At 71.3% G+C, this 99,340-nt stretch carries 93 protein-coding genes, 2 tRNA genes and 2 pseudogenes; 57 read left to right on the top strand and 40 right to left on the bottom strand.

Annotated features, from left to right (window positions below):
- Positions 1-153 precede the first annotated feature (153 nt).
- The 3 genes from AC07EG_RS34735 (at position 154) to AC07EG_RS34725 (ending at position 4,751) form a co-directional block, all read left to right on the top strand.
- Complete coding sequence (locus tag AC07EG_RS34735) at positions 154-1,119, top strand: 4-(cytidine 5'-diphospho)-2-C-methyl-D-erythritol kinase (protein WP_478257490.1); 966 nt, start codon at positions 154-156, stop codon at positions 1,117-1,119.
- Positions 1,119-2,885: an ABC-F family ATP-binding cassette domain-containing protein gene (locus AC07EG_RS34730; RefSeq protein WP_478257489.1), complete on the top strand. Its 1,767-nt coding sequence runs from the start codon at positions 1,119-1,121 to the stop codon at positions 2,883-2,885. Before AC07EG_RS34735 ends, AC07EG_RS34730 begins: the two co-directional genes overlap by 1 nt.
- Before the next feature lie 186 nt (positions 2,886-3,071).
- Positions 3,072-4,751 carry a fatty acyl-AMP ligase gene (locus AC07EG_RS34725; protein WP_478257488.1) on the top strand — a complete coding sequence of 560 codons (1,680 nt, stop codon included), beginning with the start codon at positions 3,072-3,074 and terminating at the stop codon, positions 4,749-4,751.
- Positions 4,752-4,996: 245 nt separating this feature from the next.
- Here the strand turns inward: AC07EG_RS34725 and AC07EG_RS34720 are convergent, their stop codons facing one another.
- From AC07EG_RS34720 to AC07EG_RS34705, 4 genes are all read right to left on the bottom strand, one after another.
- Positions 4,997-5,344: a DivIVA domain-containing protein gene (locus tag AC07EG_RS34720; RefSeq protein ID WP_478257487.1), complete on the bottom strand. Its 348-nt coding sequence runs from the start codon at positions 5,342-5,344 to the stop codon at positions 4,997-4,999.
- Complete coding sequence (locus AC07EG_RS34715) at positions 5,344-5,694, bottom strand: DivIVA domain-containing protein (RefSeq protein WP_478257486.1); 351 nt, start codon at positions 5,692-5,694, stop codon at positions 5,344-5,346. The genes AC07EG_RS34720 and AC07EG_RS34715 overlap by 1 nt, the downstream gene beginning before the upstream one ends.
- 138 nt (positions 5,695-5,832) lie before the next feature.
- Positions 5,833-6,426 carry an aminoacyl-tRNA hydrolase gene (pth, locus tag AC07EG_RS34710; RefSeq protein ID WP_478257485.1) on the bottom strand — a complete coding sequence of 198 codons (594 nt, stop codon included), beginning with the start codon at positions 6,424-6,426 and terminating at the stop codon, positions 5,833-5,835.
- A 7-nt stretch (positions 6,427-6,433) separates the two neighbouring features.
- A complete protein-coding gene (locus AC07EG_RS34705) occupies positions 6,434-7,054 on the bottom strand; it encodes a 50S ribosomal protein L25/general stress protein Ctc (protein WP_478257484.1) in 621 nt (206 codons plus the stop codon).
- A gap of 313 nt (positions 7,055-7,367) precedes the next feature.
- Here AC07EG_RS34705 and AC07EG_RS34700 point away from each other — a divergent pair, with 313 nt between their 5' ends.
- Positions 7,368-8,489 carry a hypothetical protein gene (locus tag AC07EG_RS34700; protein ID WP_478257483.1) on the top strand — a complete coding sequence of 374 codons (1,122 nt, stop codon included), beginning with the start codon at positions 7,368-7,370 and terminating at the stop codon, positions 8,487-8,489.
- On the opposite strand, the gene AC07EG_RS34695 is transcribed toward AC07EG_RS34700, so the two are convergent.
- The 5 genes from AC07EG_RS34695 to AC07EG_RS34675 all read right to left on the bottom strand — a co-directional run bounded on the left by AC07EG_RS34695 (position 8,486) and on the right by AC07EG_RS34675 (position 13,990).
- Positions 8,486-9,334, bottom strand: coding sequence for a TIGR03621 family F420-dependent LLM class oxidoreductase (locus AC07EG_RS34695; protein WP_478257482.1), 849 nt, complete (start codon positions 9,332-9,334; stop codon positions 8,486-8,488). The genes AC07EG_RS34700 and AC07EG_RS34695 overlap by 4 nt on opposite strands.
- A 279-nt stretch (positions 9,335-9,613) precedes the next feature.
- Positions 9,614-10,594, bottom strand: a complete 981-nt coding sequence (locus AC07EG_RS34690) for a ribose-phosphate diphosphokinase (protein ID WP_478257481.1) — start codon at positions 10,592-10,594, stop codon at positions 9,614-9,616.
- Positions 10,591-12,060 carry a bifunctional UDP-N-acetylglucosamine diphosphorylase/glucosamine-1-phosphate N-acetyltransferase GlmU gene (gene glmU / locus AC07EG_RS34685; RefSeq protein WP_478257480.1) on the bottom strand — a complete coding sequence of 490 codons (1,470 nt, stop codon included), beginning with the start codon at positions 12,058-12,060 and terminating at the stop codon, positions 10,591-10,593. Before glmU ends, AC07EG_RS34690 begins: the two co-directional genes overlap by 4 nt.
- Positions 12,061-12,104: 44 nt before the next feature.
- Positions 12,105-13,823, bottom strand: a complete 1,719-nt coding sequence (locus AC07EG_RS34680; protein WP_478257493.1) for a GGDEF domain-containing protein — start codon at positions 13,821-13,823, stop codon at positions 12,105-12,107.
- A gap of 95 nt (positions 13,824-13,918) precedes the next feature.
- Positions 13,919-13,990 (bottom strand) — tRNA-Gln (locus tag AC07EG_RS34675).
- Positions 13,991-14,189: 199 nt separating this feature from the next.
- Here AC07EG_RS34675 and AC07EG_RS34670 point away from each other — a divergent pair.
- Positions 14,190-15,152 carry an acyl-CoA desaturase gene (locus tag AC07EG_RS34670; protein ID WP_478257479.1) on the top strand — a complete coding sequence of 321 codons (963 nt, stop codon included), beginning with the start codon at positions 14,190-14,192 and terminating at the stop codon, positions 15,150-15,152.
- A 103-nt stretch (positions 15,153-15,255) separates the two neighbouring features.
- A complete protein-coding gene (locus AC07EG_RS34665; protein ID WP_478257492.1) occupies positions 15,256-15,849 on the top strand; it encodes a TetR family transcriptional regulator in 594 nt (197 codons plus the stop codon).
- Here the strand turns inward: AC07EG_RS34665 and AC07EG_RS34660 are convergent.
- Positions 15,846-16,388, bottom strand: a complete 543-nt coding sequence (locus AC07EG_RS34660; protein ID WP_478257478.1) for a cysteine hydrolase family protein — start codon at positions 16,386-16,388, stop codon at positions 15,846-15,848. The genes AC07EG_RS34665 and AC07EG_RS34660 overlap by 4 nt on opposite strands.
- Positions 16,389-16,463: 75 nt before the next feature.
- On the opposite strand from AC07EG_RS34660, the gene AC07EG_RS34655 reads away from it, so the two are divergent.
- Positions 16,464-17,087 carry an SDR family NAD(P)-dependent oxidoreductase gene (locus tag AC07EG_RS34655; protein ID WP_478257477.1) on the top strand — a complete coding sequence of 208 codons (624 nt, stop codon included), beginning with the start codon at positions 16,464-16,466 and terminating at the stop codon, positions 17,085-17,087.
- Between the two features lie 49 nt (positions 17,088-17,136).
- Here AC07EG_RS34655 and AC07EG_RS34650 read toward each other — a convergent pair whose 3' ends face one another.
- Entirely contained in the window at positions 17,137-18,360 is a 1,224-nt protein-coding gene (locus tag AC07EG_RS34650) for a PQQ-dependent sugar dehydrogenase (RefSeq protein ID WP_478257476.1), read from the bottom strand.
- 83 nt (positions 18,361-18,443) lie between these two features.
- Here AC07EG_RS34650 and mfd point away from each other — a divergent pair, with 83 nt between their 5' ends.
- The 5 genes from mfd to AC07EG_RS34625 all read left to right on the top strand — a co-directional run bounded on the left by mfd (position 18,444) and on the right by AC07EG_RS34625 (position 26,085).
- Entirely contained in the window at positions 18,444-22,037 is a 3,594-nt protein-coding gene (mfd, locus tag AC07EG_RS34645) for a transcription-repair coupling factor (protein ID WP_478257475.1), read from the top strand.
- A 52-nt stretch (positions 22,038-22,089) separates the two neighbouring features.
- On the top strand, positions 22,090-23,052 hold the full coding sequence (locus tag AC07EG_RS34640; RefSeq protein ID WP_478257474.1) for a hypothetical protein: 963 nt from the start codon (positions 22,090-22,092) through the stop codon (positions 23,050-23,052).
- Positions 23,049-24,008 carry a nucleoside triphosphate pyrophosphohydrolase gene (locus AC07EG_RS34635; RefSeq protein ID WP_478257473.1) on the top strand — a complete coding sequence of 320 codons (960 nt, stop codon included), beginning with the start codon at positions 23,049-23,051 and terminating at the stop codon, positions 24,006-24,008. The genes AC07EG_RS34640 and AC07EG_RS34635 overlap by 4 nt, the downstream gene beginning before the upstream one ends.
- Before the next feature lie 727 nt (positions 24,009-24,735).
- Positions 24,736-25,485: a lysozyme family protein gene (locus tag AC07EG_RS34630; protein ID WP_478257472.1), complete on the top strand. Its 750-nt coding sequence runs from the start codon at positions 24,736-24,738 to the stop codon at positions 25,483-25,485.
- A gap of 9 nt (positions 25,486-25,494) precedes the next feature.
- The gene (locus AC07EG_RS34625) at positions 25,495-26,085 is read left to right on the top strand and encodes a class I SAM-dependent methyltransferase (RefSeq protein WP_478257471.1); all 591 of its coding nucleotides are present in this window, start codon (positions 25,495-25,497) and stop codon (positions 26,083-26,085) included.
- Here AC07EG_RS34625 and AC07EG_RS34620 read toward each other — a convergent pair.
- Both AC07EG_RS34620 and AC07EG_RS34615 read right to left on the bottom strand, forming a co-directional pair.
- Positions 26,082-26,666 (bottom strand): class I SAM-dependent methyltransferase, encoded by a 585-nt coding sequence (locus tag AC07EG_RS34620; protein ID WP_478257470.1) that lies wholly within the window; start codon positions 26,664-26,666, stop codon positions 26,082-26,084. The two genes, AC07EG_RS34625 and AC07EG_RS34620, sit on opposite strands and share 4 nt — an antisense overlap.
- Entirely contained in the window at positions 26,663-27,547 is an 885-nt protein-coding gene (locus AC07EG_RS34615) for an NAD(P)/FAD-dependent oxidoreductase (RefSeq protein WP_478257469.1), read from the bottom strand. The genes AC07EG_RS34620 and AC07EG_RS34615 overlap by 4 nt, the downstream gene beginning before the upstream one ends.
- Before the next feature lie 66 nt (positions 27,548-27,613).
- Between AC07EG_RS34615 and AC07EG_RS34610 the strand changes: the two genes are divergently transcribed.
- On the top strand, positions 27,614-28,186 hold the full coding sequence (locus AC07EG_RS34610) for a helix-turn-helix domain-containing protein (protein ID WP_478257468.1): 573 nt from the start codon (positions 27,614-27,616) through the stop codon (positions 28,184-28,186).
- Here AC07EG_RS34610 and AC07EG_RS34605 read toward each other — a convergent pair.
- Positions 28,183-28,593: a tetratricopeptide repeat protein gene (locus tag AC07EG_RS34605; RefSeq protein WP_478257467.1), complete on the bottom strand. Its 411-nt coding sequence runs from the start codon at positions 28,591-28,593 to the stop codon at positions 28,183-28,185. The two genes, AC07EG_RS34610 and AC07EG_RS34605, sit on opposite strands and share 4 nt — an antisense overlap.
- Positions 28,594-28,711: 118 nt before the next feature.
- On the opposite strand from AC07EG_RS34605, the gene AC07EG_RS34600 reads away from it, so the two are divergent.
- The 13 genes from AC07EG_RS34600 to AC07EG_RS34540 all read left to right on the top strand — a co-directional run bounded on the left by AC07EG_RS34600 (position 28,712) and on the right by AC07EG_RS34540 (position 42,007).
- Positions 28,712-29,173, top strand: a complete 462-nt coding sequence (locus tag AC07EG_RS34600; RefSeq protein ID WP_478257466.1) for a VOC family protein — start codon at positions 28,712-28,714, stop codon at positions 29,171-29,173.
- Positions 29,174-29,254: 81 nt separating this feature from the next.
- Positions 29,255-30,541, top strand: a complete 1,287-nt coding sequence (gene eno, locus AC07EG_RS34595) for a phosphopyruvate hydratase (protein ID WP_478257465.1) — start codon at positions 29,255-29,257, stop codon at positions 30,539-30,541.
- Positions 30,542-30,547: 6 nt separating this feature from the next.
- Entirely contained in the window at positions 30,548-31,066 is a 519-nt protein-coding gene (locus AC07EG_RS34590) for an FtsB family cell division protein (protein ID WP_478257464.1), read from the top strand.
- Between the two features lie 14 nt (positions 31,067-31,080).
- A complete protein-coding gene (locus AC07EG_RS34585) occupies positions 31,081-31,605 on the top strand; it encodes a DUF501 domain-containing protein (RefSeq protein ID WP_478257463.1) in 525 nt (174 codons plus the stop codon).
- Positions 31,606-31,672: 67 nt separating this feature from the next.
- Entirely contained in the window at positions 31,673-32,773 is a 1,101-nt protein-coding gene (locus AC07EG_RS34580) for a lytic transglycosylase domain-containing protein (RefSeq protein ID WP_478257491.1), read from the top strand.
- A gap of 262 nt (positions 32,774-33,035) precedes the next feature.
- Entirely contained in the window at positions 33,036-34,193 is a 1,158-nt protein-coding gene (locus AC07EG_RS34575) for a lytic transglycosylase domain-containing protein (protein ID WP_478257462.1), read from the top strand.
- Between the two features lie 64 nt (positions 34,194-34,257).
- Positions 34,258-35,211, top strand: a complete 954-nt coding sequence (locus AC07EG_RS34570; protein WP_478257461.1) for a Ppx/GppA phosphatase family protein — start codon at positions 34,258-34,260, stop codon at positions 35,209-35,211.
- A 146-nt stretch (positions 35,212-35,357) separates the two neighbouring features.
- Positions 35,358-36,989 carry a peptide ABC transporter substrate-binding protein gene (locus tag AC07EG_RS34565; protein ID WP_478257460.1) on the top strand — a complete coding sequence of 544 codons (1,632 nt, stop codon included), beginning with the start codon at positions 35,358-35,360 and terminating at the stop codon, positions 36,987-36,989.
- Position 36,990: 1 nt separating this feature from the next.
- Positions 36,991-37,917, top strand: coding sequence for an ABC transporter permease (locus tag AC07EG_RS34560; protein ID WP_478257459.1), 927 nt, complete (start codon positions 36,991-36,993; stop codon positions 37,915-37,917).
- A complete protein-coding gene (locus tag AC07EG_RS34555) occupies positions 37,910-38,815 on the top strand; it encodes an ABC transporter permease (protein ID WP_478257458.1) in 906 nt (301 codons plus the stop codon). The genes AC07EG_RS34560 and AC07EG_RS34555 overlap by 8 nt, the downstream gene beginning before the upstream one ends.
- A 15-nt stretch (positions 38,816-38,830) precedes the next feature.
- Positions 38,831-39,814, top strand: a complete 984-nt coding sequence (locus tag AC07EG_RS34550; RefSeq protein WP_478257457.1) for an ABC transporter ATP-binding protein — start codon at positions 38,831-38,833, stop codon at positions 39,812-39,814.
- Between the two features lie 254 nt (positions 39,815-40,068).
- Positions 40,069-41,067: an ABC transporter ATP-binding protein gene (locus tag AC07EG_RS34545; protein ID WP_478257456.1), complete on the top strand. Its 999-nt coding sequence runs from the start codon at positions 40,069-40,071 to the stop codon at positions 41,065-41,067.
- 100 nt (positions 41,068-41,167) lie between these two features.
- Positions 41,168-42,007: an SAM-dependent methyltransferase gene (locus AC07EG_RS34540; RefSeq protein ID WP_478257455.1), complete on the top strand. Its 840-nt coding sequence runs from the start codon at positions 41,168-41,170 to the stop codon at positions 42,005-42,007.
- Here the strand turns inward: AC07EG_RS34540 and AC07EG_RS34535 are convergent.
- On the bottom strand, positions 42,004-43,473 hold the full coding sequence (locus AC07EG_RS34535; RefSeq protein WP_478257454.1) for a S10 family peptidase: 1,470 nt from the start codon (positions 43,471-43,473) through the stop codon (positions 42,004-42,006). The two genes, AC07EG_RS34540 and AC07EG_RS34535, sit on opposite strands and share 4 nt — an antisense overlap.
- 27 nt (positions 43,474-43,500) lie before the next feature.
- Here AC07EG_RS34535 and AC07EG_RS34530 point away from each other — a divergent pair, with 27 nt between their 5' ends.
- From AC07EG_RS34530 to AC07EG_RS34505, 6 genes are all read left to right on the top strand, one after another.
- Positions 43,501-44,193, top strand: a complete 693-nt coding sequence (locus tag AC07EG_RS34530; RefSeq protein ID WP_478257453.1) for a uracil-DNA glycosylase — start codon at positions 43,501-43,503, stop codon at positions 44,191-44,193.
- 179 nt (positions 44,194-44,372) lie between these two features.
- Entirely contained in the window at positions 44,373-44,897 is a 525-nt protein-coding gene (locus AC07EG_RS34525) for a GNAT family N-acetyltransferase (protein WP_478257452.1), read from the top strand.
- Positions 44,898-45,103: 206 nt separating this feature from the next.
- Positions 45,104-46,426, top strand: coding sequence for an NAD(P)/FAD-dependent oxidoreductase (locus tag AC07EG_RS34520; RefSeq protein WP_478257451.1), 1,323 nt, complete (start codon positions 45,104-45,106; stop codon positions 46,424-46,426).
- A gap of 43 nt (positions 46,427-46,469) precedes the next feature.
- A tRNA-Leu gene (locus AC07EG_RS34515) sits at positions 46,470-46,546 on the top strand.
- A gap of 99 nt (positions 46,547-46,645) precedes the next feature.
- Positions 46,646-46,984: a DUF3024 domain-containing protein gene (locus AC07EG_RS34510; protein WP_478257450.1), complete on the top strand. Its 339-nt coding sequence runs from the start codon at positions 46,646-46,648 to the stop codon at positions 46,982-46,984.
- A gap of 74 nt (positions 46,985-47,058) precedes the next feature.
- Positions 47,059-48,462: an alpha/beta hydrolase gene (locus tag AC07EG_RS34505; RefSeq protein ID WP_478257449.1), complete on the top strand. Its 1,404-nt coding sequence runs from the start codon at positions 47,059-47,061 to the stop codon at positions 48,460-48,462.
- Here AC07EG_RS34505 and AC07EG_RS34500 read toward each other — a convergent pair.
- Positions 48,435-49,075, bottom strand: a pseudogene (locus tag AC07EG_RS34500) (response regulator). The gene AC07EG_RS34505 and the pseudogene AC07EG_RS34500 sit on opposite strands and share 28 nt — an antisense overlap.
- A 30-nt stretch (positions 49,076-49,105) precedes the next feature.
- Positions 49,106-49,624, bottom strand: coding sequence for a sensor histidine kinase (locus AC07EG_RS34495; protein WP_478257448.1), 519 nt, complete (start codon positions 49,622-49,624; stop codon positions 49,106-49,108).
- Between the two features lie 32 nt (positions 49,625-49,656).
- Here AC07EG_RS34495 and AC07EG_RS34490 point away from each other — a divergent pair.
- Positions 49,657-50,703, top strand: a pseudogene (locus AC07EG_RS34490) (MmpS family transport accessory protein); the annotation flags it as partial.
- A gap of 115 nt (positions 50,704-50,818) precedes the next feature.
- Here the strand turns inward: AC07EG_RS34490 and AC07EG_RS34485 are convergent.
- Positions 50,819-51,256 (bottom strand): winged helix-turn-helix transcriptional regulator, encoded by a 438-nt coding sequence (locus tag AC07EG_RS34485; RefSeq protein ID WP_478257447.1) that lies wholly within the window; start codon positions 51,254-51,256, stop codon positions 50,819-50,821.
- 89 nt (positions 51,257-51,345) lie between these two features.
- Between AC07EG_RS34485 and AC07EG_RS34480 the strand changes: the two genes are divergently transcribed.
- A complete protein-coding gene (locus tag AC07EG_RS34480) occupies positions 51,346-52,770 on the top strand; it encodes an MFS transporter (protein WP_478257446.1) in 1,425 nt (474 codons plus the stop codon).
- Between the two features lie 13 nt (positions 52,771-52,783).
- Here AC07EG_RS34480 and AC07EG_RS34475 read toward each other — a convergent pair whose 3' ends face one another.
- From AC07EG_RS34475 to AC07EG_RS34460, 4 genes are all read right to left on the bottom strand, one after another.
- Entirely contained in the window at positions 52,784-53,536 is a 753-nt protein-coding gene (locus AC07EG_RS34475) for a hypothetical protein (protein ID WP_478257445.1), read from the bottom strand.
- A 76-nt stretch (positions 53,537-53,612) separates the two neighbouring features.
- Entirely contained in the window at positions 53,613-54,029 is a 417-nt protein-coding gene (locus tag AC07EG_RS34470) for a hypothetical protein (protein ID WP_478257444.1), read from the bottom strand.
- Positions 54,030-54,062: 33 nt separating this feature from the next.
- Entirely contained in the window at positions 54,063-54,506 is a 444-nt protein-coding gene (gene soxR, locus AC07EG_RS34465; protein WP_478257443.1) for a redox-sensitive transcriptional activator SoxR, read from the bottom strand.
- A gap of 14 nt (positions 54,507-54,520) precedes the next feature.
- Complete coding sequence (locus AC07EG_RS34460; protein WP_478257442.1) at positions 54,521-54,934, bottom strand: MerR family transcriptional regulator; 414 nt, start codon at positions 54,932-54,934, stop codon at positions 54,521-54,523.
- Positions 54,935-54,986: 52 nt separating this feature from the next.
- Here AC07EG_RS34460 and AC07EG_RS34455 point away from each other — a divergent pair, with 52 nt between their 5' ends.
- Positions 54,987-56,078: an alkene reductase gene (locus AC07EG_RS34455; RefSeq protein ID WP_478257441.1), complete on the top strand. Its 1,092-nt coding sequence runs from the start codon at positions 54,987-54,989 to the stop codon at positions 56,076-56,078.
- Here the strand turns inward: AC07EG_RS34455 and AC07EG_RS34450 are convergent.
- Both AC07EG_RS34450 and AC07EG_RS34445 read right to left on the bottom strand, forming a co-directional pair.
- Positions 56,041-57,090 carry a cell division protein DivIVA gene (locus AC07EG_RS34450; RefSeq protein WP_478257440.1) on the bottom strand — a complete coding sequence of 350 codons (1,050 nt, stop codon included), beginning with the start codon at positions 57,088-57,090 and terminating at the stop codon, positions 56,041-56,043. The genes AC07EG_RS34455 and AC07EG_RS34450 overlap by 38 nt on opposite strands.
- Positions 57,091-57,138: 48 nt before the next feature.
- Positions 57,139-59,136: an SDR family oxidoreductase gene (locus AC07EG_RS34445; protein WP_478257439.1), complete on the bottom strand. Its 1,998-nt coding sequence runs from the start codon at positions 59,134-59,136 to the stop codon at positions 57,139-57,141.
- A 212-nt stretch (positions 59,137-59,348) separates the two neighbouring features.
- On the opposite strand from AC07EG_RS34445, the gene AC07EG_RS34440 reads away from it, so the two are divergent.
- From AC07EG_RS34440 to AC07EG_RS34430, 3 genes are all read left to right on the top strand, one after another.
- Positions 59,349-60,170: a Bax inhibitor-1/YccA family protein gene (locus AC07EG_RS34440; protein WP_478257438.1), complete on the top strand. Its 822-nt coding sequence runs from the start codon at positions 59,349-59,351 to the stop codon at positions 60,168-60,170.
- 151 nt (positions 60,171-60,321) lie between these two features.
- The gene (locus AC07EG_RS34435; protein WP_478257437.1) at positions 60,322-60,948 is read left to right on the top strand and encodes an LppU/SCO3897 family protein; all 627 of its coding nucleotides are present in this window, start codon (positions 60,322-60,324) and stop codon (positions 60,946-60,948) included.
- A 72-nt stretch (positions 60,949-61,020) separates the two neighbouring features.
- Positions 61,021-62,274, top strand: a complete 1,254-nt coding sequence (locus AC07EG_RS34430; protein ID WP_478257436.1) for a YeeE/YedE family protein — start codon at positions 61,021-61,023, stop codon at positions 62,272-62,274.
- Between the two features lie 51 nt (positions 62,275-62,325).
- Here AC07EG_RS34430 and AC07EG_RS34425 read toward each other — a convergent pair whose 3' ends face one another.
- Positions 62,326-63,546: an acetyl-CoA C-acetyltransferase gene (locus tag AC07EG_RS34425; protein ID WP_478257435.1), complete on the bottom strand. Its 1,221-nt coding sequence runs from the start codon at positions 63,544-63,546 to the stop codon at positions 62,326-62,328.
- Between the two features lie 136 nt (positions 63,547-63,682).
- Between AC07EG_RS34425 and AC07EG_RS34420 the strand changes: the two genes are divergently transcribed.
- The 6 genes from AC07EG_RS34420 (at position 63,683) to AC07EG_RS34395 (ending at position 69,505) form a co-directional block, all read left to right on the top strand.
- The gene (locus AC07EG_RS34420) at positions 63,683-65,053 is read left to right on the top strand and encodes a cystathionine beta-synthase (RefSeq protein ID WP_478257434.1); all 1,371 of its coding nucleotides are present in this window, start codon (positions 63,683-63,685) and stop codon (positions 65,051-65,053) included.
- 118 nt (positions 65,054-65,171) lie between these two features.
- Positions 65,172-66,512 (top strand): hypothetical protein, encoded by a 1,341-nt coding sequence (locus tag AC07EG_RS34415; protein WP_478257433.1) that lies wholly within the window; start codon positions 65,172-65,174, stop codon positions 66,510-66,512.
- A 114-nt stretch (positions 66,513-66,626) separates the two neighbouring features.
- Complete coding sequence (locus tag AC07EG_RS34410; RefSeq protein WP_478257432.1) at positions 66,627-67,199, top strand: hypothetical protein; 573 nt, start codon at positions 66,627-66,629, stop codon at positions 67,197-67,199.
- Positions 67,200-67,203: 4 nt separating this feature from the next.
- A complete protein-coding gene (locus tag AC07EG_RS34405; RefSeq protein ID WP_478257431.1) occupies positions 67,204-67,650 on the top strand; it encodes a hypothetical protein in 447 nt (148 codons plus the stop codon).
- A gap of 13 nt (positions 67,651-67,663) precedes the next feature.
- Positions 67,664-68,242: a hypothetical protein gene (locus tag AC07EG_RS34400; RefSeq protein ID WP_478257430.1), complete on the top strand. Its 579-nt coding sequence runs from the start codon at positions 67,664-67,666 to the stop codon at positions 68,240-68,242.
- A gap of 105 nt (positions 68,243-68,347) precedes the next feature.
- Positions 68,348-69,505: a cystathionine gamma-synthase gene (locus AC07EG_RS34395; protein WP_478257429.1), complete on the top strand. Its 1,158-nt coding sequence runs from the start codon at positions 68,348-68,350 to the stop codon at positions 69,503-69,505.
- Between the two features lie 77 nt (positions 69,506-69,582).
- Here AC07EG_RS34395 and AC07EG_RS34390 read toward each other — a convergent pair whose 3' ends face one another.
- Positions 69,583-69,831, bottom strand: a complete 249-nt coding sequence (locus AC07EG_RS34390; protein ID WP_478257428.1) for a hypothetical protein — start codon at positions 69,829-69,831, stop codon at positions 69,583-69,585.
- Positions 69,832-69,927: 96 nt separating this feature from the next.
- Here AC07EG_RS34390 and ilvA point away from each other — a divergent pair, with 96 nt between their 5' ends.
- Complete coding sequence (ilvA, locus tag AC07EG_RS34385) at positions 69,928-71,130, top strand: threonine ammonia-lyase (protein ID WP_478257427.1); 1,203 nt, start codon at positions 69,928-69,930, stop codon at positions 71,128-71,130.
- 63 nt (positions 71,131-71,193) lie between these two features.
- Here the strand turns inward: ilvA and hppD are convergent, their stop codons facing one another.
- Complete coding sequence (gene hppD / locus AC07EG_RS34380) at positions 71,194-72,393, bottom strand: 4-hydroxyphenylpyruvate dioxygenase (RefSeq protein ID WP_478257426.1); 1,200 nt, start codon at positions 72,391-72,393, stop codon at positions 71,194-71,196.
- Between the two features lie 122 nt (positions 72,394-72,515).
- Here hppD and AC07EG_RS34375 point away from each other — a divergent pair, with 122 nt between their 5' ends.
- Complete coding sequence (locus AC07EG_RS34375) at positions 72,516-72,995, top strand: Lrp/AsnC family transcriptional regulator (protein ID WP_478257425.1); 480 nt, start codon at positions 72,516-72,518, stop codon at positions 72,993-72,995.
- Position 72,996: 1 nt separating this feature from the next.
- On the opposite strand, the gene AC07EG_RS34370 is transcribed toward AC07EG_RS34375, so the two are convergent.
- The 3 genes from AC07EG_RS34370 to AC07EG_RS34360 all read right to left on the bottom strand — a co-directional run bounded on the left by AC07EG_RS34370 (position 72,997) and on the right by AC07EG_RS34360 (position 75,042).
- A complete protein-coding gene (locus tag AC07EG_RS34370) occupies positions 72,997-73,803 on the bottom strand; it encodes an MBL fold metallo-hydrolase (RefSeq protein WP_478257424.1) in 807 nt (268 codons plus the stop codon).
- A gap of 110 nt (positions 73,804-73,913) precedes the next feature.
- Entirely contained in the window at positions 73,914-74,411 is a 498-nt protein-coding gene (greA, locus tag AC07EG_RS34365; protein ID WP_478257423.1) for a transcription elongation factor GreA, read from the bottom strand.
- Positions 74,412-74,610: 199 nt separating this feature from the next.
- A complete protein-coding gene (locus tag AC07EG_RS34360; RefSeq protein ID WP_478257422.1) occupies positions 74,611-75,042 on the bottom strand; it encodes a DUF4307 domain-containing protein in 432 nt (143 codons plus the stop codon).
- Between the two features lie 142 nt (positions 75,043-75,184).
- Between AC07EG_RS34360 and mca the strand changes: the two genes are divergently transcribed.
- Together mca and AC07EG_RS34350 are read left to right on the top strand one after the other, a co-directional pair.
- Positions 75,185-76,060 carry a mycothiol conjugate amidase Mca gene (gene mca / locus AC07EG_RS34355; protein ID WP_478257421.1) on the top strand — a complete coding sequence of 292 codons (876 nt, stop codon included), beginning with the start codon at positions 75,185-75,187 and terminating at the stop codon, positions 76,058-76,060.
- A gap of 12 nt (positions 76,061-76,072) precedes the next feature.
- Complete coding sequence (locus AC07EG_RS34350) at positions 76,073-76,411, top strand: hypothetical protein (RefSeq protein WP_478257420.1); 339 nt, start codon at positions 76,073-76,075, stop codon at positions 76,409-76,411.
- Here the strand turns inward: AC07EG_RS34350 and AC07EG_RS34345 are convergent.
- Positions 76,408-78,897, bottom strand: coding sequence for a polynucleotide kinase-phosphatase (locus tag AC07EG_RS34345; protein WP_478257419.1), 2,490 nt, complete (start codon positions 78,895-78,897; stop codon positions 76,408-76,410). The two genes, AC07EG_RS34350 and AC07EG_RS34345, sit on opposite strands and share 4 nt — an antisense overlap.
- Positions 78,894-80,252, bottom strand: a complete 1,359-nt coding sequence (locus AC07EG_RS34340) for a 3' terminal RNA ribose 2'-O-methyltransferase Hen1 (protein ID WP_478257418.1) — start codon at positions 80,250-80,252, stop codon at positions 78,894-78,896. Before AC07EG_RS34340 ends, AC07EG_RS34345 begins: the two co-directional genes overlap by 4 nt.
- Positions 80,253-80,476: 224 nt before the next feature.
- Between AC07EG_RS34340 and AC07EG_RS34335 the strand changes: the two genes are divergently transcribed.
- The 3 genes from AC07EG_RS34335 to AC07EG_RS34325 all read left to right on the top strand — a co-directional run bounded on the left by AC07EG_RS34335 (position 80,477) and on the right by AC07EG_RS34325 (position 85,085).
- Positions 80,477-82,492, top strand: coding sequence for a thioredoxin domain-containing protein (locus AC07EG_RS34335; RefSeq protein ID WP_478257417.1), 2,016 nt, complete (start codon positions 80,477-80,479; stop codon positions 82,490-82,492).
- Positions 82,493-82,563: 71 nt separating this feature from the next.
- Entirely contained in the window at positions 82,564-83,121 is a 558-nt protein-coding gene (locus tag AC07EG_RS34330) for a hypothetical protein (protein ID WP_478257416.1), read from the top strand.
- A gap of 83 nt (positions 83,122-83,204) precedes the next feature.
- Entirely contained in the window at positions 83,205-85,085 is a 1,881-nt protein-coding gene (locus AC07EG_RS34325) for an acyl-CoA dehydrogenase family protein (RefSeq protein ID WP_478257415.1), read from the top strand.
- On the opposite strand, the gene AC07EG_RS34320 is transcribed toward AC07EG_RS34325, so the two are convergent.
- Together AC07EG_RS34320 and trhA are read right to left on the bottom strand one after the other, a co-directional pair.
- Entirely contained in the window at positions 85,078-85,446 is a 369-nt protein-coding gene (locus AC07EG_RS34320; RefSeq protein ID WP_478257414.1) for a DoxX family protein, read from the bottom strand. The two genes, AC07EG_RS34325 and AC07EG_RS34320, sit on opposite strands and share 8 nt — an antisense overlap.
- A gap of 203 nt (positions 85,447-85,649) precedes the next feature.
- Complete coding sequence (gene trhA, locus AC07EG_RS34315) at positions 85,650-86,333, bottom strand: PAQR family membrane homeostasis protein TrhA (RefSeq protein WP_478257413.1); 684 nt, start codon at positions 86,331-86,333, stop codon at positions 85,650-85,652.
- Positions 86,334-86,411: 78 nt separating this feature from the next.
- Between trhA and AC07EG_RS34310 the strand changes: the two genes are divergently transcribed.
- A complete protein-coding gene (locus AC07EG_RS34310) occupies positions 86,412-87,188 on the top strand; it encodes an isoprenyl transferase (protein ID WP_478257412.1) in 777 nt (258 codons plus the stop codon).
- Positions 87,189-87,723: 535 nt separating this feature from the next.
- The gene (locus tag AC07EG_RS34305) at positions 87,724-89,010 is read left to right on the top strand and encodes a PhoH family protein (RefSeq protein ID WP_478257411.1); all 1,287 of its coding nucleotides are present in this window, start codon (positions 87,724-87,726) and stop codon (positions 89,008-89,010) included.
- A 38-nt stretch (positions 89,011-89,048) separates the two neighbouring features.
- On the opposite strand, the gene guaB1 is transcribed toward AC07EG_RS34305, so the two are convergent.
- Entirely contained in the window at positions 89,049-90,488 is a 1,440-nt protein-coding gene (gene guaB1 / locus AC07EG_RS34300; protein WP_478257410.1) for a GMP reductase, read from the bottom strand.
- An 11-nt stretch (positions 90,489-90,499) separates the two neighbouring features.
- Entirely contained in the window at positions 90,500-90,892 is a 393-nt protein-coding gene (locus AC07EG_RS34295) for a winged helix-turn-helix transcriptional regulator (RefSeq protein WP_478257409.1), read from the bottom strand.
- Here AC07EG_RS34295 and AC07EG_RS34290 point away from each other — a divergent pair, their 5' ends adjacent.
- Complete coding sequence (locus AC07EG_RS34290) at positions 90,893-91,261, top strand: YybH family protein (protein WP_478257408.1); 369 nt, start codon at positions 90,893-90,895, stop codon at positions 91,259-91,261. It begins immediately after the preceding gene.
- Here the strand turns inward: AC07EG_RS34290 and AC07EG_RS34285 are convergent.
- Entirely contained in the window at positions 91,247-91,864 is a 618-nt protein-coding gene (locus AC07EG_RS34285) for an MBL fold metallo-hydrolase (protein ID WP_478257407.1), read from the bottom strand. The genes AC07EG_RS34290 and AC07EG_RS34285 overlap by 15 nt on opposite strands.
- Positions 91,865-91,937: 73 nt before the next feature.
- On the opposite strand from AC07EG_RS34285, the gene AC07EG_RS34280 reads away from it, so the two are divergent.
- The gene (locus AC07EG_RS34280; protein ID WP_478257406.1) at positions 91,938-93,155 is read left to right on the top strand and encodes an NADH:flavin oxidoreductase/NADH oxidase family protein; all 1,218 of its coding nucleotides are present in this window, start codon (positions 91,938-91,940) and stop codon (positions 93,153-93,155) included.
- Between the two features lie 72 nt (positions 93,156-93,227).
- Positions 93,228-94,187: an ArsR/SmtB family transcription factor gene (locus AC07EG_RS34275; protein ID WP_478257405.1), complete on the top strand. Its 960-nt coding sequence runs from the start codon at positions 93,228-93,230 to the stop codon at positions 94,185-94,187.
- 4 nt (positions 94,188-94,191) lie between these two features.
- On the opposite strand, the gene AC07EG_RS34270 is transcribed toward AC07EG_RS34275, so the two are convergent.
- The 3 genes from AC07EG_RS34270 to AC07EG_RS34260 form a co-directional block, all read right to left on the bottom strand.
- Positions 94,192-95,703, bottom strand: a complete 1,512-nt coding sequence (locus tag AC07EG_RS34270; RefSeq protein WP_478257404.1) for an ATP-dependent DNA ligase — start codon at positions 95,701-95,703, stop codon at positions 94,192-94,194.
- Positions 95,704-95,772: 69 nt separating this feature from the next.
- Positions 95,773-97,164, bottom strand: coding sequence for a MocR-like pyridoxine biosynthesis transcription factor PdxR (gene pdxR, locus AC07EG_RS34265; protein ID WP_478257403.1), 1,392 nt, complete (start codon positions 97,162-97,164; stop codon positions 95,773-95,775).
- Positions 97,154-97,996, bottom strand: coding sequence for a helix-turn-helix domain-containing protein (locus tag AC07EG_RS34260; protein ID WP_478257402.1), 843 nt, complete (start codon positions 97,994-97,996; stop codon positions 97,154-97,156). Before AC07EG_RS34260 ends, pdxR begins: the two co-directional genes overlap by 11 nt.
- A 123-nt stretch (positions 97,997-98,119) precedes the next feature.
- Here AC07EG_RS34260 and AC07EG_RS34255 point away from each other — a divergent pair, with 123 nt between their 5' ends.
- Positions 98,120-99,145: an aldo/keto reductase gene (locus AC07EG_RS34255; protein ID WP_478257401.1), complete on the top strand. Its 1,026-nt coding sequence runs from the start codon at positions 98,120-98,122 to the stop codon at positions 99,143-99,145.
- Positions 99,146-99,340 lie beyond the last annotated feature (195 nt).

Raw genomic sequence — 99,340 nt, 5'->3', positions numbered from 1 at the left:
AGTGGCCAACTCTTGATAGTGTCATGCCTCCCTCTCTTCTCCCCCCCCCCCCCCCCGCCCACCCCCCCCCCCCCCCCCCCCCCCCCCCCCCCGCCCCCTCCTCCCCCCCCCCCCCCCCCCCCCCCCCCCCCCCCGCCACGTAGGCTTGACCCCGTGCTCGCTGTCGTTCCGCCCCCAGTCACCGTCCGGGTGCCGTCGAAGATCAACCTGCACCTGGCGGTCGGTGACCTGCGTGAGGACGGTTACCACGAGCTGGTGACCGTGTTCCAGGCGTTGTCGCTGTCCGACGAGGTGACCGTCGCGGTGACCGAAGACCCCGGTGTCGAGGTGTACGGCGAGGGCGAGAAATCGGTGCCCACCGGGGCGGACAACCTGGCCTGGCGCGCGGTGGAGGCGCTGGCCGCGCACGTGGGCCGCGCCGAGGACGAGCCGAAGGTCCGGGTGGTGCTGCGCAAGGGCATCCCGGTGGCCGGCGGCATGGCCGGTGGCAGCGCCGACGCGGCCGCCACCCTGGTCGGCCTGGCCTCGCTGTGGAAGCTGGAGATCACCCGCGACGAACTCGCCGACGTCGCCGCGAAGCTGGGCAGCGACGTGCCGTTCGCGCTCTACGGCGGCACCGCGCTCGGCACCGGCCGCGGGGAGCGCCTGGTGCCGGTGCTCTCGCGGCACACCTTCCACTGGGTGCTCGCCTTCGACCAGAAGGGCCTGTCGACGCCGAAGGTGTTCACCGAACTCGACCGGCTGCGCGCGGAGGGCGATCCACCGCGGATCGGCTCGCACGCCCCGGTGGTCGAGGCGCTGGCGTCGGGCGATCCGCGGCAGCTGGCGCTGCTGCTGGGCAACGACCTCCAGGCCGCCGCCGTCTCGCTGCGCCCCGGGCTGCGCCGGACGTTGCGTGCCGGGGTGAACGCCGGTGCGCTGGCCGGCACGGTCTCCGGCTCCGGGCCGACCTGCGCGTTCCTCTGCGAGGACGCCGAAGCCGCGCTCGAAGTGGCGGCCGAGCTGTCCGGCGCCGGTGTCTGCCGCACGGTCCGCGTCGCGCACGGACCCGTCCCCGGCGCCCGGACGGTCGGCGGCGACACCGATCCCCGTCCCAATCCGCCGCAGGTGCACGCGTGATGGTCAATCTGGTCAACCTCGAATCGGTCTCCAAGTCCTACGGCGTTCGCCCGCTGCTGGACCAGGTCTCGCTGGGCGTCGGCGAGGGGGAGCGCATCGGCGTCGTCGGGCTCAACGGTGGTGGCAAGACCACCCTGCTCGAAGTGCTCACCGGGCTCGCCGAACCGGACAGCGGCCGGGTCAGCCAGGTCCGCGGGCTGCGCATGGCCGTGGTCACCCAGCGCACCGAGCTGGCCGGCGAAACCGTGCGCGACGCCGCGCTGGCCGCCTACGACGCCGAACACGAATGGGCCGCCGACGCCCGTGTCCGATCCATTGTGGAGGGTCTGGGGATCACCGGGCTGGGTCTGGACAACCCGACCGCCACGCTCTCCGGTGGGGAACGGCGCCGGGTGGCGCTGGCCGCCGCGCTGGTCGGTGAGCTGGACCTGGTGGTGCTCGACGAGCCGACCAACCACCTCGACGTGGAGGGCGTGCGCTGGCTGGCCGACCACCTGCTGGCGCGGAAGGTCGCGCTGGTGGTGGTCACCCACGACCGCTGGTTCCTGGACACCGTGTGCGGGCGCACCTGGGAGGTCGTCGGCGGGCGCGTCGAGCAGTACGAAGGCGGTTACGCCGACTGGGTGTTCGCGCGGGCCGAACGCGCGCGGCTGGCCGCGACGCTGGAGGAGAAGCGGCAGAACCTGGCGCGCAAGGAACTGGCCTGGCTGCAACGCGGCGCCAAGGCACGCACGTCGAAGCCGCGCTACCGGATCGAGGCCGCGGAAGCGCTGATCTCCGACGTGCCACCGCCGCGGGATTCCGTCGAGCTGATGAGCTTCGCCAGGCGGCGGCTGGGCAAAACGGTGCTCGAGCTGGAGGACGCGACCCTCACCGCCGGGGAGCGGGCGCTGCTGGACGAGGTCACCTGGCGCATCGGCCCCGGCGACCGGATCGGCCTGGTCGGGGTGAACGGCTCCGGCAAGACCACCCTGCTCAAGGCGCTGGCCGGGGAGACCGAGCTGGCCGGTGGGCGCCGGATCCAGGGCAAGACGGTGCGCCTGGCGCACCTGACCCAGGAGCTGGAGGACCTGCCGGGGCACCTGCGGGTGCTGGAAGCCGTCGAGCAGGTCGCCGGGCGCGTGGTGCTCGGCAAGCACGAGCTGTCCGCGTCGCAGCTGGCCGAGAAGCTGGGCTTCCCGCCGGCCCGGCAGTGGACGCCGGTCGAAGACCTCTCCGGCGGGGAGCGGCGCCGGTTGCAGCTGGTGCGCCTGCTGATGGCCGAGCCGAACGTGCTGCTGCTCGACGAGCCGACGAACGACCTGGACATCGACACCCTGCAGCAGCTGGAGGACCTGCTCGACTCGTGGCCGGGCACCATGGTGGTGGTCTCGCACGACCGGTACCTGACCGAACGGGTCTGCGACGCGGTCTACGCCTTGTTCGGCGACGGGCGCATCACGCACCTGCCCGGCGGCATCGAGGAATACCTGAGGCGGCGCCTGGCCATGGTCGCCGAACGCCCCGCGGTGAAGAAGGAGCCGGTCGCCGACAGCGGCCCGAAGCTGTCCTCGGCCGAGGTCCGCGCGCTCGGCAAGGAGCTGTCGCGGCTGGAGCGCAAACTGGACCAGCTGCACGACAAGGAGCAGAAGCTGCACGCGCAACTGCTCGAAGCGGCCACCGACCCGGCGAAGCTGATGGAGCTGAACGCTCAGCTGAAGACCGTGCAGGCGGAGAAGGACGAAGTCGAGCAGCGCTGGCTGGAGACCTCCGAAGCCATCGAATAGCTGTCCACCCGGAGGGCGCGGCCGGAAGCCCACCAGGGTCTCGACGGCCCAGCTTCCCGCAGGACGCACCGCGTCAAGGCCCGAGTACAACTCCGGTACGAGGGCCTCGACGCGGCACGCCCAGCAGAAACCTGGATCCGCCGGTACTCCCGGAGGACTTCCGGCGGCGCCCTCTAAGGTGAGCCCATGAGTCGGTTCGTGGACACCCTGGTCGCCACCGCGGCCGCGGGCGGTCAGCAGCGGGGCATGGTCACTGGGGAGCCGAAGGAACCGGTTCGCCGCACCTGGGCGGAGGTCCACGAGCAAGCCAGGCGGTTCGCCGGCGAGCTCATCCACCGCGGTCTGGAGCGCGGCAGCGCCGTCGCCGTGCTGGCCGCCGCGCCCGCGTTGATCGCGCCGACCGTGCAGGCCGTCTGGCTGGCCGGCGGCAGCGTGACCATGCTGCACCAGCCGACCCCGCGCACCGACCTGGCCGAATGGGCCGAGGACACGCTGCGCGTGCTGCGGATGATCGGCTCGGAGCTGGTGCTGCTCGGCGAGCCGTTCGACCAGCTGGCGCCGGTGCTGACCGAGCACGGCATCGCCTTCCACTCGATCACCGACCTCGACGCCGGTCAGCCGATCGGCGAGCCGGTGCCGGTCGGCGAGGACGAACTCGCGCTGCTGCAGCTGACCAGCGGGTCCACCGCCGAGCCGAAGGCCGTGCGGATCACCCACGGCAACCTCTACACCAACGTCAAGGCGATGGTCGAGCGCGCCGAATTCGACTTCGAGACCGACGTGATGGTCTCGTGGCTGCCGACCTTCCACGACATGGGCATGGTCGGCTTCCTGACCGTGCCGATGACCTTCGGCGTGGAGCTGGTCAAGATCACCCCGGTGGAGTTCCTGTCCGGGCCGCTGATCTGGCCGCGGCTGATCACCAAGTACGGCGGCACCACCACCGCCGCGCCGAACTTCGCCTACGCGGTGGTGGGCAAGCGGATGGCCCGCGCCGACGAGTCGTTCGACCTGTCGAAGCTGCGGATCGCGCTCAACGGCGCCGAACCGATCGACGAAACCGCCGTGCGGACCTTCGTCGACGCCGGGGCGCGGTTCAAGATGCCGCCGGAGTGCGTGTTCCCGGCCTACGGCATGGCGGAGGCGACGCTGGCGGTGTCGTTCGCGCCGCTGTTCACCGGGTTGACGCTGGACGTGGTGGAAGCCGAAGCGCTGGAGGCGCACAACCGCGCGGTGCCGGTGCCGGAGGGCGATCCGCGCCGCGGCACCGAGGAAGTGCGTTCGTTCGCCGTGCTCGGCCGCCCGCTCGACGGCCTCGAAGCGCAGATCGCCGACGACGGCGGCAACGTGCTCGGTGAACGGGAGGTCGGGGAGATCCGGCTGCGCGGCCCGGCCGTCACGCCGGGGTACTTCACTGTGGACGGTCCGCTCGAGACGCAGGACGCCGAGGGCTGGATCGACACCGGCGACCTCGGTTACCTGGTGGACGGGCAGATCGTCATCTGCGGCCGCCGCAAGGACGTCATCATCATGGGCGGGCGCAACATCTACCCGACCGACATCGAGCGCGCGGCCACCTCGGTGGCGGGCGTGCGGCTGGGCAACGCGGTCGCCGTCCGGCTCGACGCGGGCAGCAGGCGCGAGCGGTTCGCCGTGGTGCTGGAGTCCAAACTGGCCGGTGACGAGGCCGAGGAACGGCGGCTGGCCAAGGAGGTCGCCGGCCGCGTGCGCGACGCGGTGGACGTGCGCCCGTTCGCCGTGGTGGTGCTGCCCGCCGGCAGCCTGCCCAAGACCCCGTCCGGCAAGGTCAAACGCGCCGCCACCGCGGCGAAGTACGCCGACCAGATCAACCAGGCGGCCGGCTAGGCGGTGGCCGGGGGTGCTGACCTTGGTCCTCCGGTCGGCATCCACCGCCCACCGCTCGCGTCGGTCAGCTCCGCGCCCGTCGCCACCGGAGTGGCGGATACCGAGCAGGTCGGCTCGGTGGCGGTGCTGAGGGCTGCCGGGGTGTTGGCTCGTGTTCGCTCAGCACCGGTTCCGCGTTGTCCGGGCCGAGCAGGTGGCGCGCTGGGCCACCCGAGGCGTTCCTCTCGGTGCCCTGCTGCTGGTTGTCAGCTCCGCGCCCGCCGCCACAGGGAGCGGCGGGTGTGGGTGTGTTCCAGTGCCGGGGCGATGTGGGCGTTCGTCGCGTGCGGGGTCCAGCCTTCGGTGGCGGCGAGCGTGCTCTCCACCTGGCGCAGGAAGCCGTCGACCTCCTGCTGGTCGTAGCCCCGCGCGCCGAGCGCCCGCTTGCTGAACGACACCTCGTGCACCTGCGCCGCCGTCAGGTGGTCCTCGCCGTCGAGGGTTCTGGCGACCCGGTCCAGGAAGGCGTCCACCTCGGCCTCGCTGTAGCCACGGGTGCCCAGCGGCGCGCGGTTGAACTGGATGGTCAGCACGTCCGCCGCGGTGATCGCCATCACCGCTCCGAGTACTGGTCGACCGGCGCCTCGGCGCCGGTGGCGTCGGCCGGGGTCCTGGCCGACGGCACCTGGTGCGCCCGCCGGTCGGCGCCGAGGTGCGCGAGCAGGGCCTCTTCGGCGGCGTCGAGGAATTCGTCGACCTCGCGTTCGTCGTAACCCCGCTTGCCGATCAGCGGCTTGCCGAACACCACGTGGTGCACCTCGGCGGCGGTCAGGTCGTCCTGCCCGTCGAGGGTCGAGGCGATCCGCCGGACGAACTCGTCGACCTCGGTCTTGGCGTACCCGCGGCGGCCGATCGGAGCGTTCGCGAAGGCGACGCTCCTGGCGTCATCGGCGCTCAAGGACATGAGGGGTCTCCCTGGGGTGTCGGTTGCGTCCCCTCTCCGTCCTAGCCCGCCGCGGGGCACCGGGGAAGAGCCGCTACTCGAACAGGGGCGAGACCCCACGCCTTCGGGTGAGCAGTCGAACACGCGGGGTGTCGATCTTCACCCGGCGTGGAAGGCGTTCTGGGCCGCCAGCAGCCCCTTCTCGACGAGCGCTTCGACGGCGTCGGCGCAGCGGTCGAGGTTGAGCGCGAGCTCCTTGCGCTCCACGGTGGAGAAGTCCTTGAGCACGAAGTCGGCCGGGTCCATCCGCCCGGGCGGGCGGCCGACGCCGAAGCGCACCCGGTAGTAGTCCTTGGTGCCGAGCGACTTGGTGATCGAGCGCAGCCCGTTGTGCCCGTTGTCGCCGCCGCCGAACTTGAGCTTCAGCGCGCCGTAGGGCAGGTCCAGTTCGTCGTGCACGACGACGACGCCGTCCGGCGCGACCTTGAAGAAGCGCGCCGCCCCGGCGACCGGGCCGCCGGAGAGGTTCATGAACGACCGGGGCTTGACCAGCGCCACCTTGCGCCCGGCGAGGCGGCCTTCGAGCACCTCACCGCCGGACTTGTGCGACTTGAACTTGCCGCCCATGCGCGCGGCCAGCTCGTCCAGCACCAGGAAACCGGCGTTGTGCCGGTTGCCCGCGTACCGGGGCCCCGGGTTGCCGAGGCCGGCGAGCACGATCTGCTCGCCGGCCCCGGGCAGGTCGGCTCCCACGGGGGAACTACGCCTCGGTGGTCTCGGGCTGGTCCTCGACCACGCCCGCGCCCTCGGCGTCGATGTCACCCTCCATGGCGGCCTCGTTCGGCGCCTCGTTGACCGCGACCACCAGTGCCTCGGGGTCGGTGACCAGCTCGGCGCCCTTGGGCAGCTGCACCTGGGCGGCGGTGATCTGGGTGCCGGCCTGCACGTCCTCGACGGAGACCTCGAACTGCTCCGGGATGTGCAGCGCCTCGACCTCGACCTGCAGCGTGTCCAGGTCCTGCGAGACCAGGGTGCCGGGGGAGGCTTCGCCGGTGACGACCACCGGCACGTCCACGGTCACCTTCTCGCCGCGCTTGACGACCAGCAGGTCGACGTGCTCGATGTAGTTCTTCAGCGGGTGGACCACGATGGTCTTGGTCAGCGCCAGCTCGCTGGTGCTGTCGACGTCCAGGGTGATCACGGCGTTGCTGCCGTTCTCGCGGACGACGCGGGCGAACTCGATGGCCGGCAGCGACAGGTGCCGCGGGTCCGAGCCGTGACCATAGAGAACCGCGGGGATCTTGCCGGCGCGCCGCGTGCGACGCGCGGCGCCCTTGCCGAACTCGGTGCGTGGTTCGACGGACAGACGTACCTCGGACACGGTGAAGCACTCCTCACAAATCTTGTGCGAACTCAGGTGTGATGGGGCCCTGGAGGACCATCTCGGCTGCGCCGGCGGCGAATCCCACGACGTGACTTGGACGCGTGGCGACTCAAGCCGCCGCGTCGATCACGTCGGACACCACCGGGTGCTCGCGTGGAGTCCGCCTCGCCGAGACAACCCAGACAGTGTAGAGCAAGCCGGTCCAGCGGGTTCGCGGCGGGGCGGCGGGAACCGTTATCGAACGGTGGCGTCGGATGAGTACATTTCGGCTGGCGAAACGAAAGCGAGGACCGTCATGGGGAGGAGCCGGGTGCGGGGAGTCGCCGCGCTCGCCGCCGGAGCCGCGCTGCTGCTGGCCGGTTGCGAGGTGGCCACCATCGGTTCGGCCGGGCCGATGGCCGCCGACCAGGCGCGGGCGGACGCGCGCAAGGCCCAGCGCGACGCGGTCAAGGCCGCCGTCGACGACCTGGCCGAGCAGGAGGCCATCGCCTACCGCAGCCAGGCGCGCAACGACGCCGGTGAGCTGGTCGACCTCGCGCTCAACGTGACCAAGAACGGCACCAGCTTCGGCGCGGTCGGCGTCGGCGGGCAGGTGGTCAACCTGGTCGAGGCGGACGGCAAGCCGTACCTGTCCGCGCCGGCGGCCTACTGGAAGACCAAGGGCGTGGACGACGCGCAGGCCGAGGAGTACGGCAAGCGCTGGATGTTCGTCGAGGACGGCGACCTGCCGCTGAGCCCGAGCAAGGTGCTGACCCCCCGCGAAATCCGCAATTCGCTCTACGACGCGTCGCTCGCACTGGACCAGCTGGCGGAACCGGTGAAGAAGCGCCTGCCGGACGGCACCGAGGTCTACGAACTGGCGCTGCCCGGCGGGGTGCTGCAGGTCGGCGCGAGCCGGCCGCACCGGGTGGTTTCGTTCGACGCCGGGCTGGTCGCCGGTGCGGGCAAGGCGTTCGGCGCGGGCACGATGGTGGCTCCTAGCGGGCTCACCGGTGACGCGCTGGCGCAGTTCAAGAACGGTCTCGGCGGCGCGGTCGACGCGTTCGCGCAGGCCTTCGACTACGCCGCGGAACTGGTCGTGCTGGTCGACGGCAACGACCTGCAGTGCGCCACCAGCGGTTCGTGCACCTCGAACGTCAAGGTGCGCAACTCGATCGTCGGCGCCGACGGCCGGGTTTCCGGGGTCCGCATCCTGGTCAAGGCGGACGTCAGCGCGCCGGGGCTGGGCAGCCAGACCTGCTCCGCGGAGGCGACCGCCGCGCCCAACGCCACCGTCGACGTGCCGTGCACGGTGAAGTTCAGCGTGCCGAACCGGACCGCCTCCTACCAGGTGACCTCGATGCCGACGGCCACCGGCGAGGCGATCGCCGCGGTGGACGTCGGCGGCATCAAGCAGAAGATCGAGGCGGAGTTCGCCACGCTCGGCGGTTAGCGGAGGGCCTCGATGACGGGCGCGAACCGCGCCATCGCGGGTTCGAAGACGGTGAAGTAGGTGAAGCCGAAGCGGTCGCGCAGTTCGCGGACGCGGGCGGCGATCTGCGCTTCGGTGCCGATCAGCAGCTGCGGTGCGGTGAGCATCGCGTCCACTGTGGAATCGGCGAGTCCGGCCCACTCCTCGGCGGCGGCCCGGCGGTCGTCGGTGACCACCACGTCCTGGATGAGCATGTTCGACTCGGTCCGCCGGTTGAGGTCCTGGTAGAAGGCGACGCGTTCGGCCAGTTCGGCCTCGGTGGCCAGGCTCCAGATCCCCGGTTCGGCGCCCGGCTTCGGTTTGAGCCCGGCGAAGCCGACGATCTGCGCGTGCTCGGCGGCGATCCGGAGCACCCCCTTGCTGTTGCCCGCGACGAGCAGCGGCGGCATCTCGACGTCGGCGGCGTCGAGGCGGCGGCGGAGGTCGGCGATGGTGCTGGTGAGCTGGTCCAGGCGGGTGCGGAGGTTCTGCCAGGGCAGTCCGGCGTCCTCGAACTCGGCCTTCATGTGGCCGGCGCCCAGGCCCAGTTCGAAGCGGCCGCCGGTGAGCCGGACGGTGCTCTCCACCTCGCGGGCGAGCAGGGCCGGGTTGTGGAACGGCACGTTGAGCACCAGCGTGCCGACGCGGATCCGGTCGGTCACCGCGGCCGCCACCGCGGCGGCGGGGAAGGGCGCGGGGGTGCCGCCGCCGATGTGGTCGGGGATGGTGATGACGTCGTAGCCGAGGGCCTCGGCGGCACGGCACTTGGTGACCCACTCCGAGGCGGTGCCGATGGAGCGGAGGGTGATCCCGAACCGGAAGTCCATGCTGGGAAGGTAATGGGTTTCGGGCTGTGGGTGGGGGGATTTCGCGGTCAGCGGAGTTGGTGGGGGGTGGGGGGTGCCACCCCGGTTCTTCCGGGTGACGACGGCGGGGATCTGTTCGTCAAGGCGGGAAAGATGCCTCGACGAACAGATCCCCGCCGTGTTTTTGGCTGTGGACCGGGGCGGGGGTGGGTCTGGGTGCCGTCCCGGTTTTGTGCCCGTCTTGCGTTCCTTGCCTGTCTTGCGGCGGCGCCGTGCCCGGGGGCGGGGCGCCGCTCGGGGTCAGGCTTGGCCGTCGAAGAGGCTGGTGACCGAACCGTCTTCGAAGACCTGCTGGATGGCGCGGGCCAGCAGCGGGGCGATCGAGAGCACGGTCAGGCCGGGGAAGCGCTTCTCCTCCGGGATCGGCAGCGTGTTGGTCAGGATGACCTCGCGCGCCTTGCAGTTCGACAGCCGCTCGGTGGCGGGGTCGGAGAGGATGCCGTGGGTGGAGGCGATCACCACGTCCGAGGCGCCCTCGGTGAGCAGCGCCTCGGTGGCCTTCACGATCGTGCCACCGGTGTCGATCATGTCGTCGATCAGCACGCACAGCCTGCCTTCGACCTTGCCGACCACCCGGTTGGCCACCGCCTGGTTGGGCTTGTCCGGGTCGCGGGTCTTGTGGATGAAGGCGATCGGCTTGTTGCCGAGCTGCTCGGCCCACTTCTCCGCCAGCCGCACCCGGCCGGAGTCCGGGGAGACCACGGTGATCTCGTGCTCGGCGTAGGTGTTGTTGATGTGCTCGGCCAGCACGTTCTGCGCCAGCAGGTGGTCCACCGGCCCGTCGAAGAAGCCCTGGATCTGCGCGGTGTGCAGGTCCACGGTCATGATCCGGTCGGCGCCCGCGGTCTTGAACAGGTCCGCGATCAGCCGCGCCGAGATCGGCTCGCGGCCCTTGTGCTTCTTGTCCTGCCTGGCGTACGGGTAGAACGGCATGATCACGGTGATCCGCTTGGCGCTGGCGCGCTTGAGCGCGTCCACCATGATCAGCTGCTCCATCACCCACTCGTTGATCGGCTGCGGGTGGCTCTGCAGCACGAAGGCGTCACACCCGCGCACCGACTCCTGGAACCGGACGAAGATCTCGCCGTTGGCGAAGTTGTGCGCGGTCTGGGGAGTGATGGTGATGTTGAGGTGCTTGGCCACCTCATCGGCCAGCTCTGGGTGCGCACGGCCGGAGAAGAGCATCAGGTTCTTCTTCGGCGTACCGGACTTCGGGCTCATTTCTGCGACTCCCCGTCGTTTTCCACTTCGTTTCGGGCGAGTGCCGCCTCGGCCGCCTCCGCCGCGGGAGTGCCCGGTCGCTTCCGGGCCACCCAGCCTTCGATGTTGCGCTGCGGTCCCCCGGAAACCGCCAGTGCGCCCGGCGGCACGTTCCGCCGGATCACCGCACCCGCCCCGCTGGCGGCCCCGTCGCCGACGGTCACCGGAGCGACGTACATGTTGTCCGAGCCCATCCGGACGTGGGAGCCGATCGTGGTGTGGTGCTTGCTGACGCCGTCGTAGTTGACGAAGACGCTGGCCGCGCCGATGTTGCTCTGCTCACCGATGGTGGCGTCGCCGACGTAGCTCAGGTGCGGCACCTTGGTGCCCCGGCCGATGTCGGCGTTCTTGGTCTCGACGAAGGTGCCGATCTTGCCCTTGTCCCCGAGCCTGGTGCCCGGCCGCAGGTAGGCGAACGGGCCGACGTTGACGTTCTCCCCGAGCACCGCACCCGAACCGTGCGTGCGGACCACGGTGGCCCCGGCGCCGACCCGGACGTCGGTCAGCGTGGTGTCCGGGCCGATGGTCGCGCCCTCGCCGACCGTGGTGGCGCCCTTGAGCTGGACGCCCGGCTCGATCCGCACGTCGCGGGCCAGCGTGACGCCGGCGTCGAGCCAGGTGGTGGCCGGGTCGACCACGGTGACCCCGGCGCGCTGCCAGTGGCGCACCAGGCGGCGGTTCAGCTCGGCGCCCAGCACCGACAGCTGCACGCGGTCGTTGACGCCCTCGGTCAGCCACGGGTCGTCGACCACCAGCGCGCCGACCGCCCGGCCGTCCCCCCTGGCGATGCCCAGCACGTCGGTCAGGTACAGCTCACCCTGCGCGTTGTCGGTGGACAGCCGGGACAGGCCGTCGGCCAGCACGGCGGCGTCGAAGGCGTACACGCCGGAGTTGATCTCGGTGATCGCCCGCTGCGCCTCGTCGGCGTCCTTCTGCTCGACGATCGCGGTGACCCCGCCGTCGGCGTCGCGCACGATCCGGCCGTAGCCGGTCGGGTCGTCGACCACCGCGGTCAGCACGGTCACCGCGTTGCCGGTGCCGGTGTGCTCGGTGAGCAGCGCGGCGAGGGTCTCGGTGTCCAGCAGCGGCACGTCGCCGTAGCTGACCACCACCGTGCCGGTCAGTTCGGGCGGCAGCGTGGCCAGCGCGCACGAGACGGCGTGCCCGGTGCCGTTCTGCGCCTCCTGCACCGCGGTGCCGATCGGGCGGCCGAGCTGCTTGGCCACCTCGTCCAGCTGCCCGGTGACCGCGTCCCGGCCGTGGCCGACGACCACGACGAGGTGCTCCGGGTCGAGCCCGGCCGCCGCGCGCACCGCGTGCTCGACGAGCGGCCGCCCGGCGATCGGGTGCAGCACCTTGGGGGTGGTCGACCGCATGCGGGTGCCCTCGCCCGCGGCGAGGATCAGGGTTGTCAAAGGCCCGGTCACAACGCTCCTAGCGTCCTCGTGTGCGTTTCCGCCGGGGCACGATCCTACGTGTGCTCTCGCAGTCCCCACGCCGGGTCGGTGTCGGCGGGCTCACCCGGCCAGCCCGCGGCGGGCTCACCGGCTTCCAGAAAGGCCGAGGCGACCTGGTTCCCGCCGCGGCGTTTTGCCTGGTACATGGCGGCATCGGCGCGGGAGAGCACCTGCTCGGCCCGTTCCTGCGCGCGGATGGACACCAGACCCACCGAAAGGGTGACCCCGTGGGAGAGGTGGTGCGGCAGGGAGGCGACGGCCGTCACAGCGCGGCTGAGCGCCTGGGTGGCCGCGGACACCGGGGCACCCGGCAGCAGCACGATGAACTCGTCGCCGCCGTAGCGCGCCACGATGTCGTCCCCGCGCAGGGCGTCCCGCAGCGTGCTGGCCACCACGCGCAGCACGTCGTCACCCTCCGCGTGCGAATGCCGGTCGTTGACGCCCTTGAACCCGTCGAGGTCGACCAGCGCGACGGCCAGCGGGTGTGATGTTGCCGACGAAGCCAGTGCCCGCAGCCGCTCGTCGAGGGCGCGGCGGTTCGGCAGGCCGGTCAGCGGGTCCTGCAACGCCTGCTGGGTCATTTCGCCGTGTTCGGCGGAGAGCCGCTCGTGCTCGCGGCGGGCGGTGAGCGTGGCGATCTGCGACTCGCGCAGCGTCCACAGCTCGGCCTCCAGCGCACCGGCGTAGTTCAGCAGCAGCGTGGGCCCCGAACCGGGCAGGTCCGACTCCTTGGCCAGGTCCTCGTTCTGGTGCGTCTCCAGCTTCGCCAGCTCGCGCACCAGGTTGAGCCGCATCGACGGCTGGGAGTTGTCCTCGGCGGCGTTCGCCCGCGCGGAGTTCAGCACGTCCAGCGCCTCGTCGCGGCGGCCGATCTGGTCGAGGCACCTGGCCAGCGCGATGGTCACGATGACCTGCTCGTGCGGGTAACCGGGCTCGGTGAGCAGCCCGCGCAGGCGGTCGAGGTGCTCGGCGTCCGGTGCGGACAGCGCCAGCGCGGCGGCCAGCACGCCGACCTGGTCGATCGCGGGCACCCCGGCCTTGCGCGGGAACAGCGATTCGGCGAACGGGGCCTCGGCGGCCACCGCCATCGACGCCGCGGTGCGGAACTTCTCCACCGCCTCGTCGTACCGGCCGACGCGTTCGAGCCGCAGGCCCCAGCCGAGCATCATCTTGACCCGGTTGATCAGCTGCAGGGTGATCTCGTGCGGCCCGGCGCTGTCGCGGATGGCCTGGTGCGCCCGGGAGATCACCTCCTCGGCGGCCTCGTAGACGCCGAGCTGGTTGAGCACCAGCCAGCAGTCGATCAGCGCGCTGGCCAGCAGCTTGTCCCAGGCGCGGCGGCCGAGCTGCACGTCGGGGGTGGCGGAGTCGTCGAGGATGGCCAGCGCCCTGGCGATCTCGGTGAGCGCCGCGTCCTCCTGCTCGGCCAGCACCAGCCGCCGCCCGCGCAGGGCGTGCGCGTCGGCCCGCAGCAGGGCCAGCCCGTGCCGGCGGGTGTGCGCCAGCATCTCGTCGAGGGTGGGCTCGGCGTCGGCGGCCATGCCCTTGGTGACCAGCCTGGCCAGGCACACCGACCGGAGCAGCTGGGCGACCAGGATCGGCTCGCCCCGGCGCTGGGTCTCCTCCAGCAGCTCGTCGAGGGTCTCGATGATCTTGACCTGCTCGGCGTACTCGCTGCGCTGCACGGTGGCGATGAGTTCGCGGGCGCGGCCGACCAGCCAGGCGTCCGACATCTCGGCCAGCGCCGGGCGCCTGTGCTGCTTCGGCTCACTCACGTCGTCGTGCAGTGGGTCCAACCCCCTCGGCTGTCTCCGATCGGGCGCGCGTGCTCCGCCGCCAGGATTCGAACCTGAACTGTCAGAACCAAAATCTGAAGTGCTGCCAATTACACTACGGCGGATCGTGCCTGGTCAGGATAGACAGCCCGCGGCGGGCCGGGCCACACGGGTTGGCCTCGCGCGCGATCCTGCCTGGTGACGGGTGACGTGGTCGTTTGACTCTCCCCAGTCCGGGGAACTTCCGGTACCGTAACTTACGGCATCGTAGGTAAGGGCACCCTTGGACGATGAGGGGCCCACCCTTAGGAAGAAGTGACGTGTATGACGGCCACCCTTGACCGTTCCGCCTCCGGAGATTCCCCAGCAGCCAAAGGGCCCAAACCGGTCACCAGTGGCCAGCGGTCCTTTCCCATCCAGTTCTCGGTCTACCTCGGGGTCATCGCACCCCTGCTGGCGCTGCTGGTCGCGGTTCCCTTCGCCTGGGGGTGGGGCCTGAGCTGGGTGGACGTCGGGCTCTTCGTGCTCTTCTACTGCATCAGCGGGCTGGGGATCACCGTCTCCTACCACCGCTACTTCACGCACGGCTCGTTCAAGGCGAAGCCGTGGCTGCGGGTGGCGCTGGCCATCGCCGGCAGCATGGCGCTGCAGGGCCCGGTGATCACCTGGGTCGCCGACCACCGCCGCCACCACGCCTTCTCCGACCGCGACGGCGACCCGCACTCGCCGTGGGCCTTCGGCACCACCCCGCTGGCGGTGGCCAAGGGCTTCTGGCACGCGCACATGGGCTGGCTGTTCGAGCGCGACCAGACCAACGCCGAGCGCTTCGCCCCGGACCTGGTCAACGACCCGGCCATCGCGCGGGTCAACCGCCAGTTCGGCCTGTGGACCCTGGTCAGCCTGTTCGGCCCGGCGGTGCTCGGCGGCCTGATCACCTGGTCGTGGTGGGGCGCGGTGACCGCGTTCTTCTGGGCCGGGCTGGTCCGCGTCTGCGTGCTGCACCACGTGACCTGGTCGGTCAACTCGATCTGCCACATGATCGGCGAGCGCCCGTTCGCCGCGCGCGACCGGTCGGCGAACTTCTGGCCGCTGGCGATCTTCTCCTTCGGTGAGTCGTGGCACAACCTGCACCACGCCGACCCGACCTCGGCCCGGCACGGGGTGCAGCGCGGCCAGATCGACATCTCCGCGCGGCTGATCTGGCTCTTCGAGAAGTTCGGCTGGGCGCACAGCGTGCGCTGGCCGACGCCGCAGCGACTGGCCCGGCTTTCAACGGAAAGCAAATAGGATTCACCCCGGACGGTAGGGTGCCCGGGTGGCGGCCAAACGTCGGGGGAAACGTGAGGGGATCACCGGGGCGCGTCCCAGCGCCCCGGTGACCCGTGTCCGGATGACCGGCGCCGAACGCCGCCAGCAGCTGCTGGACGTGGCGCGGGCGCTGTTCGCCGAAAAGGGGTTCGAGGGCGCGTCGGTCGAGGAGATCGCGCACCGCGCCAACGTCTCGAAACCCGTGGTGTACGAGCACTTCGGCGGCAAAGAGGGCATCTACGCGGTGGTGGTGGACCGCGAGACCCAGCTGCTGCTGGACCGCATGGTGTCCACTTTGCACGGTGGGCACCCGAGGGTGATGCTGGAGCAGGCGGCCATCGCGCTGCTGTCCTACGTCGAGGATTCGCACGACGGGTTCCGCATCCTGGTGCGGGATTCGCCGGTGGCCAGCTCCACCGGCACCTTCTCCACCCTGCTCAACGACATCGCCAGCCAGGTCGAGCACATCCTGGCCCAGCAGTTCGCCGCCCGCGGGTACGACGAGAAGCTCGCCGCGCTGTACGCGCAGTCGCTGGTCGGCATGGTCGCGCTGACCGGGCAGTGGTGGCTGGACGCCCGCAAGCCCAAACGCGACGAAGTGGCCGCCCACCTGGTCAACCTCGCCTGGAACGGACTGTCGCACCTGGAGCACAAGCCGAAGCTGCGGCTCGGTTAGAGACGGCGCGAAGCGCTCCGTTGAGGGTGTTGGGCCGGCGGGTGGGCCTCTAGGAGTTCGGCGGCGGTGACCACCCGGCCGAGGTGCGGGAAGATCTTCGACACGGCCACCTCGTGGCTTTGCGCGTCGATCGAGGTCATCGCGTCGGACACGGCGACCACTTCGTAACCGAGGTCGAGCGCGGCGCGCAGGCTCGATTCCACGCCGAAGTTCGTGGCGATCCCGGTGAACACGAGGGTTTCCACGTTCGCCGCGCGCAGGGCTTCGTCGAAACCGGTGCCCTGGAAGGCGCCGACGGTCCGCTTGGTGATCAGCGTTTCGCGCTCGTCCGGCGCGAAGACCAGTTCGGCGCCTTCACCGTCCGGGTATTCGTGCTGGACCACGAAAACCGGGGCACCGGCGGCGTGGAAGGCGGCGCGCAGTTCGAGCGCGACGGCAGCCACCCGCTCGCCGGGGTACGGCTCCCACGGCAGCATGCCCAGGGTCCGCGGCTGCAGGTCGACGAGCACCAGTGCGGTGGTGGCCGGGGAAAAGATCATGGGCGCAGGATAGGGCCGATCCGGTATCGTCGGTCTCCCGCCGCCATTGAAAGCGCTTGCAGCGAAGGGGAAGCGATGGTGCAGCGCAGGGAAGTCGTCGTCACCGGTGGCGGCACCGGCATCGGGTACGCCGTGGCCGCGAAGTTCGCGGCGGCGGGGGAGCGCGTCACGATCACCGGTCGCCGGGAGGGCGTGCTGGCCGAATCGGCCGCCTTGCTCGGCGCGAAGTACGTGGCCTTCGACGCCGCGGACGCCACCGCGGTCGAGGCGGCGCTCGCCGAACTGCCGGAGCGGGTCGACGTGCTGGTGAACAACGCCGGTGGCAACACCGACCGGATCCGGGAGCAGGCCACCGACCTGGCCGGGGTGGCGGACGCCTGGCGGGCGAACTACGAGGCGAACGTGCTGACCGCGGTGCTGGTGACCACCGCGTTGCAGCCGCGGCTGGCCGAGCACGCGCGGGTGGTGACCATCGGCTCGATCGCGGCGAAGGCGGGCTCGGGTTCGTACGGCGCGGCGAAGGCGGCGCTGGAGGCGTGGAACGTCAACCTGGCGAAGCAGCTGGGCACCTCGGGCGCCACGGCGAACGTCGTCGCGCCGGGCGTGGTGCTGGACACCGAGTTCTTCCAGGGCCGGGGCGCCGGGCACATCACCGGCCAGGTCCTCCACGTCAACGGCGGCGCCCACCTCGGGTCCTGAACGCGGAAAGGGGCGTCCCGAGTCCGGAACGCCCCCTTTCACCCGGCTCTCAGGCCAGGGTGACCCGCAGCAGTTTGTCGTTGTCCCCCGTCGAAGTGGTCACGTACAGGGCGCCGTCCGGGCCCGTGCGCACCCCGCGCAGCCTGCCGAACTCCGCGTTGAACTCCGGCGGCAGGTACACGTCGGTCACCGCGCCGGGGGCGTCCATGGTGAACACCAGCAGCTTCTGCCCGCGCAACGCGGCCAGCACCATGCGCCCGTCCAGGTCACCCCACTGCGGGCCGGTCAGGAAGGTGGCGCCCGACGGGGCCTCGGTGGTCTTGCCCGAGGTCCACGCCTGCGGCACGGCGTCGGGGAAGCGCTCCAGGTCGGTCATCGGCACGCTCTCGTCGTACTCGTCGACCGTGCCGCCCCGCGACGGGTCCCACCCGTAGTTGCCACCGGCCTTGACCAGGCTCAGCTCGTCGAAGTTCGTCGGCCCGTGCTCGGAGACGAAGACCTGACCGGTCCCGGTGCGCACGGCCACGCCCTGCACGTTCCGGTGCCCGTAGGTGTACACGCGTCGCTCGTTCGGGTTCGCCGACGACGCGAACGGGTTGTCCGGCAGGCCCTCCCCGGTCTGCAGGTCGATCCGCAGCACCTTGCCGCCGAGGTTCGTCCGGTCCTGCGGCACGCCCGGGTCGTCCGCCGCGTCACCGGTGCCGACCAGCAGCGCGCCGTCCTCGGCCAGCGTCGGGCGGCACCCGCTGTGCCTGCCGTTGGGGTTGACCGGCATGCCGGTGAGCAGCGTCTGCACGCGCTGCGCGGAAGTTCCGTCGGCGGACAGCGTCCAGGTGATCAGCCGGACGTCGGTCGGCGTATCCCCCTGCCGGTGGTTCTGGCAAGTGGTGAACTTGCGCGATCGGGCGAAATCCGGGTGGACCACCAGCCCGAGCAAACCGCTCTCGTGCTCCACGAACAGGTCGCCGAAGTCCGCCTTCACCTCGGTCGCGGTGGCCCCCGGCTGCAATCCGGAGACCAGCGCCAGCTTGCCCGGCCGCTGGGTGACCAGCGCCTTGCCGTCGGGCAGGAAACCGATGTCCCAGCCGTGCGTCAAACCACCGGTGACCTCCTCCACCTTGAGCGCCAGGCTGCCGGGCTTCCCGGCGGGCGCGGCGTTGGACGGTGGCGGGACCGGCGTGGCGGCCTCCGGAGCGGGGGCGGGTTCGCTGCACGCCGTGGTCAGCGTGAGCACTGCGGCGACCGTCGCGAGAACGGCTCTACGTGCGGGCATGGGCACCAGCATGCACGGTGGTGACCGGCCGCGAAAGTGTCGTCCCGTCCACGTAGGCTGGTCGCGACGCACCAGGTGAGGGGATGTCTGCGGTGAGCTCTGCGGTCGACGACGCCGTTCTTTCCGGTCTTGTGGAGTCCACCCTGTCCGGCTCCGCACTGCGTCCCGTGCTGGACCGCGCGGGGGCGCCGCTGCTCGAGCTGCAGGGGCCGACCGCGGCCAGGCAGCTGGTCGCGGCCGTGCTCGCCGCGCCGGGCGGGGCCGGCCGGCCGGTGCTGGCCGTCACGGCCACCGGCCGCGAGGCCGACGAGCTGACCGCCGCGCTCTCGGCGCTGCTCGGTTCGGCGGCGGTGGCCGACTTCCCGTCCTGGGAAACGCTGCCCCACGAGCGCCTTTCACCGCGCGCGGACACCGTCGGCCGCCGCCTCGACGTGCTGCACCGGCTGCACGGTCCCGGCCAAGGCGGCCTGCGCGTGGTGGTGTGCACCGTGCGCAGCCTCATCCAGCCGATGGCGCCGGGCCTCGGCTCGCTCGCCCCGGTCGACCTGCGCGTCGGCGCGGAGCTGGAGTTCGAGGGCGTGCTCGAGCGGCTGGTCGAACTGGCCTACAGCCGGGTCGACATGGTGGAGAAGCGCGGGGAGTTCGCCGTGCGCGGCGGCATCCTGGACGTGTTCCCGCCCACCGCCGAGCACCCGCACCGCATCGAGTTCTGGGGCGACGAGGTCAGCGAGATCCGCGCGTTCGCGGTGTCGGACCAGCGGTCGCTGCCCGGTGAGATCGACGCCGTGGTCGCGTCCCCGTGCCGGGAGCTGCTGCTCACCCCCGAGGTCAAGGCGCGGGCGGCCGAGCTGGCCCAGACCCACGCCGCGGACGCCCAGCTGGCCGAGATGCTCACCAAGCTCGCGGACGGGATCCCGTCCGAGGGCATGGAAGCGCTCATCCCCGTGCTGTGCGCCGGTGACCTGGAGCTGCTCACCGACGCGATGCCCGAGGGCACGCACGTGCTGCTCGCCGACCCGGAGAAGATCCGCGCCAGGGCCCACGACCTGGTCCGCACCGGCCAGGAGTTCCTCGAAGCCTCGTGGACCACGGCGGCCGGTGGGGGTGCCGCGCCGATCGACCTGGGGGCGTCGGCCTACCGCGACCTCAGCGAGGTGGCCGCGCACGCGCAGGAAACCAAGCGCCCGTGGTGGACGCTGTCGCAGCTGACCACCGAGGGCGAGGACGTGGTGCACGTCGCGGTCGAGGCCGCGCCCGCCTACCGCGGTGAGTTCGAGCGCGCCGTGACCGACCTGCGGGCGCACACCGCGGCCGGTGGCGCGGCCGTCGTGGTGGTCGCCGGGCACGGCACGGCCAGCCGGGTGGCCGAGCAGCTGGGCGCCGCCGAGGTGCCCGCCCGCCAGGTGGAGCAGCTGGAGAAGGCGCCGGAGGCCGGGTTCGCCACCATCACCTGCGGTGGCCTGTCCGACGGGTTCGTGCTGCCCGAGCAGGCGCTGGTGGTGCTCAGCGAAGCGGACCTGACCGGGCGCGGCGCGGGCGCCGGAACGTCCACGAGGGACCTCAACACCAAGATGCCGTCGCGGCGCCGCAACGCGGTCGACCCGATCGCGCTCAAGGCAGGCGACTACGTGGTCCACGACCAGCACGGCATCGGCCGGTTCGTGGAGATGGTGCAGCGCACGGTCGCCGGGGCCACCCGCGAGTACCTGCTGCTGGAGTACGCCTCGTCCAAGCGCGGCCACCCCGGTGACCGGCTGTTCGTGCCCACCGACCAACTCGACGAGGTCAGCCGCTACGTCGGCGGTGAGCTGCCGACGCTGAACAAGCTCGGCGGCTCGGACTGGAAGAACACCAAGGCCAAGGCCCGCAAGGCGGTCAAGGAGATCGCCGCCGAGCTGGTGCAGCTCTACGCCGCCCGCCAGGCCGCGCCGGGGCACGCGTTCGGGCCGGACACGCCGTGGCAGGGCGAGCTGGAGGACGCCTTCCCGTTCACCGAGACCGGCGACCAGCTGGCCGCCATCGACGAGGTCAAGACCGACATGGAACGCGGCGTCCCGATGGACCGGGTGATCTGCGGTGACGTCGGCTACGGCAAGACCGAGATCGCCGTGCGCGCGGCGTTCAAGGCGGTGCAGGACGGCAAGCAGGTGGCCGTGCTGGTGCCGACCACGCTGCTGGCGCAGCAGCACCTGAGCACCTTCGCCGAGCGCATGCAGTCGTTCCCGGTGACCATCAAGGGCCTGTCGCGGTTCACCTCGAAGACCGAGTCCGACCTGGTGCTCGAAGGGCTGGCCGCGGGCGAGGTGGACATCGTCATCGGCACCCACCGGCTGCTGCAGACCGGCATCCGGTACAAGGACCTCGGCCTGGTGATCGTGGACGAGGAGCAGCGGTTCGGCGTCGAGCACAAGGAGCACATCAAGGCGTTGCGCACGCACGTCGACGTGCTGACCATGTCGGCGACGCCGATCCCGCGGACGCTGGAGATGTCGCTGGCGGGCATCCGCGAGATGTCCACCATCCTCACGCCCCCGGAAGACCGGCACCCGATCCTCACCTACGTCGGCGCCTACGACGACAAGCAGGTCGGCGCCGCGATCCGCCGTGAGCTGCTGCGCGACGGCCAGGTGTTCTACGTGCACAACCGGGTTTCGTCGATCGAGAAGGCGGCCAAGCGCATCCGCGAGCTGGTGCCGGAGGCGCGCGTGGTCACCGCGCACGGCCAGATGAACGAGGACAAGCTGGAGAAGATCATCGCCGGCTTCTGGGAACGCGAGTTCGACGTGCTGGTGTGCACGACGATCGTGGAGACCGGGCTGGACATCTCCAACGCCAACACGCTCATCGTCGAACGCGGTGACCTGCTCGGCCTGGCCCAGCTGCACCAGCTGCGCGGGCGCGTCGGCCGCGGGCGCGAGCGCGGGTACGCGTACTTCCTGTACCCGGCCGAGGCGCCGCTCACCGAGACCGCGCACGACCGGCTGGCCACCATCGCGCAGAACACCGAACTCGGCGCCGGCATGGCGGTGGCGATGAAGGACCTGGAGATCCGCGGTGCCGGGAACATCCTCGGCGCCGAGCAGTCCGGGCACATCGCGGGGGTCGGCTTCGACCTGTACGTGCGGCTGGTCGGCGAGGCGGTCGACGTGTTCCGCCGCAGCGCGGGCGCGGAGCCGCTGGAGGAGGAGGCCCCCGCCGAAGTCCGGGTCGACCTGCCGGTGGACGCGCACATCCCGCACGACTACGTGCCCGGCGAGCGGCTGCGCCTGGAGGCCTACCGCAAGATCGCCGCGGCCACCGACGGTGCCGCGCTGGACGCCGTGCGCGAGGAACTGGTCGACCGGTACGGCCAGCCGCCCGCCTCGGTGGAACGGCTGCTGGCGGTGGCGCGGTTCCGGCACGCCTGCCGCGCGGCCGGGGTGACCGAGGTGTCCACGCAGGGCAACAGCATCCGGTTCGCCCCGCTGGCGCTGGCCGATTCGCAGCTGGTGCGGCTGAAGCGCTTGTACCCCAAGGCGATGTACAAGGCGGTGACGCACACGGTGTCGGTGCCGAAGCCGACCGAGGGCGCGGCGGGCGGGCGGATGGGCGCGCCGCAGCTGCGGGACGAGCCGCTGCTGGACTGGTGCACCAAACTGCTGGCGTCGCTGACGAAGGCACCGGCCGCGGTCGGCTGAGGCAACCGGTCGTTCCCCAGCGGGTGAGGGATGTGAGAGGGTAGGCGCTGTGATGCGGATCATGGGTCGCCCGCGGGCGCTGTTCGCCGTTCTGACCACCGGTTTCCTGCTGGCCGGCTGCGGTGCCGGGCCGAGTCAGGTGGATTCCGCCGCCATCATCGGCGACCGGTCCGTGCCGCTGGAGTCGGTGCAGCAGGAGATCAACTGGCTGCTGGAGCACTCGCCGGACGCCCAGCAGGCGCAGCAGCAGCGCAAGCTCGACCTGAACGCACGCGTGGTGGTCGACGGCCGCATCATGCACGAGCTGATCACCGTGGCCGCACAGCGCGAGGGCCTGCGTGCGGATCCGGTGCAGGTCAACGACCTCATCGCCCGCAGCGGCGGGGCCGAGGCCATCGCGCCGCGGGTGAACCGCTCGGTCGAAGCGGTGCCCGAGTTCGTCACCGACTTCCTGCTCACCCAGCAGCTGGGCGCGAAGTACGCCGGCTCGCTGTCGGTGACCCTGGTCGGCGCCGAGGTCACCCGGGAGTCGCCGGGGTCGACCGCGAAGGACCAGGCGCTGGAGCTGGCCAAGAAGATCGCCGCGGAACCCGCGCGCACCGGTGAGCTGCTCGCCGAAGCCGGCTTGGAGCCCCGCGAGGGCCAGCTGAACGTCGCCGCCACCCAGGGCGAGCAGGGCGGCGCGGAGGCGTTGCCGGGCACCGCGTTGTTCGGCGTGAAGCCGGGCACGGTGGTGGTCGTGCAGCCGAGCCAGCAGCAGGCGGGCTGGCTGGTCGGGCTGGTCAAGGACCGCACCGTCGGCGCCCAGCTCCCGCAGACGCCGGTCGCCCCCAACACCGAGGCCGTCTACGACCTCGGCAAGCGGTTGCTGCAGCCGATCGCGGAGGAACTCGGCATCAAGGTCAACCCGCGCTACGGCGTCTGGGATTCGGCCAGCATGGCGGTGCTGCCCAACGCCGACGAGGCGACGGGTTACCAGTTCCCGGCGAAGGCCGTGCAACCATTGCGTCCATGAGTGCTTCTCCGGGCGCGACGGTCGTCCTGGCCCCCGCGGCACTGCCCGCTGTCCTGCCCGCCGCCGCGTGGCCCGCGCTGCGGTCCGCCGACGTGGTGTACGCGGCGGCCGACCTGCCCGAGCTGACCAGGGTGGCGCTGGACGCGAAGGCGGCGCCCGCGCCGGAGGAACTGTTGCGCGCCAACGGTTCCGTGGTGCTCGTCGCGGCGGACCGCGGTGAGCCGGGAGCGGCGGCGCTGCTGGCCGCCGGGGCGGCGCTGGTTTCGGTGCCGGTGCCCGCCGTGGTCGACGCGGTGAGCGTGATGGACCGCCTGCGTTCACCGGGTGGTTGCCCGTGGGACGCCGTGCAGACCCACGATTCGCTGCGGCAGTACCTGGTCGAGGAGACCTACGAACTGCTGGACGCCATCGAGGACGGCGACCGGGTCGCGATGCGCGAGGAACTGGGCGACGTGCTGCTGCAGGTGCTGTTCCACGCGCGGGTGGCGGCCGAGCACACCGAGGACCCGTTCGACATCGAGGACGTGGCCGGGGAGCTGGTGGCCAAACTGGTCGGGCGGCACCCGCACGTGTTCAGCGACGAGGCGGGTCGGACACCGGAGCACCAGGAACTCCGGTGGGAGGAGCTGAAGCAGCAGGAGAAGCGCCGGGAGTCCATTGTGGATGGTGTGGCGCTGGGGCAGCCCGCCGTGGCGCTGGCGGGCAAACTCGGGCAGCGGACGGGGCGGGCGGGTGTGCCTGCCGACCTGTTCCCCGCCGGTGACGCCGATGCCGAAAAACTGTTCCGCCTGGCAGCGGCCGCCCGGCGAGCCGGGATCGACCCGGAAGGCGAACTCCGAGCCGTCGCGAAGCGGTTCGCCACCGAGGTCCGTGCCGCCGAAGCCGCCGCCCGCTCCGCCGGCCTCGACCCGGCGAACCTGGACCCCGAGGACTGGCGACGGCACTGGCCCCGCTGACTCCCGCAACCGCTGGCTACCGGCGGGTGGCGTTCACCGGACCATGGCTTCGCCCTCGGGGGCGAACCTGGTCTCCAGGAGTGGTGTCACCGCTGGCCTTGCAGCCGCGAACTCCGGCGTGGCCACGGGTCGGGTGGTGTTCGCCGCGTCGGGTCATGGCTTTGCTCTTGGAGGCGAACCTGGTCTCCAGGAGTGGTGTCACTGCTGGCCTTGCAGCCGCGAACTCCGGCGTGGCCACGGGTCGGGTGGTGTTCGCCGCGTCGGGTCATGGCTTTGCCCTTGGAGGCGAAGCCTGGCCTCCAGGAGTGGTGTCACTGCTGGCCTTGCAGCCGCGAACTCCGGCGTGGCCACCGGCCGGGTGGCGTTCACCGCGCCGACCACGGCTTCACCTCGAAGGTGAACCTGGTCCTCCAGCACGGGTGTCACCACTGGCCTCGCTGATCCCCGCACCCGTGCAGCCCGGCATCCGAACACCCCGGTGATCGCGTGGCTACCGGCAGTTGGCGTGCACCGGACCACGGCCCCGCCCCCGGAGGTGAGCCCGGTCAGCGGTTCGACTCGCCGTCGCGGCGGTCAGCCACCCCGCGAAACTCCACGTCGGTGGGTGGAACATTGGATGGGGGCGGGGTTCTGGCCGTAACCTGAACGAGTGGTGGAACCCTCGGCTGGGACGTTGCCCCGACCGCCGCGACGGCGGCCGGGCCGGTTGCTCACGCGGGTGGCGCTGGTGGCCACGCTGCTCGTGGCCGGGCTGGTGCTCGTGCTCACCATCGGCGTGACCCGCAACCAGCAGCGCGAACCGGACACCGCGCCGCTGCCGGTGCCCGACCAGCGTCCCCAGCCGGGGGCGGCGGTGCCCCGCCCGGCGTTGCCCGCGCCACTGGACCGCCCCAACGCCTCCGACCAGGCCGAACTGGACGCCTGGGCGAAGAAGGTGGCCGAAGCGACCTCGGTGCCGCAGCGGGTGCTGGTCGGCTACGGCAAGGCCGAGATGTGGCTGCGCTCGCAGCAACCCGGTTGCCGCATCTCGTGGGTGACGCTGGCGGGCATCGGGCGCGTCGAGTCGCAGCACGCCGGGTTCGGCGGCGCCGACGTGGGCGCCGACGGCCGCGTCACCAAGCCGATCATCGGCATCCCGCTCGACGGTTCCCCCGGCGTGAAAGCCGTGCCCGACACCGACGACGGCAAGCTCGACGGCGACCAGCAGTGGGACCGCGCGGTCGGCCCGATGCAGTTCCTGCCCGCCACCTGGCAGCGCCACGCCGCCCGCGCGGCGGGGGACGGCGCCCAGCCCGACCCGCAGAACGTCGACGACGCCGCGCTCACCGCCGCTCGCTACCTGTGCTCGTCCGGCGGTGATCTGAGCAAACCGGACGGCTGGTGGAAGGCCGTGCTCACCTACAACGAGTCGGTCGAATACGGGCAGGACGTGTTCAGCGGCGCCGATGCCTACGCCGCCGCCAGCCCCGCGTCGTAGAATTCCGGCATGGGGCCCGCCGCACTCTTCGACGAACAAGCACCCGCCTACGACGCCAACGGTTTCCACGACCTCGTCGCCACCACGCTGGTCGAGGACCTGGCGGGCGAACCGGCCCGGACCGTGCTCGACGTGGCCACCGGCACCGGGGCCGCCGCGTTCGCCGCGCTGCGGCTGCTCGACCCCGGGCGCATCACCGCCGTCGACATCTCCGGCGGCATGATCGCCCGCGCCGAGCAGCGGGCCGCTGAACTCGACCCGGAGCGCCGGATCTCCTGGCGGGTGGCCCCGGCCGTGCCCGCTCCGGTGTCCGATGTGGACTTGGTGCTCTGTGCCTCCTCGCTGCACTTCCTCGGGTCGGCGGCGCTCGCGGACTGGCTGCGCGTGCTCCGGCCCGGCGGCCGGGTGGCGTTCACGCTGCCGTACGCCGGCACCTTCAACCCGTCCGGTCCGATCGCCGAGCACGTGGCCGCCGACCTCCCCATTCCGTCCGATGTGGACGAAGCGGCCGCGGTGGCGGCCGGCTTCGCCGACGTCCGGGTGCGGCGCTGGGTGGCGGGCGACCGCGTGGTCTTCCTGGTGCACGGCCGCCGGCCCTAACGGGACCGGCGCAACCGCAGCACGTTGTCGGTGTGCGTGCCGTCCGGCCGCGGGACCAGTTCCTCCACCTCCACCCGCCACTCCGGTCCGAGGTCGAGCGAGGCCAGCACCTCCGCGGTGGTCGGCAGCGGACCGGTCTTCGGGTGCTCGCCGGCGTGCCCGATGATCAGCAGCACGCCACCGGGGGCGACCGCCGCCTTGGCCGCCCGGTGCAGGATCCGGTTGCGATCGTCGCCGGAAGCCACCGGCGAGTGCAGGAACGACGCGCACACCAGGTCGAACTCGCCGTCCGGGAAGGACTCGGTGAGGTCGTGCCGCTGCCAGTCGATCCGCGAGGCGACCCCGACCGAGGCGGCGTGCGCCTCGCCCCGCTTCAACGCGGTGGCCGACACGTCGACCGCGGTGACCGCCCAGCCCGACGAGGCCAGCCAGATCGCGTCGGCGCCCTCACCGCAGCCGAGGTCCAGCGCGGTGCCCGGCGGCAGGTCCGTGACCTCGCGCACCAGCAGTGCGTTCGGCTTCCCCGACCACACCTCGCGCTCGCCGTAGAACTCCTCCCAGAACTCCGCCGCCCCGCTCATTCGCCCGCTCCGACCAGGTCGGCGTGGATGGCGATCGCGGCCCGCGCCCCGTCACCGGCGGAGGAGATCACCTGCGCCCGCAGGTCGACCACGTTGCCTGCCGCCCACACCCAGCTCACGCTGGTCCGCCCGTGCGGATCCACCCGCACCAGCCCGTCCTCGCCGTGCGCGCAGCCGAGGTTGACCAGGATCCGGTCCTTCGGCACGAACTTCGGGGCGACGAAAACCGCGTCCCGCTCGACCACCGTGCCGTCGGCCAGTGCCACGCCGCGCAGCCGGTGTTCCGCGGTGACCAGGCGGGCGATCGGCCCGCCGACCACCTTGACGCCCCTGGCGCTCAACCGGGCCAGCGCGTCGGCGTCCGGCGGGTTCTCGTGGCCGAAGAACACCACGTCGTCGCTCCACTCCCGCAGCAACTCGGCCTGGTGCACCGAGTTCGGCGAGGTGCCGAGCACCCCCAGCCGCTGGTCGCGCACCTCCCAGCCGTGGCAGTAGGGGCAGTGGTGCACGTCGGCGCCCCACAGCTCGCGCACGCCGGGCAGCTCGGGCAGTTCGTCGGCCAGGCCGGTCGCCACCAGCAGCCGCTTGGTGCCGAGCAGGCGCCCGTCGGCCAGTTCGACGGTCCGGTCGTGCCGCGCACCGCGCACCACCTGCTGGATCACCTCACCGCCGTAGCCCTCCACTTCGGACCGACCCACCGCGAGCAGTTCGCCCGGCGGCAGGCCGTCCCTGGAGAGGAAGCCGTGCACGCCGTCGGCGGGGGCGTTGCGCGGGTTGCCGCCGTCGACCACCGCCACCCGCCGTCGCGCCCGCGCCAGCACCTGGGCCGCGTTCAGTCCGGCCGGCCCGCCGCCGATGATGATCACGTCGTAGTCGCTCATGGCCCCGAGCATCCGGACCCCATGGCGATCTGGCAAAGAAGTTTGCCGATCTGGCAAACTGGGCGGGTGTCCGAGATCGAGCAGGTACTCAGCGGGGTCGGCCAGCGGCTCAGGGCCGTGCGGCGCGAGCGGCGGATGACGCTCGGCGCGCTCGCCGAGGTGACCGGGATCTCCCAGAGCACGTTGTCCCGGCTGGAGTCGGGGCAGCGCCGGGCCACGCTGGAGCTGCTGCTGCCGCTGGCCCGCGCGTACCAGGTGCCGCTCGACGACCTGGTCGGCGCGCCCGCGGTCGGGGATCCCCGGGTGCACATCGAGGCCAGGGAAGGCAACGGCATGACCTCGATGGCGTTGAGCAAGCGCCCGGGGCAGCCGCAGGCGTACAAGCTGATCGTGCGGCCGCGTGGCGAGGTGGACCTGAAGGTGCACGAGGGCTACGAGTGGATGTACGTGCTCGACGGCCGGTTGCGGCTGGTGCTCGGCGACCGCGACATGGTGCTCGGGCCGGGGGAGGCGGCCGAGTTCGACACGCGGGTGCCGCACTGGTTCGGCGCCGCCGACGACTACCCGGTGGAACTGCTCTCGCTGTTCGGCAAGCAGGGTGAGCGAGCCCACCTCCGAGCCAGGGCGAGCCGCCGTTAGGCGCTGTCCTCGCCGGTGTCGCGCAACGCGATCCTGGCGGTCAGCTCGGACACCCCGTCCTGGTAGTCCGGCACCGGGTGCATCGCGTTCGCCATGCGCATCTGCCCGAGCGCCTCGGCCAGCCTGCCCATCCGCTGCAGCGTGCGCCCGAGCACGAACCGGGCGTAGTGGTCGGCGGGGTCCAGCTCCAGCACCCTGGTCAGGGCGGCTTCGGCCCGGCGCAGCTGGGCGGAGAGGAAGTAGGCGCGCCCGGCGAGCAACTGCACGCTCGGCTTGTCCGGTTCGGCCTCCAGCACCGGCTGGAGCAGCTTCAGCGCTTCGAGCGGCCGCCGCGCGCTGACCAGGTCCTCCGCCTCGCGGAACGCCGCGAACCGGTCCTCTGCGGGGTCCTGTTCATGAGCAACCATGGTCCCTTCGACGGTACCCCCGCCGATCGGCCCGCGCGACGGCTGAGCCGGTGATCAACCCGGCGCGCCGGAGGGGGTGTGCCGACGTCCGGATTGTCCCGTGGTGGACTAACCCGCCATGAGCGAAGAGCACGAACGCCGGGCGCGTTACCTCGGACTGGCGCCGTACCTCTACTACACCGACGCCACCGAAGCACTGGACTGGCTGGTCAGGGTGTTCGGTTTCACCGAGAAGGTCCGGTACGTCGACGCGTCCGGGGTGGTCTTCCAGGCCACCCTGCAGGCCGGCGACACCGAGCTGCAGCTGGCCGGGGCCGGTTCCGACTACTGGGAGTCCAAGGGCGTGGACGGCCCGGTCGGCCAGCTCAACATCGTCTACGTCGACGACGTGGACGCGCAGTACACCAGGGTCTGCGCGGCGCTGGGCGAGGAAGCCGACCTGGCCCCGCCGCAGGACCAGCCCTACGGCGCGCGGGTGTTCACCGTGCCCGACGTCGGCGGCAACAGCTGGACGTTCTGGCAGCAGGTCTCCGACGAGGTGGAGCTGCCGGCGGGCTGGCAGGTCATCCGCAGCCGGTGACGTGAGCCTCCAACGGGTGACCCCCGCCAACGGCTACGCTGGGCGGCGTCGTGGCTGGGACAACCGGACGAGGAGCAAGGCGTGGCGGTAATCGAGCAGGTAGGCGCGCGCGAGATTCTGGATTCGCGCGGCAACCCGACGGTCGAGGTGGAGGTGGCCCTCGACGACGGCACGCTGGCGCGGGCCGCGGTCCCGTCGGGTGCGTCGACCGGTGAGTACGAAGCCGTCGAACTGCGTGACGGCGACACCGCCCGCTACGGCGGGAAGGGCGTCGAGCGCGCGGTCTCCGCGGTGCTCGACGAGATCGGTCCCGACCTGACCGGGGTGGACGCGGTCGACCAGCGCATCGTCGACCAGAAGCTGGTGGACCTGGACGGCACGCCGGACAAGTCCCGCCTCGGCGCGAACGCCATCCTCGGCGTGTCGCTGGCCGTGGCCAAGGCCGCCGCGGACTCGGCCGAACTGGAGCTGTTCCGCTACCTCGGCGGGCCGAACGCGCACGTGCTGCCGGTGCCGATGCTGAACATCCTCAACGGCGGCGCGCACGCCGACACCGACGTGGACATCCAGGAGTTCATGATCGCGCCGATCGGCGCGGAGTCCTTCCGCGAGGCGCTGCGCTGGGGCACCGAGGTCTACCACTCGCTCAAGTCGGTGCTCAAGGGCCGCGGCCTGGCCACCGGCCTCGGTGACGAGGGCGGCTTCGCGCCCAGCCTGAAGAACAACCGCGAGGCGCTCGACCTGATCATCACCGCGATCGAGAAGGCCGGGTACACCCCGGGCCGCGACGTCGCGCTGGCGCTGGACGTGGCCGCCACCGAGTTCTTCGGCGACGGCGCGTACACCTTCGAAGGCGCCAAGAAGAGCGCCGAGCAGCTGATCGGCTACTACACCGAACTGCTCGACGCGTACCCGCTGGTGTCCATCGAGGACCCGCTGGGCGAGGACGACTGGGACGGCTGGGTCCGGCTGACCGCCGAGCTGGGCGAGCGCGTGCAGCTGGTCGGCGACGACCTGTTCGTCACCAACCCCGACCGCCTCGAGGACGGCATCACCCGCCGCGCGGCGAACGCGCTGCTGGTGAAGGTCAACCAGATCGGCACGCTGTCCGAGACGCTGGACGCGGTGTCGCTGGCCACTTCCTACGGCTACAAGTCGATGATGAGCCACCGCTCCGGCGAGACCGAAGACACCTTCATCGCGGACCTGGCGGTCGCCACCGGCGTCGGCCAGATCAAGACCGGCGCGCCCGCCCGCGGTGAGCGCGTCGCGAAGTACAACCAGCTGCTCCGCATCGAGGAGACGCTGGCCGACGCGGCCCGCTACGCCGGTGACCTGGCGTTCCCGAGGTTCACCCCGGAGCCCTGATCGACCATGGCCGAGCGCGGCGGGAGAAGCCGGGAACGCACCGGTGGGCGGGCGAGGAACTCCTCCGCCCGCCGGCCGGAGCGCGTGCACCGGGAGGGCAGGCGGGCCCGGCTGCGGCGGGGCCTGAACGCGAAACGCGCTTCGGGTGCCGCCCGCGTGCTCGGCCTGTCGAACACCCGCCGCGCGGCGGTGGTGGCGATCGTGGTGTGCGCGCTCGCGTTCACCATCGCCGTGCCGCTGCGCACCTACCTCACCCAGCGCTCGGAGGTCTCCGAGCAACAGCAGCAGCGGGAGAAGCTGCGTGACGAGGTCGCCCAGCTCGAAGCCCGCAAGGCCGAGCTGGCCGACCCGGCGCAGGTGCAGGCGGAGGCGCGGCGGCGGCTGCGGTACGTGATGCCGGGGGAGACGCCGTACATGGTGCAGCTCCCGGAGGACCAGCAGTCGCCGAACCCCCCGCCCGCCGAGCAGCCACCGCCGCCGTCCGGGCCGTGGTACGAGCGCCTGTGGGACCAGGCGACCGGGTAGTTACGCTGACCGCCGTGAGCAGCACCGGAATCCCTCAGTTCGAACCCGTCACCGAGCAGGACCGGACGGTGATCGCGGAGCAGCTGGGCCGCCCGCCCCGTGCGCTGCGCGCGGTGGCCGCGCGCTGCCCGAGCGGGCACCCGTCGGTGGTGCAGACCAGCCCGAAACTGGAGAACGGCACCCCGTTCCCGACGCTGTACTACCTGACCTGCCCGCGGCTGTCCTCGATGGTCGGGCGGCTGGAAGCGTCCGGGCTGATGAAGGAAATGACCGATCGCCTGGCCACCGACGAGGAACTGGCCGCGGCCTACCTGCGGGCGCACCTTTCGTACCTGGCGCAGCGCGACGCGATCGAACCGCTGGGCCACGAGGTCACCGCGGGCGGCATGCCGGGCCGGGTCAAGTGCCTGCACGTCCACCTCGCGCACACGCTGGCCTGCGGGCCGGGGGTGAACCCGTTCGGCGACGAAACCCTGGCGCTGCTGCGGGCCGAGGGCTGGCCCTCCGGCGACTGCGCGACTGTCGAAAAAGGACAGTAACGGTCCGGCGGCCGCCGGAGATAAGCCAACCGGACAGCAAGCTCTCTTGGGGAAAGGCGTTCTCGGCGTGCGGTTGTTCGCGGTCTCCGGTGCGGTCGGGGAAACGTCAAGGGAATTCGGGCTGCGCTCCCGGACGGCGCTCGCGGTGCTCGGCGGCACGCTCGCCGTGGCGCCGACGTTCGCGCTGACCGGCGGTACCGAAGGCTGGATCAAGGTGGCCAACCAGCTGGTGCCGCCGCCGGGCGGCGGGGACCCGGGGTCCGCCGTGGTCAGCGTGGACGGCAGCCTGCCGCAGCCGCCCGATCCCGAGGCGCTGCGGGCCGACGTGCCACCGCCCGGCCCGCTCGGCATTCCCGGGTCCGCCCTGCGCGCGTACCAGAACGCGGCCAACATCCTCGGCTCCGAGCAGCCCGCCTGCCACATCGACTGGGCGTTGATCGCCAGCATCGGCCGCATCGAGTCGAACCACGCCCGCGGTGGCTTCCTCGACGAGAAGGGCAACACCCGCGAGCCGATCCTGGGGCCGGTGCTCGACGGCGTCGGCCCGGTGGCCGCGATCCGCGACACCGACGGCGGCCGCTACGACGGCGACACGGTGTGGGACCGCGCCGTCGGCCCCACCCAGTTCATCCCGTCGACCTGGGCGGGTTACGCCTCCGACGGCAACGCCGACGGGGAGGCGAACCCGAACAACATCTACGACGCCACCCTCGGCTCCGGCCGGTACCTGTGCTCCGGTGGCATGGACCTGGCGAACCCGGAGCAGCTGCGCACCGCGGTCTTCCGCTACAACAACTCCGACGACTACGTCACCACGGTGATCCGGTGGGCGGAGGCCTACCGCACCGGGGTGACCCCGCTGCCGGACAGCGAGCTGCCGGTGGGCGCGCCGAACCCGGTCACCACCCCCGCACCGGCGCCGGTCGAGCCGCCGCCCGCGCCGGTGGACCCCGGCACGCCGGATCCGTCCACCCCGCCGGGGCCGGGGGAGCCGGGGCCGTCGCTGCCGCCGTCGCAGAGCGAACCGGCGCCGACCTGCGAGTCGGCTCCGCCCAGCTCGCCGGTGCCCCCGTCTTCGCCGTCGTCGACCCCGCCGCCGTCGTCCTCGCTGCCGCCGTGCGAGCCGAGCACCCCGCCGTCTTCGGTCTCGGAGTCCGCGGCCCCGTGACCCGGCCGCGTTCTGTACGACGAAAGTGCTAGGCCGTTCGGCCGCTCTTTGTCGCGTTCCGATGAACGGATCCGCCGTGGTTGTGGAAATCTGACAGAGCCGCGGGCTTTTGCGTGTCGCCGGTGTTTTCGCCCACTTCACATCCGGCATGCTGAGCTACCAAGTGCGGTAACGGCGCGACGTGGAGGTCATCCGGGTGCGGGTGTGGCAGAGGCGCGGAACGAGCGCCGGAAAGACCAGGGACAGACGACGGACACGGGCGATGGCCTGGGGGGCACCGCTGCTGGCGTTGCCGCTCATGGTGCCCGGCAGCGGCATCGGCGGGTTCCACCTGCTCGGTGACGCCAGTCCCGGTCGCTATCTGGACGCGCAGGGTCAACCGGTGGACACGCAGGGCAATCCGGTCAGCGTGAACGGCAGCCTGCCCAACGGCGACTCCATCGGCGAGCAGCTGCTGGCGGACGCGGGCAACCCGGACGCGCTGAACGGCAACGCCGGTCTGCCGTCGGGTCCGCTGGGCATTCCCGGATCCGCCCTCAAGGCGTACACCAGGGCCGCCGACAACCTCGCCGCCAGCCAGCCGGGGTGCAACCTGCACTGGTCGCTGGTGGCCAGCATCGGCCGCATCGAGTCGAACCACGCGCGCGGCGGCAACGTCGACGCCGCCGGGTACACGCGCGGTGCGATCCTCGGCCCGGTGCTGAACGGGGCCGGTCCGGTCGCCGCGATCAGCGACACCGACAACGGCGTCTACGACGGCGACACGGTGTGGGACCGCGCCGTCGGCCCGATGCAGTTCATCCCGTCCACCTGGCGTGGTTACGCGGTGGACGGCAACGGTGACGGCGAGACGAACCCGAACAACATCTACGACGCCACCCTCGGCGCCGGGCGCTACCTGTGCTCGGGCGGGATGAACACCGCCGACCCGCAGCAGCGCGCCGCCGCGGTGTTCCGCTACAACCACTCCGACTCGTACGTGCGCACGGTGCTCGTCTGGGCCGAGGCGTACGCGAAGGGCGTGCACCCGACCACGGACCAGCACGGGCCGATCCTGGCCGCGCCGCAGGCCCCGTCGGGCGGGGGCGCGCCGGGTGAGGTGCCGGTGCCGACGGTGCCGCCCGCGAGCGGCGACCCGAGCACGCCGCCGTCGACCTCGAACCCGCCGAGTTCGTCGAACCCGCCGTCGTCGTCGGTGCCGAGCACCACGAAGCCGCCGAGCTCCTCGAACCCGCCGTCGTCGAACCCCCCGTCGTCGAACCCGCCGTCGAGCACCCCGCCGGAGACGACCACGCCGCCGGAGACCACCACCCCGCCGCCGGACTGCGTGACGCCCGAGCCGGGCACCACGCCGGAGCCGCCCGCCGAGGGTGAGCCGCCGCTGTGCGAGGACCCGTCCTCCGCGGAGCCGACCCCGTAACTCCGAAGGGTCAACAGCCCACCGGCCGCGAAGCCGGTGGGCTGTTCGTCGTTAGGGTGGCGGCATGCCTCGTGTTGCCGCGATCGACTGTGGGACCAACTCCATCCGCCTGCTCGTCGCCGAGCTGACCGAACGCCATGACGGCACGTTCGACCTGCGCGACCTGCACCGCGAAATGCGCATCGTCCGGCTCGGCCAGGGGGTGGACGCCACCGGCAGGCTCGCCCCGGAGGCGCTGGAGCGCACCCGCGCCGCGCTGGCCGACTACACCGTCGCCGCGCGCCGCAAGGGGGTGGAGAAGGTGCGCATGGTCGCCACCTCCGCCACCCGCGACGCGAGCAACCGCGACGAGTTCTTCGCGATGACGCGCGAGGTGCTGGGCACCGAGGCCGAGGTCATCACCGGCGACGAGGAAGCCCGGCTGTCCTTCACCGGCGCGGTGGGCGAGCAGGACCCCGACGACGGCCCGTTCCTGGTGGTCGACGTCGGCGGCGGCTCGACCGAGCTGGTGCTGGGCACCTGGGACGGCAAGCGCGCCGAGGTGCTCGCCGCGCGCTCGGTGGACATCGGCTGCGTGCGGATCACCGAGCGCACGCTGAAGTCGGACCCGCCGGCCGCCGACGAGGTCACCGCGGCGCACAAGCTGGCCACCGAGGTGCTCGGCGAGGCGTTCGAGGCGGTGGACGTGTCCCGGGCGAAAACCTGGATCGGCGTCGCCGGCACGGTCACCACGCTGTCCGCGGTGGCGCAGGAGCTGCCGCAGTACGACACCGAGCGCGTGCACCTGTCGAAGCTGTCCCGCGCCGACATCGACCGGCTGGCCGACGACCTGCTCGGCGTGGACCACGCCGCCCGCGCGGCGAACCCGGTGATCCACCCGGGCCGGGTGGACGTGATCGGCGGTGGCGCGGTGATCGTGCGGGCGCTGGCCGAGCAGTTCGCCGAACGCGGTGGTCCGGCGGAGCTGGTCGTCAGCGAGCACGACATCCTCGACGGCATCGCGCTCTCGCTGGTGTGACGAGTGCGGTGGGGCGTCTGCGGCATTCAGTCGACTCACGTTGCTCCGCTCGTGTGGCGCTGACGGAGTAATGTCGATCATCGTGATTCTTTCGCAATGATTTGCGTCTGTGGTCTGGCTCACCCGCCGGGCTAGCCTGCCGGGTCATGAAGGCGCGAATGCGGACGACGGTGGTCTTGGCGGCGGCGACCCTGCTGCTGAGTTCGTGTGGTGGGGGCGGCGAGGACACCCCCGGTACCGGGGACACCGGGGGCGCCGTGTCGGTGTTCAACACCGAGCCGGAGAACCCGCTGGTGCCGGGCAACACCACCGAATTCGGCGGGAGCCAGGTGATGGACGCGATGTTCACCGGACTGCTCGACTACGACCAGCAGACCACCGAGGTGAAGAACGCGGTCGCCGACTCGATCACCGACGTGGCGTCGAAGGTCTACACGGTCAAGCTGAAGCAGGGCTGGAAGTTCCACGACGGCACCGACGTCAAGGCGAAGAACTTCGTCGACGCCTGGAACTGGACCGCCTACGGCCCCAACGCCACCCAGGGCGCGCCGTTCTTCTCCGACATCCAGGGCTACGACGAGGTCAACCCCGCCGACCCGGACGGCAAGAGCGGCCCGCAGCCCGCGCCGCAGCCGACCGCCGACAAGATGTCCGGCCTGCGCGTGCTCGACGACCACACCTTCGAGGTGACGCTGAAGAACTCGTCGCCGGTGTTCAAGATCAAGCTCGGCTACGAGGTGTTCTCGCCGCTGCCCGACTCGTTCTTCGCGGACAAGGCCGCCTTCGAGGCCAAGCCGATCGGCAACGGCCCGTTCAAGTTCGTCTCCCGCCAGATCGGCACCGACGTCCGGCTGACCCGCTTCGACGAGTACACCGGCATGGACAAGCCGAAGTTCAAGGACCTCGTCTTCCGCGTGTACCAGAGCCGCGAGGCCGCCTACCCGGACCTGGTCGGCAACCAGCTCGACTTCATCGAGGAGCTGCCGCCGAACGCGCTGGCCGGGCAGCAGCACAAGATCGACCTCGGCGACCGCGTGGTGGAACGCGACTCGCTGATCAACCAGACGCTGGCCTTCCCGCTGTACGAGGAGAAGTACCAGAACCCCGACCTGCGCAAGGCGATCTCGATGGCGATCAACCGCGAGGAGATCACCACCCGCATCTACGAGGACAGCCGCCAGCCCGCCGACGGCCTGGTGCACCCGCTGCTCAAGGGCTACCAGAAGAACCAGTGCGGGGAGCTGTGCACCTACAACCCGGAGAAGGCGCGGGAGCACCTGGCGCGGTCCGGGTTCACCGGCACGCTGAAGATCATCAGCAACGCCGACGGCGGGCACAGCGAATGGGCCACCGCGGCGGCGAACAGCATCAAGAACACGCTCGGCATCGAGTGCGTCTTCGAACCGGCCACCAGCCTCGGCGAGTTCCGGGAGAAGATCAACGCCCGCGGCATGAGCGACATGTACCGGGCCGGCTGGGTCGCCGACTACCCGTCGATCGAGAACTTCCTCAACCCGATCTACCGGACCGGTGCCTCCTCGAACGACGGTGAGTACTCGAACCCCGAGGTGGACGCCAAGCTGGCCGCCGCGGACACCGCGCCGACGGAGGAGGAGAGCATCAAGCTCTACCTCGAAGCCGAGAAGATGATCCTGAACGACCTGCCGTTCGTGCCGCTGTGGACGCAGAACACCATCGGCGGCAAGTCCGACCGGCTGTCCTCGGCGAAGCTGAGCGCCTTCCGGAAGCTGGACCTGACCAGCGTCGAAGTGGCCTGACTTGGGCCGGTACGTGCTGCGCAGGCTGCTGCAGATGGTGCCGGTGTTCCTCGGCACCACCTTCGGCATCTACCTGCTGGTGTGGGCGCTGCCCGGGGACCCGTTCGCCGGCAAGTGCGGCGACCGGGACTGCCCGGAGGCGTTCGTCGCGGCGATGACCGAGAAGTACAACCTGGACGACCCGATCCACGTGCAGTACGGCAAGTACCTGTGGAACCTGGTGCAGGGCGACTTCGGCCTGACCTTCTCCGGCGCGCCGGTGAACGAGCTGATCGCGAACTCCTATCCGGTGACGGTGCGGCTGGCCGTGGTGGCGCTGGTGGTCGAGGCGCTGATCGGGGTCACCGCCGGCGTGGTCACCGGCCTGCGGCGGCGGGGTTTCCTGGACAGCCTGGTGCTGGTCTCCACGCTGTTCCTGATCTCCATCCCGGTTTTTGTCACCGGGTACGTGCTGCAGCTGCTGCTCGGGCTGGAGTGGGGGATCATCAACCCCACGGTCTCGTCGAAGGCCGGGTTCGGTGAGCTGATCGTGCCCGGGTTCGTGCTGGCGAGCCTGTCGATGGCGTACGTGGCCCGGCTGACCAGGGCGAGCATCGCCGAGACCCGGCGCGCGGACTACGTGCGCACCGCGGTGGCGAAGGGGTTGCCGCAGTCGCGGGTGGTCGGCGTGCACATGCTGCGCAACGCGGCGCTGCCGGTGATCACCTTCCTCGGCACCGATCTCGGCGCGTTCATGGGCGGCGCGATCGTCACCGAGGGCATCTTCAACATCCCCGGCATCGGCGGATTGATCTTCCGGTCCATCCAGGCGAAGGAGGGTGCCACGGTGACCGGACTGGTGGTGCTGCTGGTGCTGGTCTACCTGGTGATGAACCTGCTGGTGGACCTGCTCTACGGCGTGCTCGACCCGAGGATCCGCTATGACTGACCCGGCAACCGCGGCCACCGGGGTCTCCGCGCGCCCCCGCGGCCTGTTCGGCGACGCGTGGCGCGAGCTGCGGCGGCGGCCGATGTTCTGGATCTCGTCGTCGATCATCCTGCTGGTCGTGGTGATGGCGTTGTTCCCGACGCTGTTCACCTCGGCCGACCCGAACCTCGGTGGCCTCGGGCGGCAACGGCAGGCCCCGTCGGCCGAAGCCTGGTTCGGTTACGACAACCAGGGTTACGACATCTACGCGCGGGTCATCCACGGTGCGCGGGCGTCCATTGTGGTCGGTGTGCTGGCGACGCTGGGCGTGGTGCTGCTCGGCGGGGTCTTCGGCATCCTGGCCGGGTACCACGGCGGCTGGCTGGACGCGGTCGTCTCGCGGGTCGCGGACGTGTTCTTCGGCCTGCCGTTCGTGCTCGGCGCCATCGTCATCCTGACCACGCTGAACTCCGCCGGGGACGCCGGTGCGGTGCGGATCGTGGTGCAGGTGGTGCTGTCCATCGCGTTGCTGTCGTGGCCGGTTTCGCTGCGGATCATGCGGTCGGCGGCGATCACCGCGAAGCAGCAGGACTACGTCAAGGCGGCGCGGGCGCTGGGGGCGAGCGGGACGCGGATCATCTTCCGGCACCTGCTGCCGAACTGCCTGGCGCCGGTGCTGGTCTACGCCACCATCGCGCTCGGCGCGTTCATCGGCGTGGAGGCGACGCTGTCCTACCTGGGCATCGGGCTGCGGCCGCCGGTGGTCTCGTGGGGCGTGATGATCAACGACGCGCGGACGTACGTGCGGGCGGCGCCGCACCTGCTGTTGTTCCCGGCCGGCTTCCTGGTGACCACCGTGCTGGCCTTCGTCATGCTCGGCGACGCGGTGCGCGAAGCCCTCGACCCGCGGACGCGGTGAGCTGAGTTGAACACTGTGGACAGACTGCTGGAGATCGACGACCTGCGCGTGGAGTTCCGCACGCCCGACGGGGTGGCCAGCGTGCTGAACGGGGTCAGCTACCACGTCGACGCGGGGGAGACGCTGGCCGTGCTGGGGGAGTCGGGGTCCGGGAAGAGCGTGACGGCGCAGGCGGTGCTGGGCATCCTCGACGTGCCGCCGGCGGTGGTCACCGGTGGCTCGGTGCGGTTCCGCGGTGAGGACCTGCTCGCCGCCGGGCCGCGGCGGCAGCGGGAGGTCCGCGGCAGCGGCATCGCGATGATCTTCCAGGACGCGCTTTCGGCGTTGAACCCGGTGTTCACCATCGGTTTCCAGATCGAGGAACAACTGCGGCTGCGCAAGGGCCTGAGCCGGCGGGCGGCGCGGGCGCGGGCGGTGGAGCTGCTGGACCTGGTGCACATCCCGAACGCCGCCGCGCGGGTGCGGGAGTACCCGCACCAGTTCTCGGGCGGGATGCGCCAGCGGGCGATGATCGCCATGGCGCTGGCGCTGGACCCGGACCTGCTGATCGCCGACGAGCCGACGACCGCGCTGGACGTGACCGTGCAGGCGCAGATCATGGACCTGCTGGCGGAGATCCAGGCGGAACGGCGGATGGGCCTGGTGCTGATCACGCACGATCTGGGGGTGGTCGCCGAAGTGGCCGATCGGATTGCCGTCATGTACGCCGGGAGGATTGTTGAACAATCCGACGTGCATACTTTGTTCAAATCCCCCGCGCACCCGTACACCGCGGCCCTGATGAACTCCCAGCCCCGGCTGGACCTGAAGGGGCAGAGCCTGGAGACGATCAGCGGCCTGCCGCCGAGCCTGCTGGCCATCCCGCCGGGCTGCCCCTTCCACCCACGCTGCAAACGCGCCGAGCACCTGTGCTCCACCGACCGCCCACCCCTGCTCGAACCGGCGCCGGGGCGGTACAGCGCCTGCCACTTCGCCCCAGCGGTGATGCGCGGTGAGTGACCGATCGGCCCTCCGTCCAGGCGGCCCGCTTGCCCCGAGTTCGCCCGCTCTCGGTGGGCTCGGCCGGGTGGCTTGCCGCTTGCCCTCGCCCCTGGCGGGGCCGAATGGTTCGCTCGTCTTCCCCGGCCCCGCACCCCTCGGATCGACCGGTTCCCCGCCTTCCCAAGCCACGCAACAAGCGCCACCACCCCCGGCCACAGCGGGCCTCAGGTCGGACGGCCCCGAGGCGGGGCGAACCACGAAGGCGGTACCCGGTGAGTGACCCCATCCTCCAGGTCTCCAACCTGGTCAAGCACTTCCCGGTCCGCACCGGCATCGTGTTCAAGAAGACCGTCGGGCACGTCAAAGCGGTCAACGGCGTCTCCTTCGAACTCGCCGAGGGGGAGACGCTGGGCATCGTCGGGGAATCCGGGTGTGGCAAGTCGACGCTGGCCCAGGTGCTCCTCCGGCTCGAAGAGCCGACCGCGGGCCAGGCGTACTTCGAGGGCCGCGACATCTTCGCCATGCGTGGTGCCGAACTCCGCAGGCTCCGCCGCAACCTCCAGATAGTGCTCCAGGACCCGTACACCTCCCTAAACCCGCGCATGACCGTCGGCGACATCGTCGGCGAGCCGTTCGAAATCCACGCCGAGGTGGCCCCGAAGGGCGACCGCGCGGCGAAGGTGCGTGAACTGCTGGAGGTCGTCGGGCTGAACCCCGAGCACCTCAACCGCTACCCCCACCAGTTCTCCGGCGGCCAGCGCCAGCGCATCGGCATCGCCCGCGCACTCGCGCTGCGCCCCAGGGTGATCATCTGCGACGAGCCGGTTTCGGCGCTCGACGTGTCCATCCAGGCGCAGGTGATGAACCTCCTGGAGGACCTGCGTGCCGAATTCGGCCTGTCCTACGTGTTCATCGCGCACGACCTGTCCGTGGTCCGCCACCTCTCCACCAGGGTCGCGGTGATGTACCTCGGCAAGATCGTCGAGATCGGCACCGAGGACGACATCTACAACCGGCCGTCGCACCCGTACACGCAGGCGCTGTTGTCCGCCGTTCCGGTGGCCGACCCGGCACTGCGCGGGCACCGCCAGGTGATCCGGCTCGAAGGCGACGTGCCCAGCCCGGTGGACCCGCCCTCCGGCTGTCCATTCCGGACACGCTGCTGGAAGGCGCAGGACGTCTGCGCCACCGACGAACCCGCGCTCGAACCCCGTGCGGGCGGGCACCCCAGCGCCTGCCACTTCGCCGAGACCCGGCACGTCGTCCCCTGAGGTTCCCCTTCGATACCTACGCCGCGGTAACCCGGGGCAAACGGGTGCCTGAGTGCGTAGGGTCTCCCCAACCGCCCCACGCACTCACGTCTGGAGTCCGATGACTACGAGCGATGCCAGCCGCCTCGGCGACTCGATCGACAAGGTTTCCGTCGGCCGGGTCTACGACTACCTCCTCGGCGGCACCCACAACTACGCCGCCGACCGGGCGTTCGCCGACGAGCAGATGAAGGCGCTGCCCGACATCAAGCGCTTCGCCAGATCGAACCGCGCCTTCCTCGGCCGGGCCGTCCGCTACGCCGTGGACGCCGGCATCCGCCAGTTCGTCGACATCGGCTCCGGCCTGCCCACCCAGGGCAACGTGCACGAGGTCGCCGAGGAGGCGGCGCCAGGCGAATGCCGGGTCGTCTACATCGACAACGAGCCGATCGCCCAAGCCCACGCCGAGATCCTGCTGGAGCGCACCGCCGACCCCGAGCGCCACCGCGCCATCGACGCCGACTTCTTCGAGGGCCAGCAGCTGTGGCGCCGGGTGCGCAACACCGGGCTGATCGACGAGACGCAGCCGGTGGCGCTCCTGCTCGTCGCGTTGCTGCACTTCATGCCGGACGACACCAAACCGCACGAGACGCTGCGGTACTACCTCGACCGCCTGCCCGCGGGCAGCATGGTGGCGATCTCGCACATCCACGTCGACCCGGAGGACGCCGCCACGATCGCCGCGGGCGACAAGGTCGCCGCCGCGTACCGCAAGCAGACCAACAACCCCGCCGTGCCGCGCACGCGCCCGGACATCGAGGCGTTCTTCCAGGGCCTGGAACTGGCCGAACCCGGCCTGGTCTGGCTGCCGCAGTGGCAGCCGGACGGGGACGAGCTGTTCGCCGACCAGCCCGAGAAGTCGCGTGGGCTGGCCGGCGTCGGCTGGAAGACGACGACCTAGTCCGGCACCGCCGACCGGATGAACGCCGCCAGGTCGGCGGCCTGCTTCTCCCGCGACGGTTCGTGCACGTACATCATGTGCCCGGCCGGGTAGTACGCCCGGTCGATGTTGGCGTGCAGCTCCTCGGGGATTTCGAGGTGCGCGAGCACGTCCTCCGAGGCGAAGTACGGGGTCGCGCCGTCGTAGTGGCCGAACGCGACGTGGACCTTCAGGTGCGGGTTCGCCCGCATCGCCGCGCTCAGCGAGCGGACCGCGGAGACGGCGCGCCCTTCGAAGTCGCTGTAGGACCACTGCTGGAACACGTTCATCGACAGGACCTCGTAGGGCAGGTCGCTCTCGTAGCCGAGTTCGGTGCGCACGTAGTGGTTGAACGCGGCCGAGTAGGCGCCGATGATCCGGGAGATCGAGGCGTCGTCGCTCATCTGCTCGCGGCCGCCGTCGGGCTCCCAGGTGGTGAACCGGCCGTCCATCCGGCCCACCGTCAGGCCGCGGTCGCGCAGCAGCTCGGTGAAGAAGCGGACGTGCTCGATGCGCAGGTTGACCCGGTCCACATAGGACTCGCTGAGCCCGGTGAGCCGGGCCAGCTCGCGCACCGCGGCGGCCCGCTCGTCGGCGGTGAGGCGGGAGCCGCGCCGCAGCGCCCACGGCAGCTCGCGCGCGGCGAACTCCTCCGCCTCGGCCAGCACCTCGTCGAGCGGGCGGTCGCCGTGGAAGCCGTGGTAGTGCGCGATCGCGGCGTAGGTGGGCACGTAGTTGGCGTAGGCCTGCTCGTTGCCCTCGGTGAACCGGATCGAACCCATGTCGAGCACGGCCGAGATGAGCAGCACGCCGTTGAGGTACATGCTGTGCCGGTCCTGCAGGTGCGCGGCGAGGGCCGCCGCGCGCAGCGTGCCGTAGGACTCGCCGGCGAGGAACTTCGGCGACAGCCAGCGCCCGTTGCGCGAGGTCCAGAGCCGGATGATCTCGCCGACCGACTCGACGTCGGGGGTGAACCCGAGGTAGTCCTTCGGCTTCTCGCCGGTCACCGCGCGGGAGTAGCCGGTGGAGACCGGGTCGATGAACACCAGGTCGCTGTGCTCCAGCAGGCTCGCCGGGTTGTCGGTCAGCCCGTACGGCGGCGGGGCGGGGGCGTCGACGTCCCCGGAGACCACCAGCCGCGGCCCGAGCACGCCCAGGTGCAGCCAGACGCTCGACGAGCCGGGGCCGCCGTTGAACGCGAAGGTCACCGGCCGCTTCGCCGGGTCGGCGTCGTCGAGGGTGTAGGCGGTGAGGAAGACCTCGGCCTTGGCGAGGTGCCCGTCGAACTTGCCGTCGGTGAGCACCTCCTGCTTCAGCACCACCCGCCCGGTCTGGGCGGTGTAGGCCAGCTCGCGGCGTCCGGCGGTCAGCGTGTGGGTGGTGGTGACCAGGTCGTCGCTGGGCTCGGGCGGCTTGGCGGCCTCTTCGGCGTTGTCTGTTTCCGGCATGCGTCGAATCTAGATCACAATGGTGGGATGACCCTGGCCGAGATGGATGCCGAACTCATCGAATGCCGGGCCTGCCCGCGCCTGGTGGAGTGGCGCGAGCAGGTGGCCGTGACCAAGCGCGCCGCCTTCGCCGGCGAGACGTACTGGGGCCGCCCGGTGCCGGGTTTCGGCCCGGCCGACGCGGCGCTGGCCATCGTCGGCCTGGCGCCCGCCGCGCACGGTGCCAACCGGACCGGCCGCATGTTCACCGGCGACCGCTCCGGCGAAGTGCTCTACCGCGCGATGTACGACGTCGGCCTGGCGACGAAGCCGGAGGCCCACCACATCGGCGACGGCCTGGAGCTGATCGGCACGCGTATCACGTCGCCGGTGCACTGCGCACCCCCGGCGAACAAACCGACGCCCGGTGAGCGCGACACCTGCGGCCGGTGGCTGGCCAGGGAACTGGAACTGCTGCGGCCGACCCTGCGCGCGGTGGTGGTGCTCGGCGGGTTCGGCTGGCAGGCGCTGATGCCGGTGCTGGCCGCCGCGGGCTGGGCGGTGCCGCGGCCCCGGCCCAAGTTCGGCCACGGCGTGCGCGTGGAACTGGACGGGCCGACGCCGCTGCAGGTGTTCGGCTGCTTCCACGTGTCGCAGCAGAACACCTTCACCGGCCGCCTGACCCCGGCGATGGTGCGCGAGGTCCTCACCGAGGCCAAGACCGCGGCGGGCATCGACTAGGGACCACTGCTGTGCCGGTCGGCAACGGAGGTGCTCCGTTCCGCCCTGCCTGCCTGGCCGGTCACCGGGACCCCGCGCGTGAGGGGCGGTGGGGACCCAGTCGCTGTCTCGCTGCTCTCGATGACCTGAGGATCTATGGTGATCCTGATGGAAGAACTGAGCAGAACGGCAGGCACCCGGTGAACCCGCCGGACGAGATCGTCGCCGGGCGGGTGGTGCTGCGCCGCTGGCGGGTGGCCGACGCGCCCGAACTGCACCGCGTGGTCGAACAGGCCCAGGAGCACCTGCGGCCGTGGCTGGTCTGGGCCTACGGCGAGTACCGCGCGATGGACTTCCTCGGCACCTGCGACGAGAAGTGGGAAGCGGGCGAGAGCTACGCCTACGCGGTGGTCGTCGACGACCGGGTGGTCGGCGGGGTCGGCGCCGAACGGCGCGTGGGGCCCGGCGGCATGGAGATCGGCTACTGGCTGCACCCGGACTGGACCGGCCGCGGCCTGATGACCGAGGCCGTCGGGGCGCTGGTCACGGCGGTGCTGGCGCTGCCGGACGTCGACCGGGTCCAGATCTGGCACGACGCGGCCAACGCGGCGAGCGGCGCCATCGCGCGCCGGCTGGGCTTCACCGAGGTGGCGCGGCACGACCCGCCGCGACTGGAACCGCGGCCCGGCATGGCGGGCGTCGACGTGGTCTGGCAGCTGGAGTGAGTTCCCTCACGCGGTTGCGGAGAGTGGCGAAATCGGTCGAAAGCTACCGGTATGGGTTTATTCCAGCCTTACCCGTTCTACGCTCCGCAGTCGCCCGGTTACCGGCCGCCTCGTCCTGCTGAATCGTTCAATCTTCAGTGGCGACGCTGGTCACAGCAGCGCGGGGTACACGAGCGGGGGCCCCGCACGGGTGCGACCATGGATGCATGGCAGCGAAGTCGGAACCGGCTCGGATCCTCGTCCTCGGCGGCGGATATGTCGGTCTGTACACGGCGTTCGGGCTCCAGAAGATGCTGCGGGCCAACGAAGCGTCCGTCACCGTTGTGGACCCCCAGCCGCACATGACGTACCAGCCGTTCCTCCCCGAGGCGGCGGCGGGCGCGATCGAGCCGCGGCACGTGGTGGTCCCGTTGCGGCGCGTGCTCAAGCGGTGCCACGTGCTGACCGCGCGCGTCACCAAGATCGAGCACGAACGCAAGTCCGTCACCGTCGAGGCGGCCGACGGCCACATCGAGCAGCTGTCCTACGACGTGCTGGTGGTCGCCCTGGGCGCGGTGGCGCGCATCCTGCCCATCCCCGGCCTCGCCGAGCAGGGCATCGCCTTCAAGACCATCGGCGAGGCGATCTACCTCCGCAACCACGTGCTGACCAAGCTGGACCAGGCGGCCAGCACGCTGGACCCCGAGCTGCGCAAGCGGCTGCTGACCTTCACCGTGGTCGGCGGTGGCTTCGCCGGGATCGAGGCGCTGGCCGAACTCGAGGACATGACCCGGTTCGCGACCAGGTACTACGAGAACATCGAGCCGTCGGACATCCGCTGGGTGCTCGTCGAGGCCGCGGGCCGCATCCTGCCGGAGGTCCGCGAAACGCTCGGCGTGTGGACCGTGGAGCAGCTGGAGAAGCGCGGCATCGAGGTCTACCTGTCGACCGCGGCGAAGTCGTTCGAGAACGGGCACGTCGTGCTGTCCGACGGCACCGAGTTCGACAGCGACACGATCATCTGGACCGCCGGCGTGAAGGCCAACCCGGTGCTGGCCGACTCGGACCTGCCGCTGGACAAGCGGGGCCGCCTCGAAGCGACCGCCGCGCTGCAGGTCGTCGGGCACCCCGACGTGTGGACCGCGGGCGACAACGCCGCCGTGCCGGACCTCTCGCGCACCGAGGACGACCCGTCGGCCACCTGCCCGCCGAACGCGCAGCACGCGGTGCGGCAGGCGCGGCACCTGGCGAAGAACATCATCAAGGTGCTGCGCGGCGGCCAGCCGAAGGACTACTACCACAAGAACCTGGGTGCGGTGGCCGGTCTCGGCCTGCACAAGGGTGTGGCCGACGCGCTGAACCTGAAGATCAAGGGCTTCCCGGCCTGGGTCTTCCACCGCGCCTACCACGTCAAGGCGATGCCCACCTGGAACCGGAAGATCCGGATCTTCTTCGACTGGGTCTTCGGCGGCCTCCTGCGTCGCGAGGTGGTTTCGCTGGGGCAGATCAACAACCCGAAGGAAGAGTTCACCAGGGCCACGAAGTCCTGACCTGAGCTGCGGGAGCGGGGCCCGGCCGCCTAGGCTGGGCCGTGCCCCCGTAGCCCAACCGGCAGAGGCAGTCGACTTAAAATCGACCCAGTGCGGGTTCGAACCCCGTCGGGGGCACCATTTCGGACCACGCTGGCGCTTTCCGCTGTCCGCGAGGCGTGTTCCACGCCCAGGTGGTGCGGAGACGAATTCCGTTCGGGCTTCGGGTTTACTGACCGCATGGCGCAGGTGCCGGAGTTCGCGTATCGGCAGGTTCAGCGGTGGTGCGCGGCTCGGGTGCCGGAGGCGGTGCGGGATCGGGTTCGGGTGGAGTGCCGCCGCCGGGGGCGCGTGGTGACGATCGTGGAGCGGCGGCCGTTGTGGATGGCTGAAGCCGGGAACGACTGGGGTGAGCAGAAGATCGCGCAGTTGCGGCTCGACGAGGCCGGCCTGTGGTCGTTGTACTGGGCGGATCGCCACGGCCGGTGGTTGCTCTGCCCGGGCGCACCGCAGGCGGATTCCCCGGTGCCGCTCCTCGAAGAGATCGACCGCAATCCGGACGGCGTGTTCTGGGGTTGAGGTACTCCGGTACTACCCGGGAACGACTACCGCGGTGGGACGATGCCGGATCGCTGGATTCCTAGCCTTGGCGCATGGGCAAGAGACTGGGCGCGCTGGCACTGGCGGGACTGTTGCTCGGCGTGGTGGTGACGCCTGCTGCCGCGGTGGAGCCGATCGAGTGGCGCGCGTGTGCGCCGGAACCACTGGAGTGCGCCACGGTCGAGGTGCCGGTGGACTACTCGGACCCCGGCGGCCGGAAGATCCAGATCGCGGTTTCCCGGGTGACGGCGTCCGGCGAGCGGCGCGGGGTATTGCTGATGAATCCCGGCGGGCCGGGCAGTGCGGGGCTCGGCATGCCGGTGAGCAAGCAGTTCCCGGCGGAGGTCGGGCAGCACTACGACCTCGTCGGCTTCGATCCGCGTGGGATCGGGCGGAGCGCCCCCGTTTCCTGCGGACTCGACCGCAGCTGGTCGCCGATCCCCTTCGACCGCGCGAAGTTCGGCGAGCACGTGTCGCAGGTCAAGGCCATCGCGGACCAGTGCGCCCGGTCGGCTCTCCTGCCGCACATCACCACGCGCAACACCGCCCGTGACATGGACGCCATCCGCGTCGCGCTCGGGGTGCCGAAGATCTCCTACTACGGCGTCTCCTACGGCACCTACCTCGGCGCCGTCTACACGCAGCTCTTCCCGCAGCGCACCGACCGCGTCGTGTTCGACAGCAACGTCGATCCCGACCGGGCCTGGCGCGGCATGATCCAGAGCTGGGCCGTCTTCGCGGAACGGGCGTTCGGCCTCTTCGCGGATTGGGCGGCGGTCCGCCACGAGACCTATGGGCTCGGGGGATCGGCGGACGAGGTGCGGAATACTTTCCGGGGATTGTTGAACAATTTGGATCGTCACCCGGTGACCATCGGCGGCCAGGCCTACGACGGCAACCGCGTGCGCCTGTTCGCCCGCGGCGTCGGCCAGAGCGAAGCCAAGCACTTCGAACTCGCCGCCCTCCTGCGCGACCTGCGCAATGCTCCCCGGATGGCAACCGTCTCGGCCGAACCACCCGCCGACAACCGGGCCGCCGCCTCCCTCGCGGTGATGTGCGGCGACGCGCGGTGGCCCACCGACCCCGCCCAGTACCTGCGCGACGCCCTCCGCGACACCCAGCGCTACCCGATGATGGGCGGCCAGACCTCGAACATCTCGCCGTGCGCCTTCTGGCCGGACCCGGTCGAACCCCGGACCCGCATCCGCGACAACCAGGCCGCCAGCGTGCTCCTCGTGCAGAACGAATACGACACCCAGACCCCGCTCGAAGGCGCCGCCCACCTGCGTGAACTGCTCCCGGACAACTCCAGGCTGCTGCTGGCCGCGGGAGCCTGGCGGCACGGCGCGTACCCCGGGCACTGCGCCGACGACGCGGTCACCCGGTACCTGCTGGGCGGCGACCTCCCCGCGCAGGACGTGACCTGCGGTCAGGGGACCACCAAGCCCGCTTCGTAGGCGGGGATCGTCAGCTGCACCCGGTTCCCCGCGTCGATCTCGGCGAAGATCCGGGTGAGGTGGGTTTTCACCGTGGCTTCGCTGAGGTGCAGTTCGGCGGCGATCACCGAGTTCGGTTTGCCCTGGGCGACGGCGGTGACGATCTCCCGCTCCCGCTCGGTGAGCTGGCTCAGCCGCACAGCGCCCGGTGCCGCCGCGGGTTGGAGCGCGCGGAGACGAAGTGGCCGATCAGCTTCTTCGTCGCCCGCGGTGAAAGCATCGCCTCCCCGGCTCCGACCACCCGCACCGCGTCGATGATCTCCTGCGGCGAGCACTCCTTCAGCAGGAAACCGCTCGCGCCCGCACCGAGGGCGTCGAACACGTACTGGTCCAGGTCGGAGGTGGTCAGCACCAGCGCCTTCGGCGGCCGCGGCAACGCGGTGACCGCGGCGGCCAGGCCGTCCACCCGGCGCATGCGGATGTCCATCAGCACCACGTCCGGCGCGTGCGCGGTCACCTTCGCCACCGCCTCGTCGCCGTCCCCGGCTTCGCCAACCACGGTGAGGTCCTCCGTGCTGCCCAGGATCATGGACAGCCCGGTGCGAACCATCGCGTCGTCGTCCACGAGGAGCATGCGCAGGGGCCGCCGGATCACCCGGACATGCTAGTGCGGCTCCCACGGCAGCCACGCCCGGAATGCGAAGACCCCCTCGTCGGTCGGGCCCGCGTTGACGTTCCCGCCCAGCAGCGAGACCCGCTCGCCGATCCCGGCCAGCCCGGTCCCCGAGCTCGGCGACGGCCCCGGTGCGGTGGCGGGCAACGGGTTCAGCACCTCGATCGACAGGCCGGCCCCGGGCCCGCCGCGCACGGTCACCTCCGCGGCCGAACCCGGCGCGTGCCGCAGCACGTTGGTCAGCGCCTCCTGGGTGATCCGGTACACCGTGGTGCCCAGCGGCAGCGGCGCGGCCGAAGCCTGGTCCAGCATGATGGTGGCGCTCACCGGCAACCCGGACTGCCGGGCGCCGGCGACCAGGTCCGGCAGGTCGGCCAGAGCCGGCTGCGGGTGTTCCGGCGCCGGGCCGGGGTCCCGGCCCGGAAAGCCCTGCCCGTCGCGCAGCACGCCGATCACCTGCCGCAGGTCCTCGAGTGACTGGCGCGCGGTGGTGCGGACCGTGCGCGCCACCTCGGCGGAGTTCGCCGCGCACCCCGCGGGCGATGCCGACGGTCAGCGGGACGGCGGTCATGAACGCCGCCAGCACCAGCACGCCGATGACCTGCCCGGGACCGAACCGCGTGCCGGCGAACGACACCTCCTCGTGCCGGTTGGCGTCCCTGGCCAGCGCCAGCGCGGTGGCCGCGAAAATCGCCCCGGTGCCGGCCACGAGCCAGCGGTCACGGCGGTGCGCGGCCAGCGCGGCGAGGGCGATCAGCGCGGCGAGGGCGATCAGCGCGGCGAGGGCGTCCGCGCCGAGCGGGAGCGAGGGCACCAGTGCGATCCCGGTGACCACCACCGGCCACTCGTGGCGCCAGCACAGCATGATCGCCGCGGCGACCGCGGCCACGAAGCTCAGCGTCGACCACGCGTTGGGCACCAAGGTGCCCGCCTCGGGCGAAACCACCGCCGTTCATCGGGGAAGGGCTTACCCGGTTCGGGGAAGTGACGACTTCAGTCGTAAGGAGAAAAGGCCGACGGACGACGCGGGGTGGTCCGTTCCGCTGGTTGTACCCCGGTCCGCTAGTTCATTCGGAAAGGAACGACCCGTGACCCAGCAGCACCCCTGCCCGCCGCCCGCCGCGCCCGGCCGGTTGCCGCCGCAGCTGCACCGGCAGCCGCCCCGGAACGGCATCGGCAGCACCGGCTTCGTGCTCGGCCTGGTGGGGCTGGTCTTCTCGCCGATCCCGTTCATCGGCGTGATCGCCTGGCCGCTGGTCGTGCTCGGCCTCGGCGTGTGCATCGCCTGGGTGTTCACCTTCAACCAGGCGGTCAACGAGGTGCAGAACGAGGTCAACCGCACCGCGCAGGTCACCTACGAGGTGACCGGGGACGCGACCGGCGTGGAGATCACCTACGGCGAGGTGCTGAACCCGCTGTCGGAGACCGCGGCCACGCTGCCGTGGACCAAGCAGCAGGAGAACCAGGGCCTGATCAAGGGCGGCATGCTCACCGCGCTGGCGGACGAGAACGGCGGGGAGCTTTCCTGCAAGACCACTGTGGACGGTGTGGTGGTCGCCGAGAACACCTCGTCCGGCCCGTTCGCGGTGGCGCTTTGCACCGGCACCCGAGCCTGCCGCACCACCCGTTACCAGGGCGTTGCTCGCACCCTCGCGCGAGCAACGCCCTTTCCTTTTCCGCGAGCAATCTGCAGCTGCGCGGAAATCATCCGGAGACAATTTGTGCAGCCTGCGCGGCGTCGTACGCCGAACGCGCTTCGGCGATTTCCTTCTGGTGGTTTTCGGTCCATTCGACCAGGGCCTGGATGGTGGTGTGCAGGGTCGCACCCAGCGGGGTGAGCGCGTAGTCCACCCGCGGCGGGACCACCGGGTGCACGGTCCGCCGCACCAGCCCGTCGCGTTCCAGGTGGCGCAGGGTGGTGGTGAGCATCCGCTGCGAGATGCCGTCGATCTCCTGCCGCAGCTGGGTGAACCGCAGCGTCTGCCGGTCCAGCAGCGAGATCACCAGCAGCGACCACTTGTCCGCGATCCGGTCGAGGATCTGCCGGACCTCGCAGTCCTCCCGGACGTGCCACTGCAGCACGCCGTAGTCGTCCTCGGTGAGGCAGGAGTAACTCGGTGAGTTCGAAGTGCCTTCTTCCACGTTGGTCGATGGTGCCGCAGGATGCGGTTGGTTACAAGAAGGAACTGACTGGCCTGCGGGTAACCGAGGCCGCCGAAGGAGCCGATTCCGTGTCCACACCGCAGACCCCGCCGCCCGAGCGGCTGTCCGGACGCGCCTGGGGCGTGCTCTTCGTGCTGTGCGGGTCGATCTTCCTGGAGGGGATCGACATCGCCATGCTGAACGTGGCGCTGCCGTCCATCCGGGCCGACCTCGGCCTGTCCACCGCGATGCTGAGCGGCGTGGTGAGCGCCTACGTGCTCGGGTACGCCGGGTTCATGCTGCTCGGCGGGCGGGCCGCCGACCTGTTCGGCCGCCGCCGGGTGTTCCTCACCTGGCTGGTGGTCTTCCTGCTCTTCTCCGGCCTCGGCGGGCTCGCCACCGAGGGCTGGATGCTGCTGCTGGCGCGGTTCGTCACCGGGGTCGCCGCCGGGTTCATGACGCCGGCCGGCATGTCGATCATCACCACCAGCTTCGCCGAGGGGCCGCCGCGCAACCGGGCGCTGCTGGTCTACGCCGGCACCGCGGCCGCCGGGTTCTCGCTCGGCCTGGTGGCGGGCGGCCTGCTCGCCGCGATCGACTGGCGCTGGGTGTTCTTCGCGCCGGTGCTGCTGGCCGCGGTGCTGCTGGTGGCCGCCGTCCCGTTGATCGAGAAGGACGGCAGGCCGGACCGCGCCGGTCAGCGCACCGACGTCGCCGGGGCGGTGGCGATCACCGCGTCGATGCTGCTGCTGGTCTACGGGGTGGTCCGGCTGGAGCGCCCGGCCGACGGCTGGGGCTGGACGGTCGCCGCGTTCGCCGGTGGTTTGGCCGCGCTGGCCGCGTTCGTGCTGGTCGAACGGCGGTCGCCGGCCCCGCTGGTCCGCCTCGGGGTGTTCCGCTCGGCGTCGTTGCTGCGGACGAACGCCGGGGCCGCCTTGTTCGCCGGTTCGTTCTTCGGCTTCCAGTTCCTGGTCACGCTGTACCTGCAGGAACTGCGTGGCTGGTCCACGCTGGAGACCGGGCTGGCGATGCTGGCGATCGGCGTCGACGCGGTGCTGTCGCCGGTGCTGACCCCGCGGCTGGTCGACCGGTTCGGCAACACGCGGGTGATCTTCGGCGGGCTGCTGCTCGCGGCCGTGGCCTACGCCCTGTTCCTGCCGATCGGCCTGGACTGGACGTATGCGGCGATGTTCCCGACGATGCTGCTGCTCGGCATGGCGTTCTCGCTGACCTACGGCCCGTTCACCATCGTCGCCACCGAAGGGGTGGCGGCCCAGGAGCAGGGGCTGGCCGGCGGGCTGTTCAACACCGCCTTCCAGTTCGGTGCCGCACTGGGGCTGTCCGTGGTCACCGCGGTGCACGTCGCCCACCTCGACGACACCAGCCCGCTCGGTGCGCTCCAGACCGCCTTGCTGGTGCCCGTCGTCGGGGCCGTGCTGGCCGCGGTGGTCACCGCCTTCGGCATCCGCCACCGCGTTCGGGGTGCCGAGCCGGCGCTCGCCGTGCCCCGCTGACCGCAGTGGGCGGTCAGCAGCCGATCCGGCTGGTGCCGAGCGCGATGTCGTCGAACCAGAACGTGTCGGCGTCGTTGCCGTAGCCCTCCCAGCCGAGCCGCAGGTCGGCCACCGACGGCGACCAGGCGCGGTTCAGCCACTGCTGGTCGATGTCCGGCGTCGGGGTGCCGTCGACGACCAGGCCGGGTACCTCGGTGCCGTTCAGCCAGGTCCGCAGCGTGCCGTGGTCGAGCTGGAATTCGAAGCAGGACCAGGTGTTCACCGGGAGTGGCGCGCTCTGCGCCACTCCCGCCGGGCTCTGCGCGGGCAGCGTCGCGTCGTCGGATTCGCGGTTCCACTGCAGGACCTGGTTCTGCCCGCCGGCCCGGAGGTCGCGGTTGTTGTCGGCGGTGTCGCGCATCGCCATGAAGGTGACGTGCGCCTGGGGCAGGGGAGTGGTGTGGCGGAGGTGGAAGCGGCCGTGGAGGGTGCTGCCGGTGGTCACGTCGGCGAGGCCGGTGCCGAGGAAGATGTGGTTGCAGTAGTTGCCGCCGCCGCTGACCTTCGCCGACCGGCTGCCGGTGTGCGCGACGGTGGGGTCGATGGTGACCGTGCCGGTGCCCTGGCAGTTCGGCGCGCCGACCGTCCACCGGCCGCCGGGGGTGGTCATCGCCTCGAAGTCCTCGCAGACGACCGCGGTGCACCCGGCCCCTTCGGCGGGGGTGGTGGTCACGGTGGTGGTGGTCGCGGCGCAGGCGAGCACCAGAGCTCCGGCGAGTTTCCGCATGACTGTCCCTCCGAGTTCTGGGAGCGCTCCCAAATCTCGAGTGAACCACGCCGGGACACGCCGGTAAAGCCGTCGGTCAGGTCTCGTCCAGCCGTTCTTCGCTCTTGGCCACCTCGCGGTCGATCTCGGCCTGGTGGCGGGCCATGCGGCGCCCGCTATGGTCGATGGCGGCTTCCGTGCGGTCGAGCTGCTGCTCCGAGCGTGCTATCGCGGCGCGGGCCAGCCGGATCGACTCCGCGCTGACCTCGTGCCGATGCTCCGAATCCCCGTGCCGCTGACCAGCGCGCCCCTCCAGTCGCCGCTGCAGTTCGCCGAGGTGCTCCTGGCGCTCGTCGGCGTCCGCTTCACGCTGGTCGGCGGCTTCCTCACGGCGGTCCGCGGCTTCTTCCCGTTCGTCGGCCAGCCTCTCCCGCTCGTCGGCGACCCGGTCGCGTTCGTCGGCGCGGCGCCGCCTTTCCTCGAGGTTCCGCTGCTCGGTGTGCTCCTCGTTCACGACGTGCTCCAGTGCTCCGGCTGACTGACCGCCTCAGGGTTGCAGAAGACGGCGGGGTCCGGGACCGTGCACGGCCAGCCGGTCCCCCGGGTTGATCAGTTGGCACTGGTCGAACGACAGGCAGCCGCAGCCGATGCACTCGGTGAAGCGGTCCCGCATCCGCTCCATCTTCTCGATGCGGGAGTTCAGCTCCGCCCGCCAGCACGCCGACGCCCGTTCCCAGAACTCCTTGGTGGGCGGGGAATCCGCGGGCAGGAAGCCGAGCACCTCGCGGATCACCGCGAGCGGGATGCCCACGCTCTGCGACGCCCGGATGAACGCCACCCGCCGGAGCACGTGCCTGCCGTAGCGCCGCTGGTTGCCGCTGGTGCGCCGGCTCCGGATCAGCCCTTCGCGCTCGTAGAACCGCAGGGCCGACGCCGGTACCCCGCAGCGCTCGACCAGCTCGCCGATGGTCAGTTCCGGAGCGACGGTCACCCGGCCAGCGTAGCTCAACTAATGTTCACCTCGACCGCACCGCACGGCCCGCGGGTGACCGGCACGCAGCGGTCGGCGGAGCCGTTCGACGCGGCCAGCACGCGTTCGAGGATGCCCAGCGAGGTCTCCAGTTCGGCGATCTGCCCGCGGATCCGCTGCTTCGCCACCTCGAGGTCCTTCGCCAGCGCGGGCCCCGGCACGATGTACTCCGCGGTGCCCTCCACGCACGGCAGCAGCTGCGCGATCTTGCTGCTGCACAACCCGGCCGAGTAGAACAGCTGGATCTGCACGACCTTGGCCACGTCGCTCTCCTGGAAGCAGCGGTAGCCGTTGGCGTCCCGGCCGGGCTTGAGCAGGTGCTCCTCTTCGTAGTACCGCAGGGCCCGCACGCTGACCCCGGTCCGCCGGGACAGGTCACCGATCCTCATGGGAGCAGATTAGCTTGACCCTCACGCCGGTGTGAGGGTTTAGCTTCGCGTCATGCCTACTGCAAGCCCCCTGCTGCGCCCCTACCGGGACGGCGCGCTGACCCTGCCGAACCGCGTCGCGATGGCCCCGATGACCCGGGGTCGCGCCGACGACACCACCGGGGTGCCCCATCCGCTGACCAGCCTTTACTACGCCCAGCGCGCCAGTGCCGGGTTGATCGTGACCGAGGGGATCTGGCCGGTGCTCGCCGGCAAGAGCACCCCCGGCGTGCCGGGGATCGCCACCGCCGCGCAGGTCGACCGGTGGCGTGAGGTGACCACCGCCGTGCACGCCGCGGGCGGGCGGATCTTCGCCCAGTTGTGGCACGCCGGGCGGGTCAGCCACCCGTCCCTGATCGGTGAGCCGCCCGTCGCGCCGTCAGCCGTGCGAGCCGAAGGCCGGGTCTACGTCCGGGGCGGCTGGACCGCGACGACCACGCCGCGGGCGCTGACCACCGGGGAACTGACGCGGCTGGCCGAGGACTTCGCGACGGCCGCGCGCAACGCGGTCGACGCCGGTTTCGACGGCGTCGAGATCCACGGCGCCAACGGCTACCTGCTGCACGAGTTCCTCGCCGACAACACCAACCTGCGCACCGACCGCTACCGCGACCGGATCCGCTTCCCGCTGGAGGTCACCGAAGCCGTGGCCGCGGCGATCGGCGCCGCCCGGGTGGGCTACCGGATCTCGCCGGGAAACCCGGAGAACGACCTGGTCGAAGCCGACTGGCCGGCCGTCTACCGCGAACTGCTCGGCGAATTCGACCGGATCGGCCTGGCCTACCTGCACGTGGTGGCCACCGAGGACCGGGTGTTCCCCGAACTGCGGCCGCACTGGGACCGGCTGCTCATCGGCAACCTGCACCAGGGCCCGCCGTCCGGCCGGGCCGCCGGGGAACGGCTGGTCGAGGCCGGGCTGGCCGACGTGGTCTCCTTCGGCAGGCTGTTCATCGGCAACCCGGACCTGCCGTCGCGGTTCGCCACCGGGGCGCCGCTGGTGCAGGTGGACGAGCAGGACCACTACGGGTCCGCGCTGTCCGGTTACGTGGACTTCCCGCCGGCGGCGCTCACTGCGACGCGCTCGCCTTCTCCGGTGCCTGCTTGACGCCGTTGCCGTTCCCGTTGGGCGCCGGGGCGGGCCTGACCTCCTTGGTCTTCTCCGGATCGGTGGCGGCGGTGGCCGCGCCGGCGTCGGCGGGGGCGGTGATCGCCTCGTCCTGCTCGTCCTCGATCGGGTCGAGCGCCTCGGCGTTGCGGCTGAGCACCTCGTCGGCCGCACGCAGCCGGGCGAGCGCCTGCTGCTGCAGCTCGGAGAGCCGGTTGACCTTGGTGGTCGCCTCGGTGGTGCGGCGCTCGGCGTCGCGGGTGGCCTCGTCGACCAGGCGCTTGGCTTCGGCGGTGGCCTCGTCGAGCCGCCGCTTGGCCTCGGCGGTGGCTTCGGCCAGCCGCCGCTCGGCCTGCTGCTTGCTCGCCGAGCGCTGGTCGGCCACGTGCTTCTCCAGCGCCGCGTGGTCGGCGGCCAGCTTGGCGTCGAACTCCATCTCCATCGACCGCCGCTTGCGCTCGGCCTCGATGTCCAGCCGCTCGCGGTGGCGGGTGGCGTCCACGGTCAGGCGCTGCACCTCGGCGCGGGTGGCGTCCAGCGCGGCGCGCTGCTCGCGCTGGATGGCGTCGGCCTGCTTGTCCACTTCGGCCAGCAGCTTGGTGTAGCGCTCGCGGAGCTTGTCCGCGGCCTCGGTGGTCGCGGTCCAGTGGCTCTCGGCGGCCACCTTCGCGCGCTGGGTGATCTCCTCGGCCCGCATCTGGGCCAGCTTCACCGTGCGCTGCATCCGCTCGTCGAGGTCCTCGAGCCGCTCCGGCGGCTTCTTCAGCTCCTCGATGCGCGAGTGCAGCTTGCTCATCTCGTGCCGGGCGTTCTCCAGCTCCCTGGACATGGTGCTGGCCTGCGCCAGGGCCGAATCGCGCTCGGCCATGATCCGCCGCACCTGCGCCTCGACGTGGTCGAGGTACTGCAGCACCTGACTGCGGTCGAACCCGTGCCACGCCTGTCCGTATTCACGACGGAGGGGCAGGAACCCGGTTTCGCGTTCGGAGGACCGTCCAGCACTTCCAGCCATGCTCCCGACGTTACCCGCGCCGCCGAGCCCGCCCGCGTTCGACCTGCCCTACCAGTGGAATCCCTTGGTCAGCCGAGCGAGTGCGGTGGCCGCCCTGGACAGGTGGCGTTCGCCGCGGCCGAGCTTCAGCCCGCCACCGGAGCCGCCCGCCGCCGCGGAGTCGGGGAAGATGCGGAAACCCTGGTACGCCACGGCATCGGTGAGCCCGGGGGTGAGCGTGTAGGCCAGCCCGATGGCTTGGCCGATCGGGGTGCCGATGTGCTTCGGGCGCTCCTTCAGCGCCTTCAGCACCATGTCCGCCGCCTGATCGGGTGATTTTGCCGGGAACGCGTCGTAGAGCTTGGTCGGGCGGATCATCGGCGTGCGCACGAGTGGCATGTGGATGGTGGTGAAGGTGATCCCGTCGCCGTGGGTTTCGGTGGCGGCGATGCGGGAGAAGTAGTCGAGCGCGGCCTTCGAGGCGGCGTAGGCGGAGAAGCGCGGCGCGATGCCCTGCACGCCGATCGACGAGACGTTCACGATGTGCCCGAACTTGCGCTCGGACATGTGCGGCAGCACGGCGAGGATGAGCCGCACCGCGCCGAAGTAGTTGATCGCCATCGCGCGCTCGTAGTCGTGGAAGCGGTCGTAGGACAGCTTGATCGAGCGGCGGATGGACCGGCCGGCGTTGTTCACCAGCATGTCGATCCGGCCGTGCTCGGCGAGCATGGCGTCGACCGCCTTGCGCACCGACTCCTCGTCGGTCAGGTCCGCCGGGTACACCGAGGCGTGCCCGCCCGCGGCGACGATCTCGGCGCGGACCTCCTCCAGTTCGTGCTGCCGCCGGGCCACCAGCAGCGGCACCCCGCCCTGCTCGGCGACCTTCAGCGCGGTCGCCCGGCCGATGCCGGACGACGCGCCGGTGATGATCACCCGGCGGCCGTCCAGTTCGCCGCGCGGGCCGTGCCTGCGCGCGCGGAACGGGTCGAGGTGCTCGCGCCAGTAGCGCCACAGCGCGGGTGCGTAGTCCGCCAGCCGCGGCACCTCCACGCCGGACCCGGCCAGCGCCTTGCGCGTGCCCGCCGAGGAGAACACCGACGGGAAGGTCAGCGTGTCCAGCAGGACCGGCGGGATGCCGAGCCGTTCGAGCACCGCGTCACGCGCGATCGACACGCCGGGGATGTGCTCGCTGAACTTCACCAGCTTCAGCACGCCGCGGGAGAGCCGGTCGTCCAGTTCGGTGGTGATCAGCGGCGCCCCGGCCGCCTTGGCGAAGGCGTTGTAGACCTCGGTGACCGGCTGCGGTTCGGGGTTGACCAGGTGGAAGACCTGACCGTCGAGGCCGGGCCGGAGGCTCAGCTCGACCAGCGCGGCGGCCACGTAGTCGACCGGGACCAGGTTGGTGTCGCCGATGTCCGGGCCGACCAGCGGCAGGCTGGGCAGCGAGGTCAGCCGCGCGATGGCGGGGAAGAGGTAGTACGGGCCGTCGACCTTGTCCATCTCGCCGGTGCGCGAGTGCCCGACCACCGCGGCCGGGCGGTAGATCCGGTACGGCACCTCGTGCTGCGCGCGGACCAGGCGCTCGGCCTCGAACTTGGTGCGGTGGTACGGGGTCGGCAGGCGCTGGCCGGCGTCGAACATCTCCTCGGTGAACACGCCCTCGTGGTCCCCGGCCACGGCCACCGAGGACACGTGGTGCAGGCGGCCCGCCCGCAGGTCGGCGGCCAGCGCGAGCACCTGCTGGGTGCCCAGGACGTTGGCGCGGGTGCTCTCCTCGTCGTCGGCGGTGAGGTCGTAGAGCGCGGCGAGGTGCACCAGGTGGTCGACCTCCCCGCGCAGGTCGTCGCGGGTCGCCTCGTCCAGGCCGAGCAGCGGTTCGGTGAGGTCGCCGGTGACCAGGGTCACGCGTTCGGCGTGCGGCCAGCCGTCCACCAGCGCGGCCAGCCGCTCGCGCGAGGACTCGCGGACGACCAGCGTGACCGCGTCGACTTCGGCGCGGGTGAGCAGCAGCCGGGTGAAGTGGCGGCCGATCAGGCCGGTGGCCCCGGTCACCAGGAAGGTCGCCATTTCTCCTCCGAAGAACCTCGAGAATCCCGCCGGAACACCGCCAGCGGGCATTGTGCCACCGCATCCGGGGTACAACCGTGATCGAAGGTCCCTAGTGTGTGCTGCACCGGCACCCGCCGGTGTGAGTAAAGTTGTCTTTACCCGACGGGAACCGGCCGGCACACGCGGTCGTTGTACCCGATGCAAGGTGCCAGTAGATCCAGGAGGATCAGGTGCGTTCCAGCAGCAACCCCGCGTTCCGGCGGCTGCCCGTTGGCGGCGGCGGAACCCAGTACGGGCCGAACATGGGCTTCGGCCAGCCGCAGGGTGGCGTGCCCGGCTACGGCCCGCCGCAGGCCCCGGCCGGCTCCGCCGACCGGCCCATGACCGTCGACGACGTCGTCATCAAGACCGGGATGAGCCTCGGCGTGGCGCTCATCACCGGCATCATCACCGCGATCTGGGCGCAGTCCCAGGCCGCCGCCAACGCCATGGGCCCGATCCTCGGCGCGATGCTCGGCGGCATGCTCGTCGGCCTGGTGATCTCGCTGGTGATCATCTTCAAGCAGAAGCCGAGCGGGCCGCTGACGCTGGCCTACTCGGCCGCCGAGGGTGTGTTCCTCGGGGCGATCTCCGGGCTGTTCGAAATGCTCTACCCGGGCATCGCGCTGCAGGCCATCATCGGCACCGCCGGGGTGTTCGTCACCATGCTGGTGGTCTACAAGACCGGTGCGGTGAAGGTCACCCCCAAGCTGACCAAGTGGATCATCGGGGCCGTCGTCGGCGCCGCGATCCTGATGCTGGTCAACCTGGTGACCAGCTTCTTCGGCTTCAACCCGCTGCGCGACGGCGGGCCGATCGCGATCATCTTCAGCCTCGTGGTGATCGGCATCGCGGCGTTCAGCTTCCTGCTCGACTTCGACCAGGCGGACCGCATGATCCGCGAGGGCATGCCTGCCAAGTGGGCGTGGTTCGCCGCGTTCGGCCTGATGACCACGCTGGTCTGGCTGTACCTGGAGATCCTGCGGTTGCTCTCGTACCTGCAGAGCGACTGACCCCGCGGCAGCGGAGGGTGAACGGACGGCACCGCACCGGTGCCGTCCGTTTCTTTTTGCTCCCCGTTTTCCCGAAAGCCGGGTGCGCGGTGGGGCGGCGGTGGTAGATACCCCGGGTCCCGTTTCGTTTTCTCAGCATTGTGAGGCACCCGTGAGTGTCCCCCCTCCGCCGTCCCAGCCCCAGGCCCAGCCGGGTCCGTACGGCCCGCCGCCCGGGCAGCTGGAAGGCGGTTTCGGCGCGCCGCCGCCGGCGCCGCCGAAGAAGAACAAGGCCCTCGGCCTGCTGCTCAAGATCGGCATCCCGGTGCTCGTGGTGGTCGTCGGCGGCATCATCGGCATCGTGAACTTCCTCGGTTCGCCCGCCACCTCCAACGTCGGTGACTGCCTCAACGTCACCGAGTTCACCTCCGGCTCGGAGCCGGCGAAGGCCGACTGCGGCGCGCCGGAGGCGAACCTGAAGATCGGCGCCAAGCTCGACAGCAGCGGTGGCAGCTGCCCGGCGGGCGGCACCTACGACGAGTACACCGTCAGCGGCCGCGGTTCCTACAAGCTCTGCCTGGTGCTCAACGTCAAGCAGGGCGAGTGCATGGCGAACTTCAGCGCGGGTGAGGCCGGTTACAAGCGCGTGCCGTGCACCGACCCGAGCGCCGAGGTGGAATTCCTGAAGGTCGCCGAGGGCTCGGCCGACGAGGCGCTGTGCGAGGGCACGGAGGCGGAGAAGGTGCTGACCTACCCGCAGCCGGCGCTCACGCTCTGCTTCCGCTCGATCCAGGCGTAGTCACCCGTGGCACCTCGTCGCACTCTGTGAGACGGGGTGCCACGGAACGCACCCGCCACCTACCTTCGGGGCGTGCCGACCGAGTCCGAAGTGTCCTCCACCTTCCCCACCTCCTGCGCCGCCCCGGAACCCGCTCCGGAAGAACCGGTGCGCGTGGTCCCGCTGGCCGTGGCGAGCCTGCTCGCGGTCGGCCTGACCTGGTACGTCTGGGCCTCCTTCGGCGCGAAGTCCGGCGTGCTGCTGGCCCTCGGGCTCGGCCTGGGGCTGGCCCTGTTCCACTCCCGCTTCGGCTTCACCTCGGCGTGGCGGCAGCTGATCGCCGTCGGCAACGGGCAGGGATTGCGGGCGCACACCCTGCTGCTCGGCACCGCGGCCACGTTGATCGCGTTGATCGTCTCCACCGGCTCCGGGTTGTTCGGGTCGGTGCCGAAGGCCACCGGCGGCCCGATCGGGCTCGCGTTGTTCGCCGGGGCGGTGCTCTTCGCGATCGGCATGCAGCTGGGCGGTGCCTGCGCGTCCGGCACGTTGTTCGCGGTCGGTTCGGGGCAGTCGGCGATCGTGCTGACGCTGGGTGGTTTCGTCGCCGGTTCGGTGCTCTACACCTGGGCGTTCCCGTTGTTCGACGGCTGGCCCGCGCTGCCGGGGGTGCTGCTGGCCGACCACGTCGGCTGGTTCGGCTCGTGGCTGATCACCATCGCCGTGCTGGCGGCCATCGTCTACGCCACGAAACTGGTGCAGGCGCGGCGGAACCCGCCGCCGGTCGGCACCGTGCCGACCGCCCGCGGCTACGCCAGGATCCTGCGCGGTTCGTGGCCGATCCTGGTCGGCGCGGTGGTGCTCGGTGTGCTCGCCGGTGCGGTTTTCCTGGTCTCCGGCGGGATCTGGGGCGTCACCTTCGCCTTCGCCCTGTGGGGCGCGAAACTGCTGCAGTTGTTCGGACTGCACCCGGAAGCGTGGGAGTTCTGGCAGAGCACCGGCAACGCCAAGGCGCTGGCGAGTCCGGTGTGGACGGACAAGACCACGCTGACCAACGTCGGCATCATCCTCGGCGCCGCGATCGCCGCCGCCGCGGCCGGGGCGTGGAAGATCCACAGCCAGATCCCGTGGCGCACCGCGCTGGCCGCGGTGCTCGGCGGGGTGCTGATGGGCATCGGCGCGCGGCTGGCCGGTGGCTGCAACATCGGCGCCTACCTCGGCGGCATCTCGGTGGGCAGCCTGCACGGCTGGCTGTGGGGCCTGTTCGCCCTCGGCGGCACCTGGATCGGGCTGAAGCTGCGCCCGCTGTTCGGCCTCGGCAACCCGAAACCCGCCGACTCGATCTGCTGAGCCCGCTGACCGCGACGGGTGCGCGGACCGTGCCGCGCCCCCGTCACCGGCTCAGCTGAGGCGCTCCAGGACCATCGCCATGCCCTGGCCGCCGCCGACGCACATGGTTTCCAGGCCGAACTGCTTGTCGTGGTGCTGCAGCGAGTTGATCAGCGTGGTGGTGATCCGGGCCCCGGTCATGCCGAACGGGTGCCCGACCGCGATCGCGCCGCCGTTGACGTTCAGCCGCTCCAGGTCGATCCCGAGGTCCTTGTAGGACGGGATGACCTGCGCCGCGAACGCCTCGTTGATCTCCACCAGGTCGATGTCGCCGATCGACAGCCCGGCCCGCGCCAGCGCCCGCTGCGAAGCCTCCACCGGCCCGTAACCCATGATCTCCGGCGACAACCCGGAAACCCCGGTCGACACGATCCGCGCCAGCGGCGTGATGCCCAGTTCCTTCGCCTTGGTGTCGGACATGATCACCAGCGCCGCGGCCCCGTCGTTGAGCGGGCAGCAGTTGCCCGCGGTGATCCGGCCGTCCGGGCGGAACACCGGCTTCAGCCCGGACACGCCCTCCAGCGTGACCCCGGCGCGCGGGCCGTCGTCCTTGGCCAGCACCGAACCGTCCGGCAGGGTCACCGGCGTGATGTCCTTGGCCCAGAAGCCGTCGGCGATCGCCTTCTCGGCCAGGTTCTGCGACCGGACGCCGAACTCGTCCATCTCCTCGCGCGAGACGTTCTTCAGCCGCGCCAGGTTCTCCGCGGTCTGGCCCATCGCGATGTAGACGTCGGGCAGCTGCCCGTTCTCACGCGGATCGGTCCAGCTGTCCGCGCCCTGCTCGGCGGTCGCCTTGGTGCGGGCCTCGGCTTCGGCGAACAGCGGGTTGTGCGTGTCCGGCCACGAGTCCGAGCTGCCCTTGGAGAACCGCGAGACGGTCTCCACCCCGGCCGAGATGAACACGTCACCTTCACCGGCCTTGATCGCGTGCAGCGCCATCCGGGTGGTCTGCAGGCTGGACGAGCAGTACCGGGTGACGGTGCAGCCGGGCAGGTGGTCGTAACCCAGCTCCACGGCCACCGCGCGGCCCATGTTGAACCCGGACTCGCCGCCGGGCAGGCCGCAGCCGAGCATCAGGTCCTCGATCGCGGTGGGGTCGAGCTGCGGCACCTTGTCCAGCGCGGCCCGCACCATCTGCACGGTCAGGTCGTCGGGCCGCAGGTTCACCAGCGACCCCTTGTTGGCACGCCCGATCGGGGAACGCGCGGTGGACACGATCACGGCTTCGGGCATGGTGGGACTCCTTCTGGTCAACTAAGCGAGCGCTCACCCCATCCTGCACGCTCAGCGCCGGAGGGCAAGCCCCGCTCCGGTTAGGGTGTAGGCGTGCCCCGACCGGGCGCGCCTTTCCGCAGAACAGGAGCCGGGAGTGGAGTACGCCGAACACATCGTCGACCTGGTGGGCAACACGCCGCTGGTGAAGCTGAACGCGCTGGCCGACGGCCTCAAGCCGCTGGTGCTGGCCAAGGTCGAGTACGTCAACCCCGGCGGGAGCGTCAAGGACCGCATCGCGCTGCGCATGGTCGAGGCGGCCGAACGCTCGGGCGAGCTGAAGCCCGGCGGCACGATCGTCGAGCCGACCTCGGGCAACACCGGCGTCGGGCTGGCCATGGTGGCCCAGCGCAAGGGCTACAAGTGCGTGTTCGTCTGCCCGGACAAGGTCAGCGAGGACAAGCGCAACGTGCTCAAGGCCTACGGCGCCGAGGTGGTGGTCTGCCCGACCGCCGTCGCGCCGGAGCACCCGGAGTCCTACTACAACGTCTCCGACCGCCTGGTCAACGAGATCGAGGGCGCCTGGAAGCCCAACCAGTACGCCAACCCGGAGAACCCGGCCAGCCACTACCACTCGACCGGCCCGGAGCTGTGGCGGCAGACCGACGGCCGGATCACCCACTTCGTCACCGGGGTCGGCACCGGCGGCACCATCTCCGGCACCGGGCGCTACCTCAAGGAGGTCAGCGACGGCCGGGTGAAGGTCATCGGCGCGGACCCGGAGGGCTCGGTCTACTCGGGCGGGTCCGGGCGGCCGTACCTGGTCGAGGGCGTCGGCGAGGACTTCTGGCCGGAGACCTACGACCGGTCGGTGGCCGACGAGATCATCCCGGTCTCCGACGCCGACTCCTTCCACACCACCCGCCGCCTGGCCCGCGAGGAGGGCCTGCTGGTCGGCGGCTCCTGCGGCATGGCCGTGGCCGCCGCGCTGGAGCTGGCCGAGCGGTGCACCGAGGACGACGTGATCGTGGTGCTGCTGCCCGACAGCGGCCGCGGTTACCTGACCAAGGTGTTCAACGACTCGTGGATGGCCTCCTACGGCTTCCTGCCCCCGGACTCCACCGGCGCCACCGTCGGTGACGTGCTCCGCCGCAAGGACGGCTCCCTGCCCGACCTGGTGCACAGCCACCCCGGCGAGACCGTCGGCGAGGCGGTGGCCATCCTGCGCGAGTTCGGCGTCAGCCAGATGCCCGTGGTCAGCGCGGAGCCGCCGGTGATGGCCGCCGAGGTGGTCGGCGCGGTCAACGAGCGGGATCTGCTCGACGCGTTGTTCACCGGCAAGGCCGCGCTGGCCGACCGGCTGGAGACGCACATGTCCCCGCCGCTGCCGACGATGGGCGCGGGCGAGCCGGTCGGCTCGGCGATGACCGCGCTGACCGCCGCCGACGGGGCGCTGGTGCTCGTCGACGGCAAGCCCGCCGGGGTCGTGACCAGGCAGGACCTGCTCGCCTTCCTCGCTGGTCGGTAGGAGCGTTTCCGCGGGTGGCGGGGTCGGGGCGTTACGCGCACTCCACCCCGCCATCAGATAGCGTGTGCGCGAGTTGAGTGAACAGACCAGGTCCTCGTCAAGGGGGTTCAAGACCCACATGAGTGCTCCGCAGCCACCGGACCAGCCTTGGGGCGGCGGGCAGCCGTCTCAAGGCCCGCCGAGTGGTCCCAACCCGCAGCAGGAAAACCCGTTCGGCCAGGCCGAGCCGACCCAGGTCGTGCAGCCGGGCCAGCCGCAGCCAGGCGGTGGCCAGTTCGGCGACGCGCCGGAGCCGACGCAGGTGGTCCAGCCGGGCAAGCCCGGCGACGCCGGAGCCACCCAGGTGGTGAACCCGGTGCAGGGTGGCGGTGAGCCCGGCGCGGACTCCACCCAGCTGGTGCCCCCCGGCTCGCAGCCGCCGCCAGCCATCCCGTACGCCCCGCCGCCGAGCGCGGCGGACAACCCGAACGCCGCCTTCGGCGGCCAGCCCGGCGGGTTCGGCGGGTTCGATCCGTCGCAGGGGCAGCAGCAGCCGGGGTTCGGCCAGCCCCCGGGCGGTCCCGGTGGGTTCGGCCCGCCCCCCGGCGGCTTCGGCCCGCCGCCCGGCCAGGGTGGCTTCGGCCCGCCCCCCGGTGGTTTCGGCGGCCCGCCGCCGGGCGGTGGCGGCGACAACAACAAGATGATCTCGATGATCATCGCCGGTGCGCTCGCGCTGCTGGCCGGTCTCTCGCTGATCTTCAACCTGATCAGCGTGATCGACGTGGCCACCCTCTCCTCGCCGTGCGACGGCCTGGCAGGCGCCGCGAAGGACCGCTGCGAGGACATGTCGGTCGACTACGGGGTCGGCGCCGGCGTGATCATCATGTGGGTGATCCTGCTGCTCGGCCTGGCCGGGGCGATCGCCGGTGCGGCGCTGATCTTCATGCGCAAGAAGATCGCGCAGTACGTGCTGCTCGGCAGCGGTGGGCTGCTGATCGTCTTCACCATCGTGGTCGCGGCCATGTACACCTTCGCCGGTGGCCTGGTGTTCAACCTGTTCATCGGCCTGCTCGCGGCCGGTGCCGGCGTGCTCGGCTTCTTCCCGGCCACCCGGCCCTACATCGGCATGGACAGCGGTTCGGCCTTCGGTGGCCAGGGCGGTCAGGGTGGCGGCTTCGGCGGTCCCGGTGGCCCGGGCGGCCCCGGTGGTTTCGGCCCGCCGCCCGGTGGTGGCTTCGGCCCGCCGCCCGGTGGTCCCGGTGGGTTCCCGCCGCCGCAGGGTCCGCCCAACGGCGGGTTCGGCCAGCCCCCGCAGGGCCCGCCGGGTGGTTTCGGGCAGCCCCCGCAGGGGCCGCCGAGCGGTGGCTTCGGCCAGCCGCCGCAGGGCCCGCCCAGCGGTGGGTTCCCGCAGCCGGGCCAGCCGCCGCAGCCCGGTGCGTTCCCGCCGCCGCCGGGGCAGCAGCCCCCGCAGCAGTGGTGAGCTAGCTGGCGACACCCGAAGGGTGCCCTCGGCCGTTCGGCCGAGGGCACCCTTTTTCGCTTCCGGCCCGCTAGGGTGGCTGCCTAGGAATCGCGACGGACCTGGGAGAACCCCGTGACGAATCCCTACGGATATCAGCCACAGCCGGGCCCCGGTTACCCCGGGCAGCCGGGCGGTTATCCCGCGCCGCAGCGCCGGCCGAGCGGGGCCACCGCGATCATCGCGGCCGTGCTCGGCCTGCTGCTCGCCGGGATCGCCGGTTACCTCCCGCTCGCCGAGTTGTTCATCGACCTGCCGTCCGGGGTGGACATCGGCGACCTGCCCGGCGGGGTGCTCACCTACTACGCCCTGCTCACCGGCTGCGCGGTGTTCGCCCTGATCGGCGCGCTGATCACCTTCTTCCGCGCCACCGCGGGCGCGGTCCTGCTGCTGATCGGCGCCCTGCTCGGCGCGGTGGCGATCTTCCTGGAGCCGGCGCTGTGGGGCCGGGCGTACGGCCTGTACTTCGAGCTGGTCTTCGAATTCGCCAACACCGAAGGCATCCTGCGGGCGCTGCTGATGGTGCTGGCGCCGCTCACGCTGGTCTTCGCCGTGCTGCCGCCCACCTTCAAGTACCTCGGCTACAAGCCGCAGGCCCAGCCGATCTACGGTCCGCCGCAGGGGTACCCGCCGCAACAGGGGTGGTGAGCGCGTGCGGACCGCGGTCGCTGCCGGGGTGCTCGCGCTGCTCGGCGGGCTGTGGCACCTGTTCGGCCTGGTCGCGGCCGCGTTCGGGCTGGTGACCACCCCGGCGGGCTGGTACCAGCTGGTCGTCGGCATCGGGCTCAACCTGCTGGTGGCCGCGTTGCTGGTGCCGGGCTCGATCATGCTGTTGCGCCGCCGCCCGTACGGCAGGCTGATGGTCATCGCCGGGGTGTGCGCGGCGCTGCTGAGCTACCTGCTGGTCATCCTGAGCGGGCTGACCGGGCTGAGCGAGAGCGCCGCGGGTGCGAGCTTCGCGATGGCCGGGTTGGTGCTGGTGATCACCATCGTGCCCGCCATCGTCACGCTGGGCCTGGTACTGGTGCCCGCCACCGATCGATGGGTCACCCAGGACGGTTACGCTGACCGCCCGATGGAGTGGCCACCCGGCCGGTGAATGGGGAGTACCAGTGACGCAACCGAACCACCCGCAGTACCCGCAGTACCCCGGTTCCGGGGGCTACCCGGTGCAGCCGTACCCGGCGGGCCCGCCCGGATATCCCGGTGTGCAGCCGAAGCCGAGCGGTGCCACCGCGATCACCGCCGGGGTGCTGGCCGTGCTCGGCGGGTTGTGGGGCCTGTTCTCGCTGGTGATGAGCATCATCCTGCTGACCGAACTGCGGAACGTGCCCGCCTACACCTACATCGGCGTCGGCACCACCGCGATCGAGTCGGTGCTGTTGCTCGTCGGCGCCATCCTGCTGTTCATGAAGAAGCCGGCCGGCCGGTGGCTGGTGGTGGCGGGCTGCGCGCTGGTGCTGGTGTCCTACGTGCTGTCCATCGTGATGACCGCGATCGGCTCGGCGGGCTTCGAGGTCGGTGGTGCGGTGGCGACGGGTGGCGCGATCGCCGGGCTGATCATCGTGGCCGTGCCCGCGATCGCCACGCTGGTGCTGGCCGCCGTCCCGGCGACCGGGCGCTACCTCAAGCAGAGCGCCACGCCGCCGCAGCAGCCGCCGACGGGGTACCCGCAGCAGCCTGGCCGGTGAGCTCGCCGGGCCCGGTGGTACCACGATGTGGTGCCACCGCGTCCACCCCGGGCTGCATCATCCCACCTGCCGGGACGGTTGTTGGCGGGCCGTACCCTGGGGATCATGGTTGACGACGTCTTCAGGTTCGGCTTCGAAACGCGCGCGATCCACGCGGGGCAGCAGCCCGATCCGCGTACCGGCGCGGTCATCGTGCCGATCTACCAGACCTCGACCTACGCCCAGGACGGCGTGGGCGGTACCCGCGAGGGCGACTACGAGTACTCGCGCACCGCCAACCCCACGCGCACCGCGCTCGAGCAGGCGCTGGCCTCCCTGGAAGGCGCCCGCCACGCGCTCGCCTTCGCCTCCGGCATGGCCGCCACCGACGCCGTGCTGCGCACCGTGCTCCGCCCCGGCGACCACCTCGTGCTCGGGGACGACGCCTACGGCGGCACCTTCCGGCTGATCGACAAGGTGCTGTCGCACTGGGGCGTCGACTACACCGTGGCCCACCTGTCCGACCTCGACGAGGTGCGGGCGGCGATCCGCCCGGAGACCAAGCTGGTCTGGTGCGAGTCGCCGACCAACCCGCTGCTCGGCATCGCCGACATCGCCGCGCTGTCCGGCCTGGCGCACTCGGCGGGCGCGCGGCTCGTGGTGGACAACACCTTCGCCACCCCGTACCTGCAGAACCCGCTCTCGCTCGGCGCGGACATCGTGCTGCACTCCACCACGAAGTACCTGGGCGGCCACTCGGATGTGGTCGGGGGCGCGGTCATCACCAACGAGGACGAGCTGCGTGAGCAGCTCTTCTTCTTGCGCAACACCGCGGGCGCGGTACCCGGCCCGTTCGACGCCTTCCTCACCCTGCGCGGGCTGAAGACGCTCGCCGTGCGCATGGAACGGCACTGCGACAACGCCGAGCTGATCGCGAACGCGCTGGCCGCGCACCCGAAGGTGGCCAAGGTCTACTACCCGGGCCTGCCCGAGCACCCCGGCCACGAGATCGCGGCGAAGCAGATGCGCCGGTTCGGCGGCATGATCTCGTTCACCCACGCCGACGGGGAGCAGGCCGCGCTGGACACCGCCGCGCGGACCGAACTGTTCATCCTCGCCGAGTCGCTCGGCGGCATCGAGTCGCTGATCGAGCACCCCGGCCGGATGACCCACGCCAGCGTGGTCGGCTCGACCCTGCAGGTGCCCGCGGAACTGCTGCGCCTGTCCGTCGGCATCGAAGACAGCCGCGACCTGCTGGACGACCTGCTGAAGGCGCTCGGCTGAGCGCTGCCCGGCCAGTCCGCTCGGACCGCCTGCGCGCGCGAAGGGGGGGCGAGCGTGACCGGCCTGGAGAAAAGCGCCTAGGGGCGGTAGTTCTGGTGGACGGCCTCGTTGCCGGTCCGCTCCGGGGAACTCGGGAGCGAGGCGCCGTCCACGCAGCCACCGACCAGCTCGATGTGGTCGTCGTGGCGGATGTACTGGCCCGGGTCTCCGCAGGCGGCGGCGTCCACGGTGTAGAAGGCCGCGCCGGTGAGCGCGATGGCCGAGGCGACGCCGGCGATCAGGGGCAGCACACCGACCGACCGGCCCGCGGTGGACACCCGTGACATGCTTTCACTCCCTGTGGAAAACCGGTGACGAGTTCAGGGTACCCGGTCCGGCCGAACTCCTCTGTCGAAGCCGGGAAGCTGGCATGATCCCGAGGCATGCAACTGGTTGATCTCGACCGGATCGAAGCGGCCCGTACCCTGTTGGCCGGTGTGGTCCGCAAGACCCCGATGGAGCACGCGCGCGACCTGCGCAGGCTCCACGGCGGTCCCGTCCACCTCAAGTGCGAGAACCTCCAGCGCACCGGGTCGTTCAAGATCCGCGGCGCCTACACCCGCATCCACGGGCTGAGCGAGGACGAACGCGGGCGCGGGGTGGTCGCCGCCAGCGCGGGCAACCACGCCCAGGGCGTGGCGCTGGCCGCGGCCCTGCTCGGCGCGAAGTCCACGGTGTTCATGCCCGAACGCGTTCCCCTGCCCAAACTGGCTGCGACCAGGGGTTATGGCGCCGACGTGCACCTGCACGGGGCGGTGCTGGAGGAGACGCTGGCCGAGGCGGTGGCCTTCGCCGAGCAGACCGGCGCGGTGTTCATCCACCCGTTCGACCACCCGGACGTCATCGCCGGGCAGGGCACGGTCGGGCTGGAGGTGCTCGAACAGGTGCCCGGCGTGGCCACCATCCTGGTCGCCACCGGAGGCGGTGGCCTGGTCGGCGGGGTGGCGTCGGCGGTGAAGGCGGTGCGGCCGTCGGTGAAGGTGGTCGGCGTGCAGGCGGAGAACGCGGCCGCGTTCCCGGTCTCGCTGGCCGCCGGGAAACCGGTGCGGCTGACGTCGACGAGCACCATGGCCGACGGCATCGCGGTCGGCGAACCGGGGCCGGTCAGCTACGCCCACGTGTCCCGCATGGTGGACGACGTGGTCACGGTGACCGAGGAATCGCTCTCGCGGGCGGTGCTGCTGTGCCTGGAACGGCGGAAGCTCATCGTCGAACCCGCCGGCGCGGCGGCAGTGGCGGCGCTGCTCCAGCACCCGGGTGCGTTCGAGCCGCCGATCGTGGCGGTGCTCTCCGGCGGGAACGTCGACCCGCTGCTGTTGTTGCAGATCATCCAGCACGGCATGACCGCCGGTGGCCGCTACCTGAAGCTGCGCCTGCGGGTCCCGGACCGCCCGGGTTCGCTGGCCGGGGTGCTGTCGAAGGTGAGCGAACTGGGTGCGAACGTGGTCGACGTGGAGCACTCGCGCATCTCGGGCGCCCTGCGGCTGGGGGAGGTCGAGGTCTCGCTGAACCTGGAGACGCGGGGTCCGGAACACTGCGCCGAAGTCGGCACCGAACTCCAGCGCGCCGGGTTCACCGTCGTGTGACCCCGGAACGGGCAAGGGCATCGCCCGCGGGTGCGAGCGATGCCCTTGCCGGATCCGGTGCGGTCAGAGGTTGCCGCGGCGTTCCTGTTCGCGCTCGATGGCCTCGAACAACGCCTTGAAGTTGCCCTTGCCGAAGCCCAGCGAGCCGTGGCGTTCGATGAGTTCGTAGAACACCGTGGGGCGGTCGCCGATGGGCTTGGTGAAGATCTGCAGCAGGTAACCGTCCTCGTCGCGGTCGACCAGGATGCGGTGCTCCTTCAGCGTCTCGATCGGCACGCGCACCTTGCCGATCCGCGCCCGCAGCTCCGGGTCGTCGTAGTACGAGTCCGGGGTGTCGAGGAATTCGACGCCCGCGTTGCGCATGGCGGTGACGGTGGTGATGATGTCGTTGGTGGCCAGGGCGATGTGCTGGCAACCGGCGCCGTCGTAGAACTCGAGGTACTCGTCGATCTGCGACTTCTTCTTCGCCACCGCCGGCTCGTTCAGCGGGAACTTCACCCGGTGGTTGCCGTTCGACACCACCTTGCTCATCAGCGCCGAGTACTCGGTGGCGATGTCGTCGCCGACGAATTCGGCCATGTTCACGAAGCCCATGACGCGGTGGTACCAGTCGACCCAGTAGTCCATCTTGCCCAGCTCGACGTTGCCCACGCAGTGGTCGACGGCCTGGAACAGCCGCTTCGGCGCCCCCTCGGGCCGCTTGACGGTGCTCTCGCGAGCCACGTAACCGGGCAGGTAGGGGCCGGTGTAGCGGGAGCGGTCGATCAGCGAGTGGCGGGTTTCGCCGTAGGTCGCGATCGAGGCGATGCGCACGGTGCCGTGCTCGTCGGAGATCTCATAGGGCTCTTCGAGCACGGTGGCGCCCTGGGCGCGGGCGTGCTCGACGCACTTGTCGACGTCGGCGACTTCGAGGGCGAGGTCGGTGACGCCGTCGCCGTGGCGGCGGTGGTGGTCGAGCAGGGCGGAGTCGGGCTTGACGCCGCCGTTGATGACGAACCGCGCCGAGCCGGACTTGAGCACGAACGACTTGCGGTCGGCGTTGCCGGTCTCGGGGCCGGAGTAGGCGACCAGCTGCATGCCGAAGGCGACCTGGTAGAACCACGCGGTCTGCGTGGCGTTGCCGGAGATGAAGACCACCGCGTCCATGGCCTTCACCGGGAACGGGTCGGCCGACGCGTCGTGGTCGACGAGGCCGACGAGCTGACGCAGCTGGTCATAGCTGACGTCGTCCATGGAGCCTTGTGGGTCGAGTGTGTGCGTCATGCCACTGAGCATCAGCCCAGCGGGCAAGATGAGCAACAGTCCCCGGAATCGCTGGGCAGTATGCTCAAGGAAACCAGTGGACTGCCGGTCAGAGTGGACAACCTGCGCAGGGGAGATCGCCGATGCCCGAAGACGCCCTCGACGACCTCGACGCGCGCCTGCTCCTGCTGCTCACCGATGCCCCGCGCCTCGGGGTGCTCGAATGCGCGCGCCGGCTCGGGGTGGCCCGCGGCACCGTGCAGGCCAGGCTGGACCGGCTGGCGGCGAAGGGCGTGCTCGGCGGCTTCCCGCCGGAACTGGACCTCGGCGCGATGGGCTACGGCCTGACCGCGTTCGCCTGGCTGGAGATCGCCCAGGGCCGCCGGACCGAGGTGGCGGCGGCGCTGGCCGCCATCGACGAGGTGTGCGAGGTGCACGCGACCACCGGCCAGGGCGACCTGTTCGTCCGCATGGTGGCCCGCGACAACGACGACCTGCAACGGGTGATCGACGAGGTGGTCGGCGTGCCGGACGTGCTGCGGACCTCCACCTCGATCGCGTTGTCCACGCCCGTTCCCCCGCGGGTGCGCCCCCTGCTGGAACGCACCGCGCGAGGGGCGTAGCTCAGTCGCGGGCGTGCTCGAGGTAGCGCTTCGCCGACCGCTGCACGATGCCGTGCGCGTCGGCGTTGATGGAGGAGTTCCACCAGGCGCCGTGCAGCTTCTCGAACCGGTACGGCTCGAGGATCTCGGCGGCGCGCTTGACGATGCTCGGCCGCTCCGGGATCAGGTTGGGGTAGCTGTACATGAAGCCGACGAACTTGCGGTCGGGGATGACCTGCACGATGTCGCCGGTGAGCAGCGCGCCCTTGCCCTCGGCGCCGTCGCGCCAGTGGAGCACGGTGCTGCCGGCGAAGTGCACGCCGAGGTTGATCAGCGTGAGGTCGTCGGCGATCTGCTTGCTCTCGCCGCTCCACAGCTCGATCGAGTCGTCGGTGCGCCCGATCCACGCCTGGTCCTTCTCGTGCAGGTGGATCGGCACGTCGAAGGTCTTGGCCCACTCCACCATGGTCGAGTAGTAGTGCGGGTGGCTGATCGCCAGGCCGGTGATGCCGCCCACCGCCTCGACCGCCGCGACGATCTCGTCGTCGAGGTAGGTCACGCAGTCCCAGAGGAAGTTGCCCGAGGCGGCCTGGACCAGCAGCGCGCGCTGGCCGATGCCGAACCGGGGCTCGGTGCCGATTTCGATCAGCCCTTCGCCCGGGTGTTCGATGCGCGCCGAATACTGCCCACCGGCGCGCATGGCGGCGAGAGAGGTCCAGGTCTGGCCGGATTGGGGGACGTACTGGCGTTCGTCCTCGCAGATCTGGCATTCCGTCTGTGGCGTCGCGTACTGGGTCCCGCAGGTCCCGCAAACTGGTAAGTCGCTCAAAACTGCCTCCCAAAGCTTTGCTTCGAAGCTAGCCGGAAACATGCGCGCCCGGCCATGGGCATAGCTCACGGCCGGGCGTGCATTTTTCAGGTCCGGGGAGGCGCGGCGGGTCAGCCGGTGTAGGGCACCGCCTTGACCAGGGTCACCTTCTGGGTATTGCCGTTGGGCAACTCGTACTCGCGGGCCTCGCCCTCCTTCGCGCCGAGCAGGGCGCGGCCGAGCGGGGACTCCGGGGAGTACACGTCGAGGGCGCCCTCGGCGCCTTCTTCGCGGGTGGCGAGCAGGAACTTCTCGTCCTCGTCGTCGCCGTCGTAACGCACGGTGAGAATCTTGCCGGGCTCCGCGACACCGTCGTTGGCCGGGGCCTCGCCCACCTTGGCCGCGCGCAGCAGCTCCTGCAGGTGGCGGATGCGGGACTCCTGGTGGGCCTGCTCCTCGCGAGCGGCGTGGTACCCGCCGTTCTCCTTGAGGTCGCCCTCTTCCCGGCTGTCGTTGATCTTCGCGGCGATGACCGGACGATTCTCGATGAGTTCGTCGAGCTCGTGCTTGAGCCTGTCGTAGGCATCCTGGGTCAGCCAGGTCACCTGGGTGTCGCTCACGGTCACCATCTCCTCGTCGGGCCTGCCGGTCTTGGGTATACAAGCCGGCCACCTCGACCGGCGTGGCTCGCCGGCGAGGCAGAGATAAAGGAAAAACACGGCCCGTCTTGGGCCGTGCCGGTAGATCAGCATAACACGACGAGCGGTGCCGAGACCGCTCGAAAGGCCGTTGAACGGGCGTTGACCGCCCTGTTCACCCCGTTGGCCGCTATGGGGTTGACAAATATTGGGGTACCTCGTACGAGCAGCCGAAAACATCGGCGGTCACCGGGCGCCCGCTGCTTTTGATCACCGCTTTCACCGCGGTGCTGCTTTCCCCCGGTGGCACCAGCACTTCCCGCCGCCCGCTTTCGGCCCCGGTGAGGTCCCGGACCCGCACGATGCAGACGCCGGGTCGCTGGGGCTCGTCCCTGGTGACGTCGACGGTGATCTCCATCGCGTTCCCGGGCAGCTCGGTGAACAACCGGCGCTCGCCCTCGATCGGCGCGGTGCCGAGGTTGGCGTAGGCCAGCACCGCCACGGCGGTCCCGACCAGCAGGCTCGCCGCGCTCAGCGCCCACGTGCGCCACCGCTTCGGGGTCCGCCGCGGTGCCCTGCCGTAGCGGTCCTCGAGCGGCCGAGCGGGTGTTTCGGTGGGCAAACCGGGCCTCCGGGCCGTCTTGTCGGTGCAACGGGGACAATGGGGAGGGGAATAGCTGAGTCGAGTATCCGCGTTGGCCGTCTGGGGGCTTGACGTGGGGTCAACGCAGAGAAGGGACATGCCGGTTATGGGGCTTCGGCTGATGGCGGTGCACGCCCACCCGGACGACGAGTCCAGCAAGGGCGCGGCCACCATGGCGCGCTACGTCGCCGAGGGGCACGAGGTCATGGTGGTGACCTGCACCGGGGGAGAGGCGGGCAGCATCCTCAACCCGGCGATGGACCGGCCCGAGGTGCTGGAGAACATGACCGAGATCCGCCGCGAGGAGATGGCGCGCGCGGCGAAGATCCTCGGCGTGCAGCACCGGTGGCTCGGTTTCGTCGACTCGGGCCTGCCGGAGGGGGACCCGCTGCCCCCGCTGCCGGAGGGCTGCTTCGCCACGGTGCCGATCGAGGAGTCGACCGGTCCGCTGGTCGAGGCCATCCGCGACTTCCGCCCGCACGTGATCATCACCTACGACGAGAACGGCGGGTACCCGCACCCGGACCACATCCGCACGCACGAGATCTCCATGGCCGCCTTCGACGCGGCAGGCGATCCGGACAAGTACCCGGGCACGGGCGACCCGTGGCAGCCGCTGAAGCTGTACTACGTGCACGGCTTCTCCCGCGCCCGCATGACGGCGATGCACGAGGCCCTGCTCAAGGCGGGCATGGAGTCGCCGTACGAGGAGTGGCTCAAGCGCTGGAGCGACGACAAGCCGGACGTGATGGAGCGGGTGACCACCCGCGTCGAGTGCGGTGACTACTTCGAGCAGCGTGACGAAGCCCTCAAGGCGCACGCCACCCAGATCGACCCGGACAGCCGCTGGTTCGCCACCCCGCTGGAGATCCAGCGCGAGCTGTGGCCGACCGAGGAGTACGAGCTGGTCCGGTCGCTGGTGGACAGCACGGTTCCGGAGGACGATCTGTTCGCGGGCATCGTGGGGGCGGACGAAGGACGACCCGCCAAGCTCTGAGAAGGTGAGCCCATGAGTTTTGTACTGCCGGACCTGGCCGTGGTGCCGGTCACCGCCACCGCGGTGCTGGCCCAGCAGCCCGGCAACGGCGACAACGGCGGGCAGGGCGAGGACTTCGGCAAGTCCTCGCCCGTCGGCCTGCTGGTGCTGATCCTGTTCCTGATCGCCGTGGTGCTGCTGGTCCGCTCGATGACCAAGCACCTCAAGCGGGTGCCGGCCAGCTTCGACGAACCGGCGCCGAAGGCCCCGCCGGCCTTGAAGGACCCGGAAGGCCCGGAGGCCCCGGCAGCCCCGGCGAGCGAGGAGAAGCCCGCCGAGGCCAAGCCCGAGGACGTCAAGCACTCCGGTTAGAGCCGCGGGTCCACCGGCTCCGACTCCAGCGCGAGCACCGCGAACACGCATTCGTGCACGCGCCAGAGCGGCTCGCCCCGCGCCACCCGGTCCAGCGCCTCCAGTCCGAGCGCGTACTCGCGCAGCGCCAGCGCCCGCTTGCGGCCCAGTCCGCGGCTGCGCAGCTGGGGCAGGTGGTCGAGGTACTCGGGCCCGTAGATGATCCGCAGGTACTCCCGCCCGCGCACCTTGACCCCCGGCTGCACCAGCCCGCGGGTACCCCGCGTGAGGTTCGCGGCCGGCTTGACCACCATCCCTTCACCACCGGCTTCGGTCAGCCCGAGCCACCACCGCGTGGCCGACGCCAGTTCCTCGGCGTCGGTGGTGTCGACGAACCGCGTCCGGGTGACCGCGACCAGGTCCGGATCGGCCGCCGCCAGCCGCGCCACCAGGTCGAGGTGCCAGGCGTGCGGCTTCGTGTGGTGCGCCGCACCCGCCGAGGCCAGCACCTGGAACGGCGCCAGCCGCACCCCGGACAGGCCCTCGGTCGGCCAGCAGTAGCGCCGGTAGGCCGCCCGGTAGTGCTCGACCGCCGAAGCCCGTGACCGCGTGCGCTCCAGCAGGGGGCCCACGTCGATCCCGCGTCCGGCGGCGGCCTCCAGTTCGGCGACCGCGGTGGGCAGCACGGCCTGCGCCGCCGCGCCCACCGAGGCGTACTGGCCGGCGATCAGCGCCCCGGCCTTGAGGCTCCACGGCATCAGCTCGGCGTCGAGCAGCAGCCAGTCCGTGCCGAGTTCGTCCCACAACCCGGCCGACGTCACCGCTTCGCGCACCCGGCCGAGGAACGCGTCGTCGGAGAAGAACGGACGGCCGGTGCGCGTGTACACCGCGCCGTCGCCTTCGATGCCGAAGCGCGCCGGGGCCACCCCGGAATCCCGGCAGACCAGCACCACGGCCCGCGAGCCCATGTGCTTCTCCTGGCACACCACCGACTGCACGCCCGCCGCCCGGAACTCGGCGAACGCCTGCTCGGGGTGTTCGAGGTACCCGTCGCGGTCGGAGGTGGCGCTCGGGGCCATGGTCGGGGGCAGGTAGAGCAGCCACCGGGGGTCGATGGCGAACCGGCTCATCACCTCCAGCGCGGCGGCCGACTGCTCCGCCGACACCCCGACCCGCCCGTGGTACCGCGTTTCCAGGATGCGCTTGCCGGTGACGTCGGCCAGTTCGAGCACGGTCGGCTCGCGCGTGGCCGGGCCCAGCGGGCGCACCGGTTCGTACCAGACCTTCTTGGCGGGCACCGAGACGACTTCCCGTTCCGGGTACCGCAGCGCGGTCAGCTTTCCGCCGAACACGCAGCCGGTGTCCAGGCACATCGTGCCGTTGACCCACTCGGCGTCCGGTGTCGGCGTGTGTCCGTACAGGACGGTCGCGGTGCCGCGGTAGTCGCGGGCCCACGGGTAGCGCACCGGCAACCCGAACTCGTCGGTCTCCCCGGTGGTCTCGCCGAACAACGCCGTGCTGCGCACCCGCCCGGACGCGCGGCCGTGGAACCGCTCGGGCAACCCCGCGTGCGCGACGACCAGCTTGCCGCCGTCGAGCACGTAGTGCGCGATCAGCCCGTCGCAGAACTCCAGCGCCTTGGCCCGGAACGCCTCGTCCCGCGTGCCGAGCTGGTCGAGCGATTCGGCCAGCCCGTGCGTGACCTGCACCTTCTTGCCCCGCAGCGCCCGCACCAGCTTCTGCTCGTGGTTCCCGCACACCGACAGCGCGCTGCCGCGTTCGACCATGGCCATCACCAGTTCGAGCACGCCGGGCGTGTCCGGGCCGCGGTCGACCAGGTCACCGACGAACACCGCGGTGCGGCCGCCGGGGTGGTGGTAGGCGCCGTCGTGGACGTAACCGAGTTCGCCGAGCAGCTCCTCCAGTTCCTCGCGGCAGCCGTGCACGTCACCGATCACGTCGAACGGCCCGGTGAGGTCGCGCCGGTCGTTCATCAGCGGCTCGACCACGATCTCGGCGGCTTCGACCTCGTCCACCGAGCGCAGCACGTGCACCCGCCGGAAGCCCTCCTTCTGCAGGTGCTTCAGCGACCGCTTCAGCTCACCGCGCTGGCGCCGGATCACGTGCGCGCCGAAGTCCCGGTCCGGGCGCGCCTCGGTGCGGGTCACGCACAGCGACTCGGGCAGGTCGAACACGATGGCCGTGGGCAGCACGTCGTGCTCCTTGGCCAGCTTCACCAGGTCCGCACGCGAACTGCGCTGCACGTTGGTCGCGTCGACGACGGTCAGCCGCCCGGCCGCGAGCCGCTTGCCCGCGACGAAGTGCAGTGCGGCGAAGGCGTCGGCGCTGGCCGCCTGGTCGTTCTCGTCGTCGGAGACCAGGCCGCGGAAGAAGTCGCTGGAGAGCACCTGCGTCGGCGCGAAGTGCGTGCGGGCGAAGGTCGACTTGCCCGAGCCGGACACGCCGACCAGCGCCACCAGCGACATGTCGGGAATGGTCAGCTTCACGCCGTCACCTCCGTGAACACCGCGAGCTGCGTCGGCGCGCCGACCTCCGGGTCCTCCGGCCCGACCGGCAACTGCCGCACCACGTAACCGTTGCGCCCGGCGACCTCGGCGGCCCACCGGGTGAACTGGTCGCGCGTCCACTCGAACCGGTGGTCGGTGTGCCGGAAGGCGCCGGCGGGCAGGGATTCGAACCGCACGTTGTACTCCGAGTTGGGGGTGGTCACGATGACGGTGCGTGGCCGGGCCACGCCGAAGACGGCGTGCTCCAGCGCGGGCAGGCGCTCCTCGTCGACGTGCTCGATGACCTCCATCAGCACGGCGGCGTCGTACCCGGCCAGCGACGGGTCGGCGTAGGTCAGCGCGGACTGGCGCAGCCTGATCCGGTCGCGCTGCCGGTCCGGCAGGCGGTCCAGCTTGAGCCGCCGTTCGGCCAGGTCGAGCGCCTTCGCCGAGACGTCGACGCCGACGAGCTCGGTGAACGACGGCTCGTTCATCAGCACCCGCAGCAGGGCACCACCACCGCAGCCGAGGTCGAGCACGCGCTGCGCCCCGGCCGCCCGCAGCGCCGCCAGCACGCTGCCCTGGCGCTGCTTGGCCAGCGACTCGGAACGCTCCACGCGGAGTTCTTCACGCTCGTCCTCCACGCCCAGCCGTTCCAGGGCGTAGTTCACGTACGCACGACGGTGTTCCAGGTACCGCTGGGTGATCACTTCGCGCTCGGGGTGCGTGGCGAGCCAGCCGTCCCCGGCCCGCAGCAGCTTGTCGGCCTCGTCCTGGCCGACCCAGTAGTGCTTGGTGCCGTCCAGCGCGGGCAGCAGCACGTACAACTGGCGCAGGGCGTCCGCGAGCCGCAGCTCCCCGGTCAGCGCCACGTCCACGTACCGCGACTCGGCCCAGCCGGGGAACGCCGGGTCGAGCGGCACCGCACCGCCCTCGACCTGCCAGCCGAGGGGTTCGAAGAACCGCCGGACCAGCTCGATCCCACCGCGCGAGCACAGCGACGGCACGCGCACCAGCAGCGGGATCGGCTGCCGGGCCAGCTCCGGGCGCGCGTCGCAGCGGCCGGTCATCGCGGTGGTGAACACCGTGCGCAGGGCCACGGCCAGCTGTGAGCCCGCCGCGTACGGGCGGTCGTTCACGTACTGGGTCAGCGTCGTGCCGCCGCCGCGCACCAGCGCGATCGGGTCGATCTCCGCCAGCAGCGCCACCGTGCACTCGGCCTCGGTGGCTCGCGGGTAGAACACGTGGGCGGTGCCGGCCGAGAGCGGGAACGACTGCGCGCGCTCCGGATGCTTGTGCAGGAGGAAACCGAGGTCGGTGGCCGGTCGGTGGGTGGTGGAGATGGTCAGCAACACCGGGACAGTGTGCCGTGGGGCCGAGTCCGGCACATCTGGTTTTGCCCGCCCGCCTGCCCGCCACCACCCTCAACTGAGCCGCTGCGCGGCGCTCTTTGCCCGCCCGTCTGCCCGCCACCACCCTCGACTGAGCCGCTGCGCGGCGCTCTTTGCCCGCCCGTCTGCCCGCCACCACCCTCGACTGAGCCGCTGCGCGGTGCCCTCTTCTCTGGAACTCTGAGGCAATGCCGAACCGACTCGCCGCAGCGACCAGCCCGTACCTGCTCCAGCACGCGGACAACCCGGTCGACTGGTGGCCGTGGGGCCAGGAGGCGCTCGCCGAGGCCCGGCGCCGCAACGTGCCGATCCTGCTGTCGGTCGGGTACGCCGCCTGCCACTGGTGCCACGTGATGGCCCACGAGTCCTTCGAAGACGAGGGCACCGCGGCGCTGATGAACGCGCACTTCGTCAACATCAAGGTCGACCGCGAGGAACGCCCGGACATCGACGCGGTGTACATGACCGCCACGCAGGCGATGACCGGCCAGGGCGGCTGGCCGATGACCTGCTTCCTCACCCCGGACGGCGAACCGTTCCACTGCGGCACCTACTACCCGCCGCGGCCAAGGCCCGGTATGCCGTCGTTCCCGCAACTGCTGGTCGCGGTGGCCGAGGCGTGGACCGAGCGGCCGGACGAGCTGCGGGAGGGCGCCGGGCAGATCATGGCGCACCTGACCGAGAACACCAGCCCGCTCCAGGAGTCCGTTGTGGACGACGAAGCGCTGGCGGGCGCGGCGGCCAAGCTGGCCGAGGACGAGGACCGGGCCAACGGCGGGTTCGGCGGTGCGCCGAAGTTCCCGCCGTCCATGGTGCTCGAATTCCTGCTGCGGCACCACGAACGCACCGGGTCCGCCGAAGCCTTGTCCATTGTGGAACGAGCAGCGCACGCGATGGGCCGCGGTGGGCTGTACGACCAGCTCGCCGGCGGGTTCGCGCGGTACTCGGTGGACGCCGAGTGGGTGGTGCCCCACTTCGAGAAGATGTTGTACGACAACGCTTTGCTGCTGCGGCTCTACGCCCACCTGGCCCGGCGGAGCGGGTCGGGCTTCGCCGAGCGGATCGCCGACGAGACCGCCGCGTTCCTGCTGCGCGACCTCCGCACCGAGGAGGGCGGGTTCGCCGCGTCCCTCGACGCCGACACCGACGGCATCGAGGGCCTGACCTACGTCTGGACGCCCAAGCAGCTCACCGAAGTGCTGGGGGAGAAGGACGCCGAATGGGCCGCGGAACTTTTTGTGGTCACCAAAAAGGGCACCTTCGAAGGTGGCGCGTCCACGCTCCGGCTACCGCTCGACCCCGATGACGAACCGCGCTGGAACGGTGTCCGCTCGGCGCTGCTGCGGGCCCGCGGCGACCGCCCGCAGCCGGGGCTGGACGACAAGGTGATCGCCGCCTGGAACGGCCTGGCGATCACCGCGCTGGCCGAAGCGGGGGTCGCGCTCGGCCGGACGCGGTGGGTCGACGCCGCCGCCGAGGCCGCGCGCTTCCTGGTGGACACCCACGTGGTCGACGGCAGGCTGCGCCGCAGTTCGCGGCACGGCGTGGTCGGGGAGGCGGCCGGTGTGCTGGAGGACTACGCGTGCCTGGCGGACGGCCTGCTCGCGCTGCACCAGGCGACCGGTGAGGCGCGCTGGCTGACCGAGGCGATGGAACTGCTGGAGGTCGCGCTGACCCGGTTCGCCGATCCCGAGGTGCCCGGCGCCTTCCACGACACCGCCGACGACGCCGAGCAACTGGTCCACCGGCCGTCCGATCCCGGCGACAACGCCAGCCCGTCGGGGGCCTCCGCGCTGGCGGGCGCGTTGCTGACGGCCTCGGCGCTGGCCGGTCCGGAGGTGGCGGCGAGGTACCGGGACGCCGCTGAGCAGGCGATCCACCGCACGGGGGCGTTGTCCTCGCAGATCCCGCGGTTCGCCGGGAATTGGCTGAGCGTGGCCGAGGCGTTGCGAGCGGGGCCGGTGCAGGTCGCGGTGACCGGTCCGGATGCGGTGTCGCGCGCGGAGCTGGTGGCCGAAGCCGCCCGTCTGGTGCACGGCGGCGGCATCGTGCTCGGCGGGGTGCCCGACGCCGAGGGGGTGCCGCTGCTCGCCGACCGGCCGCTGGTGAACGGCCAGGCGGCGGCGTACGTCTGCCGCGGTTACGTCTGCGAGCGCCCGGTGACCAGCGTCGAAGAGCTTCGGGAGGCTGTCCGCCGTCAGTGAACTCGCTCGGCCTCGCGTGATTGCCGGCGTAGCGTTTGTAACAGGGTAATCATGTAATCAAGGAGGCCGAGATGGGCAAGGGATGGCGCGGCCGGGGCGGCTGGCAGCAGACCGAAGCACCGCCCGCCGACGACGCGGCGGCGTGGTTCGCCGGCCGCCTGCCGGATGGCTGGTTCACCGGGACGCCGCAGGTCACCGTCGACCGGGAGGAGATCCTGGTGGTCGGCGAGCTGCCCGCAGTGGAAGGCGAGTTCGACGACGACGCGGCTCGCAGCGCGGCCGAAGCGGGCCGGATCAGCCGGTTCCGCGAGGAGACGCGGGACGAGCGCATCGAGATCGCGCGGCAGGCCGAGCACCGGTACCAGCGGAAGGTGTCGTGGGGCGCGCGGCTCGGCGGTTCGCAGGAGCTGTTCACCACGGTTTCCGCGCCGGTGATGACGCGGTTGCGGCAGCCGGAACGCCTGGTGCTGGACACGCTGGTCGACTCCGGCGTGGCGCGTTCGCGGTCGGAGGCGCTGGCGTGGGCGGTGCGGCTGGTCGGCGAGCACGCGGAGAGCTGGCTCGGCGAGCTGCGGGCCGCCATGTCCAAGGTGGACGACCTGCGGGCGAAGGGGCCGGACCTCGGTTGAGTGATGCGGGTCGCGTTGCGTTTGGCGCTGCGACGGGCTGGCTACTAGTGAGTAGGTAGTCCGCCGTCGCCCCAGGAGGAGCCGTGCCCGACCTCGAAGTGGATGCCGAAGCGCTGACCGCGGTGCTGGACGGCCGGTGGGCCGGGCTCAAGCGGGACGTGCGGGCGCAGATCGCGGAGGAGAAGTTCCTCGACCCGACCGACCTGGACACCGAGGGCCACCGCGCGCAGGTGCTGGAGCAGTTGCGGGCGCTCGCGCGCACCGACCGGCCCGGCCTCGGCTACGACCCGGAGTACGGCGGTGGCGGGGACGTCGGCGGCTCGCTGGTTTCGTTCGAGATGCTCGGCTTCGGCGACCTGTCGCTGATGGTCAAGGCCGGGGTGCAGTGGGGGTTGTTCGGCGGGGCGGTGCAGTTGCTGGGCACCGCGCGGCACCACGAGAAGTACCTGCGCCGCATCACCGACCTCGACCTGCTCGGCTGCTTCGCGATGACCGAGCACGGGCACGGTTCCGACGTGCAGCACCTGCGCACCACGGCGACCTTCGTCGACGGCGAGTTCGTCATCGACACCCCGGACGCGTCGGCGACCAAGGAGTACATCGGGAACGCCGCGCGGGACGGTGAGCTGGCGGTGGTGTTCGCGCAGCTGATCACCGGCGGGGAGTCCCGTGGGGTGCACGCCTTCCTGGTGCCGATCCGGGTCGACGGCAAGCCGGCGCCGGGGGTGCGGATCGAGGACTGCGGCACGAAGGCCGGGCTGAACGGTGTCGACAATGGACGGTTGTCGTTCGACAAGGTGCGCGTGCCGAGGGAAGCGCTGCTGAACCGCTTCGCCGACGTGGCCCCGGACGGTTCGTACTCCAGCACCATCGAAAGCGACAACCGGCGGTTCTTCACCATGCTGGGCACGCTGATCCGCGGCCGGATCAGCGTCGCGGGCAGCGCGGGCAACGCCACCAAGCGCGCGCTGGCCATCGCCGTCCACTACGGCGAGCGGCGGCGCCAGTTCTTCAAGCCGGGCGGCGACGAGGTCGTGCTGCTGGACTACCGCGCCCACCAGCGGAAGCTGTTGCCCGCACTGGCGAAGACGTATGCGCTGCACTTCGCGCAGGAGGAGTTGATCGCCACCCTGCACGACCTCGGCATCGACCCACCGGAACAGGAACAACGCGAGTTGGAATCGCGTGCCGCGGGCATCAAGGCGGTGACCACGTGGCACGCCACCGCCACCATCCAGATGGCCAGGGAAGCCTGCGGTGGCGCCGGTTACCTGTCGGAGAACCTGCTGCCCGCGCTGAAAGCGGACACCGATGTCTTCACCACCTTCGAAGGCGACAACACGGTGTTGCTGCAACTGGTCGCCAAGGGCCTGCTGACCAGCTACCAGGACCAGTTCGCCGACCTGAGCCCGTTCGCCACGGTCAAGTTCGTGGCGGAGCAGATCGTGGGAACCGTCATCGAACGGACCTCGGCGCGCAAGGTCGTCGAACGCCTGGCGAGCGCCAGCGACGAGGACGTGCTGTTCAACCGGGAATGGCACCTGAAGATGTTCGAAGACCGGGAAGAACACGTACTGGACGGCGTGGCCCGCCGGCTGCGCAAGTCGGTCGAAGACGGCGACCCGTTCGACGCCTTCAACGAGGCGCAGGACCACGTCCTGCGGGCGGGCCGCGTGCACGTCGACCGATTGGTGCTGGAAGCCTTCGTCGCCGCCATCGCGCGGTGCACCGACCCGGCCGCCGCTGCCCTCCTGGAACGCCTGTGCGACCTGTATGCGTTGGCCAACATCGAAGCGGACCGGGCCTGGTTCCTGGAACACGGCCGCCTCACCTCCGCGCGCTCGAAGGCCGTGGTGTCCGCGGTGAACTCCCTGTGCGCCGAGCTGCGCCCCCACGCCCGCGTCCTGGTGGACGGCTTCGCCGTGCCTCCGCAGTTCCTGCAGGCGCCCATGCTGGCTAGCTGAACCTGCCCCACGCCACGAAGACGAGCAGCGCCAGGTAGACGACGTCGGCGAGCACCAGTTTGTATTCGCTCCGCCGAACTCGCACCACCGCGGCGCCCACCATGATGACGGCCAGCCCCACCGCCGCCAGCGGCGTCAACCCTTCGGCGATGCCCAGCGCCAGCGGCAGAACGAGCCCGAGCGCCCCGGCCACTTCGAGCGCGCCGATGGCCTTCACGCTGCCCGCGCTGAAGTCGTTCACCCAGGCCGCGCTCGCTCCGCTGGCCGCGATCTTGGGCTTCGGGGTGAGCAACTTGAACGCCCCGCCGATGAAGTAGGCGGTGGCGAGCACCCCAGCCACGATCCACAACGCGATGTCCATGCTTCCTTCTCCTCAGGCGCCTCGGTGACGGTTACGCCCACCAGGTGCCGAGGTGCGGAAGCTTGTGACAGCTCAGGACTGTGACCCGCGTCGCCCAGCCCGGGCAATGCGGGTCACCGATCAAACCTGAGGCGAAACGCACACGATTGCCTTCTCCGCGCGACGCCGCGCCCAAGTTCGAGCCGAAGCCCGAAGGAACGCCACTAGGCGTACATGGCGAGCCAGATCGCGATGTAGTGGGAGGCGGCGGCCAGCACCGTGCAGGCGTGGAAGTACTCGTGGTAGCCGAAGACGTGGGGCCAGTGGTTCGGCCACTTGACGGCGTAGAAGATGGCGCCCGCGGTGTAGAAGGCGCCCCCGACCAGCAGCAGGACCAGGGCGGCGACGCCGGCGCTGGCGAGCAGTTCCGGCAGGACGAAGATCGCGACCCAGCCCAGGGCGATGTAGATCGGCACACCCAGCCATCGCGGGGCCGTCGGCCACAGCAGTTTCAGTGCGACACCGGCGATCGCCCCGCCCCAGACGATGGCCAGGATCACGTAGCCGGTGGGCTTGGACATGGCCAGCAGGGTGAACGGGGTGTAGGTGCCCGCGATGAACAGGAAGATCATCGAGTGGTCGGCCCGCTTCATCCACTGGTACGCCTTCCGGCTCCAGATGCGGCGGTGGTAGAGCGCACTCACGCCGAACAGGCCGAGCACGGTCAGGCCGTAGACCGAAGTGGCCAGCGCGGCCACGCCGGAGACCGTGGTGGCGGCGAGGACGACCAGGGCGGTCGCGGCGGCCAACGAGACGAAGAACGACCAGAAGTGGATGTGCCCGCGCAGGCGAGGGCGGCTTTCAGGGCCTGGCTTCGGCGGGTGTTGCGTGTCGGTAGCAAGGCTCACCCCACCAAGGTTACGGGACCGTAGGCGGGAAGACAGCGCATCCGTGGCGCGCCCCACCACCGCGTACCCTGTGCCGACGTGAGCGTTCGATCATTCGTGGCCGACATCGTGTACAGCGCGTACTCGCGGCGCCTCATCCAGCAGGCCGCGGGCAGGCACCCCCGGCACATCGCGATCATGCTCGACGGCAACCGCAGGTGGGCGCGCGAGGCGGGTTTCACCGACGTCAGCGACGGCCACCGGGTCGGGGCCAAGAAGATCGCCGACTTCCTCAGCTGGTGCCGCGAGGCCGACGTCGAGGTGGTCACCCTGTGGCTGCTCTCCACCGACAACCTCAGCCGCACCTCCGAAGAGGTCGAGGCGCTGCTCGAAATCATCCCCGACGTGGTCGAGGAACTGGCCCGGCCGGAGACGCCGTGGCGCCTGCGCATGGTCGGCGCGCTCGACCTGCTGCCCGAGCGAACCGCCCAGCGGCTGACCGCCGCCGCCGAGCGCACCGACCGGCGCACCGGCATGGAGGTCAACATCGCGGTCGGCTACGGCGGCCGCCAGGAGATCGCCGACGCGGTGCGCAAACTGCTGCTCCAGCACGCCGACGAGGGCACTTCGATCCGGGAACTGGCGAAGATACTGGACGTCGACCACATCTCCGAGCACATGTACACCTCCGGCCAGCCCGACCCGGACCTGATCATCCGAACCTCGGGGGAGCAGCGGCTGTCCGGTTTCCTGCTCTGGCAGTCCGCCCACTCGGAGTTCTGGTTCACCGAGGCGTACTGGCCCGCCTTCCGCCGGGTGGACTTCCTGCGTGCGCTGCGTGACTACGCGGTGCGGCACCGCCGCTTCGGCGCTTGAACACGCTCGAAAACACCATCGGGCGAGGGCGGTTCCCGGTTCCGGCCGTCCACAGTGACCACACAGTGGACGATCACCCGGCCGGGGGCTGCCGTCCAGGCAAAAGACCTCACTCGCTGTTCGTTGACAGCGACTGACGGTGAGGTGACGGTTTGACGAATCACCTGGCTGGCTGCCTGCAGTGACCGCCATCCGCAGGTAGCTTGCGAAGTGATGGACCGCGACCCCTGCGGGCCATCACGGGAGGCCCTGGTCGTGGCGGTCGTAGAAGGAGCGGTCCAACCGCTCGTGATACGCACGAGTGGGCCGGCACCCGGCCCTCGTGGCCGCGAAGGCTGACGCGCAGCGTTCAGCCGGAGCGGACCAACCGGGGCAGTGCCCGGCCCAGCGAGTGCGGGCGTGGTGCCACGCCCACGAGGGAGATGCCGTCGTGACTGCGCAGCGTTTGCCCCGAAAGGCCTCCGGCCGCTCTTCGACCAGTGCCGACGGCACTGAGAAAGTTCTCGAATCCCCAGCATCCCCGCGGCACACCTATGTGCTCGACACCTCGGTCCTGCTGTCCGACCCCTGGGCCGTGACCAGGTTCGCCGAGCACGCCGTGGTCCTGCCGCTGGTGGTCATCAGCGAACTGGAGGCCAAGCGCCACCACCCCGAACTGGGCTGGTTCGCGCGGGAGTCCCTCCGCCTGCTGGACGACCTCCGGCGCACCCACGGCCGGCTGGACGCCCCGGTTCCGATCGGCGAAAGCGGCGGCACGCTGCACGTCGAGCTGAACCACTCGGACCAGTCGGTGTTGCCGCCGGGTTTCCGCACGGACTCCAACGACCACCGCATCCTGGCCTGCGCGCTGAACCTCGCGGTCGAGCTGGACGCGGTGACGCTGGTGACCAAGGACATCCCGCTGCGGGTCAAGGCGGGTGCGGTGGGGCTGGTGGCCGACGAGTACCGCGCGCAGGAGGTCACTCCCTCCGGCTGGACCGGCATGGCCGACGTCGACGTGCAGCAGCCGGTGCTCGACGCGTTGTTCCACGACGGGCCGGTCACCCCGGCCGAGTTCGGCCTCGACGAGCTGGGCGAACTGCCGTGCCACACCGGGCTGCGGCTGCTCGCGGGCAGTTCCAGCGCGCTGGGCCGGATCACCCCGGACAAACGCATCCGGCTGGTCCGCGGGGACAAGGAGGCGTTCGGGCTGCACGGCCGGTCCGCGGAGCAGCGGATCGCCCTCGACCTGCTGCTCGACCCCGAGATCGGCATCGTCTCGCTCGGCGGCCGGGCCGGTACCGGCAAGTCGGCGCTGGCGTTGTGCGCCGGGCTGGAGTCGGTGATGGAACGCCGCGCGCACCGCAAGGTCGTGGTGTTCCGGCCGGTCTACGCGGTCGGCGGGCAGGACCTCGGATACCTGCCCGGCTCGGAGAGCGAGAAGATGCAGCCGTGGGCGCAGGCGGTGTTCGACACCCTCGGCGCGCTGGTCAGCCAGGACGTGCTGGACGAGGTGTTCGACCGCGGCATGCTGGAGGTGCTGCCGCTCACGCACATCCGCGGCCGGTCGCTGCACGACGCCTTCGTGATCGTCGACGAGGCGCAGTCGCTGGAGCGCAACGTGCTGCTGACCGTGCTCTCCCGGCTCGGCACCGCGTCGCGGGTGGTGCTCACGCACGACGTGGCCCAGCGCGACAACCTGCGTGTGGGGCGGCACGACGGCGTCTCGGCGGTGATCGAGAAGCTCAAGGGCCACCCGCTGTTCGCGCACGTCACGCTGACGCGGTCGGAGCGCTCGCCGATCGCCGCGCTGGTCACCGAGATGCTGGAGGACCACCGCTGAGGCTGCGGGGAGGTGGCTCACGGGCCACCTCCCCGGTCTCACCAACCCGCGGGCAGCGGGCGGCCTTCGGCGAACCCGGCGGCCGACTGGATGCCGAGCACGGCCCGCTCGTGGAACTCCTCCAGCGTGCGGGCGCCCGCGTAGGTGCACGCCGAGCGCACGCCCGAGCCGATCGAGTCGAGCAGGTCCTCGACGCCGGGCCGGGTCGGGTCCAGCGCCATGCGCGAGGACGAGATGCCCTCCTCGAACAGGCCCTTCTTGGCGCGCTCGTAGACGTTGTCGGTCCGGGTCCGCGCGCCGACGGCCCGCTTCGACGCCATGCCGAACGACTCCTTGTACGGCCGTCCCTGCTCGTCGTGACGCAGGTCGCCGGGGGATTCGTGGGTGCCGGCGAACCACGAGCCGACCATCGCCGCCGACGCGCCGGCCGCCAGCGCGAGCGCGACGTCCCGCGGGTGCCGCACGCCGCCGTCCGCCCACACGTGCTTGCCCAGTTCACGGGCCGCCGCGGCGCATTCGGCGACCGCGGAGAACTGCGGGCGCCCGACGCCGGTGGCCATCCGGGTGGTGCACATCGCGCCGGGGCCGACCCCGACCTTGACCACGTCGGCACCGGCGGCGATCAGGTCGCGCGTGCCCTCGGCGGTGACCACGTTCCCGGCGACCACGGGCACCGCCGGCGACACCGAGCGGACCGCCTTCAACGCGGCGATCATCTTCTCCTGGTGCCCGTGCGCGGTGTCGACCACCAGCACGTCCACGCCGCCGTCGAGCACCGCCCGCGCCTTGGCCGCCACGTCGCCGTTGACGCCGATGGCGGCGGCCACGCGCAGCTTGCCGGAGGCGTCCAGCGCGGGCGTGTAGATCTCCGCCCGCAGCGCCGCGACCTGCGTCAGCACCCCCGCGAGCCGCCCGTTCTCATCGACGCCCAGCGCGAGCTCGTCGCCGTGTTCGTGGAGGCGTTCGAAGACCTCACGCGGCGCGGTGTCCAGCGGCACGGTGACCGCGGCGGGCTCGACGATCTCCGAGAGCCGGGCGAAGCGGTCCACGCCCTGGCAGGCGGCCTCGGTGACCACCCCGGCCGGGCGGCCGTCGCCGTCGACCACCACCACGGCGCCGTGCGCCCGCTTGCCGACCAGGTTCAACGCGTCGGCGACGGCGTCCCCGCCGGTCAGCACCAGCGGGGTGTCCCAGACGACGTGCCTGCTCTTGACCCAGCCGGTGATGTCGGCAACGGCTGCCGGGTCGACGTCCTGGGGCAGCACCACCAGCCCACCGCGGCGGGCCACCGTCTCGGCCATCCGGCGCCCGGCCACGGCGGTCATGTTCGCCACCACCACCGGGAGGGTGGCACCGGTGCCGTCCACGGTGGACAGGTCCACGTCGAACCGGGACTCCACGTCGGAGCGGTTCGGGACGAGGAAGACGTCGTCGTAGGTCAGGTCGTGGGCGGGCCGGTGGCCATCGATGAAACGCACGTTGACCCAATTTACCCGGCGATGGCCGTGCCGGTCCGGTACAGCTCGATGAGCAGGGGACGCAGCCGCTCACCGCGGGTGGTCAGGCGGTGGCTGGTGCGGGGCGGGAAGCCGGCCAGCGTGGTGCGTTCGGCGAGGCCGCGGTCGGCCAGCGCGCTCAGGCGCTCGCTCAGCACCTTCGCGGACAGGGTCGGCAGGGCTTCCCGCAGCTCGCCGAAGGAGCGCGGGCCCGCCATGAGCTCACGCAGCACGAGCGTGGTCCAGCGGCCGGAGATCGCGGCCAGCGCGACCTCGACGGGGCAGTCCGGTTCGGGCCGCCGGGTCCGGCCGCGGGCGTCCGGCACGAGTTCCGGGTCGTAGGTTTCCGTTTGGTGACTCACGTCGGCGTGGGCTTCGCTGGGCACATGAGAAGTTTGCGCCTGACCACCGAAGCCCGCCAGCACCCGTTCGTCTTCGCCGAAGCCTTCAACAGCGGTGACGGTGACCTCGTCGAAGCCGTCTACGAGCCGGACGCGGTGTTCGTGCGCCGCGACGGCACGGTGGTCACCGGGGCCGAGCGGCGCCGGGCCAACGACGAGTTCCAGCGCCTCGGCCTGCCGATCACCGTGGCCCCGCGCCGGGTCGTCGTGGCCGGGGACCTCGCGCTGCTCGTCGTCGACTGGACGGTCGGCGACGACATCAGCGGCACCGCGACCGACGTGGCGCGCCGGGGTGCCGACGGGTGCTGGCGCTACGTGATCGACAACCCGTTCGGCACCTCAGTCCCAGCCTGACGAAGCCGCCTTCTCCTCGCCGATGGTGGTGCCCTCGCCGTGGCCGGTGTTCACCCTGGTGCCCTCGGGCAGGGTGAACAGCTTGTCCCGGATGGACTTCTTGATGGTCGGGTAGTCCGAATGGGACCGTCCGGTGGCGCCGGGGCCGCCGTTGAACAGGGTGTCGCCGCTGAACAGCGTGCCGAGGTCGGCGGCGTAGAGGCAGACCGCGCCGGGGGCGTGGCCGGGCGTGTGGATCACCCTGAGCTTGGTGCCCGCCACGGTCAGCTCCTGGCCGTCGGTGAGGTCACCGTCCGGCGCGCGGTCGGCGTGGGTCAGGTCCCAGAGCACGCGGTCCTCCGGGTGCAGCAGGATCGGCGCGCCGGTGCGGCTGGCCAGTTCCGGGGCGGCGTTGACGTGGTCGTTGTGCGCGTGGGTGCAGACGATGGCGATCAGCTCGCGGTCGCCGATCGCCTCTTCGATCAGGGTGGCGTCGTGGGCGGCGTCGATGACCAGCACCTCCTGGTCGTCGCCGACCAGCCAGACGTTGTTGTCCACGTCCCAGCTGCCGCCGTCGAGTTCGAACACGCCGGAGGTCACCACGTTCTGCACGATCGCCGTCATGAGCCGGACCCTAACAGTGATCGGGATCACCTTCGAATACTGGCGGTATCTACTGTCCCGTTAAATGGCCCGCATGACCGCGGCCGACCTCCTCGCCGAGCCCCTGGACCTGCGGTGCGGGGCGAAGCTGCCGCACCGCCTCGCCAAGTCGGCGTTGAGCGAGCAACTCGGCGACCGCCGCAACCGGCCGTCGGCCGAACTGGTCGAGCTGTACCGGACGTGGGCACGGGGCGGTGGCGGCCTGCTCTGCACCGGCAACGTGATGGTCGACCCGTCGGCGCTCGGCGAACCGCGGAACGTGGCCCTGCCCACCGCACCCGACGCGGGGGAGTACCGCGCCTGGGCCGGCGCGGTGACCGGCACCGACGCCCAGCTCTGGGTGCAGCTGAACCACCCCGGCAGGCAGAGCCCGCGGTTCCTCTCGCGGCAGCCGGTCGCGCCGTCGGCCGTGCCGTTCGAGACCCGCGGCCTCCGCTCGGTGTTCCTGCCGCCCCGTGAGCTGACCGGCGACGAGATCGAGGCGATCGTCGACCGGTTCGCGCTGACCGCGCTCACCTTCGTCGAAGCGGGGTTCGCCGGGGTCCAGGTGCACGGCGCGCACGGGTACCTGGTCTCGCAGTTCCTCTCGCCGCTGACCAACCGCCGCACCGACGTCTGGGGCAGGCAGCGCAGCCGCTTCCTGCTGGAGGTGGTGCGCGCGATCCGGGGCGCGATCGGCGATTCCGTGCCGCTGTCGGTGAAGCTGAACAGCGCGGACTTCCAGCGCGGCGGGTTCACCGAGGAGGAGTCGCTGGCGGTGGTGCGGGAGCTGGGCGAAGCCGGGATCGACCTGCTGGAGGTCTCCGGCGGGACCTACGAGCGTGCCGAGATGATGGGCCTGACCAGGGAAAGCACCAGTCGGCGCGAGGCGTACTTCCTGGACTATGCGGCCAAGGCCCGGCAGGTCACCGACGTGGCGCTGATGGTCACCGGCGGGTTCAGCACCGCCGAGGGCATGGCCGACGCGCTGCGCTTCGGCGCGCTGGACGTGATCGGCCTCGGCCGCCCGCTGACCGTCGCCCCGGACCTGCCGGCGCGGTTGCTCGCCGGGGAGGAGGTCAGCGCCGAGCGGCTGTGCCCGAAGACCGGGGTCCGGCTGGCCGACAGCTGGCTGGAGGTCCAGTGGCACACCCAGCAGATGCACCGGATCGCCGCGGGCAAACCGGTCGACGTGCGGCGCGGGGCGCTGCGTTCGCTGGTGCACGCCGGGATCAGCGACCCGCTGAACGCCTTCCGCCGGGTCCGGGGCTGAGTTCGGCCACGTGCGTGCGTGCCCCCGTTCCGGTTACCGTGAGCGGGCCTGCGAACTACAGGAGACGCACTCATGCTGCGGATTCATCTGTCGTCGGCCGATCTCGGCCGGGTGCGCGTGGCCCGGCGGCCCGACGAACTGTGGAACGTGGCGCTCGGCCTGCAACGGCTCCGCGCCGCGGAGAAGTCGACCTCGCTCGGGGGCTGGCGGACCTGGGCCGGTGCCCAGGTGGCGCGCGTGCCCGGCGGCCGCGAAGCGGTGCACCGGCTGGCGACCGTGTTGCCGGTGCGCGGGTACTTCCCGGACTTCCTGACCCCGACCAGGGGTGAGACCACGCTCGACGACGGGGTGCGCACGCTGCTGGACACCCCGGCCGAACGGGTCGAGGCGGAGTTGCGGCTGCTCGGCGACCAGCGCTGGGAGCACACGAAGTGGGTTGCCGAGACCGGTCTCGGGCCGCTGGCCGGGGCGATGACGCGGTTCCACGAGGTGGCGATCGCCCCGGTTTCGCGGCAGCTGCGGGCGATGTTCGAGGCCGAGCGGCTGGTCCGCGACCGGATCCTGCTCGACCAGGGCGTCGAAGGGCTGCTCGACTCCTTCACCCCGTTCGCGCGCTGGCGGGCGCCGGTGCTCGAAGTCGACTTCCCGGTGGAGCAGGACCTGGAGCTGGACGAACGCGGCCTGGTGCTGCTGCCCTCGGCGTTCTGCCTGGCCCGGCCGACCACGTTGCGCGACCCCGCGCTGCCGCCGGTGCTGGTGTACCCGGTGGCGGCGGACTGGTCCGAACCGCGGTCGGAGGCGAGCGCGATCGCCGCGTTGATCGGGCCGACGCGGCAGCAGGTGCTCAGCTGCGTGGTCGCCGCGCCGGGCGGGCGGACCACCACCGAAATCGCGCGTGAGCTGGGGGTTTCCCCGGCGTCGGCGAGTCAGCACGCGACCGTGTTGCGCAACGCCGGGCTGCTTTACAGCCGTCGCCTCGGCAACTCGGTGCTGCACGGCCCGACGGAACTCGGCAGGGCGCTGTCCGGCTGAGCGTTCAGCCGGACAGCGTGGCCCGCACGGCGTCGATGGTGTCGGCGTCGGCGGCCTCCTTGTCCGGCCGGTACCGCACCACCCTGGCGAAGCGCAGCGCCACCCCGCCCGGGTAGCGGGTGCTGACCTGCGCGCCGTCCAGCTCGATCTCCACCACCAGCTCCGGTCGCAGGTAGACGGTCCACTCGTCGCGTTCGCGCTCCAGTTCCTGGAACTTCGCCGTCTGCCAGGTGAGCAGCTCGTCGGTCAGGCCCTTGAACGTCTTGCCGACCATGATCGGCGGCCCGCCGTCCGGATCGCGGGCGCCGAGGTGCAGGTTGGACAGGAAGCCGGTGCGGCGGCCGTGGCCCCACTCGGCGGCGATCACCACCAGGTCGAGCGTGTGCACCTGCTTGACCTTGAGCCAGGCGTTGCCGCGGCGGCCGGCCGCGTACGGCGAATCGAGGTCCTTGACCACGACGCCCTCGTGCCCGGCGGCCAGCGCGTCGCCGAGCAGCCGCGCCGGGTCGGCGGGTTCCACCTCACCCGGGATCAGGTGCTCACCGGCCACCTCGCGCAGCGCGGCGTTGCGCTCGCGCAGCGGGGCGTCGAGCAGGTCCTGCCCGTCGAGGTGCAGGCAGTCGAAGAAGTACGGCCGCAGCAGCAGCGCCCGCACCTGCTCCTCGCGGGTGCTGCCGAACCGGCTCATCGTCTCCTGGAACGGCCGCGGCCTGCCGTCGTCGGTCAGCGCCAGCGTCTCGCCGTCGAGCACCACCGACTCGCACGGCAGCGCCCGCACCAGCTCGACCAGTTCGGTGACCGAAGCGGTGATCTCGCGCAGCGTGCGGGTGTAGACGTGCACCTCGTCCCCGTCGCGGTGGACCTGGATGCGTGCACCGTCCATTTTGTACTCGACCAGCGCGCTCGGGTGCTCGGCGACGGCGTCGGCCAGCGATTCGGCCGGGGAGGCCAGCATCGGGCGGATCGGCCTGCCCAGTTCCAGCCGGAACTCGCCGAGCGCCTCGGCCCCGCCGGACATCGCGGCCACGGCCGTGGCGGGCAGCCTGCCGGACAGCATGAACGCGCGGCGGACCACGTCGGCGGGCACCTCGGCGGCCGCCGCCACGGCGTCGACCATCACGCCCTCGAGCGCGCCCTGACGCAGCTCACCGGTCATCAGCCGGACCAGGAACTGCTGCTCGGCTTCGGTGGCGCTGCCGAACAGCGCCCGCAGTGCTTCGGTGCGCGGTTTGGTGGACCCGGCTCCGGTGAACTCGGCGATCTCGGTGAGCCGCCGGTCGACCCCCGCGATGGTCAGCACCGGTTCGTCGGCCGGGGTGACGCCCAGCGCGGCGAGCGAGCGCCAGCCGACGCCGATCCGGCCCTGCACCAGCTGGCCGGTGAGGAAACCGACCACCGGCGCCAGTTCGTCCGGCTCGGCCGCGCGCAGCACTTCGGCCAGCGTGGCGATCTTCGTCTTGCGAGATCGCGTCGCGCTGAGCGCGGCGGAGGCCCCTACGGCGTCGGCGAGCAGCATCGGTCCATTGTGCGGCCGACCCCCGACAATTCGCTCAGCCGTGCGCCACCGCGGGTCGACGCCCGGGGTTCAACCAGCGGTGACCTCGGCCATTTCGGCCACCGCCGCCCGCAGCCGGTCCGGTGCGGAAGCCGCGTACCCGAGCACCAGGCCGGGGAACGGGCGACCGGCGGCCGAATGGGCGTATCCCGACAACGCGGGCGCGTGGATGCCGCGGGCCGCGAGCGCCCGGTGCACCTCGGTGTCGTCCGTGCCGTCGGGCAACCGGACCACCACGTGCAGCCCGGCCGCGATGCCCACCGGACGCCAGGCGGGCAGCGCGGCGGCGAGCGCGTCGAGCAGCGCGTCCCGTCGTTGCCGGTAGAGGCGCCGGGTGCGCCGGAGGTGCCGGTCGTACCCACCGGACCGCAGCATCCGCGCGAGCGCGGCCTGTGGCAGCGGCGCGCAGCCGAGGTCGTGCACCAGCTTGGTCCGGACGACCTCGTCCCGCAGCTCCGGCGGCAGCACCAGCCAGCCGATCCGCAACGCCGGGATGAGCACCTTGCTCACACTGCCGAGGTAGGCCACGCGGGCCGGGTCGAGCGCGCGGATGGCCCCGAGCGCCGGCCGGTCGTAGCGGTGTTCGGCGTCGTAGTCGTCCTCGATGACCAGCCCGCCGGTGCGCTCGGCCCAGGCCAGCAGCGCCCGTCGCCGTGCCGGGTGCAGCGCCATGCCGAGCGGGAACTGGTGCGCGGCGGTCACCAGCACCGAACCGCAGCCGGGCTCGGTCAGCTCGCCGATGTCGATGCCGTCCTCGTCGACCGGCACCCCGACCGGTTCGAGACCGTGGGAGACCAGCAGTTCGGCCTGGCCGAGGTGGCTCGGGTCCTCCACGGCGATCCGCCGGTCGCCGCGCCGGTGCAGCACCGTGGCCAGCAGCGACAGCGCCTCGGCGGCACCACTGGTGACCACCACGTCGTCCGGCGAGGTCGGCAGGGCGCGCACGCGGCCGAGGTAGCTGGCCAGTTCGGCACGCAGGTCGGGCAGGCCCGCCGCGTCGGGATAGCCGAGTTCCCGGTCGGGCAGGGAATTGAGGGCTTCCCGTTCGGCGGCGAGCCATTCCGCCCGCGGGAAGGCGCCCAGTGCGGGCAGGCCGGGTTTGAGGTCGTAACGCCAGACGGGTTTCTCGTCGGCCGGGGTCGTGGGTGTTCTCTTGTTGCTGCCGATCGGCGCCACGCGGGTGCCGGAACCGCGTTCGGCGAACAAATAGCCTTCGGCGACCAATTGCGCGTAGAACGCCATCACCGTGCCGCGGGCCAAGCCCAGTTGCGCGGCGAGGTCGCGGCTCGACGGCAGCCGGGTGTGCGCTGGCAGCCTGCCCGAGCGGATCGCTTCGCGCAGGGCGGATTCGGCGGACTTGCCCGGCCGCCCGCCCGCGTCGATCGCCGGGAGCAGCAACTCACGGAGCGCGCTATCCGGCACGTGCCGCCTCGGTCACCCAGGAGGCCAGCAGGTTCAGCCTGCGCTCGGATTCGCTGCCCGGTGCCGCGGTGTAGGTCACCACGGCGAGGTCTTCGTCGGGCAGCCGCAGGGTTTCGTACCGGAGGTCGAGGTCGCCGACGATCGGATTGCGGATGAGTTTGGTGCAGTGGGCCTTGTCCTGCACGCGGTGCCGGGCCCACAACTGCCGGAAGTGCTCGCTGCGCACGGAGAGCTCGCCGACCAGTTGCGCGAGCTTCGGGTCGTCCTGGTGGCGCCCGGCTTCGGCACGAAGGTTCGCCACTATTTCGCCGGTCACCTTTTCCCACTGGGGGTGGAATTCGGCGGCGTTGTCGTCGAGGAAGAACAAGCGCGGGATGCTGCGTTCTTCGGGTTCCATGGATTCGAGGTCGAACGAGAGCGCGTTGCCGAGGCGGTTCCAGGCCAGCACGTCGAGGTAGCGGCCGAAGACGAAGGCGGGCACCTGCATGGCGTCGAGCAGGTGCTGGAGCTCGGGGCGAACCCGTGGCGTGGACGGCTTCGCGACGCGCCGGCGCTTCGGTGCGGCGAGGTTGCGGAGGTAGGTCTCCTCGTCGGTGCTCAGGCGGAGTGCCCGCGCGACGGCGTCGAGGATCGCGGCGGACACGTTGCGCGCGCGGCCCTGTTCGAGGCGCGTGTAGTAGTCGACGCTGATGCCCGCGAGCTGCGCCAGTTCCTCGCGGCGCAGGCCGGTCACCCGCCGCTGGTTCACCCCGGCGGGCAGGCCGAAGTCGGCCGGGTCCAGTTCCGCGCGCCGCGCCTTGAGGAACCCGCCGAGTTCGGTCGCTTCGCTCATGCGTCCAGTATCCCCGCCGCGGGGCGCGGTGCCTGGTACTGGCAGACCCAGGTTGCGGCGGGCCTGGGCCGGGTCGTCCGGCGTGGGCAGGCTCGTGCCCAGCAGACGAGAAGGGAACTGGAGATGCGCAGGCGAATTCTGGGCGGCACGGGGATTTCGGTCAGCGAGTACGCGTTCGGCGCGATGATGCTCGGGGCCTGGGGCAATCCGGACCACGAGGAAGGCGTGCGCATGCTGCACGCGGCGCTGGACGGCGGGATCAACCTCATCGACACCGCGGACATGTATTCGGACGGGGAGAGCGAGCGGATCGTCGGGAAGGCGCTGAAGGGCCGCCGCGACGACGTGGTGCTGGCGACGAAGGCGCACTTCCCGATGGGGCCGGACGAGAACCACTCCGGCAATTCACGGCGTTGGCTGGTGCGGGCCCTGGAGGGCAGCCTGCGGCGGTTGGACACGGATTACCTGGACCTGTACCAGATCCACCGGCCGGACCACACCACGGACATCGACGAGACGCTGTCGGTGTTGTCGGATTTCGTGCGGGCGGGGAAGGTGCGGGCGATCGGGCACTCGGTGTTCCCGGCGGAGCAGATCGTCGAGGCGCAGTGGGTGGCCCAGAGGAGGGGGCACGTGCGGTTCCGGAGCGAGCAGCCGCCGTACTCGATCTTCAACCGGGCCGTCGAGGCGGCGGTGCTGCCGACCGCGCAGAAGTACGGGTTGGGGGTGCTGACCTGGTCGCCGCTGGCGAGCGGGTGGTTGTCGGGGCGGTACAGCTCGCCTTCGGACGTGGACCTGACGCAGGGGCGGGTTTCGCTGCAGGCGCACAAGTTCGATCCGTCGCTGGCGGGGAACGCGGTGAAGTTCGCGGCGCTGGGGGAGCTGCGGAAGCTGGCGGCGGACCTGGGGCGGCCGATGTCGCACCTGGCGCTGGCTTTCGTGCGGGCGCACCCGGGGGTGACCTCGGCGATCATCGGGCCGCGGACTCCGGCGCAGCTGGTGGACCTGCTCGACGGGGTGGACCTGCAGTTGGACGAGGCGACGCTGGACCGGATCGACGAAATCGTGCCTCCGGGGACGGACTTGAACCGGCTGGAGGCGGACTACACGCCACCGGCTCTGGCAGACAAGTCCCTGCGCCGCCGCTGAGCCATTGGGGGAGAGCGATGCTCTCTCAAGTGAGCACCGCTCTCCTTTTGGAGCACGAGAGCGGTGCCTCTGGCAGTCGATGCCGCCGGGCACATCTAGATGTTGCGGGTCATGACGTTGGTGTCAGCTGAGGGGGCCTGAGCGCAGGGGACGGGTCTTTCGGCGGCAGGATGAGAAGTACCACCAACTCGTCCG

The sequence above is a fragment of the Amycolatopsis sp. NPDC045836 genome, from assembly GCF_056431745.1.
This window is presented reverse-complemented; position numbering and strand designations above follow the sequence as displayed.

Bases quoted from the DNA above. Each gene is read 5' to 3' on its own strand.
- AC07EG_RS34275 (WP_478257405.1), top strand. From the start codon at position 93,228: ATGCTGCGGATTCATCTGTCGTCGGCCGATCTCGGCCGGGTGCGCGTG.
- AC07EG_RS34690 (WP_478257481.1), bottom strand. From the start codon at position 10,594: ATGAGCCCGAAGTCCGGTACGCCGAAGAAGAACCTGATGCTCTTCTCC.
- AC07EG_RS34320 (WP_478257414.1), bottom strand. From the start codon at position 85,446: ATGGACATCGCGTTGTGGATCGTGGCTGGGGTGCTCGCCACCGCCTAC.
- AC07EG_RS34720 (WP_478257487.1), bottom strand. From the start codon at position 5,344: ATGGCGATCACCGCGGCGGACGTGCTGACCATCCAGTTCAACCGCGCG.
- AC07EG_RS34680 (WP_478257493.1), bottom strand. From the start codon at position 13,823: ATGTCGGACGCCTGGCTGGTCGGCCGCGCCCGCGAACTCATCGCCACC.
- AC07EG_RS34520 (WP_478257451.1), top strand. From the start codon at position 45,104: ATGGCAGCGAAGTCGGAACCGGCTCGGATCCTCGTCCTCGGCGGCGGA.
- greA (WP_478257423.1), bottom strand. From the start codon at position 74,411: ATGGTGACCGTGAGCGACACCCAGGTGACCTGGCTGACCCAGGATGCC.
- hppD (WP_478257426.1), bottom strand. From the start codon at position 72,393: ATGACGCACACACTCGACCCACAAGGCTCCATGGACGACGTCAGCTAT.
- AC07EG_RS34445 (WP_478257439.1), bottom strand. From the start codon at position 59,136: ATGGCGACCTTCCTGGTGACCGGGGCCACCGGCCTGATCGGCCGCCAC.
- AC07EG_RS34255 (WP_478257401.1), top strand. From the start codon at position 98,120: ATGCGCAGGCGAATTCTGGGCGGCACGGGGATTTCGGTCAGCGAGTAC.
- AC07EG_RS34530 (WP_478257453.1), top strand. From the start codon at position 43,501: ATGACCCTGGCCGAGATGGATGCCGAACTCATCGAATGCCGGGCCTGC.
- AC07EG_RS34270 (WP_478257404.1), bottom strand. From the start codon at position 95,703: ATGCTGCTCGCCGACGCCGTAGGGGCCTCCGCCGCGCTCAGCGCGACG.
- mca (WP_478257421.1), top strand. From the start codon at position 75,185: ATGGCGGTGCACGCCCACCCGGACGACGAGTCCAGCAAGGGCGCGGCC.
- AC07EG_RS34395 (WP_478257429.1), top strand. From the start codon at position 68,348: ATGGTTGACGACGTCTTCAGGTTCGGCTTCGAAACGCGCGCGATCCAC.
- AC07EG_RS34730 (WP_478257489.1), top strand. From the start codon at position 1,119: ATGGTCAATCTGGTCAACCTCGAATCGGTCTCCAAGTCCTACGGCGTT.
- AC07EG_RS34665 (WP_478257492.1), top strand. From the start codon at position 15,256: ATGACCGGCGCCGAACGCCGCCAGCAGCTGCTGGACGTGGCGCGGGCG.
- AC07EG_RS34725 (WP_478257488.1), top strand. From the start codon at position 3,072: ATGAGTCGGTTCGTGGACACCCTGGTCGCCACCGCGGCCGCGGGCGGT.
- AC07EG_RS34660 (WP_478257478.1), bottom strand. From the start codon at position 16,388: ATGATCTTTTCCCCGGCCACCACCGCACTGGTGCTCGTCGACCTGCAG.
- AC07EG_RS34330 (WP_478257416.1), top strand. From the start codon at position 82,564: ATGGGCAAGGGATGGCGCGGCCGGGGCGGCTGGCAGCAGACCGAAGCA.
- AC07EG_RS34285 (WP_478257407.1), bottom strand. From the start codon at position 91,864: ATGACGGCGATCGTGCAGAACGTGGTGACCTCCGGCGTGTTCGAACTC.
- AC07EG_RS34375 (WP_478257425.1), top strand. From the start codon at position 72,516: ATGCCCGAAGACGCCCTCGACGACCTCGACGCGCGCCTGCTCCTGCTG.
- AC07EG_RS34455 (WP_478257441.1), top strand. From the start codon at position 54,987: ATGCCTACTGCAAGCCCCCTGCTGCGCCCCTACCGGGACGGCGCGCTG.
- AC07EG_RS34615 (WP_478257469.1), bottom strand. From the start codon at position 27,547: ATGAGCGACTACGACGTGATCATCATCGGCGGCGGGCCGGCCGGACTG.
- AC07EG_RS34260 (WP_478257402.1), bottom strand. From the start codon at position 97,996: ATGAGCGAAGCGACCGAACTCGGCGGGTTCCTCAAGGCGCGGCGCGCG.
- AC07EG_RS34650 (WP_478257476.1), bottom strand. From the start codon at position 18,360: ATGCCCGCACGTAGAGCCGTTCTCGCGACGGTCGCCGCAGTGCTCACG.
- AC07EG_RS34715 (WP_478257486.1), bottom strand. From the start codon at position 5,694: ATGTCCTTGAGCGCCGATGACGCCAGGAGCGTCGCCTTCGCGAACGCT.
- AC07EG_RS34540 (WP_478257455.1), top strand. From the start codon at position 41,168: ATGACTACGAGCGATGCCAGCCGCCTCGGCGACTCGATCGACAAGGTT.
- AC07EG_RS34280 (WP_478257406.1), top strand. From the start codon at position 91,938: ATGACCGCGGCCGACCTCCTCGCCGAGCCCCTGGACCTGCGGTGCGGG.
- AC07EG_RS34335 (WP_478257417.1), top strand. From the start codon at position 80,477: ATGCCGAACCGACTCGCCGCAGCGACCAGCCCGTACCTGCTCCAGCAC.
- AC07EG_RS34450 (WP_478257440.1), bottom strand. From the start codon at position 57,090: ATGGCTGGAAGTGCTGGACGGTCCTCCGAACGCGAAACCGGGTTCCTG.
- AC07EG_RS34505 (WP_478257449.1), top strand. From the start codon at position 47,059: ATGGGCAAGAGACTGGGCGCGCTGGCACTGGCGGGACTGTTGCTCGGC.
- AC07EG_RS34535 (WP_478257454.1), bottom strand. From the start codon at position 43,473: ATGCCGGAAACAGACAACGCCGAAGAGGCCGCCAAGCCGCCCGAGCCC.
- mfd (WP_478257475.1), top strand. From the start codon at position 18,444: ATGTCTGCGGTGAGCTCTGCGGTCGACGACGCCGTTCTTTCCGGTCTT.
- AC07EG_RS34415 (WP_478257433.1), top strand. From the start codon at position 65,172: ATGAGTGCTCCGCAGCCACCGGACCAGCCTTGGGGCGGCGGGCAGCCG.
- AC07EG_RS34475 (WP_478257445.1), bottom strand. From the start codon at position 53,536: ATGCGGAAACTCGCCGGAGCTCTGGTGCTCGCCTGCGCCGCGACCACC.
- ilvA (WP_478257427.1), top strand. From the start codon at position 69,928: ATGCAACTGGTTGATCTCGACCGGATCGAAGCGGCCCGTACCCTGTTG.
- AC07EG_RS34640 (WP_478257474.1), top strand. From the start codon at position 22,090: ATGCGGATCATGGGTCGCCCGCGGGCGCTGTTCGCCGTTCTGACCACC.
- AC07EG_RS34460 (WP_478257442.1), bottom strand. From the start codon at position 54,934: ATGAGGATCGGTGACCTGTCCCGGCGGACCGGGGTCAGCGTGCGGGCC.
- AC07EG_RS34600 (WP_478257466.1), top strand. From the start codon at position 28,712: ATGAGCGAAGAGCACGAACGCCGGGCGCGTTACCTCGGACTGGCGCCG.
- AC07EG_RS34425 (WP_478257435.1), bottom strand. From the start codon at position 63,546: ATGCCCGAAGCCGTGATCGTGTCCACCGCGCGTTCCCCGATCGGGCGT.
- AC07EG_RS34555 (WP_478257458.1), top strand. From the start codon at position 37,910: ATGACTGACCCGGCAACCGCGGCCACCGGGGTCTCCGCGCGCCCCCGC.
- AC07EG_RS34695 (WP_478257482.1), bottom strand. From the start codon at position 9,334: ATGGACTTCCGGTTCGGGATCACCCTCCGCTCCATCGGCACCGCCTCG.
- AC07EG_RS34670 (WP_478257479.1), top strand. From the start codon at position 14,190: ATGACGGCCACCCTTGACCGTTCCGCCTCCGGAGATTCCCCAGCAGCC.
- AC07EG_RS34350 (WP_478257420.1), top strand. From the start codon at position 76,073: ATGAGTTTTGTACTGCCGGACCTGGCCGTGGTGCCGGTCACCGCCACC.
- AC07EG_RS34605 (WP_478257467.1), bottom strand. From the start codon at position 28,593: ATGGTTGCTCATGAACAGGACCCCGCAGAGGACCGGTTCGCGGCGTTC.
- AC07EG_RS34510 (WP_478257450.1), top strand. From the start codon at position 46,646: ATGGCGCAGGTGCCGGAGTTCGCGTATCGGCAGGTTCAGCGGTGGTGC.
- AC07EG_RS34620 (WP_478257470.1), bottom strand. From the start codon at position 26,666: ATGAGCGGGGCGGCGGAGTTCTGGGAGGAGTTCTACGGCGAGCGCGAG.
- AC07EG_RS34565 (WP_478257460.1), top strand. From the start codon at position 35,358: ATGAAGGCGCGAATGCGGACGACGGTGGTCTTGGCGGCGGCGACCCTG.
- AC07EG_RS34590 (WP_478257464.1), top strand. From the start codon at position 30,548: ATGGCCGAGCGCGGCGGGAGAAGCCGGGAACGCACCGGTGGGCGGGCG.
- AC07EG_RS34290 (WP_478257408.1), top strand. From the start codon at position 90,893: ATGAGAAGTTTGCGCCTGACCACCGAAGCCCGCCAGCACCCGTTCGTC.
- AC07EG_RS34575 (WP_478257462.1), top strand. From the start codon at position 33,036: ATGGCCTGGGGGGCACCGCTGCTGGCGTTGCCGCTCATGGTGCCCGGC.
- AC07EG_RS34390 (WP_478257428.1), bottom strand. From the start codon at position 69,831: ATGTCACGGGTGTCCACCGCGGGCCGGTCGGTCGGTGTGCTGCCCCTG.
- AC07EG_RS34570 (WP_478257461.1), top strand. From the start codon at position 34,258: ATGCCTCGTGTTGCCGCGATCGACTGTGGGACCAACTCCATCCGCCTG.
- AC07EG_RS34655 (WP_478257477.1), top strand. From the start codon at position 16,464: ATGGTGCAGCGCAGGGAAGTCGTCGTCACCGGTGGCGGCACCGGCATC.
- AC07EG_RS34635 (WP_478257473.1), top strand. From the start codon at position 23,049: ATGAGTGCTTCTCCGGGCGCGACGGTCGTCCTGGCCCCCGCGGCACTG.
- AC07EG_RS34625 (WP_478257471.1), top strand. From the start codon at position 25,495: ATGGGGCCCGCCGCACTCTTCGACGAACAAGCACCCGCCTACGACGCC.